103 protein-coding genes and 1 pseudogene (1 of these 104 running past the window's edge) are annotated in these 114851 nt (G+C 73.6%); 57 read left to right on the top strand and 47 right to left on the bottom strand.

What is annotated here, in order from left to right; translation table 11 throughout:
- From AC1DWH_RS10580 to AC1DWH_RS10590, 3 genes and pseudogenes are all read right to left on the bottom strand, one after another.
- A pseudogene (locus AC1DWH_RS10580) lies at nucleotides 1-487 on the bottom strand (glycoside hydrolase family 26 protein); the annotation flags it as partial.
- Nucleotides 480-1967 carry a glycosyltransferase family 2 protein gene (locus tag AC1DWH_RS10585; protein WP_477093632.1) on the bottom strand — a complete coding sequence of 496 codons (1488 nt, stop codon included), beginning with the start codon at nucleotides 1965-1967 and terminating at the stop codon, nucleotides 480-482. The pseudogene AC1DWH_RS10580 and the gene AC1DWH_RS10585, both read right to left, overlap by 8 nt.
- 280 nt (nucleotides 1968-2247) lie before the next feature.
- Nucleotides 2248-2544, bottom strand: coding sequence for a GNAT family N-acetyltransferase (locus AC1DWH_RS10590; protein WP_477093633.1), 297 nt, complete (start codon nucleotides 2542-2544; stop codon nucleotides 2248-2250).
- A 58-nt stretch (nucleotides 2545-2602) separates the two neighbouring features.
- Between AC1DWH_RS10590 and AC1DWH_RS10595 the strand changes: the two genes are divergently transcribed.
- The 4 genes from AC1DWH_RS10595 to AC1DWH_RS10610 all read left to right on the top strand — a co-directional run bounded on the left by AC1DWH_RS10595 (nucleotide 2603) and on the right by AC1DWH_RS10610 (nucleotide 6287).
- On the top strand, nucleotides 2603-3916 hold the full coding sequence (locus AC1DWH_RS10595; RefSeq protein WP_477093634.1) for an MFS transporter: 1314 nt from the start codon (nucleotides 2603-2605) through the stop codon (nucleotides 3914-3916).
- Entirely contained in the window at nucleotides 3913-4845 is a 933-nt protein-coding gene (locus AC1DWH_RS10600) for a phosphotransferase family protein (protein WP_477093635.1), read from the top strand. Before AC1DWH_RS10595 ends, AC1DWH_RS10600 begins: the two co-directional genes overlap by 4 nt.
- 130 nt (nucleotides 4846-4975) lie before the next feature.
- Nucleotides 4976-5587 carry an ArsR/SmtB family transcription factor gene (locus AC1DWH_RS10605; protein WP_477093636.1) on the top strand — a complete coding sequence of 204 codons (612 nt, stop codon included), beginning with the start codon at nucleotides 4976-4978 and terminating at the stop codon, nucleotides 5585-5587.
- A gap of 1 nt (nucleotide 5588) precedes the next feature.
- A complete protein-coding gene (locus tag AC1DWH_RS10610) occupies nucleotides 5589-6287 on the top strand; it encodes an SRPBCC family protein (protein ID WP_477093637.1) in 699 nt (232 codons plus the stop codon).
- A gap of 504 nt (nucleotides 6288-6791) precedes the next feature.
- Here AC1DWH_RS10610 and AC1DWH_RS10615 read toward each other — a convergent pair.
- Nucleotides 6792-8075 (bottom strand): MFS transporter, encoded by a 1284-nt coding sequence (locus AC1DWH_RS10615; protein WP_477093638.1) that lies wholly within the window; start codon nucleotides 8073-8075, stop codon nucleotides 6792-6794.
- Between the two features lie 197 nt (nucleotides 8076-8272).
- Between AC1DWH_RS10615 and AC1DWH_RS10620 the strand changes: the two genes are divergently transcribed.
- Nucleotides 8273-8836, top strand: a complete 564-nt coding sequence (locus tag AC1DWH_RS10620; RefSeq protein ID WP_477093639.1) for a gluconokinase — start codon at nucleotides 8273-8275, stop codon at nucleotides 8834-8836.
- Here AC1DWH_RS10620 and AC1DWH_RS10625 read toward each other — a convergent pair.
- The 3 genes from AC1DWH_RS10625 to AC1DWH_RS10635 all read right to left on the bottom strand — a co-directional run bounded on the left by AC1DWH_RS10625 (nucleotide 8767) and on the right by AC1DWH_RS10635 (nucleotide 10200).
- Complete coding sequence (locus AC1DWH_RS10625; RefSeq protein ID WP_477093640.1) at nucleotides 8767-9258, bottom strand: DUF427 domain-containing protein; 492 nt, start codon at nucleotides 9256-9258, stop codon at nucleotides 8767-8769. The genes AC1DWH_RS10620 and AC1DWH_RS10625 overlap by 70 nt on opposite strands.
- Entirely contained in the window at nucleotides 9255-9551 is a 297-nt protein-coding gene (locus tag AC1DWH_RS10630; RefSeq protein WP_456845746.1) for a YtxH domain-containing protein, read from the bottom strand. The genes AC1DWH_RS10625 and AC1DWH_RS10630 overlap by 4 nt, the downstream gene beginning before the upstream one ends.
- 79 nt (nucleotides 9552-9630) lie before the next feature.
- Nucleotides 9631-10200: a TetR/AcrR family transcriptional regulator gene (locus tag AC1DWH_RS10635; RefSeq protein ID WP_477093641.1), complete on the bottom strand. Its 570-nt coding sequence runs from the start codon at nucleotides 10198-10200 to the stop codon at nucleotides 9631-9633.
- A 111-nt stretch (nucleotides 10201-10311) separates the two neighbouring features.
- Between AC1DWH_RS10635 and AC1DWH_RS10640 the strand changes: the two genes are divergently transcribed.
- From AC1DWH_RS10640 to AC1DWH_RS10665, 6 genes are all read left to right on the top strand, one after another.
- On the top strand, nucleotides 10312-11841 hold the full coding sequence (locus AC1DWH_RS10640) for an MFS transporter (RefSeq protein ID WP_477093642.1): 1530 nt from the start codon (nucleotides 10312-10314) through the stop codon (nucleotides 11839-11841).
- The gene (locus tag AC1DWH_RS10645) at nucleotides 11838-12089 is read left to right on the top strand and encodes a hypothetical protein (protein ID WP_477093643.1); all 252 of its coding nucleotides are present in this window, start codon (nucleotides 11838-11840) and stop codon (nucleotides 12087-12089) included. The genes AC1DWH_RS10640 and AC1DWH_RS10645 overlap by 4 nt, the downstream gene beginning before the upstream one ends.
- Nucleotides 12090-12219: 130 nt before the next feature.
- Nucleotides 12220-14958: an ATP-binding protein gene (locus tag AC1DWH_RS10650; protein WP_477093644.1), complete on the top strand. Its 2739-nt coding sequence runs from the start codon at nucleotides 12220-12222 to the stop codon at nucleotides 14956-14958.
- A 53-nt stretch (nucleotides 14959-15011) separates the two neighbouring features.
- A complete protein-coding gene (locus tag AC1DWH_RS10655) occupies nucleotides 15012-15794 on the top strand; it encodes an SDR family NAD(P)-dependent oxidoreductase (RefSeq protein WP_477093645.1) in 783 nt (260 codons plus the stop codon).
- Nucleotides 15795-15822: 28 nt separating this feature from the next.
- Entirely contained in the window at nucleotides 15823-16638 is an 816-nt protein-coding gene (locus tag AC1DWH_RS10660; RefSeq protein WP_477093646.1) for an alpha/beta fold hydrolase, read from the top strand.
- Between the two features lie 45 nt (nucleotides 16639-16683).
- Nucleotides 16684-17520: an alpha/beta fold hydrolase gene (locus AC1DWH_RS10665; protein WP_477093647.1), complete on the top strand. Its 837-nt coding sequence runs from the start codon at nucleotides 16684-16686 to the stop codon at nucleotides 17518-17520.
- Nucleotides 17521-17605: 85 nt separating this feature from the next.
- Here the strand turns inward: AC1DWH_RS10665 and AC1DWH_RS10670 are convergent, their stop codons facing one another.
- The 6 genes from AC1DWH_RS10670 to AC1DWH_RS10695 form a co-directional block, all read right to left on the bottom strand.
- Nucleotides 17606-18298 carry a hypothetical protein gene (locus tag AC1DWH_RS10670; RefSeq protein ID WP_477093648.1) on the bottom strand — a complete coding sequence of 231 codons (693 nt, stop codon included), beginning with the start codon at nucleotides 18296-18298 and terminating at the stop codon, nucleotides 17606-17608.
- Between the two features lie 84 nt (nucleotides 18299-18382).
- Nucleotides 18383-19324, bottom strand: a complete 942-nt coding sequence (locus AC1DWH_RS10675) for a siderophore-interacting protein (protein ID WP_477093649.1) — start codon at nucleotides 19322-19324, stop codon at nucleotides 18383-18385.
- Nucleotides 19325-19371: 47 nt separating this feature from the next.
- A complete protein-coding gene (locus AC1DWH_RS10680) occupies nucleotides 19372-21495 on the bottom strand; it encodes an iron ABC transporter permease (protein ID WP_477093650.1) in 2124 nt (707 codons plus the stop codon).
- Between the two features lie 25 nt (nucleotides 21496-21520).
- Complete coding sequence (locus tag AC1DWH_RS10685; protein WP_477093651.1) at nucleotides 21521-22504, bottom strand: ABC transporter substrate-binding protein; 984 nt, start codon at nucleotides 22502-22504, stop codon at nucleotides 21521-21523.
- 34 nt (nucleotides 22505-22538) lie between these two features.
- Nucleotides 22539-23360, bottom strand: coding sequence for an ABC transporter ATP-binding protein (locus tag AC1DWH_RS10690; RefSeq protein ID WP_477093652.1), 822 nt, complete (start codon nucleotides 23358-23360; stop codon nucleotides 22539-22541).
- Between the two features lie 65 nt (nucleotides 23361-23425).
- Nucleotides 23426-24520, bottom strand: a complete 1095-nt coding sequence (locus AC1DWH_RS10695; RefSeq protein ID WP_477093653.1) for a VIT1/CCC1 transporter family protein — start codon at nucleotides 24518-24520, stop codon at nucleotides 23426-23428.
- Nucleotides 24521-24667: 147 nt separating this feature from the next.
- Here AC1DWH_RS10695 and AC1DWH_RS10700 point away from each other — a divergent pair, with 147 nt between their 5' ends.
- Nucleotides 24668-25078, top strand: a complete 411-nt coding sequence (locus tag AC1DWH_RS10700) for an ATP-binding protein (protein WP_477093654.1) — start codon at nucleotides 24668-24670, stop codon at nucleotides 25076-25078.
- A 53-nt stretch (nucleotides 25079-25131) separates the two neighbouring features.
- Here AC1DWH_RS10700 and AC1DWH_RS10705 read toward each other — a convergent pair whose 3' ends face one another.
- The 5 genes from AC1DWH_RS10705 to AC1DWH_RS10725 form a co-directional block, all read right to left on the bottom strand.
- Nucleotides 25132-25488 (bottom strand): nuclear transport factor 2 family protein, encoded by a 357-nt coding sequence (locus AC1DWH_RS10705; RefSeq protein WP_477093655.1) that lies wholly within the window; start codon nucleotides 25486-25488, stop codon nucleotides 25132-25134.
- Nucleotides 25489-25557: 69 nt separating this feature from the next.
- Nucleotides 25558-26670 (bottom strand): Gfo/Idh/MocA family protein, encoded by a 1113-nt coding sequence (locus AC1DWH_RS10710; RefSeq protein ID WP_477093656.1) that lies wholly within the window; start codon nucleotides 26668-26670, stop codon nucleotides 25558-25560.
- Nucleotides 26671-26767: 97 nt separating this feature from the next.
- Nucleotides 26768-27229 carry a hypothetical protein gene (locus AC1DWH_RS10715; RefSeq protein ID WP_477093657.1) on the bottom strand — a complete coding sequence of 154 codons (462 nt, stop codon included), beginning with the start codon at nucleotides 27227-27229 and terminating at the stop codon, nucleotides 26768-26770.
- A gap of 35 nt (nucleotides 27230-27264) precedes the next feature.
- Nucleotides 27265-28911 (bottom strand): ABC-F family ATP-binding cassette domain-containing protein, encoded by a 1647-nt coding sequence (locus tag AC1DWH_RS10720; protein WP_477093658.1) that lies wholly within the window; start codon nucleotides 28909-28911, stop codon nucleotides 27265-27267.
- 92 nt (nucleotides 28912-29003) lie between these two features.
- Nucleotides 29004-29861 (bottom strand): SDR family oxidoreductase, encoded by an 858-nt coding sequence (locus AC1DWH_RS10725; RefSeq protein WP_477093659.1) that lies wholly within the window; start codon nucleotides 29859-29861, stop codon nucleotides 29004-29006.
- Between the two features lie 104 nt (nucleotides 29862-29965).
- On the opposite strand from AC1DWH_RS10725, the gene AC1DWH_RS10730 reads away from it, so the two are divergent.
- Nucleotides 29966-30358, top strand: a complete 393-nt coding sequence (locus AC1DWH_RS10730) for a winged helix-turn-helix transcriptional regulator (RefSeq protein ID WP_477093660.1) — start codon at nucleotides 29966-29968, stop codon at nucleotides 30356-30358.
- A gap of 118 nt (nucleotides 30359-30476) precedes the next feature.
- Complete coding sequence (locus tag AC1DWH_RS10735; RefSeq protein WP_477093661.1) at nucleotides 30477-33041, top strand: DEAD/DEAH box helicase; 2565 nt, start codon at nucleotides 30477-30479, stop codon at nucleotides 33039-33041.
- Between the two features lies 1 nt (nucleotide 33042).
- Here the strand turns inward: AC1DWH_RS10735 and AC1DWH_RS10740 are convergent, their stop codons facing one another.
- From AC1DWH_RS10740 to AC1DWH_RS10775, 8 genes are read right to left on the bottom strand one after another with little or no spacing between them, the layout of a single operon-like run.
- Complete coding sequence (locus AC1DWH_RS10740; protein WP_477093662.1) at nucleotides 33043-34701, bottom strand: nuclease-related domain-containing DEAD/DEAH box helicase; 1659 nt, start codon at nucleotides 34699-34701, stop codon at nucleotides 33043-33045.
- Entirely contained in the window at nucleotides 34702-36486 is a 1785-nt protein-coding gene (recD, locus tag AC1DWH_RS10745) for an exodeoxyribonuclease V subunit alpha (RefSeq protein WP_477093663.1), read from the bottom strand.
- Nucleotides 36483-39911 carry a UvrD-helicase domain-containing protein gene (locus AC1DWH_RS10750; protein ID WP_477093664.1) on the bottom strand — a complete coding sequence of 1143 codons (3429 nt, stop codon included), beginning with the start codon at nucleotides 39909-39911 and terminating at the stop codon, nucleotides 36483-36485. Before AC1DWH_RS10750 ends, recD begins: the two co-directional genes overlap by 4 nt.
- Nucleotides 39908-43270: an exodeoxyribonuclease V subunit gamma gene (gene recC, locus AC1DWH_RS10755; RefSeq protein WP_477093665.1), complete on the bottom strand. Its 3363-nt coding sequence runs from the start codon at nucleotides 43268-43270 to the stop codon at nucleotides 39908-39910. Before recC ends, AC1DWH_RS10750 begins: the two co-directional genes overlap by 4 nt.
- The gene (locus AC1DWH_RS10760) at nucleotides 43261-46212 is read right to left on the bottom strand and encodes a hypothetical protein (protein ID WP_477093666.1); all 2952 of its coding nucleotides are present in this window, start codon (nucleotides 46210-46212) and stop codon (nucleotides 43261-43263) included. The genes recC and AC1DWH_RS10760 overlap by 10 nt, the downstream gene beginning before the upstream one ends.
- A gap of 1 nt (nucleotide 46213) precedes the next feature.
- Nucleotides 46214-49537 carry a tubulin-like doman-containing protein gene (locus tag AC1DWH_RS10765; protein WP_477093667.1) on the bottom strand — a complete coding sequence of 1108 codons (3324 nt, stop codon included), beginning with the start codon at nucleotides 49535-49537 and terminating at the stop codon, nucleotides 46214-46216.
- Nucleotides 49538-49574: 37 nt separating this feature from the next.
- Complete coding sequence (locus tag AC1DWH_RS10770; protein ID WP_477093668.1) at nucleotides 49575-52364, bottom strand: vWA domain-containing protein; 2790 nt, start codon at nucleotides 52362-52364, stop codon at nucleotides 49575-49577.
- Nucleotides 52361-52699: a hypothetical protein gene (locus tag AC1DWH_RS10775; protein WP_477093669.1), complete on the bottom strand. Its 339-nt coding sequence runs from the start codon at nucleotides 52697-52699 to the stop codon at nucleotides 52361-52363. Before AC1DWH_RS10775 ends, AC1DWH_RS10770 begins: the two co-directional genes overlap by 4 nt.
- A 300-nt stretch (nucleotides 52700-52999) precedes the next feature.
- Here AC1DWH_RS10775 and AC1DWH_RS10780 point away from each other — a divergent pair, with 300 nt between their 5' ends.
- From AC1DWH_RS10780 to AC1DWH_RS10895, 24 genes are all read left to right on the top strand, one after another.
- Nucleotides 53000-54682: an alpha-amylase family protein gene (locus AC1DWH_RS10780; protein WP_477093670.1), complete on the top strand. Its 1683-nt coding sequence runs from the start codon at nucleotides 53000-53002 to the stop codon at nucleotides 54680-54682.
- Nucleotides 54683-54795: 113 nt separating this feature from the next.
- Entirely contained in the window at nucleotides 54796-55749 is a 954-nt protein-coding gene (locus tag AC1DWH_RS10785) for an FKBP-type peptidyl-prolyl cis-trans isomerase (protein WP_477093671.1), read from the top strand.
- A 103-nt stretch (nucleotides 55750-55852) separates the two neighbouring features.
- The gene (locus tag AC1DWH_RS10790; protein ID WP_456844343.1) at nucleotides 55853-57910 is read left to right on the top strand and encodes an elongation factor G; all 2058 of its coding nucleotides are present in this window, start codon (nucleotides 55853-55855) and stop codon (nucleotides 57908-57910) included.
- A 13-nt stretch (nucleotides 57911-57923) separates the two neighbouring features.
- Complete coding sequence (locus AC1DWH_RS10795) at nucleotides 57924-58280, top strand: nucleotide pyrophosphohydrolase (protein WP_477093672.1); 357 nt, start codon at nucleotides 57924-57926, stop codon at nucleotides 58278-58280.
- An 18-nt stretch (nucleotides 58281-58298) separates the two neighbouring features.
- A complete protein-coding gene (locus AC1DWH_RS10800) occupies nucleotides 58299-58916 on the top strand; it encodes an L-threonylcarbamoyladenylate synthase (protein WP_456844341.1) in 618 nt (205 codons plus the stop codon).
- A gap of 7 nt (nucleotides 58917-58923) precedes the next feature.
- Nucleotides 58924-59397 (top strand): TIGR00725 family protein, encoded by a 474-nt coding sequence (locus AC1DWH_RS10805; RefSeq protein WP_477093673.1) that lies wholly within the window; start codon nucleotides 58924-58926, stop codon nucleotides 59395-59397.
- Nucleotides 59398-59431: 34 nt separating this feature from the next.
- The gene (locus AC1DWH_RS10810) at nucleotides 59432-59902 is read left to right on the top strand and encodes an RDD family protein (RefSeq protein WP_477093674.1); all 471 of its coding nucleotides are present in this window, start codon (nucleotides 59432-59434) and stop codon (nucleotides 59900-59902) included.
- 217 nt (nucleotides 59903-60119) lie between these two features.
- A complete protein-coding gene (locus tag AC1DWH_RS10815; RefSeq protein ID WP_456844338.1) occupies nucleotides 60120-60446 on the top strand; it encodes a WXG100 family type VII secretion target in 327 nt (108 codons plus the stop codon).
- An 11-nt stretch (nucleotides 60447-60457) separates the two neighbouring features.
- Nucleotides 60458-60775 carry a pore-forming ESAT-6 family protein gene (locus AC1DWH_RS10820; RefSeq protein WP_456844337.1) on the top strand — a complete coding sequence of 106 codons (318 nt, stop codon included), beginning with the start codon at nucleotides 60458-60460 and terminating at the stop codon, nucleotides 60773-60775.
- A 4-nt stretch (nucleotides 60776-60779) separates the two neighbouring features.
- Nucleotides 60780-61139: a DUF6507 family protein gene (locus AC1DWH_RS10825; RefSeq protein WP_456844336.1), complete on the top strand. Its 360-nt coding sequence runs from the start codon at nucleotides 60780-60782 to the stop codon at nucleotides 61137-61139.
- Entirely contained in the window at nucleotides 61136-63397 is a 2262-nt protein-coding gene (locus AC1DWH_RS10830) for a hypothetical protein (protein WP_477093675.1), read from the top strand. The genes AC1DWH_RS10825 and AC1DWH_RS10830 overlap by 4 nt, the downstream gene beginning before the upstream one ends.
- The gene (locus AC1DWH_RS10835; protein WP_456844334.1) at nucleotides 63394-63849 is read left to right on the top strand and encodes a hypothetical protein; all 456 of its coding nucleotides are present in this window, start codon (nucleotides 63394-63396) and stop codon (nucleotides 63847-63849) included. Before AC1DWH_RS10830 ends, AC1DWH_RS10835 begins: the two co-directional genes overlap by 4 nt.
- Nucleotides 63846-64289 (top strand): hypothetical protein, encoded by a 444-nt coding sequence (locus AC1DWH_RS10840; RefSeq protein ID WP_477093676.1) that lies wholly within the window; start codon nucleotides 63846-63848, stop codon nucleotides 64287-64289. The genes AC1DWH_RS10835 and AC1DWH_RS10840 overlap by 4 nt, the downstream gene beginning before the upstream one ends.
- Nucleotides 64286-65233, top strand: coding sequence for a hypothetical protein (locus tag AC1DWH_RS10845; RefSeq protein WP_477093677.1), 948 nt, complete (start codon nucleotides 64286-64288; stop codon nucleotides 65231-65233). The genes AC1DWH_RS10840 and AC1DWH_RS10845 overlap by 4 nt, the downstream gene beginning before the upstream one ends.
- A gap of 127 nt (nucleotides 65234-65360) precedes the next feature.
- Entirely contained in the window at nucleotides 65361-66395 is a 1035-nt protein-coding gene (locus AC1DWH_RS10850) for an FHA domain-containing protein (RefSeq protein ID WP_477093678.1), read from the top strand.
- Nucleotides 66392-67459: a DUF6177 family protein gene (locus AC1DWH_RS10855; protein WP_477093679.1), complete on the top strand. Its 1068-nt coding sequence runs from the start codon at nucleotides 66392-66394 to the stop codon at nucleotides 67457-67459. The genes AC1DWH_RS10850 and AC1DWH_RS10855 overlap by 4 nt, the downstream gene beginning before the upstream one ends.
- Nucleotides 67443-67700, top strand: coding sequence for a hypothetical protein (locus AC1DWH_RS10860; protein WP_456845868.1), 258 nt, complete (start codon nucleotides 67443-67445; stop codon nucleotides 67698-67700). Before AC1DWH_RS10855 ends, AC1DWH_RS10860 begins: the two co-directional genes overlap by 17 nt.
- Nucleotides 67697-69001, top strand: a complete 1305-nt coding sequence (locus AC1DWH_RS10865; protein ID WP_477093680.1) for an EsaB/YukD family protein — start codon at nucleotides 67697-67699, stop codon at nucleotides 68999-69001. Before AC1DWH_RS10860 ends, AC1DWH_RS10865 begins: the two co-directional genes overlap by 4 nt.
- The gene (locus tag AC1DWH_RS10870) at nucleotides 69001-69843 is read left to right on the top strand and encodes a hypothetical protein (RefSeq protein WP_477093681.1); all 843 of its coding nucleotides are present in this window, start codon (nucleotides 69001-69003) and stop codon (nucleotides 69841-69843) included. Before AC1DWH_RS10865 ends, AC1DWH_RS10870 begins: the two co-directional genes overlap by 1 nt.
- The gene (gene eccCa / locus AC1DWH_RS10875) at nucleotides 69840-73769 is read left to right on the top strand and encodes a type VII secretion protein EccCa (RefSeq protein WP_477093682.1); all 3930 of its coding nucleotides are present in this window, start codon (nucleotides 69840-69842) and stop codon (nucleotides 73767-73769) included. The genes AC1DWH_RS10870 and eccCa overlap by 4 nt, the downstream gene beginning before the upstream one ends.
- Nucleotides 73759-74139, top strand: a complete 381-nt coding sequence (locus AC1DWH_RS10880) for a hypothetical protein (protein ID WP_477093683.1) — start codon at nucleotides 73759-73761, stop codon at nucleotides 74137-74139. Before eccCa ends, AC1DWH_RS10880 begins: the two co-directional genes overlap by 11 nt.
- Nucleotides 74136-74735: a hypothetical protein gene (locus AC1DWH_RS10885; RefSeq protein WP_477093684.1), complete on the top strand. Its 600-nt coding sequence runs from the start codon at nucleotides 74136-74138 to the stop codon at nucleotides 74733-74735. Before AC1DWH_RS10880 ends, AC1DWH_RS10885 begins: the two co-directional genes overlap by 4 nt.
- Nucleotides 74735-75487, top strand: a complete 753-nt coding sequence (locus AC1DWH_RS10890; protein ID WP_477093685.1) for a uracil-DNA glycosylase — start codon at nucleotides 74735-74737, stop codon at nucleotides 75485-75487. The genes AC1DWH_RS10885 and AC1DWH_RS10890 overlap by 1 nt, the downstream gene beginning before the upstream one ends.
- A gap of 11 nt (nucleotides 75488-75498) precedes the next feature.
- Nucleotides 75499-75924, top strand: coding sequence for a VOC family protein (locus tag AC1DWH_RS10895; protein WP_477093686.1), 426 nt, complete (start codon nucleotides 75499-75501; stop codon nucleotides 75922-75924).
- On the opposite strand, the gene AC1DWH_RS10900 is transcribed toward AC1DWH_RS10895, so the two are convergent.
- Nucleotides 75913-76530, bottom strand: a complete 618-nt coding sequence (locus AC1DWH_RS10900; RefSeq protein WP_477093687.1) for a TetR/AcrR family transcriptional regulator — start codon at nucleotides 76528-76530, stop codon at nucleotides 75913-75915. The two genes, AC1DWH_RS10895 and AC1DWH_RS10900, sit on opposite strands and share 12 nt — an antisense overlap.
- 62 nt (nucleotides 76531-76592) lie before the next feature.
- On the opposite strand from AC1DWH_RS10900, the gene AC1DWH_RS10905 reads away from it, so the two are divergent.
- The gene (locus tag AC1DWH_RS10905) at nucleotides 76593-77363 is read left to right on the top strand and encodes an SDR family NAD(P)-dependent oxidoreductase (protein ID WP_477093688.1); all 771 of its coding nucleotides are present in this window, start codon (nucleotides 76593-76595) and stop codon (nucleotides 77361-77363) included.
- 44 nt (nucleotides 77364-77407) lie between these two features.
- Entirely contained in the window at nucleotides 77408-78367 is a 960-nt protein-coding gene (locus AC1DWH_RS10910) for a glycoside hydrolase family 113 (RefSeq protein ID WP_477093689.1), read from the top strand.
- On the opposite strand, the gene AC1DWH_RS10915 is transcribed toward AC1DWH_RS10910, so the two are convergent.
- From AC1DWH_RS10915 to AC1DWH_RS10930, 4 genes are all read right to left on the bottom strand, one after another.
- Entirely contained in the window at nucleotides 78343-78756 is a 414-nt protein-coding gene (locus AC1DWH_RS10915; protein WP_477093690.1) for a DUF2510 domain-containing protein, read from the bottom strand. The genes AC1DWH_RS10910 and AC1DWH_RS10915 overlap by 25 nt on opposite strands.
- Nucleotides 78753-79487, bottom strand: coding sequence for an RDD family protein (locus AC1DWH_RS10920; RefSeq protein ID WP_477093691.1), 735 nt, complete (start codon nucleotides 79485-79487; stop codon nucleotides 78753-78755). Before AC1DWH_RS10920 ends, AC1DWH_RS10915 begins: the two co-directional genes overlap by 4 nt.
- 121 nt (nucleotides 79488-79608) lie before the next feature.
- Entirely contained in the window at nucleotides 79609-80622 is a 1014-nt protein-coding gene (locus AC1DWH_RS10925; protein WP_477093692.1) for a hypothetical protein, read from the bottom strand.
- A 27-nt stretch (nucleotides 80623-80649) separates the two neighbouring features.
- Nucleotides 80650-81402 carry a TetR/AcrR family transcriptional regulator gene (locus AC1DWH_RS10930; RefSeq protein WP_456845854.1) on the bottom strand — a complete coding sequence of 251 codons (753 nt, stop codon included), beginning with the start codon at nucleotides 81400-81402 and terminating at the stop codon, nucleotides 80650-80652.
- Nucleotides 81403-81543: 141 nt separating this feature from the next.
- Between AC1DWH_RS10930 and AC1DWH_RS10935 the strand changes: the two genes are divergently transcribed.
- Genes AC1DWH_RS10935 through AC1DWH_RS10950 form a run of 4 tightly spaced genes read left to right on the top strand, consistent with a single transcriptional unit; the run spans nucleotide 81544 to nucleotide 84810 of the window.
- Nucleotides 81544-82479: an NAD-dependent epimerase/dehydratase family protein gene (locus tag AC1DWH_RS10935; RefSeq protein ID WP_477093693.1), complete on the top strand. Its 936-nt coding sequence runs from the start codon at nucleotides 81544-81546 to the stop codon at nucleotides 82477-82479.
- Nucleotides 82480-82490: 11 nt separating this feature from the next.
- A complete protein-coding gene (locus tag AC1DWH_RS10940) occupies nucleotides 82491-83318 on the top strand; it encodes an LLM class flavin-dependent oxidoreductase (protein ID WP_477093694.1) in 828 nt (275 codons plus the stop codon).
- Entirely contained in the window at nucleotides 83315-83971 is a 657-nt protein-coding gene (locus AC1DWH_RS10945; RefSeq protein ID WP_477093695.1) for a GNAT family N-acetyltransferase, read from the top strand. Before AC1DWH_RS10940 ends, AC1DWH_RS10945 begins: the two co-directional genes overlap by 4 nt.
- 53 nt (nucleotides 83972-84024) lie before the next feature.
- A complete protein-coding gene (locus AC1DWH_RS10950) occupies nucleotides 84025-84810 on the top strand; it encodes a zinc ribbon domain-containing protein (protein WP_477093696.1) in 786 nt (261 codons plus the stop codon).
- Between the two features lies 1 nt (nucleotide 84811).
- Here the strand turns inward: AC1DWH_RS10950 and AC1DWH_RS10955 are convergent, their stop codons facing one another.
- From AC1DWH_RS10955 to AC1DWH_RS10980, 6 genes are all read right to left on the bottom strand, one after another.
- Entirely contained in the window at nucleotides 84812-85189 is a 378-nt protein-coding gene (locus tag AC1DWH_RS10955; protein WP_456846010.1) for an SseB family protein, read from the bottom strand.
- Nucleotides 85190-85236: 47 nt separating this feature from the next.
- Entirely contained in the window at nucleotides 85237-85563 is a 327-nt protein-coding gene (locus AC1DWH_RS10960) for a hypothetical protein (RefSeq protein ID WP_477093697.1), read from the bottom strand.
- A gap of 91 nt (nucleotides 85564-85654) precedes the next feature.
- A complete protein-coding gene (locus AC1DWH_RS10965; RefSeq protein WP_477093698.1) occupies nucleotides 85655-87121 on the bottom strand; it encodes an MFS transporter in 1467 nt (488 codons plus the stop codon).
- A gap of 117 nt (nucleotides 87122-87238) precedes the next feature.
- Complete coding sequence (locus AC1DWH_RS10970) at nucleotides 87239-89326, bottom strand: nuclease-related domain-containing DEAD/DEAH box helicase (protein WP_477093699.1); 2088 nt, start codon at nucleotides 89324-89326, stop codon at nucleotides 87239-87241.
- A 107-nt stretch (nucleotides 89327-89433) separates the two neighbouring features.
- The gene (locus AC1DWH_RS10975) at nucleotides 89434-90756 is read right to left on the bottom strand and encodes a 5-methylcytosine restriction system specificity protein McrC (RefSeq protein ID WP_477093700.1); all 1323 of its coding nucleotides are present in this window, start codon (nucleotides 90754-90756) and stop codon (nucleotides 89434-89436) included.
- A gap of 140 nt (nucleotides 90757-90896) precedes the next feature.
- Nucleotides 90897-93134: an McrB family protein gene (locus tag AC1DWH_RS10980; protein ID WP_477093701.1), complete on the bottom strand. Its 2238-nt coding sequence runs from the start codon at nucleotides 93132-93134 to the stop codon at nucleotides 90897-90899.
- Between AC1DWH_RS10980 and AC1DWH_RS10985 the strand changes: the two genes are divergently transcribed.
- The 4 genes from AC1DWH_RS10985 (at nucleotide 93025) to AC1DWH_RS11000 (ending at nucleotide 99002) form a co-directional block, all read left to right on the top strand.
- Nucleotides 93025-94245: a S1C family serine protease gene (locus tag AC1DWH_RS10985; protein ID WP_477093702.1), complete on the top strand. Its 1221-nt coding sequence runs from the start codon at nucleotides 93025-93027 to the stop codon at nucleotides 94243-94245. The two genes, AC1DWH_RS10980 and AC1DWH_RS10985, sit on opposite strands and share 110 nt — an antisense overlap.
- Nucleotides 94246-94396: 151 nt before the next feature.
- A complete protein-coding gene (locus AC1DWH_RS10990; RefSeq protein WP_477093703.1) occupies nucleotides 94397-96616 on the top strand; it encodes a glycoside hydrolase domain-containing protein in 2220 nt (739 codons plus the stop codon).
- A 14-nt stretch (nucleotides 96617-96630) separates the two neighbouring features.
- Nucleotides 96631-97920 (top strand): glycosyltransferase, encoded by a 1290-nt coding sequence (locus tag AC1DWH_RS10995; protein WP_477093704.1) that lies wholly within the window; start codon nucleotides 96631-96633, stop codon nucleotides 97918-97920.
- A gap of 53 nt (nucleotides 97921-97973) precedes the next feature.
- On the top strand, nucleotides 97974-99002 hold the full coding sequence (locus tag AC1DWH_RS11000; protein WP_477093705.1) for an LLM class flavin-dependent oxidoreductase: 1029 nt from the start codon (nucleotides 97974-97976) through the stop codon (nucleotides 99000-99002).
- 1 nt (nucleotide 99003) lies between these two features.
- Here AC1DWH_RS11000 and AC1DWH_RS11005 read toward each other — a convergent pair whose 3' ends face one another.
- Both AC1DWH_RS11005 and AC1DWH_RS11010 read right to left on the bottom strand, forming a co-directional pair.
- Complete coding sequence (locus AC1DWH_RS11005) at nucleotides 99004-99405, bottom strand: type II toxin-antitoxin system VapC family toxin (RefSeq protein ID WP_477093706.1); 402 nt, start codon at nucleotides 99403-99405, stop codon at nucleotides 99004-99006.
- Nucleotides 99402-99632, bottom strand: coding sequence for a FitA-like ribbon-helix-helix domain-containing protein (locus tag AC1DWH_RS11010; protein ID WP_477093707.1), 231 nt, complete (start codon nucleotides 99630-99632; stop codon nucleotides 99402-99404). Before AC1DWH_RS11010 ends, AC1DWH_RS11005 begins: the two co-directional genes overlap by 4 nt.
- 131 nt (nucleotides 99633-99763) lie before the next feature.
- Between AC1DWH_RS11010 and AC1DWH_RS11015 the strand changes: the two genes are divergently transcribed.
- Genes AC1DWH_RS11015 through AC1DWH_RS11025 form a run of 3 tightly spaced genes read left to right on the top strand, consistent with a single transcriptional unit; the run spans nucleotide 99764 to nucleotide 102859 of the window.
- Nucleotides 99764-100330, top strand: a complete 567-nt coding sequence (locus tag AC1DWH_RS11015) for a DUF4956 domain-containing protein (protein WP_477093708.1) — start codon at nucleotides 99764-99766, stop codon at nucleotides 100328-100330.
- Entirely contained in the window at nucleotides 100327-101049 is a 723-nt protein-coding gene (locus tag AC1DWH_RS11020) for a polyphosphate polymerase domain-containing protein (RefSeq protein ID WP_477093709.1), read from the top strand. The genes AC1DWH_RS11015 and AC1DWH_RS11020 overlap by 4 nt, the downstream gene beginning before the upstream one ends.
- Before the next feature lie 13 nt (nucleotides 101050-101062).
- Nucleotides 101063-102859, top strand: a complete 1797-nt coding sequence (locus AC1DWH_RS11025) for a carbohydrate-binding domain-containing protein (protein WP_477093710.1) — start codon at nucleotides 101063-101065, stop codon at nucleotides 102857-102859.
- A gap of 143 nt (nucleotides 102860-103002) precedes the next feature.
- On the opposite strand, the gene AC1DWH_RS11030 is transcribed toward AC1DWH_RS11025, so the two are convergent.
- Complete coding sequence (locus AC1DWH_RS11030; RefSeq protein ID WP_456845470.1) at nucleotides 103003-103479, bottom strand: SRPBCC family protein; 477 nt, start codon at nucleotides 103477-103479, stop codon at nucleotides 103003-103005.
- 91 nt (nucleotides 103480-103570) lie between these two features.
- Nucleotides 103571-104851 carry an alpha/beta fold hydrolase gene (locus tag AC1DWH_RS11035; RefSeq protein ID WP_477093711.1) on the bottom strand — a complete coding sequence of 427 codons (1281 nt, stop codon included), beginning with the start codon at nucleotides 104849-104851 and terminating at the stop codon, nucleotides 103571-103573.
- Between the two features lie 132 nt (nucleotides 104852-104983).
- Here AC1DWH_RS11035 and AC1DWH_RS11040 point away from each other — a divergent pair, with 132 nt between their 5' ends.
- The 3 genes from AC1DWH_RS11040 to AC1DWH_RS11050 all read left to right on the top strand — a co-directional run bounded on the left by AC1DWH_RS11040 (nucleotide 104984) and on the right by AC1DWH_RS11050 (nucleotide 108916).
- Complete coding sequence (locus AC1DWH_RS11040) at nucleotides 104984-107209, top strand: glycoside hydrolase family 3 N-terminal domain-containing protein (protein ID WP_477093712.1); 2226 nt, start codon at nucleotides 104984-104986, stop codon at nucleotides 107207-107209.
- Between the two features lie 109 nt (nucleotides 107210-107318).
- Entirely contained in the window at nucleotides 107319-108704 is a 1386-nt protein-coding gene (locus tag AC1DWH_RS11045; protein ID WP_477093713.1) for an MFS transporter, read from the top strand.
- 32 nt (nucleotides 108705-108736) lie between these two features.
- Nucleotides 108737-108916, top strand: coding sequence for an antitoxin (locus tag AC1DWH_RS11050; protein WP_477093714.1), 180 nt, complete (start codon nucleotides 108737-108739; stop codon nucleotides 108914-108916).
- A 52-nt stretch (nucleotides 108917-108968) separates the two neighbouring features.
- On the opposite strand, the gene AC1DWH_RS11055 is transcribed toward AC1DWH_RS11050, so the two are convergent.
- Nucleotides 108969-109601, bottom strand: a complete 633-nt coding sequence (locus AC1DWH_RS11055) for an LppU/SCO3897 family protein (protein ID WP_456845465.1) — start codon at nucleotides 109599-109601, stop codon at nucleotides 108969-108971.
- 121 nt (nucleotides 109602-109722) lie between these two features.
- On the opposite strand from AC1DWH_RS11055, the gene AC1DWH_RS11060 reads away from it, so the two are divergent.
- A complete protein-coding gene (locus AC1DWH_RS11060) occupies nucleotides 109723-110163 on the top strand; it encodes a nitroreductase family deazaflavin-dependent oxidoreductase (RefSeq protein ID WP_477093715.1) in 441 nt (146 codons plus the stop codon).
- A gap of 3 nt (nucleotides 110164-110166) precedes the next feature.
- On the opposite strand, the gene AC1DWH_RS11065 is transcribed toward AC1DWH_RS11060, so the two are convergent.
- Genes AC1DWH_RS11065 through AC1DWH_RS11075 form a run of 3 tightly spaced genes read right to left on the bottom strand, consistent with a single transcriptional unit; the run spans nucleotide 110167 to nucleotide 111795 of the window.
- Nucleotides 110167-110904 carry an MIP/aquaporin family protein gene (locus tag AC1DWH_RS11065; protein WP_477093716.1) on the bottom strand — a complete coding sequence of 246 codons (738 nt, stop codon included), beginning with the start codon at nucleotides 110902-110904 and terminating at the stop codon, nucleotides 110167-110169.
- A 30-nt stretch (nucleotides 110905-110934) separates the two neighbouring features.
- Entirely contained in the window at nucleotides 110935-111348 is a 414-nt protein-coding gene (locus tag AC1DWH_RS11070) for a ribosomal maturation YjgA family protein (RefSeq protein ID WP_477093717.1), read from the bottom strand.
- Nucleotides 111349-111384: 36 nt separating this feature from the next.
- The gene (locus tag AC1DWH_RS11075) at nucleotides 111385-111795 is read right to left on the bottom strand and encodes a MerR family transcriptional regulator (RefSeq protein ID WP_477093718.1); all 411 of its coding nucleotides are present in this window, start codon (nucleotides 111793-111795) and stop codon (nucleotides 111385-111387) included.
- A gap of 112 nt (nucleotides 111796-111907) precedes the next feature.
- On the opposite strand from AC1DWH_RS11075, the gene AC1DWH_RS11080 reads away from it, so the two are divergent.
- On the top strand, nucleotides 111908-112600 hold the full coding sequence (locus AC1DWH_RS11080; RefSeq protein WP_477093719.1) for an HNH endonuclease family protein: 693 nt from the start codon (nucleotides 111908-111910) through the stop codon (nucleotides 112598-112600).
- The gene (locus tag AC1DWH_RS11085) at nucleotides 112597-113808 is read left to right on the top strand and encodes an alanine racemase (RefSeq protein ID WP_477093720.1); all 1212 of its coding nucleotides are present in this window, start codon (nucleotides 112597-112599) and stop codon (nucleotides 113806-113808) included. The genes AC1DWH_RS11080 and AC1DWH_RS11085 overlap by 4 nt, the downstream gene beginning before the upstream one ends.
- Here AC1DWH_RS11085 and AC1DWH_RS11090 read toward each other — a convergent pair whose 3' ends face one another.
- Together AC1DWH_RS11090 and AC1DWH_RS11095 are read right to left on the bottom strand one after the other, a co-directional pair.
- A complete protein-coding gene (locus tag AC1DWH_RS11090) occupies nucleotides 113809-114195 on the bottom strand; it encodes a RidA family protein (protein ID WP_477093721.1) in 387 nt (128 codons plus the stop codon). It lies immediately after the preceding gene.
- Nucleotides 114196-114242: 47 nt separating this feature from the next.
- Nucleotides 114243-114851 carry the 3' portion of an N-acyl-D-amino-acid deacylase family protein gene (locus tag AC1DWH_RS11095; protein WP_477093722.1) on the bottom strand. Its footprint extends 906 nt past the window's final position, so only the last 609 of its 1515 coding nucleotides appear in the window; the start codon falls outside the window, past its right edge — the gene reads right to left on this strand; its stop codon occupies nucleotides 114243-114245.

A 114851-nucleotide genomic window follows, 5' to 3' on the forward strand; every position in this document is an offset into this window, starting at 1 on the left:
GGGCGTTCGCCGCCTCGGCCTGACCCTTGGCGACGGCGGCGGCCTTCTCGGCGGCGGCCTTGGCCTGCCCCCGGGCGACCGCGGTCGACCGCGCGGCCGCGGCGTTGAGCCGGCCGGCCTCCGCGGCCTTGGCGCGGTCGGCGGCGGCCTTCTGCTGACCGCTCGCCGCGGCGGCCTCCTTCTCGGCCGTCGACTTGGCCTTGCCCCTGGCCGCACCGGCGGCGCGCTCGGCGGCGGCCTTCTGCTGCGACGCGGTCAGGGTGTCGACCTCGTCGGTGCGGGCCGCCAGGGCCGACTTGAGCTCGGCGTTCTCCTTCTCGAGCGCGATCTGCTCGGCGCTCTTGGTGGGTCCGGCGGTGGGTTCCGCCTTGGACGGTGACAGCCAGACGACGGCCGACACGGCGAGCAGGGCGAGGGCGACCGCGAAGGCCGCCAGACGTGCGCGGGGCGAGGCGTGCAGGACGCGGTTCTTGGTGTGCTCAGACATAGGCGAGCGCCTCCAGAGCCAGTAGGGCGAGCGCGATGCCGTAGGGCACCGCGGCGAGCGGGTTCAGGCGTCGTCGGGTCGGGGTCGGTTGCTGGGTGTCCTCGGCGGTGCGGCGTCGCCGGACCTCGGTCTGGACGGCGTGGCCGTCGGCGTCGGGCACCCGGTCCACGAGGTCGACGGGCGCGCCGTCGCCGGCGGACTCGAGCTCGGCCATGAGGTCCTCGTTCTCCGGTCCCCCGCCGTACGCGCCGGACCGGGTGCCCCAGCCGCTGGCGTGCGCCATGCGGACGAAGCCGAGGATCCGGATCGGCATGAGGAAGAACGTGGAGACGATGATGAACACCGGCAGCCGCAGGAAGTCGGACGGCTTCTCGTGCAGGTGGCGGATCTGCCGGATGGACATCGACAGCACGGACGAGACGATCATCAGCGCGACCACCCAGAACCAGCCGCTCAGGCCTGTGTAGGTCTCGAGGATCGCCTCGTACAGGTTGGTCCCCGTGTGCGACACCGACCGGTAGGCCCAGCCGAGGATCGTGCCCAGCAGCAGGAACGGCAGCAGGATGTCCGCGATGAAGAAGACCGCCAGCACGGGCGCGTGGCCGAGCATCCAGGGGAGCATCCGCAGGGTGTTGTACTGGCTGCCGCGTGCCCAGCGGAGCTGCTGCTTGGACAGCTTCTTCACCTTGAGCGGGGCGTCCGTGTAGCAGAGGCTCGAGTACTGGTAGACGGTCCGGTATCCGGCCTTGAGCGTGAGGTTGGTGAGGGTCCGGTCGTCGGAGACCTCGAGGAACACCCCGAGGAACTTCTCGTTCATGAACGCGTCCATGACCTGCATGAGGATCCGGCGCCGGAACGCGATGGTGCGGCCCGGCAGGCACCCGACCTGACCCAGCGCCGACTGCGCCGGCATCGAGTAGAGCGCCCGGGTGTTCTCCAGCCAGTCCGCCCAGCGCGTGATCCAGGAGCGTTCCGGGTCGAGGATGCGCTGCCGGGTGGTCACCCCTCCGACGGCCGGGTCCGCGAACGGCTTGACCAGCTCGGGCAGCGTGCCGTCGGTCCAGACCGTGTCCGAGTCGACCAGCACGGTGATCTCGCCCGTGGACATCCGGGTGCCGATCATCACCGCGTTCCGCTTGCCGGGGATGGGCGTGTGCACCCACCGGACCAGCGGCGCGAACTCGTCGCTGACCTCCTCGAGCGCGGTGTTGACGGCGCCGTTGATGACGACGATGACCTCGTCGGGGTGCTGCGCGACGATCCGCGCGAGGACGGAGCGGAACAGGTCGAGCGGCTCGTCGACGACCGGGATGACGACGCTCGTGGAGACCTCGTACGGGGCGGTCACAGGGCGATAGCGGCGCGAGAGCACGACCTTGAGGATCCAGAGGGCCCAGACGAGCGTGGAGTAGAAAGCAAAGAGATAGATCTCGGACTGTCCGGCGAACATCTCCCGGAGCTGCAGGACGAAGACGAACATGTCAGGTACCCCAAGTGGCCGTGTGCGGGCATGGGAGGGCTGACCGACGTCGTTGACGATGCAGCGAGACGGCAGGGGCGTCGGCCGCTCGGGCCGGGTCTACCTGCTCGTCGAAGGTCGCGGAGTCCACGTTCGACCCGGCACGACGGCTGCGTTACCCCCCAGTACCTTTCGGGGTGGTGATTCCACTGTGCACGCTGCGGGCGACATCACCTAGGGGCCCAGGAAAACTCTGTGTAAACGGATGTCACGGATGTAACGGCCGCCTGGACAGGCGGTGTCAGCCCCGCGCCGTGTGCAGGAGGTCCCGGTACTCGGGGTGCCGTCCGATCCACGCCTTCACGTACGGGCAGAACGCGACGACGTCCCGGCCGCTCGCCCGGACCGCGTCCAGAGCCTCCTTCACGAGGGTCGACGCGATGCCCTGACCCTCGAACTTCGGGTCCACCTCGGTGTGCGTGAAGACCACCGTGGTGCCGATCGTGTCGTACACCGAGAACCCCAGCAGCTCCCCGTCGGGGGAGCGTGCCTCGAACCTGTGCTCCGCGGGAGCGTCGCTGACCTGCACGTCCGTCATGCCTCCGATGGTGGGGCACCGCGAGGCCGGGCGGTAGACCTGGTGACAGACTGGCCACATGCTCCAGCCGTACCGAGACGTCCTGTCGCGCCCCGGTGCCCTGGCGTTCTCCGGTGCAGGCGTGCTGGCCCGGCTGCCCATGTCGATGGTCGGCATCGGCATCGTGCTCATGGTCTCGACGCTCTACGGCTCGTACGGGCTGGCCGGCCGGGTGTCCGCGGTCTACGTCGTCGCGCAGGCGCTCTGCTCACCGCAGCTCGCCCGCCTGGTCGACCGGCACGGGCAGTCGCGGGTCATGCGGCCCGCCGTCGCGATCGCCGCCGTCGGTCTCGTCGGGCTGATCGTCGCCGCGCTCACCACCGCCCCCGAGGCCTGGCTCTACCTCGCGGCCGTGGTGACCGGCGCCGCGATCGGCTCGTTCGGCTCCCTGGTCCGGGCGCGCTGGGCCCGCGTGCTCGGCGACGACGCCCACCGGATGCACACCGCCTACTCGCTGGAGTCGGCGCTCGACGAGCTGGTCTTCATCGTCGGCCCCGTCCTGGCGACCCTCCTGGCCACCGGCGTCGCCCCCGAGGCGGGGCTCATCGTCCCGCTCGTCGCCATGCTCGTCGGCGGCTACTGGTTCCTCTCGCTGGGCCGCACCGAGCCGCCCGCCGCCCCCGTCGGCAGCCCGCGCCCGCGCGGCTCCGTGCTGGCGAAGCCGGGCATGGTCGTGCTGGCGATCGTGTTCGTCGCCATGGGCTCGATCTTCGGCGCCACCGACGTGTCCACCGTGGCCTTCGCCGACGAGTCGGGCTCGAAGGGCTCCGCCGGCATCATCCTGGCGATCTTCGCCCTCGGCTCGCTCATCTCCGGCCTGCTCTACGGCACCCGGCAGTGGAAGCGGCCGCTGCACCTGCGGTTCGCCACCGGGGTCGTCGCGCTGGCCGTCGGCGTCTGCTTCTTCTTCCTCGTGCAGTCGCTCGCCCAGCTCGCGGCCGTCATGTTCGTGGCCGGGTTCGCCATCGCCCCCACGCTCATCAACGGCAACGGGCTGGTGCAGGACCTGGTCCCCCGGGCCCGCCTGACCGAGGGGCTGACCTGGGTGGGCACGTCGCTGGGCGTCGGGGTGTCGGTCGGGTCGTCCATCGCGGGCGCGCAGATCGACGCGCACGGCTCGCACGCCGGGTTCCTCGTGGTGGTCGTCGCCGCCGGGTTCGCGGTGGTCGCGACGCTCGCCGCGTTCCGGACCCTGCGCGGCGACGTCGGCGAGCACGTGCCCGACTCCGTCGAGGCCGGCTCCCCGTCCGCGACCGGCGGGGCGGCCGTCGCCGCGTGCGAGATCGCGGAGTCCGTCGAACCGGCGCGGTCGGTCGGTACCCTCGCGCCGTGATCGACGCCCTGACCTCGCTCGTCGCCCCGCTGGGCACCCTGGCCGAGGCCGAGCTGCTTACCGGCGGCCAGTTCGCGACGACATACCGCGTGACCCTCGCCGACGGCACCCGGGTCGTCGTGAAGACGGCCCCCGTGGGCACCGACCAGCTGCTGGCCTACGAGCACGACCTCCTGCGCGCCGAGGCCCTGGTCTACGGTCTGGCGGCCGACCTGCCCGCCCTGCACATGCCGCGGGTGCTGCTCACCGACTTCTCGCGCACCCTGCTGCCCAGCGACGCGCTCGTGGTCAGCCACCTGCCCGGCGTGCCGCTGCTGGACTCGGGCCTCCCCCAGGACGACCCCCGCACCATGCGCGACGTCGGCGCCGTGCTCGCCGCCCTGCACGCCGTCACCGGTCCGGCGTTCGGGTACCCCTTCGGGCGGCAGGCGTCCACCTGGGCGGCGTCGTTCGGAGCGATGATCGAGGACCTTCTCGACGACGCCGCACGCTGGTCGGTCCCGGTGCCGGCGCTCGAGGTCCGCGCGGCCATGGCTCGGCACGCCGCCGTGCTCGCCGACGTCGTCCGGCCGTCGCTGGTGCACACCGACCTCTGGGCCGGCAACGTGTTCGTCGACCCGGCGTCGGGCGAGGTGGTCGGGATCATCGACCCCGAGCGCGCGTTCTGGGGCGACCCGCTGGCGGACCTGGTCGGAGTCGACCCGATGAGCCGGTCCGTCGGCACGCCCGAGCTGCTGGCCGGGTACGGGCCCGGGCTCGACGTCACCAGCCCGTCCGCCCGCACGCGCCTCGAGCTCTACCGGATGCGGCTCTGCCTCGTGATGCTGATCGAGATCACGCCCCGCAGGTTCGAGGGTGACTGGGTGGAGCCGCACCGCGCGGCCGTGACGGAGAACCTGCACGCGGCGCTGGCGGCCCTGGCCGCCTGACGGGACTCCTCGAGAACGTCACGCCGCCGCGAGAACGTTCTCGCGGCGAACTGACGTTCTCGCCGGCCCTGGCGCCACCGACAAGAGTTCGTTTCTTGACATCACTTGTTTTCGGTGGAACGGTTGATCCATGCTCGACATCACCGTCATCGAGGACCCCGCCGTCGCCGAGGCGGCGCTCGATCCCACCCGCGCACGGCTCCTGGCCGCTCTGGCGAGCCCGGGGTCGGCCACCTCGTTGTCGGGCCCGCTCGGGCTGTCCCGGCAGCAGACCAACTACCACCTGCGCACCCTCGAGAAGCACGGCCTGGTCGTGCTGGTCGAGGAGCGACGCAAGGGCAGCATGACCGAGCGGGTGCTGCAGGCGACCGCCGCGGCGTACGTCATCTCGCCGGTCGCGCTGCCGGCCGTGGCGCCCGACCCCGACTCCCTGCGCGACCAGCTGTCGGCGCAGTGGATGCTCGCGCTCGGCGCGCGGCTGGTCCACGAGGTCGGCTCGCTCATGGTCGGCGCCCAGCAGGCCGGGCAGCGGCTGGCCACCTACGCGGTCGACGGCCAGGTCCGGTTCGCCACGGCTGCCTCGCGCGCCGCGTTCGCCGACGAGCTGTCCGGCCTGCTCGCCGACCTGGTCGACCGGTACGACGCCCCCGCCTCCCCCGAGGGCCGCGAGCACCGGCTCGTCGTCGCCCTGCACCCCGCCCTCAAGACACCCCCCGCGATCACCCCCGACAAGGAGAACTGACATGGCCCGCGAGTTCGAGATCGTCCGCGAGCACGACATCGACGCCCCGGCCCAGGAGGTCTGGGACGCGATCACCGACGGCAACGGCGGCTGGCTGTGGCCGATGGAGTACGAGCCGCGCGTCGGCGGCGTGGCGGCGTTCGGCGGCGTCGTCGCCGCGTGGGACCCGCCGCACCACCTCGCCGGGCGCATGGACGGTGCGGGCGGCTGGTTCAACCAGGTCGAGGAGGTGCTGACCCCGCTCGAGGACGGGCGCACGCACCTGCGCTACGTGCACTCGGGCGTGTTCGTTGACGACTGGCAGAACCAGTACGACGGCGCCGGCGCGCACACCGACTTCTACCTGCACACGCTCGCCGAGTACATCGCGCACTTCAGCCGCCGGTCGGTCACGTACTCCTCGACCGATGCCCCGGCCGCGTCGAACGCCCCCGACGGGTTCACCCGGCTGCTCGACGCGCTCGGCGTGGTCTCCTCGTCGACCGTCGCAGCCCTGCCGGGCGGCCCCACGGAGGTCGTCGTCGACTACGCCACCGAGCACTTCCTCGGTCTGCGGACGGAGTCGGCGCTGATCCGCTTCTTCGGCCGCAACGCCTGGGGCGCTCCGGTGGGCGTCGCGGTGCACGACTTCGCGCCGGGTGCCGACGGCGCCGCGACGACCGCGGCATGGGACGGCTGGCTGGAGAAGGTCTACGCCTGACGAGCTCGGCCTCTCGTCGACGCCGACAGCCGGCCGGCGAGCGCGGTCGTCCGTCGGCGACCGCGGTCGTTCGTCGCCGAGCGCTGTCGTCCGTCGCCGACGGCGGTCCGCAGGCGGCCGCGCTCGACGACCAGGGGTCGCGCTCGGTGGCCGAAGGCCGCGCTGGAGCGAGCGCGGTCGCCTGTCGTCGAGCGCGGCCTCTCGTCGGCGACCGCCGTGGCCCGTCGCCGACGGCGGTCCGCAGACGACCGCGCTCGACGACCAGCGGTCGCGCTCGGTGACCGAAGGCCGCGCCCGGGCGGCCGAGGTCGCCTGTCGTCGAGCGCGGCCTCTCGTCGGCGACCGCCGTGGTCCGTCGCCGGCGGCGGTACCCCGGCGAGCGCGGTCGTTCGTCGGCGACCGCCGTGGTCCGTCGCCGACGGCGGTCCGCAGGCGACCGCGCTCGACGACCAGGAGTCGCGCTCGGTGGCCGGGGACCGCGCTCGACATGCCCGGGCGGTCAGGTCAGGGCACCGGGTGGCGGGAGTCGTAGTCCCAGAACGAGCGCTGCGCCCGGACCAGCACCCACAGGAGCACCACGCACAGGCAGCCGCCGACGACGGCCGCCCAGCCCTCGCCGACCTTCGACGCCGCGCCGCCCAGCAGCGCCTCCCCCAGCCGGGGTCCGCCCGCGACGACGACGATGAACACGCCCTGCAGCCGGCCGCGCATGTCGTCGGGGGTCGCGGTCTGCAGGATGGTCTGCCGGAACACCGAGCTGATCGCGTCCGCCGCACCGGCCACCACGAGCATCAGCACGGCGATCGCGAGGGCGAGCCACAGGACCTGGTCCGGGTGCGACTGCCCGGCGAGCACCAGCACGAGCCCGAACCCGGCGACGGCCAGCCCCCAGACCGTGATCGCGACGGCGATGATCCGGCCCTGCCAACGGATGCGGGTCAGGCCTCCGGAGAACAGCCCGGCGAGGCCGACCCCGACGGCCGCCGACGCCGCCATGACCCCGGTGGTGGTGGCGCCACCGCCGAGGTAGACGAGCCCGACCGCCGGGAACAGCACGCGCGGCGACGACGTGATCATGGCGACCAGGTCGACCGCGAACGTCATGCGCACGTTGCGCTGCGTGCCCAGGTACCGGAAGCCGTCGACCACCGAGGCGAGCCCGGCACGCTCCCGCCGGTTCTCGGAGTGCTCCGGCGGCTGCGGGGGCAGCCGGAACACCGCGGCGAGCGCGGCCGTGAACAGGAGCGCGTCGAGGGTGTAGGCCACGCCGTAGTCGAAGGCGGCGACGAGCGCGGCACCCAGCAGCGGCCCGACGGTGAACGCGACGCTGAACCCGAGCGTCTGCAGGGCGTTCGCGGCGGCCATCAGCTGGGGGTCGAGCAGTCGCGGGATGATCGCCGACCGCGCCGGCGAGTTCACCGCGAACGCGCCCGACTGCACCGCCACCAGCGCGAACAGCACCCACACCTCGGTGTTGCCCAACCACGCCTGCACGGCCAGCCCGATGGTGGCGCCCCACGCCACGAACGACGCGATCAGCGCGACCGTGCGGCGGTCGTAGTGGTCGGAGATCGCGCCGCCGTACAGCCCGAAGAAGACGAGGGGGACCAGAGCGCAGAGCCCGAGGATGCCGACCGACGCGGTCGACCCCGTGAGCGCGTACACCTGCAGCCCCACGGCGACGACGGTCAGCTGCGCGCCGAGGTTGGAGATCGACAGCCCCCACCACAGCCGCCGGAACGCCGGGCTGGCGCGCAGGGGCGTGGTGTCGACGACGAACGAGGGCATCGGGCGAGTTTAGTTGCCCGGGACGCGCGCTTTCCGCCACGTCCACACGCGGACGAGAACGTCACATCGTCGCGAGAACGTCACGATGAACTGCCGTTCTCGCGGCGAAGTGACGTTCTCGTGCAGGGCGGCCAGGCCGGCCGGGGCGGCGCACCAGGGCGGCACCGGTCCGACGGTCGACGTGCGAGGCTGGGTGCGTGAGCGCCCCGCCCGAGCACCTCGTCGTCATGGGGGTGTCCGGCACCGGGAAGTCCACGACGGCCGCGCTCCTGGCCCAGCGGCTGGGCCGGCCGATGATCGAGGGCGACGACCTCCACCCGGCGGCGAACGTCGCGGCCATGCGGGCGGGTCGGGCGCTGACCGACGCCGACCGGATCCCGTGGCTGGAGGCCGTCCGCGACGCCATGACCGAGGCAAGCGGACCCACGGTGGTGACCTGCTCGGCTCTGCGTCGCTCCTACCGCGACATCCTGCGGACGGCGGAGGGAGGCGTGCGGTTCGTGCACCTGGAGGTCCCGGCCGACGAGCTCGCGCGGCGACTGGCCACGCGCACGGGCCACTTCATGCCGGCCACCCTGCTCGCGTCGCAGCTGGCCACCCTCGAGCCGCTGGGGCCCGACGAGGACGGGGTCGACGTCCCGGTCGTCGGCACCCCGGACGCGACCGCCGACGAGGCGCTGCGCCTGCTGGCTCACCAGCCGCGAGAGCCCGGCGACCCCTTGAACGGCCCGACGACGCGGGACGTGATCCAGCCCCCGTAGAACCCGCCGGCCTGCGGCTGCACCTGCTCGCCGTCGACCGTGCAGGTCAGGTCGTCGGCGTACAGCGCGACCCGGTCGACCAGCGCCTCGTACCCGGGCAGCGGCGACGGGTAGGTCCACCCGACCCGGGAGAGCAGCGTGCCGCCGGCCCGCACGGACAGGTAGCCGGCGACGCCCTTGTACTCGCACACCGAGGAACCGACCGCCGGCTCGAGCACGCCCGGCTCGAAGGCGTCGAACGGCAGGTAGTAGACCGGCGGGTGGCTGGTCTCGAGCACCCGGACGGCGTCGGTGGTCGAGGCCACCGGGAGCCCGTCGAGCGTGACGACGACCAGCTCGGCGGTCGGCTCGACGCGCGGCGGCCGCGGGTAGTCCCAGACCGACTCCTGGCCGGGGGCGGCCGGGAGGGGCGTGGGGGTCACGGCCGTCCCGGGCTCGGCTCGTCGTAGGGCTCGCCGACGACGTCGTCGTACTTGGTGGTCGACCCCGACATCACTCCCGACGCGGTGTCGACGGCCTTCTCCCACAGCGCGGCGCCCTGCTGCTTCGCGAACTCGGTCGCCTTGCCCTCGTACTCCTGCACGTACTCCTGCACGCGGGGGTCGTGCCAGACGTCGTTGGCCCAGACCTTGAACTTCTCCAGCTGCCGACGACCTGACGGCGTACCGATCAGGTACGCGGTGCCGACGCCGGCGAGAAACACGACCTTCTTCATGCGCGGTCCTTCCGTCGCTCGTCCGAGTCTTAGAGCCTAGGCACCGATGGGCGTTGTCGCGCGGCAGACCGTTCGGCGCTCACCTCGACAGCGGCGCCAGCAGGTCGAGCGCGATCGCGCGGGCGGCGGCCACCCGGTCCGCGTGGTCGCCCGCGATGGGCAGCGGCGCCTCGGCGCCGACCGTCCCGAGCATGAGCGCCGCGAACAGCAGCGTCGCCCGCAGGGTGGCCTCCGGGGTGGGGTCCTGGCCGGCAATGGCGGCCACGAGGGTGCGGAGCACCCCGATCTGCATGGCACCGAACTCGCTGCGCTCCACCACGGTCGGGTTGGTCTGCCCGAACCGCAGGATGATCCCGCCGTCCGAGTCCAGCAGGGCCAGCAGCCGGTCGACCAGCTGCTCGTCGCGCGCGCGTCCCGGCAGTTCCGCCTGCGCCCACTGCGCCAGCTCCTGGAAGCGCTCGGCATAGCCCGACATCGCGCTGCCGACGATGTCGTCCTTCGTGCGGAAGTGGTAGTACAGCGCGGCCTTGGTCACGCCGACCTCGTCGGCGATCTCGCGCAGCGACGTCTTGTCGTACCCGTTCTCGACGAACCTGCGCATGGCCACCGCCACGATCTGCTCGCGCGTGGCGCTCCCGTCCCGGGGCATCGGTGCTCCTCTTCCTGTGACAGCTCTCAGAAAGCCTACTTGACGGCCGGCAAGTAACCGGGACTACTCTCGAACCCGTTACTAGCCGGTCGACAAGTAAGTGAGATGACCATGACCACCGACACGCTTGCGAGCCCACCGGAGAGCGGCCTGAGCCGACGGCGGCTCGGCCTCATCATGGTCAGCCTGGTGCTGGCGCTCGTCCCGCTGCAGCTCGACGCCCTCGTCGCCGCGACAGCCCTGCCGACGATCGCCGGCGACCTCGGTGGCTTCGAGGACCTCGCCTGGATCACCACCAGCTACCTGCTCGCGATGGCGATCGGCACGATCGTCGCCGGTCGGCTCGGGGACATGTTCGGCCGTCGCCGCCTGCTCCTGACGGCCCTCGTCGCGTTCGGCGTCGGCTCGGTCCTCACCGGGCTCGCGCCGAGCATGGGCGCCCTGGTCGGCGCCCGGACTCTCCAGGGCCTCGGAGCCGGCATGACGCTCACCAGCCTGCTCGCGGTGATCGCCGACGTCGCGCCGCCCGACCGCCGCGCGCGCTACCAGGGAATCCTCGGCGCGATCGCGCCGGTGTCGATGATCGTCGGCCCGTGGGTGGGCGGCGTCATCACCGAGCACCTCAGCTGGCGCTGGATCTTCCTGCTCAACGTGCCGCTCGTGCTCGCCTCGATCGCCGGCGTGCTCGCGTTCGTCCGTCTGCCGGTGCGCCCCCGCGGCGGCCGCGTCGACGTCGCGGGGCTGGCCGCCGTGTCAGTGGCCAGCTCGGGCCTGGTGCTCGCGGCGACCTGGGGCGGTCACCGGTACGGCTGGGGCTCGTGGCAGGTGGTCGGCGCCCTCCTGGTCGCGGCAGCCGCGATCGCGGCGATCGTCGTGGTCGAGCGCCGGGCAGAGCACCCCGTCCTCCCGCTGGACCTGTTCCGCACCCGGTCCGTGGTGCTGTCGTTCGTGGTGCTCGCGCTGGGGATGGGCGCCGTGCTGACGACGGCGATGAACTACCTCCCGGTCTTCCTGCAGCTGGTGCAGGGCCACTCGGCGAGCAACAGCGGCCTGCTGCTGCTCCCGCTGCTGCTGCCCGCGATCGTCGTCGGCGTGCTCACCGGCCGGTTCACGTCGTCGCCGGCGCGGTTCCGGCCCGTCATGGTCGTCGGCACCTCGCTGCTCGTCGCCGCGACCGCCCTGCTGGCCACCATGACCGTCGACACGTCGGGCCTGACCACGGCGGCCTACATGGTGCTGGCCGGGTTCGGCCTGGGGCTGCTGTTCCAGACGCCGCTGGTGCTGGTCCAGAACTCGGTCAGCCGCGGCGAGGTCGGGGCCGCCACCGGCGCGGCGGGCTTCATGCGGATGATCGGCGCGGCCGTGGGCACCGGTGCGCTGGGTGCGCTGTTCTCCAGCACGGTCGCGTCCGCGATGCCGGCGGGCGTCGACGCCGCGTCGCTGACGCCCGAGAATCTCGCGGCGCTGCCCACCGCCGCGCAGTCGGCGGCGCGGACCGCGGTCGCGACGGGGTCGTCGGCACTGTTCTGGGTCGCGGCGGCGCTCGCCGCGATCGCCCTCGTCGCGGCGCTGGCCCTGCCCCGACTCGCGGCCTCGCCGGCTGCCCCGATCGATGGCGCCTCGGCGAGAATCGCGGGATGACCCTGGACGAGGCGGTCGCGGCCGTCGAGGCGACGCTGGACTCCGCGTTCCGGCGGGTCGACCGACGACGCGCACGGGAGGATGGAGGGTCGTTCCTCCTGGTGGTGCTCGACACCAGCGGCGGGCGGGCCGAGGGGCCGGTCGCCAACGGACCGCGCCTGGTCGACAAGCGCAGCGGCGCGGTGGTCAGGCTGACCGTGCCCGACGCGGTCGCCCGGGCCGAGCGGATGGCGCCCGCCCTGCCGTAGGAAGACGCCGCGATCTCCTCGCCCCATCCGGCCTCCGCTCGTCGGCGTGGCACGGTACGTTCACGGCTGTACGGGGCAACCGTCCGGTCGACCGCCGCGGTGACGCGTCGCCGAGAGCGAGGGCGTACCGATGGCCGAGGGACCGGGGACCGGCGTCATGGTCGGCCGTGAGTCGGAGACGGCTGCCCTGCGCTCGCTGGTCGCGGACGCGTCGGCGGGCGTCGGCCGGTCGGTCGTCGTCGTCGGTGAGGCGGGGATCGGCAAGAGCCGGCTCCTGCAGGACATGGTCGACGCGGCGCCGGACGCCCTGGCGCTGCGGTTCTCCGGGTCCGAACCCGAACGACAGCTGAGCTACGCGGCGCTGCACCGGATCCTTCGCCCGCTCGCCGACGAGGTCGCGCGCCTCCCGGCACCGCAGCGGTCGGCCCTGCAGGTCACGTTCGGTGAGACGGCCGGCCCCGCACCGAGCCGCTTCCTGGTCGGGCTCGCGACCCTGACGCTGCTGGGCACGGCGGCCCGCTCCGCCCCCGTGCTCTGTCTCGTCGACGACGCGCACTGGCTGGACCGCGAGTCGCTCGACGCGCTGGCGTTCGTCGCGCGGCGGCTGGAGCGGGAGCGGGTCGCTCTGGTGCTCGCGACGCGCGACGAGCCGGCCGTCCTGGCGGCGGTGGACGGGCTGGACCGCATGGAGCTCGCCGGCCTGACGGCGCCTGCCGCGACCAGCCTGCTCGCCGAGCGAGTGACCGGACGGCTGCACCCGTCCGTCGTGGACAGCATCGTCGAGCACAGCAGCGGCAACCCGCTCGCCGTCCTCGCCATGGCGCAGTCGCTGAGCGCGCCGCAGCGCGCCGGCACCGCGGCGCTGCCCGACCCGTTGCCGCTGACCAGCGGCATCCAGGACTACTTCCTGCGCGCCGTCGAGTCCCTCCCCGCCGCCACGCAGGAGTTCGTCCTCGTCGCGGCGTGCGGCTCGGCCGACGACCCGCAGACCGTGTGGCGCGCGGCGCACCTGCTGGGCCTCACCCCGCAGGACGCGGACCCGGCCACGGAGGCGGAGATCTGCTCGGTCCGGGACGAGGTGCGGTTCAGCCACCCGCTGGTGCGCTCGGCGATCTACGGCGCCGCGGCGCCGCACGCCCGTAGGGCGGCCCATGCCGCCCTCGCCGAGGCGACCGGCCCGACCGATCCCGACCGGCGCGCGTGGCACCTGGCCCAGGCCGCGGGTGCCCCCGACGACGCGGTCGCGGCCGAGCTGGAGCTCTCCGCCGAGCGTGCCCGCCTGCGTGGCGGGTACGCCGCGCAGGCGACCTACCTGCGCCGCTCCGCCGAGCTCACGACGGACCCGTCGATCGCGCTGCGCCGCACGCTGGACGCGGCCGACGCGTACGTCTTGTCCGGGGACCTCGAGCTCGCCGGCGTCCTGGTCGGGCAGAGCATCCCGTCGTCGACGGGTCCGCAGCGGGCCCGGGGGCTGCTGGTCGAGGCCGAGATCGCCATCGCGCGGGCCAGCCCCGCCCACGCCACCGCGGCGCTGATGCAGGCCGTCGCGGACGCGGCACCGGGCGACACCGACTTCATCCGCAACTGCCTGTGCGAGGCGTTGCTGTCCGCCGTCCTGGCCGGTCGCTACCTGAGCGGCACGACCCACCGCGCGGTCGCCGCGGCCACGCTCTCCACCGCCGGCCGGCGCCCCGCCTTCGAGGCCCTCGACCAGCTGTTCGACGCGTTCGCCGTCCGGATCGGCTCGGGGTACGAGGCGGCGGTCCGCCCGATGCGCGCGGCCCTCGACGCGCTGACCCTCGACGCCGGTCACCTCGGACGGAACGCGGTCGGCGCGGTGCTGCTCGCGATGATGGCCTGCGACGAGCTGTGGGACGAGGAGGCCCGCCGGCAGCTGTTCGGGCGGCTCGAGCACCGCCTGCGCCGGGAGGGCGCGCTGGTCGACCTCTCGATCACCCTCTCGTCCGGGGCCGCCGGGCTGGTGCGCGAGGGGCGGTTCGCCGAGGCGACGGTCCTGTACGCCGAGGCCCAGGAGCTCAGCGCGGCGTACGGCCTGCGGAGCGAGGTCCCGTGGGTCCTCCTGTACGCGTGGCAGGGCCGCGCCGCGCAGACGCGCGAGCTGGCCGCCGTCATGCGCGGCCAGCAGAGCCTCGGGCTCTGGACGTCGTTCGGCGCCCACTGCCTGGCGATCCTGGCGCTCGGTCAGCAGGACTACGCGGGCGCGCGCGACCTGCTCACGGAGATCTTCGACGACGACACCCCCGGCTTCTCGACCACGTCGCTGCCCGACCTGGTCGAGGCCGCGGCGCGTGCGGGCGACGACGTGGGGGCGCGGCGTGCCCTGGACCGGCTGACGGACCGGGCAGGTGCAGTCTCGACGCCGGTGGCGGCGGGCCTGCTGGCTCGGTCGCGGGCCTTGCTCGCCGACGACGACCAGGCCGAGGACCTGTTCACCACCGCGCTGGCGCTCCTGCAGCCGACGAACGTCGCCACCGACGTCGCGCGCTGCCACCTGCTCTACGGGGAGTGGCTGCGGCGCTCGGGGCGACGGGTGGACGCCCGCGTGCAGCTGCGCCGGGCGCACGAGATGTTCGCGGGGATGGGCGCCGACGCCTTCGCCGAACGCGCCCGCTCGGCGTTGCTGGCCACCGGGGAACGGGCCACTGCCTCGGTCCGCGAGCCGGGTGACGCGACGCTCACGCCCCAGGAGGCCCGCATCGCCGCCCTCGCGGCCCAGGGGCTGACCAACTCCGAGATCGCGTCGAGCCTGTTCGTGACGGCGTCGACGGTCGAGTTCCACATGACGAAGATCCTGCGCAAGACGGGGGCGACCTCACGCCGCGCGCTGCGCGGCCTCCTGGGGGGCTGACTGGGGTCTTTCCCGGGTGCGGACATACCGGGCGCCGTGGTCCGGTGGGAGGCATGGATCAGGAGCTGGCAGGCAAGGTCGTCGTCGTCACCGGTGCGAGCCGGGGCATCGGTCTCGCGATCGTCCGCGCGCTTGCCGCCGAGGGCGCCGTGGTCGTCGCCGGGGTGCGGTCGTCGAACGCCGAGCTGGAGTCGGTCGGCGGCTCGGTGCACATCGTCACCGGCGACCTCGCGACCGCCGACGGTCCAGGCCTGCTGATCGAGGCCGCGGTCGCCGCGCACGGGCGGCTCGACGTGCTGGTCAACAACATCGGCGGCGTCCGCCCCCGCCTCGACGGGTTCGCCGCGGTGACCGACGAGGACTGGCTCTGGGCGCTCGCGACGAACCTCATGCCCGCGGTCCGGGCGACACGAGCCGCCCTGCCGCACCTGCTGGCGAGCGCGCCGTCGTCCGTCGTGACGATCAGCTCGGTCAACGCGGCGCTGCCCGACCCGGCCGTCATCGACTACAGCGCGGCGAAGGCGGCGCTGACGAACTTCAGCAAGTCGCTGTCCCGCGAGGTCGGCCCTCAGGGGGTCCGCGTCAACACGATCAGCCCCGGCCCGGTCGCCACCGACCTGTGGCTGGGCGGCGGCGGGGTCGCCGAGACGATCGCCGCCCGCACCGGTCGGAGCGCCTCGGAGGTCGCCGCCGGCGCGGCCGCCGACTCCGCGACCGGCCGGTTCACGCGTCCCGACGAGGTCGCCGACCTCGTCGTCCTGCTCGCCGGGTCCCGCGCCTGGAACGCCACCGGCATCGACATCCGCATCGACGGCGGGCTCGTCACCACCCTGTGACCGGCTCTCACCCACCGAGGAGACCACCATGCCCGCACGGACCACCCGCGCCGCTGTGCGCACGCTCGCCGCGACCCTCCTGTTCGCCCTCGCCGCCGCGTTCACCATGGGCAGCGCGAGCGCCCACCGCCCGGACGCACCCCGGCCGACGATCGTTCTCGTGCACGGAGCCTTCGCGGACGCGTCGAGCTGGTCGGAGGTCACGCAGCGGCTGCAGCACAAGGGCTACACCGTGTACGCCCCGGCCAACCCGCTGCGCGGCATCGCCCCCGACGCCGACTACCTGCGCTCGTTCCTGGCGACCATCACGGGTCCGGTCGTGCTCGTCGGCCACTCCTACGGCGGCGCCGTCATCACCAACGCCGCCACCGGCAACGAGAACGTCCGGGCCCTCGTCTACGTCGCCGCGTACGCGCTCGACGAGGGCGAGAGCATCGGCGCCGCCAACGCGCTGGGCGGCGGCACCGCCCTGCTCGGCCAGCACATCGTGGTCCGGCCGACCGTGGGCGCCGCACCCGGTGACGTCGACGCCTACATCGACCCCGCGTACTTCCGGGACGTCTTCGCGGCGGACCTGCCCGCGTCGCAGGCCCTGGTGATGGCGGCCGGCCAGCGCCCGCTGCTCGCCTCCGCGCTGGGCACCCCGTCCGGCGTCCCCGCCTGGCGGACCATCCCGTCCTGGTACGTCGTCGCGACCAAGGACCACGCCATCCCCCCGGAGGCGGAGCGCGCGATGGCGGCCCGCGCCGACTCCCGCACCGTCGAGCTGAGCACCTCGCACGTGCCGATGCTCAGCCGCCCCGACGCCGTCGTCCAGGTCATCCTCAGCGCCGCCGGCCGCTGATCCCTCGTCCCACGTCACCTCGCCCCACCCTCAAGGAGCACCGACATGTCCGAGAACCCGCCCGTCGTCCTCATCCACGGCCTCTGGGTCCACGCCTCCGCCTGGGCCCCCTGGATCGACCTGCTCGCCACCCGCGGCTTCACGGCGACCGCCCCGGGCTGGCCCGGCGAGGCCGCCACGGTCGCGGAGACCCGAGAGCACCCCGAACCGCAGAACGACGTCGGCATCACCGCGATCTGCGAGCACTACGCCGGCATCTTCGAGGCCGAGGGCATCAAGCCGATCGTGATCGGCCACTCGTTCGGCGGCCTGATCGCCCAGGAGCTGCTCGCCCACGACCTCGCCGTCGCGGCCGTCGCCATCGACCCGGCCCCCATCAAGGGCGCCAAGGCCCTCCCGTTCTCCCAGCTCAAGTCCGGCCTGCCGGTGCTCGGCAACCCCGCCAACAAGAAGCGCACGGTCGCCCTGACCGCCAAGGAGTTCCGCTACAGCTTCGGCAACGCGCTCACCGACGAGGAGTCGGACGCGCTGTGGGAGGCCTGGACGATCCCCGGCCCGGGCCGCCCGCTGTTCGAGGACGCCAGCGCCAACTTCTCGCGCCACTCCCCCGCCGAGGTCGACACCCACACCGCCGTCCGCGGCCCGCTGCTGCTCACCTCGGGGTCGGTCGACCACACCGTCCCGGCCAAGGTGACGCGCCAGGTGTTCGACCTCTACGCCGACAACACCGCCTCGACGACCGAGTACCACGAGTTCGAGGGCAAGGGCCACTCGCTGACGATGGACGCCGGCTGGCCCGACGTCGCCGAGGTCGTGCTCGACTGGCTGGCGGGGAAGGGCTTCGGGGTGTCGGCGTCCTCGGCGGCAGGCTCGGTGTCGTAGGGCGATCGTGGAGGGCGGCCTGGCGGACGACGACCCTCGCCCGCCAGGCCGACGGTCGTCGCTCGGCCGTGTCGTGCGAGAGGCGTCAGCCCTGAGCGCTCGCCATCGACGGCGCGGAGCTCGCGCCGGGAGTCGCCACGGTCGGGCGACCGATGACCGCGGCCGCCGCGAGGTCCTGGCACGTGAGGACGGCGTCGGTGAGCATCGCGACGAGCGCGTCGTCCGCGTCGGACGCCGCGGAGACGGTCGTGAGCGAGAGGTCGACGATGCCGCGCGTCAGTCCGCGAACGTGCCGCGGCGCGCCCATCTCCCGCGTGAACTCCTCGGCCCACGCGGTGGCCGCCTGGACGGTCGCGAGCGCCTCGGTGGTCGACGTGCGCCACTCGGCCGGTGCGCGCCCGTCCGTCGGCCCCAGCAGCCGGTCGAGCGTCAGCAGGGCGACAGCGAGCTCGCGTCCGTCCTGCGCTCCCGCCCGTCGCAGGGCGTGCCGCACGGCGACAGCGGCGATCTCCAACGACCACGACCGGTCGTCGCTGCGCGCACCGGCGAGCATCGGCAGCAGGTGCATGAGCGCAGGCCGGGACGCGTCGCCGACGCGGTCGTTGACCACGCGAGCGAGGTGGGCGAGGAGGGGATGGGTGCACTCGGGGTGGTCGCTCCAGCGCTCACCGGCGAGCAGGCTCACCCACTCCATGAGGCAGCCCCCGTCGCGGGGGTCCCGATGATGCCCGACAGCGAGCATCGGAAGAACGTCGGGGAACGTGGAGTCGTCGCGCACGTCGAGCACCTCCGACCGAAAGGGTCTGCTCAGTGTCCGTCGGCCGGGCGTCCGCGGCAAGGGTGGAGTGCGTGACCGGAACGGTCAGCTCGCCTCGGACCGGCCCGCCCGCCAGTAGCCCATGAACGCCACGGCCTTGCGGTCGACGCCGCACTCGGCGACGAGGTGCCGACGCAGGGTCTTGATCACGGCGGCCTCGCCGGCGAGCCAGGCGTAGAGCGCGGCGTCGGCCCGCAGGGGCGCACCGGACGCGTCGACGGGGACCTCCCAGAGCAGGCCCTCGTCGATGTCCACGTCCTCCAGCTCGACGTCCGGCGCGGGCGCCTGCCCGGGCAGGAGTCGGGCGGCCGCGGACTGGACCGCCGGGACGAGCATCTCGCCGTGCGGCCGGCCGTCGCGGCCGTACCACCGGACAGTCACGCCGTCCGGGGCGGCCAGCGGCAGGCGGTCGCCCGACAGCGGCATCTCGATGAGGGCCTCGCCGCGCGCGTCGGCGGGCAGCCGCTCGAGGATCCCCGCGATGGCCGGCAGCGCGGTCTCGTCGCCGGCGATCAGCAGGCGGTCGGTGTGGGGCGGGGGGACGAAGTCGACGCCGCCGTGCGGGCCGGCGGCGTCGGCGTTGGGGCCCAGGATCACCAGGTCGTCGCCGGGGGCCGCGGACAGCGCCCAGCGGGAGGCGGGGCCGAGGTCGCCGTGCAGCACGATGTCGACGTCGACCTCGCGGCGGTCCTGGCGGACACCCCGGGCCGTGTAGGTGCGGATCGGGTGGCGGCGGTCGTCGGGCATGGCACGCCAGCGGCCGTACCAGTCGTCGCTGCCCGACAGGCTGAGCAGCTCGTCGTAGGAGGCGTCCGCCAGCGGCAGGAAGAACTTGATCCGCTGGTCGAAGCCGTTGTCCGCGAAGCGGTCCAGGTCGTCCCCGGTGAACGTCACGCGCAGCACGCTCGGGCACATGGTCTGCACCGCGGCCACCTGCACGGCGAACATGCGGAAGGGCAGCGCGGGGGCCTCGACTGACACGGTCACGTCGTCCAGGGTAAGGGAAGGTGAGGCTGTCCTCACCCGGGCGTTCGTCACACTGCGCTCCTTCGGGTCCGCCACAGCAAGGCGATGAAGTACGGGGCGCCGATCATGGCCGTGAGCAGGCCGGCCGGGATCTGCGCGGGGGCGATGACCGTGCGGCCCAGGGTGTCGGCGACGCTGACCAGCAGCGCACCCAGCAGGGCGGCCACCGGGATCACGCGGACGTGCGACGAGCCGACGAGCGAGCGGGCCAGGTGCGGGGCCATCAGCCCCACGAAGCCGACGACGCCGATCGCGGACACCGCCACGGCCGTGAGCAGGGCGGTCACCACGAGCACCCCGAGGCGGGTCCGTTCGAGCTGCACGCCGAGCACGCGGGCCACGTCGTCGTCGACCGCGAGCACGTCGAGGTCGCGGCGCCAGCGCAGCACCAGCGGGGTGAGGACCAGCAGCGCGATCGCCACCGGCCACACCTGCGCGGCGGTCCGCCCGTAGGTCGAGCCCGACAGCCAGGTCAGCGCCATCGTCGTGTTGTACGGGCTGGTCAGCACGACGATCAGCGTGATGAGCGACGTGGCCACGGCCGAGACGCCGATGCCGACGAGCACCAGCCTGTCCGAACTGAGCCCGCGACGGTTCGCCAGGCCGTAGACCAGCGCGAACGTGGTGAGCGCGCCGACGCAGGCGGCGGCGGAGACGACCCAGATGGTCGTCCCGGGGACCAGCACGAGGGCCAGCACCGCACCGACGCCGGCGCCGCCCGTGATGCCGAGCAGGCCGGGATCGGCCAGCGGGTTGCGCGCGACCGCCTGGACCGTGGTGCCCGCGAGCCCGAGGGCTGCGCCGGCCAGCAGCGCGGCGAGCACGCGCGGGGTGCGCTGGTCGAGGACGAAGCTGACCTGCCGGCCGCTGACCCCCGCGAACCAGTTCGCGACGTCCCCCATCAGCAGCACTCGGTCGCCCAGCAGGAAGCCGGCGACGAGCGCGGCCACCACGGCGACGACGAGGGTGCCGACGACGAGCGCGACACGCCGCCGGGACGCGGGGTGCGCGCCGACCGCGGCGGTGCTGCGCGCCGGGCTGGAGTCGCGCAGCCGGCGCGCGAGCCAGACCATGATCGCCGCGCCGAACAGCGTGGTGACGACGCCGGTCGGGACGGCGACGCCCGCGACGCCCGGCACCGCCAGACGCAGCAGCACGTCCGCGGCGAGCACCACGATGCAGCCGGTCAGCGCCGCGAGGGGCAGCAGCAGCCGGTGGCGCGCGAGGCCCGGCACCCGGCCGGCGACCAGCTTCGCGATGACCGGCGCGCTGAGCCCGACGAACCCGATGGGCCCGGCCACCGTCACCGCGAGCGCGGCCAGCAGGACCGCGAGCAGCACCGTGACCACGCGGGTGCGCCGGACGTCGAGGCCCAGCACGGACGCGGTGTCGTCGCCGAGCGCCAGGACGTCGAGCCGTCGCGCCCACAGGACGAGAACGGTCCCGGCGAGCAGCACCGCCGGCGCCGCCTGCAGCACCTTCGTGGTGCCGGACTGGACGATCGAGCCCTCGCCCCACGCGAACATCCCCTGCGTCTCCTGCGCGAACAGGATCATCAGCAGGATCGTCACCGACGAGAGCGCGAGCATGGTCGCCGACCCCGCCAGCACCAGCCGGGTCGGCCCCTCGGCCCCGCCGCGCGCGATGGCCAGCACCAGCGCGGCGGCCGCGAGCCCACCGACGAACGCCAGCGCGCCGCTCACCGCGAACGGCAGCGCGAACCCGGTCACGGCGGCGAGGACCACGGTGAAGTACGCCCCGGCGTTGACGGCCAGGGTGTCGGGCGAGGCCAGGGGGTTGCGCGCGACCGACTGCAGCGCGCTGCCGGACATGCCGAGCGCGACCCCGACCAGCAGCCCCGCGAGCACCCGCGGCGCGCGCGACGCGACGAGCACCGCGAGGGTCTCGTCGTCGCTCGAACCCGTGAGAAGGCCCAGGAGGTCCCCCAGCCCGACGTGCGACGTGCCGAGCGTGAGGTCGACGGCCGCCAGCACGACGACGACGGCGATCGCGACGACGAACACGCCCGCGATCCGCCCGGGTCGCGCCCGGCCGGCCGGCTCCCGCGGAGCGGGCACGACGGCAGGATCCGCGGACGTGACGCCTGCACTCGTCGGTGCATCCACGCTCATGGCGGCGGCTCCCGGGGACCCGAGCTCAGGCGGTGATGGCGGCGACGGCGGCGTCGATGAACGCGGCGCCCGACTGCGGGCCGCCGAACATCCAGATGCCGTCCGGCAGGCGGGTCGTGGTGCCCGCGACGACGAACGGCAGCTGCTCCCAGATCGCGTTGCCGGTCAGCCCGTCCTGGAAGGCGTCGCCGCCGTCGGTGTCGTTGCCGACGTAGAGGAAGTGGAGGTCTCCCAGGCCGGTCAGGCCCTCGACGTCGGTCTGCGCGAGGCCGTAGTCGGGGTCGCCCTCGCCGGTCCACGCGTTCTGCAGACCGAGCAGGCCGGCGACGCCGCCGAGGAAGGAGCCGGGCGTGTACATGCGGATGGAGACGGCGCCGTCGGCCACCCAGCCGTCGGCGAACGTGAAGGCGGCACCGGCCTCGCCGGCCTCCTCGAGCGTCGCCCTGGCCTCGTCGACCTTGGCGTCGAAGACCGCGAGCGCCGCCTCCGCCTTGTCCGAGGTGCCGGTCGCCTCACCCAGGATCTCCAGCGTGCTGCGCATCGTGCCGATCGGGTCGGTCGCGTCCGAGCCGCGGAGCGCGATGACCGGGTACTCGGCCTCGATCTGCGCGATGACCTCGACGGGGAGGTCCGTCGTGGTGACCACGAGGTCGGGGTCGAGCGCCGCGATGGCGTCGAGCGACGGCTCCCCACGGAAGCCGACGTCGGGCGTCGACGCGTCCAGCGGCACGACGGTGTCCCACATGTTGTAGCCCGTCACGTCGGCCGCGCCGACCGGGGTGACGCCGAGCGTCAGCAGGTTCTCCGTGAGGCCCCACTCGAGCGAGACGACCTTGGTCGCGGGCGCGTCGAGCTCGACGGTCCCGCGGTCGTCGGTGATCGAGATCGGCGCGCCGGTGGCGGCGGCCGACTCGGAGGGCGCGGCGCCCGCGGCCTCCTCGGTGGTGCCGCAGGCGGCGAGCAGCAGGGCTGCGCCGGCCAGCAGGGCAGGGAAGGTCAGCGTGCGCACAGGAGTGTCCTCTGAGGTCGGTGAACAGGGCGTGCTAGACGGTGGTCAGGTGGGACCGGTGCGTGTGCTTCCCGACGGGTCGGGTGCGCACGCGGCCGGTGCGCTCGTCGCGCGCCACCTCGATGCGGATGCCGTACGTCTCGGTGAGCGCGTCGGCGGTGAGCACCTCGTGCGGCAGACCGGAGCCGACCACCACGCCACGGCGCAGCAGCACCACGTGGTCGGCGACGGCTGCGGCCTGGTCGAGGTCGTGCAGGACGACGCCGACGGCCACGCCGTGGTCGTCGGCCAGGTCCCGCACCAGGTCGAGGATCTCGACCTGGTACCGGAGGTCGAGGTAGGTCGTCGGCTCGTCGAGCAGCAGGACTCGGGTGTCCTGCGCGAGGCAGGTGGCCAGCCACACGCGCTGGAGCTCGCCGCCGGACAGCTCGTCGACGCCGCGGTCCGCCATGGCGGCGACGCCGGTGACCTCCATGGCCCAGGCGATCGCGCGCGGCCCGTCGGCGTCGTCCTGCCGCCACCGCCCGCGGTAGGGGTGCCGGCCGTAGCCGACGACGTCCCGGACGCTGACCCCCGACGGAGTCGGCCGCGACTGCGACAGGAGGGTCACGCGCCGCGCGAAGTCCTTGGCGGACAGCGTGTGGGCGTCGGGGACGTCCGGGAGGCTGACGGTCCCGCTGACCGGGGTGTGCAGCCGCGCGAGGGCGCGGAGCAGCGTCGACTTGCCCGAGCCGTTGGGGCCGATGAGCGCCGTGACCTGGCCCGGCAGCAGGCGCAGGTCGGCCGATGTCACGACGACGGTGCCGTGGTACGCGAGCGTCAGGTGGTCGCCGCGCAGGGCCGCCGGGGTGGTCACGAGGTCAGGTTAGCCTCAACTAAGTAAGGATTGCCAAACCTCATCCGGATGCTGAACGGGAACGGCTACACGACCCCGCCGAACGCCAGGCCCAGCAGGTACGTGGCGGCCGCGGCGCCGTAGCCGATGGCCAGCTGACGCAGCGCACGCTTGGCGGGCGACGCCCCGGACAGGACGCCGACCGTCGCGCCCGTGGCCAGCAGCGCGAGCCCGACCAGGAACGCCGCCCAGGCGACGGCGACGAGCCCCTCTGCGCCCAGCAGGTACGGCAGGACGGGGATCGCCGCGCCGGACGCGAAGAAGCAGAAGCTCGCGGCCGAGGCGCCCACGGCCGTGCCGACGGACTCGTGCTCGTCGACCTCCTCGTCGACCTCCGGGTCGGCCAGCGCGTCGGCCTGGTCCAGCGATGCCAGCACCTCGTCGGCCCGCGCCTGGGCCTCCTCCGTGTCCATGCCCCGGGCCCGGTAGACCAGCGCCAGCTCGTTGGCGTCGACGTCGAGGTGCGGCAGCGCGGCGCGGGCGGCCTGCCCGGGCCGCGACGCCTCGAGCAGCTCGCGCTGCGACCGCACCGACACGTACTCGCCGGCGCCCATCGACAGCGCGCCCGCGAGCAGGCCCGCCAGGCCCGTGAGCAGCACCGTCGCGGTCGACGCGCCGCTGGCGCCGATGCCGAGCACCAGCGCCAGGTTGCTCACCAGGCCGTCGTTGGCGCCGAAGACCGCGGCGCGGAACGTACCCGAGATCCGGTTGCGGCCCCGGGTGGCCAGGCCGCGCACGACCTCCTCGTGGATGGCCTCGTCGGCCGCCATCGCCGGCGTGGCGTCCTCGTCGTCCTCGTACCCGGACCGCGACTCCGCCCGCTGCGCGAGGGCCAGCACGAACACCGAGCCGAACCGGCGGGCCAGGAACCCGAGGGTGCGCGTGCGGAAGTCGCCGCGCAGGGGCCGGCCCACGTCGTCGCCCAGCAGGTCGAGCCAGTGCTGCTCGTGCCGGCCCTCGGCCTCGGCCAGCGCGAGCAGGATGTCCCGCTCCTCACCCGTGCGTCGGGAGGCGATGTCGCGGTAGACGGCGGCCTCGGCGCGCTCGTCGGCGAGGTACTTCCGCCACCGGCGGACCTGGGCCCGGGAGGGCTGCTGACGGGGGGGAGAGGTGGTCGGCACTGGTCCATGGTCGCAGCCGCGCGCGGGCGGATCGGGCTTCAGAGGGGTGTTCAGGTTGCCGAATCATCGGTTGTGCAGAACCGTGGCGGGAACCGACGGAAGGCCATCGTGGCTTTCGTGCCCGTTCCACGCTCCGGGAGGCTCCCGATGTATGCCGAGATGCCGGTGGCGCCCGCGCTCTCCGCGATCGCGCCCGCCAGGCACTGGGCGCGGGAGCGACTGAGCGAGGCCGGCGTCGACGACGGGCGCCTCGAGCTGCTGGTCCTGCTGGTCAGCGAGCTGGTGACCAACGCCGTCGCGCACGCCGACCCGCCCGTGACCCTGCGCGTGCACGTCGACGACGAGCGCACGCGCGTCGAGGTCACCGACGGCGTCCGCGAGGTGCCCGTGGTCCGCAACCCCCCGCCGGACGCCCCGGGCGGGCGCGGCGTGATGTTCGTCGACCGGCTGGCGTCGAGCTGGGGCACCGTCGAGGAGAAGGACGGCGACGCGGTCAAGGCCGTGTGGTTCGAGCTGCGGCACGACGACGCGAGCGAGCTGGACCGCTTCGGCCGCTGACGCCTCCGGCCAGTCTCCGGTCGCCCTCCGGTCAGTCTCCGGTCAGTCTCCGGTCACCGGAAGACGACCGTGTAGACCTGTGCCAGGCGACCGTCGCGGACGAACCCCATGTCGACCCCGCTGACCACCGGGGGCTCACCGGCCGGACCGAGCTCCCACGCGAGGTAGCCCAGGTCTCCCACCTGGTAGATCTCCCCGGCCGGCCGGAATGCGAAGCCGGGCGCGCCGTCGAGGATCGCCTGGGCCTTGGCGTGCAACGGGTCATGGCCGCGGGTCTCGCCCTCGGCATCGACGAAGACGACGTCCTGCGTGTAGGTCCGGCGGATCGCGTCGGCCCTGCGGTCCGGGTCACGCTCGCCGAAGACCTCCAGCAGGTTGGCGCGCATCAGGGAGTCCAACGGGTCGGCCACGGCATCTCCTCAGGTCAGGTGATCGTCCAGGCAACGTAAGCGGGCCGCCCGGCCGAGCAACAGGGCCGGCTACGCGTCGGCCCACGCCTCGCGGTCCGTCCGGACGGTGAACCCCGTGCGCCCCGCCTCCTCGATGGCCAGGCCGAGCAGGTGGTCCTGGCAGCCGTCGGCCAGCGGGTACGGCGCCGGGCCGTCGCCGCGCACCCACGCGCCGGTCGCGTCGAGCAGGGAGGCCACCGCGATGTCGTCGTCGGCCAGCCGGGCGCCCTGGAACGGGTTCCGGTAGAGCACGCCGCCGTCGAGGCTCAGGTGCTCCAGGTCGAAGCCGTCGAGGTTCTGCTCGAGCCCCGTGACCCGGCGGACGATCGTCGAGCTGAGGACGGTGCGCTCGTCGACCCAGCGCGTCACGGTGTCGTCGACGATCTCGCCGTGCGAGCCGCGGATGACGATCCGGTTGGTGCGCAGCGGGTTGTGCCACTGGTTGTCCGTGAAGTCGTACAGCCCGCTGCGGCCGCCGCCGAAGTCGAGCGTCGCGAGGATGTTCCACGCGTCCGCGGGCTCGGTCGCGCCCGTCCAGCCGTCGCGGGCGAGGGGGCCGAGGAGCGGAGCGGTGAACACCGAGGCCCGGACCTCGACCTCCCCGCGCCCCGCGTCGAGCAGCCGCCGGATGAGCCCGACCGCGTGGTACAGATGCGTCGACGAGATCTGTACGCTCGTCGGCGTCCCGATCAGGCCGCGCTCGACGACCGCGATCCGGGCGGCGTGCGAGGGCATCGCCGGGCTGTGCTCGGCCACCTGCACCAGGCCCGACGAGCCGACGTCGGCCCACAGGTCCCGCAGCCCGTCGGCGTCCGGCGCGGGCGGGGTCTCGGCCAGCACCGGGATGCCGAGCTCCACGAGCTCACGGATCGCGTCCGGGGTCACCGGCCACGGCGTCGAGACCACGACGAACTCGGGCCGGTCGGTGCCGCCGTCCGGGACGGCCCCCGTGACCAGCTCCTCGATCGTCCGGACGGTCGGCACGCCCCACGACGCCTCGACCTCGGCGCCTCGCTCGGCCGACCGCGTGACCACTCCGGTGACCTGGAACCGGTCCGGCATCAGGCGGGCCATGCGGACGAAGAACTCCGCCCGCCACCCGCTGCCGACCACGCCGAACCGGATGGGTGCCTGCTGGGTCATGAGTCGTCCTCGCGAGTCGGATGGATGCGTCACCCGCAGTCAACCCGACACCGGGGCCGGACGTCGCCTGGTCGACGTCGTTCCGCGCGGACGACCGTCAGCGACTGAAGACCATCTCCCAGTTCATCGCCCAGGTGGCACCGCCGTCGCGGGAGAACGACTGCTGCCAGACCGGCCGTCGCGGGTCCCCGGTCAGCCACTCGAACTGCACCCCGACGTCGGCGTCCCGGATGCGCTGCACGCACCGAAACGTGCCGCGCCCGTCGGCGAACGAGCCCACCACGGGCTCGTCGAGCACTCCGGGCGCCCGGTCCGAGCTCCACCAGATCCGCCACACGCCCTCGTCGGGGGAGAACAGCCGGAGCGTGAACCCCTCGAACGCGCCGATCGGCGAGCCGGTCACGTACATCCGGTCGACGTTGCCCCCGTCGAGCACCGGTTCGCACGTGCTGCGGGCGTCGAACTCGATCCACTCGGTGCCGTCGGGATCCGTGACGTCGCGGAGCCGGCGGTTGAGCACCGTCCACGCGCCGTGCAGGAAGTCGAAGTCGCTGCGCATGCCGACGACGCTAGAGCGAGGGTCCGACACTGCCCTCAGTCGGGGGTGACCTCGCTGACCTGCCCGTCCTCGACGTGCCAGCGGCGGGTCAGCCGGACGGTCTCGAGCATCCGGCGATCGTGCGTGACCAGCAAGATCGTCCCGTCGAAGCTGTCGAGCGCGGACTCCAGCTGCTCGATCGCCGGCAGGTCCAGGTGGTTGGTCGGCTCGTCCAGCACCAGCAGGTTGACCCCGCGGGCCTGCAGGAGCGCGAGCGCGGCCCGGGTGCGCTCGCCCGGTGACTGGGACGAGGCCGGCCGGTGGATGTGGTGGCCGCCGAGCCCGAACTTGGCCAGCAGCGTGCGGACGTCGGCGGTGGGCCAGTCGGGGACCTCACGCGCGAACGCGTCGACCAGCGGCTCGTCGCCCTCGAACGCCCGGCGCGCCTGGTCGACCTCGCCGACCAGCACACCCGAGCCCAGGTCCACCGCGCCCGACGTGGGCAGCAGCCGACCGAGCAGCAGGGCCAGCAGCGTCGACTTGCCCGAGCCGTTCGGCCCGGTCACGGCGACCCGGTCCTTCCAGTCGAGCTGCAGGTCGACCGGGCCGAGCGTGAACGTCCCCCGGGTCACGACGGCGTGCCGGGCGACCGCCACGACGGCCCCCGACCGGCCCGCGGCGGCGATCGTCATCTGCAGCTGCCACTCCTTGCGCGGCTCGTCGACGACGTCCAGCCGCGCGATCATCTTGTCCGTCTGGCGGGCCTTGGCGGCCTGCTTCTCCGACGTCTCGCCCCGGTGGTGCTTGACGTGCTTGTCGTTGTCCGTCGCCTTGCGCCGGGCGTTGCGCACGCCCTTCTCCATCCACGCGCGCTGCATCCGGGCCCGCGCGTTGAGGGCGTCGAGCCGCGACGCGTACCCCTCGTACGCCTCCCGGGCACGGCGTCGGGCGATCGAGCGCTCCTCCAGGTAGGAGTCGTAGCTGCCGCCGTAGGTGGAGACGCGCTGCAGGCTCCGGTCGATCTCGACCACGGCCGTCACGGTCCGGCTGAGGAACTCCCGGTCGTGGCTCACGACGACGATCGCGGCCTCCGACCGGTCGACGAACTCCTCGAGCCGGTCCAGGCCGGCGGCGTCGAGGTCGTTGGTCGGCTCGTCGAGCAGGTACAGGTCGTAGCGCGAGAGCAGCAGCGCGGCCAGACCGACCCGGGCCGCCTGGCCGCCCGACAGCGCCGTCATCGGGTGGTCGAGGTCGACGGTCAGGTCGAGGTCGTCGGCCACCGTGCCCAGCCGGGCCTCGAGGTCGGCGCCGCCGAGCGAGAGCCAGCGCTCGAGGGCCTCGGAGAACACGTCCTCGGCGCCCGGCTCTCCCGCACCGAGCGCCTCCGCCGCCTCGTCCAGGGCCAGCTGCGCGGGCGCGACGCCCGTCCGCCGCTCGAGGTGGGCGCGCACCGACTCGCCCTCGACCCGCTCGATCTCCTGGGCCAGGAACCCGAGCTGGGCGTGCGCCGGCGACACCGACACGCTGCCGGAGTCGGGCGGGCGGAGGCCACCCAGGATCCGCAGCAGCGTCGACTTGCCGGCGCCGTTGGGGCCGACGAGCCCGATCACGTCTCCGGGGGCGACGACGAGGTCGACGCCCGCGAACAGCTCGCGATCGCCGAACCCGGCCCCCACACCCTTGGCCTGGACGGTCGCTGTCATGCGGTCATTCTCCTTGCTCGACGGGACTGCGAAGGTACGCGGACCAGGGGCCCGCGTACCTCCTCATTCCCGCCGGCTGTGTCCCGCCCCGCTCAGGCGAGCGCCGCGCGCAGCCCGTCGACCAGCGGCGTCGTCGGCCGGCCGATCAGCGTGCGCAGGTCCGCGGTCGCGTCCGCGAGGTCGCCGCGGCGGATGTCGGCGTCCATCGTCGCGACGAATCCGGCGGCGCCCTCGTCGAGACCCGCCTCGACCAGGATCGCGCGGTGCTCGTCGAACGAGACCTGCGTGGCGACGACGGGCGTGCCCAGCACCTCGGACGCCGCGACGGCCAGCTCGTCGAACGTCCAGGCCACGTCGCCGCTCAACTCGTAGACGCGGTCGTCGTGGTCGTCGCCCACCAGCACGGCGGCCGCGGCCGCCGCGTAGTCGTCGCGGGACGCACTGGCCACCCGGCCGTCCCCCGCGCTGGTCACCAGGACGCCCGTCGTGCGCGCCTGCTCGACCGCGCCGACGTAGTTCTCCGTGTACCAGTTGTCGCGCAGGATCGTGAACGCGAGGCCCGAGGCGCGGAGCAGCTCCTCCGTCGCCTTGTGGTCGGGCGCGAGCACCAGCGAGGTCGTGTCGGCGTGCGGCGCGCTGGTGTAGACGACGCGGCGTGCGCCCGCGGCCTTGGCCGCGTCGATGACGGCGCCGTGCTGGGCCACGCGGCGCCCGGGCACGCTCCCGGAGACCAGCAGGACGGTCTCGGCACCCGCGAGCGCGGCGTCGATCGAGGCCCGGTCGTCGAAGTCGACGACCGCTGTCCTGACGCCGCGCTCGGCCAGCCCGGCGAGGCGGTCGGTGCGGCGCCCGGTCGCGACGATCTGGTCGGCCGGCAGGCCGCCGGCGAGGAGGTGCGTGACGACGAGACGGCCGAGGTGGCCGGTGGCGCCGGTGACGACGACGGACATGGGTGGTTCCTCTCCAGAGCGGGCGTTCTTCTCGTCGGCCGCAACCGTGGTCGCTCCCGCAACCTTCCCTGGAATAGGTACCCACTTCGGCGTAAGGTACGCACGTGCCGGTAAGCAATGAGGTCAGCGCCCTGGGCCGCCTGATGACCGACGGGGTTCTCCCCGCCGCGTGCCCGTCCCGCGTGGTGCTCGACCACGTCACCAGCAAGTGGGGCGTGCTGCTGCTCGTCGCCCTGTCGGAGCGCACGATGCGCTGGGGCGAGCTGCGCCGGGTGGTCGAGGGCATCAGCGAGAAGATGCTCGCGCAGACCCTGCGGACCCTCGAGGCCGACGGCATCGTGCACCGCGAGGTGACCGGCAGCGTGCCGCCGCGCGTCGACTACTCCCTGACGCCGCGGGGCTCCGAGCTGGTCGCCCGGCTGCTGCCGCTGATGGAGTGGATCATCGACAACGCCGACGACATCGTCGGCACCCCCGGGCTGTCCGCCACGGGGTGACGCGGGCCTCACACAAGTTCGCGCCGCCGACTGAACTCCGGCCGCCCCGATGCCGACAACACAGGTGAGCGGCGGTCTCTCGACGCTCCCCCGTGGATCGACATCGAGGAAGGCGGCCGTGTCCACACCCAGCGACGCCGTGCACGCCGCCCTCAGCGCACGACCGCAGCAGACCGCCCACGAGCTGACGCAGGACCTCGCTCGCGCCGGCCTGGCGGGGTTCACCACCGCCGAGGTCGAGCAGCTCCTGCACCGCGATCCTCGGCTCCGCCACGACGGTGGCACCCCGGCCCGCTGGCGGGCGCTCGGCGCCGGCCACGCCTCGACGCTCCTCGACATCCCCCAGCCGCACCGCGCCGCGATGCCCGTGCTGGCGCCTGCCGCGTCGTTCGGGGACCGGGCTGCCGGACGCGCCCCCCAGCCACCCGTCGCCTCCGGCGGCATCCTGCCCGCCGCCGCCTTCGGTGGGCGCCCGTCGGTGCGGCTGCAGTCACACACCGCGACGGGGGCCACGCCCCAGGCAGCGCCTGAGCAGGCGGCCGTCGCGCGGTCGGTCGGACCGGTCGCTGCTCCTCCCGTCACTCAGCCTGTCGCCCCGCCGGTCTCGCGGTCTGCCGCGGCACCGGTCCCGACGGCGCCGGTGCTGCCCGTCCGCGTCCCGGTGATCGCCCGCCCCGCCGCGCCCGGCCCCGTGGACGCACCTCGGCCCGTCGCTCCCTCCGTGCCCGTCGCTGCCTCCGTGCCCGTCGCTCCCTCTGTGCCCGTCGCTCCTTCTGTGCCCGTCGCTCCTTCTGTGCCCGTCGCTCCGCGGGTCGCCGTGGTCCGCCCGCCTGCCGGGCAGTCGTCGTGGGTCCCGGTCGTCGCCGCCCCGGCCGCGCCGCGGACGCCGCCGGCGGTGCCCGCAACCCCGAGCGCCGACGCACCCGTGGCTCCGGCACCCGCCCGAGTCCACACCGCGCCGGTCACCGCGACCTCGGCGCGACCCGACTCGGCCGTCGTTCCGTCGACCACAGGGCCAGCCGTCGCCGCACCCGTCGCTCCCCTCCCGACGCTCGCCGCGCGGCTCGCCCAGCGCACCCACCCGATCGTGGTCAGCGACGAGAAGCCCCCGCCGCCGCCWGCGCCWGCGCAGGCGGCGGCGCCGGCCGTCGCCACGGTCCGCACCGAGCCGGTCGTCGACGCCGTTCCGGCCGCCCCGGTCGTGCACGTCGTCGCGACGCCGGAGCCGACGACCCGCGCCGCGGCCGCTCCCGTCGTCACCGCACCTGAGCCGGTCGTCGCCGCGCCGCCCGGTCCCATGACCGCCCCGGTCGTCGAGCCCCTGGTCCCCCAGCTCGCCGCCGCACCGGCCGTCGAGCGCGGCCCGCTCGCGCCCGGCGGCGAGGTCCGCTACGTCGGCCCGCAGCTGCGGCGCTGGCAGAAGGACGTGCTCGACGCGTGGCTGGCCGCGGACCGGCGCGGGATCGTCGAGGCGGTCAGCGCGCAGGGTCGCGGGGTCGTCGGGGTGCTGGCGGCGTGGGACGCGCTGACCCGGGGCGAGAAGGTCCTGGTGCTGGTGCCGACGACGGACCTGATGGAGCAGTGGTTCGGCACGCTGGAGATCCAGCTGCCGGGGCTGTCGATCGGGCGTCGCGGGGACGGGTGGACGCACACGTTCGACGAGTGCGACGTGCTGGTGTCGCTGGTCAGCGCGGCGTTCGGCAACGACCTGCTGGAGGGGCGTTCAGGCCTGCTCATCGCCGACGAGGTCCACAAGTACGGGTCGGCGCGGCCCGCGGAGACGCTGCGCGCGGCCTTCGGGGCGCGGTTGGGGCTCACGTCGTCGGTCGAGCGGCTGGACGCCGGAGTCGACGAGGTCCTGCGGCCGTACTTCGGCACGGTGCTCGACGGCTGCGACCTGCGCCGCGGCCGCAAGGAGGGCGTGCTCGCGCGCTTCCGGGTGGCGTTCGTCCCGATCGAGCTGGGCGCCGACGAGCAGGCCGAGCACGACGCGCTGTCGCGGCAGATCGCCGAGCTCGAGGCGCGGCTGACCCTGGTGCACGGCTGCCGACCGGCCACGTTCGTCGACGACGTCAAGGCGCTGCAGGGCGGCTGGCAGCGGAACAGCACGGCGGCGGCGGACGCCAGCGCGTACCTGCGCGCAGTGAGCACGCGGCGCGACCTGCTCGCGACGACCCCGGCCAAGCTCGACGCCCTGGCCCGGCTCGCGCCGACGATCGCACGGTCGACCCACGGCGTCGTCTTCACGCACACCAAGGACGACGCCGACTCCGCCGCGACCCGGCTGCGCGCCGCGGGCGTCACCACGGACGCGTTCCACCACGGCCTCGAGACCCGTCGCGAGAGCCTGCGGGCGTTCCGGGACGGCTCGCTCAAGGCGCTGGCGGCCCCGAAGGTCGTCGACGAAGGTGTGGACCTGCCCCCGGTCGACCTGGTCGTCGTGCTCGCGGGCAGCCGCTCGGCGCGACAGTCGGTCCAGCGGATGAGCCCGATCCTGCGACCCACGCAGGCGGACCGGCTGCCGGCCGCGGTCGTGGTCTACGTGCGCGGGAGCATCGAGGACCCGGCGACGGACACCGGCGAGGGGTACCTCGAGGAGCTCGTCGAGGTCGCCACCGAGGCGCGCACGTTCGACGTCACCGCCTCGGGCGCCGCGATCGCCGCCTGGTTCGTCGGCGCGTAGGTCAGGCCGGGCGCCACTCGTCCGCCCGCTCGAGCCGCTTGCGGACCCCCTCGCCGCCGATGCGCTCGATCTCGCCGCGCGGCCCGACGACGACCAGCAGCATCCGCGCCCGGGAGAGCCCCGTGTACAGCAGCGTCCGCGCGCGCTCCGTCTCGCGGAAGCCGTTGACGGCCAGGATCACGACCGTACGCTCGAGCCCCTTGAACCCGAGTACGTGGCCGTAGAAGACGTCCTCGCCGGCGAAGAACCCGTCCCAGTACCCGGCGTGCCCGGCGCCGCTGACCAGCCCGACCTGCTCGGGGTGGCGCGACCCCGTCGCGAGGAGCGCGATCTGCCCGGGCTGCCAGCCCTCGTCGAGGAGCTCCTCCACCATGTCGTCGGCCACCCCGATCGCCCGCTCGTAGGGCACGTCGAGGATGCGCACCGGTGCGCCGTCCATGCCGCGCGGCCTGGTCACGTCGTCACGCAGCGAGCCGCAGAGCTGGGCGATCTGCTTGGTCGAGCGCAGGTTCTCGTCGAGGCGGACCGGTGGGGTGGCGATGGGCGCGACGCCGTCCCGGCCGAACACGCGCTGCGCCTCGTCGAGGAACACGAACAGGCCGCCGCGGTCCGGGTCGCGCAGGCACCGGACCAGCGACGACCACCACTGCTCGCCGAAGTCCTGCGCCTCGTCGACGACGACGGTGTCGAACAGCTGGTCCCGCGGTCGGGCGTCGGCCAGCTCGCCCAGCCGCACCGGCAGGACCTGCTCGAAGTAGTCGACGTCGTCGTCGGCACCCGGCTCGGCGCCCCACGCGACGGGCAGGTCGTGGAAGAGGCCGACGAACGCCGGCCGCTCCCTGGGCTTCCACGTCTGCGTGATCCGTTGCAGGTACCGGCCGAGCCCGCGGGAGTAGCAGAGCAGCGCGACGCGCTCCCCGGCGGCCGCCCGACGGCGTGCCTGCTCCAGCGCGAGCCACGTCTTGCCGGTGCCCGCGCCGCCGACCACCTGCAGCCGGTCGAAGGACCGGAACAGGTCGAGCAGGTGGGCCTGGTCGTGCGTCAGGTGGTCGAGGCGGTCCTCGAACTCCGCCGCGGTGGCCAGCACCTCGACCTGCGAGGGGAAGCTGCCGGCCAGGAACTCGACCAACGCGTCCATCGCCGTCTCGTCCAGGGGCGCGAAGCCGGCGCCGTGCAGGTCGATCGCGTGCTTCACGACGCCCGCCGCCCGGCCGACGTCGTCGCGGTCGACCAGCATGGTCCGCGGCAGCTCGGGGGCGGTCCAGTCCCGGGGGACGAACGTGTGCGGGAGAGCGACCAGGTGGGCCGACCGAGCCCGCGCGGCATCGAGCCCCGCGCGCCGCAGCAGCTCGTGGAGGACGTGGCGCGCCTGCTGCACCTGGTGCACCGGGTCGATCGCGTGCCGGTTGACGCCCGAGCCCTGCCACCACCCGCCGTCCTCGCGCGTGACGTGCCCGCCCTTGACCTCGATCACCGCCAGCCCGACCCCCGGCCACGCGACCAGCAGGTCGACCTCGCGCTCGGTCGAGCCGTCCTGCAGGCCGACGTCCGCGAACAGGGCCACGTCGTCGGGCAGCTGGTCGCGCAACGCCTCCCAGACGGCGCGCTCGGCGCCGACGTCGTCGCGGAACCGCGGCTCCTCGGGGTAGAGGCGACGCATCTACAGCACCGCCGGTGTCGGTGCCTCGGCCAGCCGCCGCGCCAGCCCGCTCGCTCGCCGCGCGCGCCTGCCGACCGCCGCGCGGACCGCGTCGGCGGTGCCCACGACCACGGCCCCGTGCCGCGCGCGGGTCAGTGCCGTGTAGAGGATCTCGCGAGTCAGCAGCGGGGAGTCGGCCGAGGGCAGGACGACGGTCACGCCGTCGAACTCGCTGCCCTGGCTCTTGTGCACCGTCATGGCGTGCGCGGTCTCGACGGCGGACAGCCGGGCGGGCGCGAACCGACGGAGCTCCTGCCCCTGGGCGAACACCGCCCGCAGGGCACCGTCGTCGTCCGTCACGACAACGCCCGTGTCCCCGTTGAACAGCCGCAGGCCGTGGTCGTTCGCCGTGACCAGCAGCGGCCGGCCGGCGTAGTCGCCGCCGCGCGGGTTCTCCAGGAGGTCCTCGACGAGCCGGTTCCAGCGGTGCACGCCGGCCGGGCCGGTGCGGTGGGCGCACAGCAGCCGGTGCCGCCCGAGCACCTCGAGGGCCAGCGCCGCGTCCCCGCTCTCGGCGGCCGACCGCAGCGCGTTCGCGTGCTCGGCCAGGTTCTGCCACACCCCGGCGTCGTCGGGGTCGGCCAGCCGCACCGCAACGCCGCCGGCCGTGAGCTGGTCGATCGCGCCGTCGGCGTCGCCCGCGCGGATCGCCGCCGCGAGCCGCCCGATCCGGTCGTCCAGCCGGTGGGAGACGTCGAGCTCGACGACGCCCCGCTTCCAGCCCTCCCCGCGGGGGGCGGAGCCGAGCGCGTCGGTCACCCGCTGCAGCACGGCGGGACTGCGGGCGGGGCGTGCCTTCAGGCCGTCGACCAGGTCGCCGAGGACGGCACCCGCCTCGACGGAGGCCAGCTGACCCGGGTCGCCGATGAAGATCAGCCGGGCGTCCGGGCGGACCGCCTCGAGCAGCCGGGCCATGAGCGTCAGGGAGAGCATCGACGTCTCGTCGACGACCACGATGTCGTACGGCAGCGGGTCGTCGCGGTCGTGCCGGAACCGTTCGCCGGACCCCGGCCGGCTGCCGAGCAGGCGGTGGATGGTCGACGCCGTGAGGTCGTCCAGCCCGTGCTGGTCCGCCGCCGCCATGCTCCCGACCTGCTGCTGCACGGCCTCCTGCATGCGTGCGGCGGCCTTGCCGGTCGGCGCCGCCAGCGCGATCCGCTGGGCGCCCTGCGCCACCAGCAGCGCCAGCAGCCGGGCGACCGTCGTCGTCTTGCCGGTGCCCGGGCCGCCGGCGATCACCGTCGTCCAGCCCGCCGCGGCGGTCACCGCGGCCAGCTGCTGCGCGTGCTCCATGCCCACGCCGCCGAGGGACGTCAGCCGCGCGAGGTCCGTCCGCAGGCGGTCGACGTCGACGACCGGTGGAGCGGCGAGCTTCCGGTCCAGGATCGCCTGCAGCACCTCGGTCTCCTGGCGCCAGTACCGGTTGAGGTAGAGCGCGTCGCCGTCCACCCGCAACGGCCCGCCCTCGCCGGCGAGCACGCTCGACCCCAGGACCTGGCGCCAGTCCGGCACGGGTCCGTCGCTCACCAGCTCCTCGAGCGGCACGCAGACCGATCCCGCCCGCACCGCGCGCACCGCCAGCGCCGCCGCGACCAGCACGCGCTCGTCCGTCTCGCCGCCCAGGGCCGCCAGCCGCTGCGCGACGTGCACGTCGGCCGCGCCCAGCACCCCGCGCCGGTTCAGCTCGCGCAGCGCTCCCGTCGCGCGCCGCGCCACCCGGGCGTCGGCCTCGTCGAGCTCGGTCACCGCTCCCCCTCGTCCAGCAGGTCGGACAGGGCCACGACCAGGGCCGGGGGCGGCTCCCACGCGAACACCCCGGACGCCTGCCCGTCGTGGACCGGTGTCTCCGGCCCGCACATGCCGCGGACGTAGAGGTACAGCACGCCGCCCAGGTGGGTCGCGGGGTGATAGTCCGGTTGCCGCCAGCGCAGGAACCGGTGCAGCGCCACCGAGTACAGCAGCGCCTGCAGCGGGTAGCCGGAGTCGATCATCGAGCGGGCCATGGCGTCCTGCGCGTAGTCGTCGGCGCTGAGCCGGGCCGAGGAGCGCCCGAGCCAGTTGGTCTTGTAGTCGACGACGACGAACCGGTCGGGGCGGCCGGCCGCGCGGACCCGGAGAACGGCGTCGATGCTGCCGGTCAGGTAGCCGTGCAGGCCCTGGTCGGCGAGCTCGCGGCTCGAGAGCCTGTCGGCGTAGGCGACCAGGGGGTCGTCGGCCGGCACGGTCGCCCGGAAGACCTCGGCGAGCCTGCCCAGCCGCAACGCCGACCCGTCGGGCTGCTGGTCACCGCCCACCAGCGGCAGCTCGAAGTCCAGCTCCGCGAGCCGGTCCGTCGTCGCGAGGTCGCTGAGCGACCGGCCGTCGACCAGCGGCCCGAGCGGCGTGCGGAGCACGGGCACGAACGCGTCGGCGAGGGCGTCGGCCGTGACGCCCTGCACCGGGTGGAGGACGAGCTGCGCGGTCGCGTGGCGGAGCAGCTCGGCGCGCAGGTCCGTCGCCCGCGGGTCGACCTGCTCGAGCAACGCGTGCGCGAGGATGCCGAACGCCGCGCTGCTGGGCAGGTCGGCGAGCGGGGACGGGTGCGCTCCGACCTCGGTGGGGGTCGGGACGTCAGGCTCGTCGCCCGGCTGGTCGTCACGGGCGTCCGCCAGGCCCGGGGGCTCGTCGGACACGACGGTGACGTCCGCCTCGACCCCGTCCCGCAGGCCGACGGCGGCGGCGGGTGCACCGTGGGACACGTCGCGCGTCAGGCCCGTGAACGAGAGCCGGCGCCACTGCGACCCGAACCGGCGGCCCAGGCGCGCAGCGACCGGGACAGCGCCGGCCGCGCTCGCCGCCGGCGGCCGGGCGTCGTCGACGACGGCGGTCACGTCCTCGGCCACGATCGCGCCGGCGTCCTGCCAGGCGGCCATCGCGTCGGCGGCCTCCCGGTCCGTCAGCTGCTTCAGCGGCCGCCCGCGGAGGGCCTCGCCGACCAGGAAGTCCGTCAGCGCGGTGTCGCCGGCGTTGCTCGTCGGCGCCCACCAGACGACGACCTGGGACTTCGCCCGGGTCAGCGCGACGTAGGTCAGCCGCCGCTCCTCCCCCGTCGCCTCGGCCTTCTCCTGGGCCTTGAGCGCCTTCTGCTCCGGCGTGGGGGACCCGTCGATCGACCCCACGTACAGCGAGCGCACGCCGCCGACGTGGACCCGCTGCGGGCTGGACGTCGTGAACGACCGGTCGAACGCGAACGGCAGGTAGACGATCGGGTACTGGAGCCCCTTGCTCGCGTGCAGGGTGAGGATCTGCACGGCCTCGGCGTCGCTGTCGAGCCGCCGCCCGCGCAGCCCGTCGGCGTCGCCCTCGCCCTCGTCGCGGCGCGCCTGCAGCCACGCCCGCATGGCGCTGAGCCCGAGCCGCTCGGTCCGGCCGAGCACGTGCAGGGCCTCCCCGATCTGGCGCAGGTCGGTGTACCGCCGCGCCCCGCCGTCCTCGGCGAGCAGGCGCTTCGCGAGCCCACCCTGTGTGAGCTGGAGCTCGAGGAGCGCCGCGACGCCGTGCTCGTGGACCGCGCCCGCCCAGCCGCGCAGCAGGGTCCCGATCCGGTCGTCGACCTCCGCGTCGCTCGCCAGCTCGACGGCCGGGACCCCGAGGAACGGGCCGATCGCCGCCGCTCGCGCCAACGGTGTGCGGTGGGGCTGCTCGAGCGCCCGCAGCAGGGTGAGCCAGTCCTCGGCCGCCCGGGTCGCGTAGACGCTGCGGGTGCCGACGAGGACCGCCGGCACGCCGACCCGCGACAGCTCGTCGCGCACCTGGGCCGCGAGCTTGTGGCTGGGCACCAGGACCGCGAAGTGCCCGGCGTGGAGCGGCTCGCCCCTCGGGTGGTCGGGGGACCCGAGCCACAGCGTGGTCCCCGACGCGATGCGGGTGCCGATGTCGGCGGCGAGGTCGCGCGCGACGAGGTCCCGGACCGGGTCGACGGTGAACAGTCCTCGTGTGCCGACCGTGAGGCCCGAGCCGTCCCCGACGCGCCGGACCCGGACCGGCGGCAGGGCACCGGCGTCGTCCCGCAGCCGGGCCACCGTCTGCGTGGCATGCACCGGGTGCACCCGGATGTCGGGCGCCCCGAGCTCCTGGTCGGCCAGCAGCGTGCCGAGGGCCGTCACCAGCTGCTCGTCGCTGCGCCAGTTCTGGTCGAGCGTCCGCTGGACCGTCGCCGACCTCGCCGCCGTCTGGTACGTCTCGACGTCCCCACCCCGGAAGGCGTAGATCGCCTGCTTCGGGTCCCCCACCAGCACCAACGTGCACGCGCCGTGGAACGCCTCCCGCAGCAGCTCCCACTGCACGGGGTCGGTGTCCTGGAACTCGTCGACCAGCACCACCGGCCAGCGACCGCGCACGTTCGCCACGGCGGTCGCCACCGAGGGCGCGCGCTCCGGGTCCGTGGTCGGGCGGACCGCGGCCGCCGCGTCCCCGAGCAGGTCGTCGAAGCCCAGCAGGCGCGCCCGTCGCTTGCGGTCGGCGCTGGTCAGCCGGGCGTCCCGCGCGAACGCGAGCCGCTCCGCGTCGAGGGGACCCGGAGGCTCGGGCAGCAGCTGCGCGGTGGGGTCGCCGACGACCTTGCGGGCGACGTCGGACGCCGCCTTGTACGAGGCGAACGCCGGCTCCGAACCGGCCGGGCGCTCCGCGTTGTCCCGCACGTACAGGTCGTCGACGACGGCCGTCACCAGGTCGTCGAGGTCGGGCTCCAGCACCGCGGACGGGTCCGTGTCACCGGCGGTGCCGAGCCCCGCCAGGATCTGCTGGCACAGCTGGTGGATGGTCGTGATCGTCGCCCCGTCGAACGTCGCGATCGCCCGGTCCAGGCGGGCGACGGCGGTGTCGAGCGGGACGACGGCGCCGCGCAGTATCGAGCGCAGGACCTGGTCCCCGTCGTCGTCACCCGTGGCGGCCGCCTTCTGGACGGCCACCAGGCGCCGGCGGATGCGGCCGCGCAGCTCGGACGTGGCGGCTCGGCCGAACGTCATCACGGCGATCTGCTCGATCGGGTAGCCGGCCTCGACGACGAACCGGGTGACCAGGTCCGCGATCGCGTGCGTCTTGCCCGTGCCCGCGCTCGCCTCGAGCAGCATGGTCGTGGCGCCCGTCGGCAGGTCGGCGATGGCGGAGTAGGGCGGGAGCGCCGCTGTCATGCCGCACCCCCGGCGAGGTGGCCGAGCAGGGGGTCCCAGACCCGGCGGGCCAGGGCGCCGAACCGCGTGGTCTCGTCCGCGGACCAGGGCTCATCCGCCCGGGGTCGGTCCCCGACGATCGCGCTCCACGCGCTCTGCTCGCCCCACACGGCCACGTGCTCCTCGCGCTCGCCCTCCGGGAACTGGCCGGCGGTCCACTGGACGGAGGCGGAACGCAGCGCCGCGGTCTCGTCGGCGCCGGCCCGGCGCTCGGACGCGTAGACCGAGGACGCGTGCGCGAAGAGCGGCAGCGGCTCGCGCATCCCGCGGTCGTAGACGTCGACCAGGTCCGCGAGCACGTCCCGGGCGGTGCCGGCGTCGAGCGCCGACAGCGTCGTCGTCGCCACCGCGAACTTGGCGATGTCCTCGCGGCCGACGATGCTCGCCGTCCAGCCCTGGTCGCCCGCGCCCGCGGTGAGCGCCAGCAGGTCCACCCACGACGCGACCCGCTGCCGGGACCCGACCTTGCTCGGCGTCAGCGTCAGGGCCGTCGTCCGCCGGACGCCCCGGACGCGGCCGCTCACGCTGACCCCGGCGCCGAGGTCGACGTCCACGTCGACGTCGCGCTGCGGCTCGAGCAGCCACGTCGCCGCGGCGGCGAGCACCTCCTCCATCTCCCCGATCGCCTTGTCCACCAGCTCCTGGCCCAGCCGGCCCGGCGGGAGACCGCCGGCGCGCACCTCGACCTCCCGCAGCGTCGCGGCGTCGACGCCCGTCAGGCGGAGCCGCAGGATGCGCTCGCGCAGCTGCCACATCTCGAGCGCGTCGAGCACCAGCGGCATCCGGTCGGAGACGGCGTCCTCCTCGTGCCGCATGGCGACCTGGAGACCGGTCTGCAGGAACTCCCGCACGGGCCGCGCGAGGAAGCGGCGCAGCGACGAGAGGTCGACCACCCGGTCCGCGGGGCGCGGGAGCGGCGCCGCCAGGAACGGGGGCCGCACGCCCCGCGGCGTGGCCGCGGCCCGGGCGCCGGCCACCGCCGAGGGGTCGAAGCTGAACGGCCGGTCCGAGAGCCCGAGCTCGCCGGCGCGGAAGTTGCGGGCGTCGAACGGCTGCAACGGGTGCCGGACCACGACCTGCGAGCGCACGGTCGCGGTCGTCGTCGCGGTCCCGGTCGCGTCCAGCACGTCGAGCAGCTCGGCCACCGGCACGGCGGGGTCCCGGTCGGCGTTGGTCCGCTCGTCGTTGCCGGTGTACGTGATGACCAGGTGGTCGGTCGCGGCCATGACCGCGTCGAGCATCAGCTGGCGGTCCTCGCTGCGGGCGTCCCGCTCCCCCACCACGGGGTCCACCGCGAGGATGTCGTCGCCGTCGACGCGCGCGGCGCGCGGGAAGACGTCGTCGTCGATGCCCAGCAGGCACACCACGCGGTGGGGCACCGCGCGCATCGGGAGCATCGTGCACACCGTCAGCCCGCCGGTGCGGAACCCCGCCGTGCTGGCCCGGGGCGCGAACAGCTCGGCGACCAGCGCCCGAGCCTCCGACGACGACAGCACGGTCCCGGCCCGCGTTCCCGCACCGGTGACGAGCCCGCCCAGCACCTGCTCGACCTGCGCCCGCTGCCACCTGGCCGGACCGCGCGTGCTCGCCAGCACGTCCAGGACCTCCAGCAACAACTCCCGCCACTCGCCCACCGGCTGCGGTCGGCCCAGCACCTCGACTGCCCAGGCCACCCGGTCCACCAGCTCCGCGAACCGCCCGGCGAGGTCGACGCTGGTGCTCCCGACGCCGTCGAGCGGCACCGTGCCCGCCCAGAGCCCGCCCTCGATCTCGCCCAGCACCACCCCGGTGAGCACCCGGTCCAACCCCGCCCGCCACGTGTTCTCCGGGCGCCCGACCAGCCCGAACGGCTCCCGGTGCACGTCGTCGAGGCCCCAGCGGACGTTCGCGTCGCCCACCCAGTCGCTGATCGTGTCCACGTCGTCCTGCCCGAGCCCGAACCGCTCGCGGACCGGTTCCGACGTCAGCAGGTCCATCACGTCGCTCGCGGTGACCCGGCCGCCGACCATGTCGAGGACACGCAGCGCGAGGGACGCGAGCGGGTTCGCCTGGGCAGCCGACCGGTCGGCGACGCGGACCCGCAGGTGGTGCCCGGGGTGCCGGTCGGGCGCGTCGATGCCGTCGAGCCCGAACACGGCAGCGAGCAGCGGCGCGTACGTCTCGACGTCCGGGCACATCACGATGACGTCCCGCGGCTCGAGGCTGGGGTCGTCCGCCAGCAGCCCGACCACGACCTCGCGCAGCACCTCGACCTGCCGGGTGGGCCCATGGCAGGAGTGCACCTGCACCGACCGGTCGTCCGGACCGAGCACGTGGGCGCCGGTGGGTGCCCGGTCGGCGGCGACGTCGTCCTGCAGCCGACCCAGCAGGGTCGCCGGCCGCGCCGGCGGCGGGTGGTGCTCGTCGTGCAGCCCGACCCGCGACAGCACCAGCTGCAGCTCCCGGGAGTCCCGGCCGAACGTGCGCAGCAGGGGGTTCGCCACGACGCCGGACTCGTCGTCGGCCCGACGCGGCAGCACCGGCGGCGGCGTGACGCGGGCCCAGAGCGCGGGCGACGGGTGCGGGAGCCAGAGGTGGACGTCGGTGTGCTGCCCGAGCGCCGAGAGGAGGTCGACGTGGCCGACCGACAGGCGCGTCGCCCCGAACACCGAGACCCGGCCGGGCAGGTCCGCGGGTGCGGCCTCGCGGAGGTCCTCGACCGCGCGGTCGAGCCGCTCGACGGGATCGGGCCCGCCGACCGCGTCCCGGACCCGCCGCCACAGCTCGGCCTGCCAGCGGCGGTCCTCCCTCAGAGGCTCGCCGAGGCCGTCCTCGTCCCGACCGGCGGCCCACGCCCGGAGCATCGCGGGTCGGGCCGCGGCGTACCCGTCGAACAGCCGCGCGACGCGCCGGGCGGTCGACAGTCGCCGCGCTCGGCGCAGGTCGTCGCCCTCGTGCGTCCCGGCCAGTCCCAGGTACCGCGTGAGCCCCGCCATCCACGGTTCGCCGGCGGACGCGTCGACGACGTCGAGCACCACCCAGGCCAGCCGGTCGCGCTGCCACGGGTCCTCGGCCGGCACGCCGCTCACCTGCGCGACGAGGCGGTCCAGGGACGCGAACCGGATCGCCGCGCAGACGCCGTCCTGCCGGCCCGCCCGGGCGCCGAGCCGGTGCCCGAGCCGCTGCGCCAGCCACCGCTCGACCCCCTTGGTGGGGACGGCGACGACGTCCTCCGCGAACACGTCCGGGGGTGGCACGGCCAGCAGCTCGGCCAGCGGGGCGACGAGCGCGTCCGCGCGCTCGCTGCGGTGCACGTGCAGCGTCACCTCGGTCAGTGCCACGCGATGTCTTCGAGTCCCGACTCGACGACCACGCGGTCGGGGACCTCGACGCCGGGCTCCTGCGGCGGCGCCTCCGCGGTGAACATCGACAGGTCGTGCGCCGGAGTCCGGCGGGACACGTCGACCCGCACCGCGTTGGGGCCCTCGCAGTCGTGGAGCTGCACACCGTCGTCGGACGACACGGCCGCCCGCGCCGAGGTCGGGATCCAGGCGATCGACCGCTCGACGTAGTGGCGGCGGGACTGCCGCCCGGCGGCGGTGAACGCGTCGGTCGAGAACATCGTGCTCTCGGTCGCCGTCGCCCGGAAGAACTCCGGCTCCGGCCCCGTCTCCCCGTCCGCGTACCGGCCGATCCGGCCGACCACCCGGGTGGGAAGCTCCAGGTCACCGTCGCGGACGGCCCGGTGCAGGTCGGCGTGCGCGCGGTCGGTGAGCACCGCGCGCGCCTCGCCCGACGACCAGAACTCGCGGAGCCGCTTGCGCGGGCTCACGGGTCCGTCGAGGGCGTCCAGGTCGGCCGACCGGTACCCCTCGTTCGGTCCCGTGGGCTCGGACTCCTCGAACGCCTCGTACGCGCGGTCGAAGCTCCGGGTCGCCCAGTGCTCCGGGTACAGCACGCGGTACGCGGACATCAGGGTCGCCATCGGGATCGCGTCCTCGCCCATCGTCTGCCGCGCCACCCCCATCGACGCGGGCAGCGCCGCGACGACGTCCTCGGGCAGGTCCTCGAACTCGCGGTCCGGCGACGCCCACGGCCGGTGGATCGCCTCCCCGAGGATGCGGACCCAGTCGCGCAGCACCGTGTCGAGCAGCTGGAGCCTCGCCAGCTCGGTGCCCACGAACATCAGCTCGGCGTGGTCCCGGTGGAGCTGCGTCAGCTCCCGTTCGACCGCCCACTCGTAGGTGAGCACCGCCTTGTAGAACCGGTGGTTGGCCGCGGCCAGGAGGACGAGCGCGGTGGCGAGCAGGATGCCGCAGATGTACAGCATGTCGTCCATGGCCAGGTCGGCGTCGGCGACGAACTGGGGCCAGGAGCCGTACCGCAGCCAGACCACGGCGGCGGTCGCGACGGCCCAGATCGGCACCGTCCACAGCCACCACCGGGTGACGGCGGCCTTGGCCCGGGACAGCGCCTCGGCCGGCGGCGTGCTCGGCTTCCGGGCGGCCAGGGCGTCGAGCCGGCTCTGCAGCCGGACGCGCCGTTGCGCGACGTCGTCACCGACCTTCCACAGCACGGCGCCCGACATCTCCGAGTACCAGGCCCCGTACAGCTCCGTCTCGAGGGTCAGCGCCGTGACGGCCGCCCGTCGCCGGTCGCGCTTGCTCAGCAGCCCGGCCAGGGTCGCGTCGTCCGGGACGAGCGGAGGCAGCGCCGCCTTGGCGGGCGAGGCCTGCTCGGCGGCTGGGTCGTCGGCGGACGCGGCCTTGCCCCGGGACCTGGCCCTGGCGGACTTGGCCGCCGCGACGGCCGCCACCCGGGCGGCCTCGCGGACCTTCTCCGACTCGGCGCGCGCGTCCTCGGCCGCGGCGAGCTCGGCGGCGGCCTTCTCCGCCGCGGCCTTCGCCTTGGCGAGCTTGGCCTCCAGCTCCGTGCGGTACGCGCGCATCGCCAGCGGGTCCTCGGCGAGCACCCGCTCCCCGTCCGACCCCTCCCACTGGGCGCCCGGCGGGACGACGACCGACCCCGGCGGCAGCAGCTCGCGTCGGCCGGCCTGGCGCGGCTCGGGGAAGCCGTCGAGGTCCCCGCCGTCGACCAGCCCCAGCAGCAGCGCCCGCGGTCGCGCCCACGTGGACGGGACCGGCGCGACCGTGCGGGTGGACTCGAAGCGTGTGTTCGCGTCGATCCTGGCGCGCTCACGCTCGAGCAGCCGGGTCGAGGCCTGCGCCAGGTCGTCCACCGGCTTGGGCCCGAGCGTGACCAGGATCCCGTTCTGCGCCCCGACGACGGCCTCGGTGGCCCTCGTCTCCACGCGACCTCGCGCGCGGTCGAACACCCAGCTGGCGACGGCACCGACCGTCCGCACGTTGAACCCGGCGGCCGTGCCCAGCGCCGACCAGAAGCCGTGGTGCCGTTCGGGCGGACCCTGCGGGACCTGCTCCGACGTGGGCGCCCACTCCGGCGACTGCAGGATGTGCGTCGCCGCCTGGTCCGCGATGAGGTCCGGGCGGCTGGCCGGACGCGCCCAGGCCAGCACCGGGGCCGGCCCGACCGGACCCAGCCGTGCCGGGTCCAGGGCCTCGCCGACCAGGCGGTCGAGCATGTCCTCGCCGACCACCGAGCGGATCGAGATGCGCGCGACGACCGCGTCCGCCTCCCGCGTGGTCGAGTCCGACGTCGCCTCGTCGAGCACGCCGGCCGGGACCCCGCGCAGGATCCCCCCGATGGCCGCGAGCGCCGCGGTGGCGTGGCCGTCGAGGTTGCCCGGGTACCGGACGAACACGCTCGCGCGGTCCAGGTCCGGACGGTCCTCGGGCGAGATGACCGCGTTGACGTCCCACTGCGGCTGGAAGAGCGACGGGTCGGCGCCCGTCGCCCCGCTGACCGGCAGCACCACGACTGACCGGTGCATGCGGCACCCGGCCTCGTGGTGGTCGGTCCGCCGCGGCAGCGTCGACTCGATCGCGTCCGCGACCGCGGAACCCGTCGCGGCGAGCGACAGGTCCGAGGCGTCCTCGAGCAGCAGCAGGTGCCCGACGACCACCCGCACGAGGTCGAGCCGGAACCGCCCGACGTGCTCGAACAGGTCGACGCCCCGGACCCCGTCCGCGTCGACCGCCCACGCCTGCACGGACGGCGGCCCCGCGGGGTGCACGACCACGTCGCCCGGGGTGACCCACAGCGACGGCTCGAGGATGCCCGCCCGCGTCCAGGACTCGGCCAGACCGCGGATCGCGCTGTCGCGTGCGCCACCGCCGACGACGAACACGGTCAGGGTGCGCATGTCAGAAGAAGCCCCCACCCTCGGCCACGGGCTGCAGGGCCCCGACACTGCGACGCAGGTCCCCGAGCGAGGCGCGGATCTCGCCGCGCAGCTCGTACGACCCCGGGAAGCCGAGCAGGTCGTTGCCCTCCTCGACGCGCGAGAAGTGCTCGTCGAACTTGGCGGTCAGTGCGTCGATCCGCTGCTCGACCTTCTTGCGCCGCAGCTCCCAGTCGGCCGCGGCGCCCGACTCGCCGCGCGCGTTGGTGCCGTCGAGGATCCAGGCGGACAGCTCGTCCGGGAGGTCGTCGCCGCCGCTGCCCAGGGCGCGCAGCCGGTCGTACGGCTTCATCGGATCCAGGGACTCCGTGGCGTTCACGTCGAGCATCGCCAGGCTGACCGACTCCAGCAGCGCCGGGAGCAGGTCCGGGCCGGTCGCCTTGACCCCCGTCAGGGTGGGCCACGGGAACGCCGCCATCTTGCCGCCCTTGCCCAGGTCGGCCGGCACGAAGACGCGGGCACCCGTGTCGTCGACCTCGAGATGGTTCAGGCAGCCGGCGACGAACCAGCCGCGCACGAGCGACCGGAGCACGGCCGGCGAGAACGGCAGCGCCTCGGCCAGCGGACGCGACCGACGCCAGCGCCAGAACTCCGCCCGCTGGTCGGGCGACGCGCTCCGGGCGCCCCACTCGCTGGCGATGGGCCGCATCAGGCTGTCGAAGACGACAGGCTCGTACGGCTCGCGGTTGACCGTGAAGATGTCGATGAAGGCGCCGTCGCCGTCGCTGAACGACTTGGCCACGCCCTCGTTCCACTGGCCGCGCGACTCCAGCAGCGTGCGGAAGCGTTCGCGGGCCGGCGACTTCTCCGGCAGCGGCACCTCGCTGAACAGCGTGGAGTACGACACCTCGTTCTTGCCGTGCACCTGCACGAGCACGGACGGGTTGATGCTCACCAGGGGCGAGCCGGCGTTGAGGGCGGCGATGAGCTGGCCCTCGAAGCGCTGCAGCCGGGCCGCGAGCTCGGCCGGCCCGACGCTCGTCGGGTCGAGGTAGTCGCGCAGCCCCTCGCCCATGTAGCGGCCGGCCGCCGTCCCGTCGCGGTGGAGCCAGGTGCGCGCCCGCTCGAGCAGGTCGTCGGCGCCGGCGTGCACCGCGAACGACGCCCGGCTGGGCGCGGCGGTGACCGTGCGGTGCAGGAGGTGGTTGCGCGGCACCCAGTCCGACGTCCGCGCGATCAGGTCCTGCTTGACCCCGTCGACCTCGTCCGTGCCGAGGAGCACCTGGATGTCCGCCGACTTGCGGGCGTCGCGCGGCTGCTCGATGCCGAGGGTCCGGGACACCAGCGACGACAGGATGTCGGGGTAGTCGTCCGGCTTCTCCAGCAGGAACTCGTTGGGGGCCGGGCGCAGGCGGATCGGGATGACGTCGCCCTCGGGCCACAGCGCGACGATCGACGGACGCCCGTCCGGTCGGGCGCCGCGGGCCTCGGCCAGCGCCTCGAGCCCGTGCTCGACGGCCTGGATCAGGGGGTCTAGCACGTTCTCGACCAGGTCGGGGATGAGCTCGACCGCGAGGTCGCGGATCTCCGCCTCCTGCTCCTCGGCGAGGGTGTGCACGGCCCGCTTGACCGCCTCGGCCAGCCGGTCGGTGGTCTTCAGGACGACCGCGGTGTCGGCGTCGTCGAGCGCGCCGCGGATCTGCTGGTCCACGTCGGCGGCCCAGCGGCGGCTCGCGCTGGCCTCGCCCCGGAGCTCGTCGCGGACCTGCCGCACCTCGGTCGCCAGCCGCCGAAGGAGCTCGACCGTCACGGGCGCGCCGCTGGACGCGACGTACCGCGCCGCGAGCGCGGTGAGGTCGCGCTGGATGCTGTCGACCCAGGCCCGGGCGGCATCCGTCCGCGCGGCGAGCTGGGTGGTCTGGAAGTGGGAGCGGCGCTCGGCGACGAGGTTGCGGATGTTGCGACGGACGTTCTCGGCCCGCTCGCCCTTCTCCGAGATGGCGTCGCGCGACTTCGCCTGCACCTCTCCGAAGACGGCCTTCAGGTCGTCGCGCAGGGACTCCGGGCGCAGGGCGTCGACGATCTGGTTGCGGTCCTTGCCGCGCTCGTCCAGCCCCGACGCCGCCAGGAACCCGCCGAACACGTCGTCCGCCGTGTCCCGGACCAGCTGCTTGTCGGTCCGGTCGTCGCCGCGCTGCCGCAGCTCCTCGTGCCGACGCGTGAACCGCTCGACGACCGTGCGGGCCAGGTGCTCGCTCGCGTAGTCGCGGAACCGGTCCCGGCCGAGCCCGACGCGGGACGAGCCGAGCGCGGCGAACGGCGTCTCGGTGCCCTGAGTGTGCAGCGAGAGCTTGTCGGGGACCGCCTGGGCCGTCGGGGCCCAGTTGCCCTGCGTGTACGTCGAGAGGGCGTCCTGCAGCCGCTCGCTGACCACCCATGCGCCCAGCGACCGACCGAGGGCGCGGTAGATGTCGTTCTGGGTCTGGTAGGTGACGTGCTCGTTGCGGGCGCCGACGAGGAACGGGTACCGCGGCCCGAGCCGCCGGGCGTTGCCCAGCTGCACGCCGTACCGGGCGAACAGCTCGGTGGTCCCCTCGGTCGCGCCGTCCTCGTTCCAGAAGCCGCTGAGCAGCTCGGCCAGCGCCGCCAGCGAGTTGGGGCGCACGCCGCGGCGGGCCTCCTCGGGCAGGTAGTCGAAGACGTCCGGGGCGTACAGGACGCCGACGATCTCGCTCGCCCACTTGTCGCCGAGCGCGCGCACCGCGTCGCACACGTCGATCACGGCGCCCGAGCCGCTGCCGCCCGCGATGGAGGAGACGACGATGACCGTCGGCTCGTGCACCACCGACGACGGCTCACCGCCGAGCTTCTTGGTGACCTGCTGCAGCTCGCCGACCACCTCGGCCCCGGTCAGCTGGCGCCGGGCGCTCTGGAGCGCTTCGCGCACCCGGTCCAGCCCGGCCACCGTGATGACGCGGCCGAGCGCCCGGTACTGACCGGCGCCCTTGCTCGCGGGGATGTTCACGCGGTTGGGGTCCGGACGCCATCCGCCGAGCGCGTCGGCCAGGTGGGCGCTGGCGGTGCTGGTCATCGCCGCGTCGATCGTCCGGTAGTCAACTCCCGTGGCGACCAGGCCCTGGTAGTCCCTGTCGGGCAGCTGCCCGGGCAGGTCCGAGTCGTTGCCGTCCGCGACCGTGGGCACGTCGATGTGCAGGAACTGCCACGCGCGCGGGAGGTCACCGGACCAGCCGGCCTGCTGGAGCCGGCGCTCGAGGTCCTCGCGGACCACACGGAGCGTCTTGCCGCCGGAGCCGCCGACGCCGACGAGGAGAAACGGACGAAGCATGAGGTGTCCTTGTGGTGAGAAAGAGCGTGCGGGTGGTCTAGTCCCAGTTCATCTGGCTCGGAGGTGCGTCGCCGGCAGCGTCGTCGGCGGCGGGTGGTGGGGTCGATGAGGTCGACCGTTCGGGGCGCGGACGCCCCCGTCGGCCGCGTGGTCCCTTGCCGGTGGGCTCGGGCGTGGGCGAGCTGCTGGGACCGAGGTCGTCGGCCCAGTCGGATCCGGAGGTCGACCGAGGCGGTGCCGCCGGCGCGTCGTCGTCGGCCCACGACGCCGTCGGGGCCGGGCGCTCCTCGGCGGCGACGGGCGTCGCCGTCGTGGGTGCCGGGGCGCGACCCGCGGCCTTCGCGGCGACCGCGCCGCGCGCGCTCACCACACCCAGGACCGCGTCGACGATCCGGTCCCACGGGGCGTCGCGCACCTCGTCGAGCCGGTCGGGCAGGGCGGCCGCGACGCCGTCGCGGGAGTCGATCACCATGGCCAGCCGGCCCTGGACGTCGGCCGCGCCCGGCGCCGGCGGCTCAGCGACCAGCACGAACCCGACCGAGCCGGGCAGCTGGACCGTCGCCGTCCGGCCGTCGCCGCGGATGAGCTCGTTGCCGGCGGTCGTGACGACGATCGAGTCCCCCGCGGCGCGGACCACGCCCGTCCCCGACTTCAGCGGGAACCAGGGGAACGTCCTCCGGTACTCGAGCCCGGCCGCGTCGAACTTGGCCAGGCGTCCCGGCCTCGACACCCGGAGCGCCTCGAAGTCGAAGGCCGGCTCGAGCAGGTTCGGGTGGTCGGCGTTCGCCCGGCGGATGCCCGCGGCGCTGACCAGCACCGGCACGGACGCGACGCGCGCGTCGGTGGTGAGCCGGAAGCGGTCCGCGACGCGCCGCGAGACCTCCGCGGTGAGCCACGCGATGAGCAGGGCGACCAGCGAGAACAGGGCCACCAGGCCCCAGCGCTTCCCCTCGTCGACGGGCCGGGTCATGGACAGCCCGACGGGCACGGTGAGCGTCACGTCGTCGCCGCCGTTGGCACCGGTGAGGGTGATCGGCAGGGTCCCGTCGACCCGACCGTCCGCGGGGTGCTGGGACGAGACCTCGACGGTGATCTGCGCCGTGCCGTCGGCCGGGACGTCGACGCAGGGGTTGTCCGGCGTCAGCGTGATCGTGCCGGCGGGGTCGGGAGCGTCGGTGAACGTCGCGTCCGCGACGCAGGCCCGCGTGGCCCCGTCCTTCGACCCGGTGAAGGTGAGCGTCCCGCTCGTCGTGCCGTCACCGACGAGGTTGGGCAGGAGCAACCGGCTCGGCGCGACGGTCGGGTAGGACGTCGGCAGTGCCGTCGGCAGGTCGGCGCGCGAGGTGACGGGCCCGAGGGGGATCTCGCTCGGCGCGCTCACCCCGCGGGCCGTCGCCTCGATCGCCATCGACGAGGCCGCCCCCTCGGCGGGGACCGTCACGTCGAGCGAGAAGGACCCGTCGCCGAGGTCCTTGACGTCGCTGCTCGCGTCGACGCCGGCGACGGTCACCGCGAGGTCCAGGTCCCCGGAGAGCTCGTCCGGCGACACCGGGCTGCCGTCCTTGTGCTGGGGGGTCACCGTGACTGTGCTGGTCTCGCCGATGGTGAGGCCGCGCTCCGGCCCCTCGATCGCCAGGTCGACGCCCCAGAAGTAGTAGAGGTCCACGAGGCTCGCCGTGCTGCCCAGCTGCAGGGTCCAGTCGCCCCCGTCGGAGCCGGCGGGCGGGAACGTGACGTCGATCGTCATCAGGCCCTCGCGGTCGCTGACGACCACCTGCGCCCCGTCGGCCTGGGACGACGGCACGTCCAGGGGGACCGTCGTGCCGTCCGAGGCCAGCAGCGTCGGCAGGGCCGCACCGGCGTCGCGCTCGAGGACCACGCGGAAGCGCCCGATGCCGCGGTCCGCCGGGATGGTCAGCGTGCCGTCCACGCACTCGGCCGACGGGCACTCGAGCGACTTCCACGACGTGCCGCCCGCGATGAGCGCGGCGGCCTGGGCGAAGAGGCGTCGCATCGCGTCGGCGTCGTCGGCACGCAGGAACGCGCCGCCGGCGGAGGTGGCGGGGATCGGGACCGTGCCGCACGTCTCGGCGCCGCCGGTGCCCTCCGCGATCGCCTGCAGCCGGTCCTGGTCCTGCTGCGTGACCGAACCCTCGGTGAACAGCGCGAGGGCGATGATCGCGATCCGGTCGCCGCGCACCCCGTCGATCTGCCCCTGCTGCGTGCAGAGCTCGGCGCGGGCGGCGTCCGTGGCGGGCTCGCTGCCGCCGGTGCCGTCCACGTCGAGCCGACCGTCCGTGAACCAGAGCAGGACCTTGCAGCTGGTGCCGCCGACGGCGGTCGCCTGCGCGTCGAGGGAGGACTGTGCGCCCCGCAGGGCCGCCCGGTAGTCCGTGAGGTTCTCGCGGTCGCGACTCGGCAGGTCGGCGGTCGCCGAGCCCTCCAGCGCGGCCAGCTGGGACCCGTCGACCGAGCCCCACCCGACGAGCTCCTCGTACTGCGCGCCGAACGTGGCCAGGCTCGCCTGCACGTCCAGCGACCCGTTGCTCTCGGCGCGCAGCGAGGCGAGCGAGTCGAGGGCGGTCGCGATGGCCTGGACGCGCTTGTCGTCGGGGTCGGTCTGCCGCAGCGACCCCGACGCGTCCACGACGATCGCGGCGAGCAGGTGGTCGGAGGTCGCGGCGCAGCTGGCGACGTCGGCGAACGCCGCCGCTCCCGCGTCGCTCAGGTCGGACGCCGCCGTCGCCGACGGGGCCAGCACGAGCGCGGCGGACGCCGCCACCCCGGCCGCGGCGAGCCACGCCAGGGCCCGTCGGACGCGCCTCACTTGGCGAGCTCCGTGGCGAGGAAGAAGGCGTTGAGCAGCCCGGCGAGGACGCCGACGACGAGCGCCCACGTGGCCAGGCGGTCCAGCCACGGCTGCGGGCGGAACGCGGGGTCCGGGCGGCGGGCGTTGCGCATCGCGCGGTAGACGCTGGCGACGACGGTGGTGACGACGGCCCCGAGCACGTACCCCGCGATCAGCAGGACGCGCGACGGAGGATCGAGGACGAGGGCCGAGACGAGGGCGAGAACCACGGAGAGCAGGGCGACCGCCACGGCCGCGAACGCGGGCCACGCGGGGGCTCGGACGGCGTCGCGCCGGACCAGGGTGTCGGCCACACGTCCTCCCGTCGACGTCGTCGTCCGCATCGGGTTCGACGGGGCAATCGTTGAACTCTAGGAACCAGCACGGACATCCGTCCTGGTCCTTCGTCCTGCAGATCCCCCCGCGCCGCACCCGATCTGCGGCTCATCTGCAGATTGTCACGGCCGCCCCCCCGAGACAATGCGGTCATCCACCCCACAAGCGTCGTAGCAGCGCGTCAGCCCTTTTCACCCGGTCGACGTTCACCCGTCCGTGACCCCGACCCGACGGCCCCCGCGCGCGGCATCGGCACGCAGGCGGTAGGAACGGACCCCATGAGGATTCACGACACCGGTGACCTGTGGTGGAAGAACGCCGTCATCTACTGCCTGGACGTCGAGACGTTCATGGACTGGAACGACGACGGCGTCGGCGACCTCCCGGGCCTGGTGCAGAGGATCGACCACCTGGCCGACCTGGGCGTCACGTGCCTGTGGCTCATGCCGTTCTACCCGACGCAGGACTACGACGACGGCTACGACATCTCGGACTTCCTGGGGGTCGACCCGCGGCTGGGCGACGTGGGCGACCTGGTCGAGGTGATCCGGACCGCCCGCGACCGCGGGATCCGGGTGATCGCGGACCTCGTCGTCAACCACACGTCGTGGAAGCACCGGTGGTTCCAGGAGTCCCGCAAGAGCCTCGACAACCCGTACCGCGACTTCTACGTCTGGCGGAAGGACAAGCCCCCGTCCACCAAGGACAGGGTCGTCTTCCCGGACAAGGAGACGGGCATCTGGACCAAGGACGACGCGACCGGCGAGTGGTACCGGCACACGTTCTACCACCAGCAGCCGGACCTCAACACGGCGAACCCGCAGGTCAGGGACGCGATCGCGAAGGTGATCGGGTACTGGGCCGAGCTGGGGCTGAGCGGGTTCCGGGTCGACGCCGTGCCGTTCTTCCTCGCCGACGCGGCGAAGACCCCCGGCGACGACGTCGTCCACAAGCACGACTTCCTCAAGGAGCTCCGCTCGTTCCTCACCCGACGGGTGGGCGACGCGATCCTCATGGGCGAGGTCAACCTGCCGTACGCGGAGCAGCGGCTCTACTTCGGCGGCGAGACGGCCGACAGCGACGAGCTGACGCTGCAGTTCGACTTCATCGGCATGCAGAACCTCTACCTCGCGCTCGCCCGGCACGACGCCCGCCCGATCGCCGACGCGCTGTCGAAGCGGCCCGAGATCCCGCACGACGCCCAGTGGGCCACGTTCGTCCGCAACCACGACGAGCTCACGCTGGACAAGCTGTCGGACGAGGAGCGCCAGGAGGTGTTCGACGCCCTCGGTCCGGACCCGGACATGCAGCTCTACGGCCGCGGCCTGCGGCGTCGCCTGCCGACGATGCTGGACGGCGACCCCCGCCGCATCCGGATGGTCTACTCGCTGCTCTTCTCGCTGCCGGGCACGCCGGTCCTGTTCTACGGCGAGGAGATCGGCATGGGCGAGAACCTCGCCGCCGAGGGGCGGATGGCCGTCCGCACCCCGATGCAGTGGACCTCGGGCACGAACGGCGGATTCTCGCAGGCGCCGGCGCGCAGGCTGTCGGGTCCGGTCACCCCGGGCGGGTACTCCCCCGAGCACGTGAACGTGGCCGACCAGCGCCGCGACCCCGGGTCGCTGCTCAACTTCGTCCAGCTGCTGGTCCGCCGCTACCGGGAGTCCCCCGAGCTCGGCTGGACCGCGCGGGCCGAGATCCTCGCGCAGCCGCACCACTCGGTCCTCGCCCACCGCAGCACCTGGGGTGACGGCTCGACGATCGCGGTGCACAACCTCGCTCCGGACGCCGTCACCGTGCCGCTGCGGTTCGCCGACTGCGACGACACGGTCGAGCTGGTCGACCTGCTGCAGGACGGCTCGTGCACGATCGACGCCGACGGCCGCACCGACGTCGACGTCGAGGGCTACGGCTACCGCTGGCTGCGGGTGGTCCGGCAGGGCGACCGCCGGCTGATCTGAAGCGATTCGCGCCACCCGCCGGTCGGCTCGCTCAGCACACTCCCAGAAAACTCGCGTACCGTGCCGAGGTCCGCCGCCTCCCCGGGCGGGACCCAAAACGACGGAGGACCTTCGTGCGCCGCACGACCACCGCCCGCCGCGGCCTCGCCGCGGCCGCAGTCGCCCTGACCCTCGGCCTGTCGCTGGCCGCCTGCTCCGGTGACTCCGGCGCCGACCCGTCCGCGTCGCCCTCCGCGTCGTCGACGTCGGCCGAGAACGCCGCCGACACCGCCGCGCTCGCCCAGGTGAAGGTCGAGGGAGAAGCCGGCAGCAAGCCGACCATCACGCTCCCGTCGACGCCGTTCACCGTGACCGGCCTGACCGTGCGCGTCGTCGACGAGGGCACGGGCGCCGAGATCACCGAGGGCCAGACGCTCTCCATCCAGACCACGGCGATCTCCGGCAAGGACGGCAGCGCGCTCGGCGACACCTACTCGAGCACCCCTGAGACCCTCGTCGCGGACGACCAGCTGCTCCCGGCGCTGCACGACGCGCTCGTCGGCCAGAAGGTCGGCGTCCGCATCCTGTTCGCCGTCCCCGGTGACGACGGCACGACGAACGTGGTCGTCGGCGAGGTCGTGGACGCCAAGGACACGCCGCCGGTGCCCAAGCGCGCCGAGGGTGAGGCCGTGACCCCGCCCGCCGGCCTGCCGACCGTGACGCTCGACGCCGACGGCAAGCCGTCGATCACGCCGCTCACCGACCCGGCGCCCACCACGCTGGTCGCGCAGACGCTGATCAAGGGCGCCGGCGCTCCGGTGACCGCGGACCAGACGCTGACGGTGCACTACACCGGCTGGCTCTGGGACGGCACGCAGTTCGACTCCTCGTGGGACCGCGGCGAGCCGGCGACGTTCGCGCTGAGCGGCGTCATCCCCGGCTGGACCCAGGGCCTCACGGGCCAGACGGTCGGCAGCCAGGTGCTGCTGATCATCCCGCCGGACCTCGGTTACGGGGCCACGGCCAGCGGCTCGATCCCGGCGAACTCCACGCTGGTGTTCGTGGTGGACATCCTCGCCGCCAGCTGACCCACCCCTGCACGCAGCACGAGCCCGGGACGCCTCGCGTCCCGGGCTCGTGGCGTCCTAGGGTGGCCGGAAGAGCCAGACGACTCCGGACCGGGAGTGGACGATGGACCAGGCAGCGACGCCGAGGATCCGGACGGTCGCGCTGCTCGGCGCCGCCGGATCGGGCAAGACGACCCTCACCGAGGCGCTGCTGCACCGCGCCGGCGTGCTCACCCGTGCGGGGCGCATCGAGGACGGGTCGACGGTCACCGACCACGAGCCGGAGGAGATCGCGCGCGGGATCTCCCTGGGCCTCGGGGTCGCCCCCTTTCCGTGGACCGCACCGGACGGCAACGCCTACGACGTGACGCTGCTCGACGCCCCGGGGTCGGCGGACTTCGCGGGTTCCGTCGACGCCGCGCTGGCGGCCGCCGACCTCGCGCTGATCGTGGTCAGCGCGGTCGACGGGGTCCAGTCCGGCACGCACGCGGCCTGGCGGCTCGCGGCCGACGCGGGCGTGCCCCGGATGGTCGTCGTGACCAAGGAGGACAAGGCCCGGGCCGACTTCCGGCACGTGCTGGCGGACCTGCGCGCGGCCTTCGGGGACGCCCTGGTCCCCCTCGAGCTGCCGCTCGGCGAGGAGACGGCGTTCACGGGCGTCGCCGACGTGCTCTCCGAGGAGGGCCTCGCCTACGACCGTGAGGGCCGGCACCACTCGGAGGCCCTCCCCGCGGGGCTCGCGGACGAGGAGCACCGCCTGCACGACGAGGTGACCGAGGAGATCGTCGCGCACGACGACGACCAGCTCGAGCGGTACCTGTCGGGCGACATGCCGACCACCGCGGAGCTGGAGAGCACGCTCGCGCACGAGGTCCGCGACGGCGAGGCGTTCCCCGTGCTCATGGCCTCGGGGGTCACCGGCGTCGGCGTCGACCGGCTGGCGGACCTGCTCTGCGAGCTGGGTCCGTCCCCGGCGGACCGGACCGCCCGCGTGCAGGCCGGCAAGACCGAGGTCGAGGTGGCCGCCGACCCGGACGGCCCGACGCTGCTGTACGCGTTCCGCACGCTCGCGGACCCGTTCGTCGGCCAGGTGACCATGTTCCGGGTGCTGTCCGGCACGGTCCGCAACGGAGACCGGCTGATCAACACGGCGACCCGCACGGAGGAGCGCATCCCGGGGCTGTTCCGGCTGCGGGGCAAGGAGCACCTGCCGGTCGACGCCGTCCCGGCGGGGCAGATCGGCGCCGTCGCCAAGCTCACCGGGACCCCGTCGGGGACCCTGCTGGCGGAGCGCACCGGGCCGGCCGCGTCGATGACCGCCCGGCCCCCGCGGGAGCGGGACACGGTGTACGGGCTGGCGCTCGAGCCGCTCACGCAGTCCGACGACGACCGGCTCTCCGCCGCCCTGGGCCGCCTCACCGCCGAGGACCCCACGCTTCGCATCGAGCGCTCCGGCGAGAGCACCGTGCTGCGGGGGCTCGGCGACACCCACCTGGCGGTGGCGCTGGAGCGGCTGGCGCGGGTGTTCGGGGTGCACGTCAGCACCTCGCCCGTGCCGGTCGGGTACCGCGAGACCATCCGCCGGCCCGTCGAGGCCGAGGGCAAGGTGAAGAAGCAGTCGGGCGGGCACGGGCAGTTCGCGGTGGTGCAGCTGCGGGTGTCGCCCCTGCCGCACGGGACGGGGTTCGAGTTCGTCGACGCCATCGTCGGCGGCGCCATCCCCCGCACCTACGTGCAGGCCGTGCACAAGGGCGTGATCGAGGCGATGGCCGGCGGCGGCCCGCACGGCTACCCCGTCGTCGACCTGCGCGTCGAGGTCTACGACGGCAAGTCGCACTCGGTCGACTCCTCCGACATGGCCTTCCGCACGGCCGCCGGCAACGGCGTCCGCGAGGCCCTCAACGCCGTCGGCACCATCGTCCTCGAACCCATCAGCCACGTGTCGGTGACCGTTCCGATCACCGCGCAGGGCGACGTGATGAGCGACCTGTCCGCCCGGAGGGGGCACATCAACGCGACCACGTCCCTCGACGACGGCCTGGTACTCATCGAGGCGTCGGTGCCGGAGGCGGAGCTCGGACGGTACGTGCTGGACCTGCGCTCGATCACCGGCGGCCGCGCCGAGCTGTCGATCGAGGCGGACCGGTTCGAGGTGTGCCCCGACCACCTGGTCCCGGCCTGAGAGACTCGCGCCCGTGACCGACGAACGGGAGATCGCCCAGCTGACGCGCCTGGTCCGGGAGTTCAGCACCGAGCGCGACTGGCAGCAGTTCCACGACCCGAAGTCGGTGATCCTCGCGCTGGTGGGCGAGGTCGGGGAGCTCGCGGAGCTGTTCCAGTGGGTGCCCGCGCACGAGGCGGTCGCGCGGTTCTCCACCCCCGACCGGCACGCGCGCGTCGCCGAGGAGATGGCCGACGTCCTCGTCTACCTCGTGTGCCTCGCCGACGTGCTCGGCGTCGACCTGGGCGAGGCCGCGCGGGCCAAGCTGGCGGACTCGCACCGCAGGTTCGCGGCCGACGAGGTCCGCGGCGTCGCGCCCGACAAGCCGTAGACGCCTAGCCTCGACACCATGGCCCGGTACTTCGACGTCCACCCCGAGAACCCCCAGCCACGGTCGATCGCGCAGGTGGTCGAGCTGCTCCGCAAGGACGCGGTCATCGCCTACCCCACGGACTCCTGCTACGCGCTGGGCTCCCGGATCGACAACCACGCGGGCGCGGACCGCATCCGGTCCATCCGGCACCTCGACGACCGGCACCACTTCACGCTGGTCTGCGCCGACTTCGCGCAGCTGGGGCAGCTGGTGCACCTGGACAACAGCGCGTTCCGCGCGATCAAGGCGGCGACCCCCGGCCCGTACACGTTCATCCTGCTGGCCACCCCCGAGGTGCCCAAGCGGCTCGCGCACGCGAAGAAGCGGTCCGTCGGCGTGCGCATCCCGAACCACCCCGTGGCCCAGGCGATCCTGCGCGAGCTCGGCGAGCCCCTCCTGTCCAGCACCCTGCTGATGCCCGGGCACGAGTGGCCCATGGTCGAGGGCTGGCAGATCAAGGAGGAGCTGGACCAGGTGCTGGACGCGGTGGTCGACGCCGGCGACTGCGGGACCGAGCCGACGACGGTGGTGGACTGGACCGACGGCACGCCCGAGGTGGTCCGGGTGGGCGCGGGCGACCCGGACCGGTTCTGAGCCGGCCGTGGCGTACGTCGGGGTGGTCGGGCCGTCGCAGGCGTCCGCCGACGAGCTCGCCGCGGCCGAGGAGCTGGGGCGCGGGCTCGCCCGGCGCGGGGACGTCGTGGTCTGCGGCGGGCTCGGTGGCGTGATGGCCGCCGTCGCGCGCGGTGCCGCGCAGGCCGGCGGGGTGGTCGTCGGGCTGCTGCCCGGGACCGACCGGGCGGAAGCGGACCCGCACGTCACGGTGGCGATCCCGACCGGGCTCGGCGAGCTCCGGAACGCCCTGATCGTGCGGTCCAGCGACGTCGTCGTGAGCGTGGGCGGGTCGTGGGGGACGACGAGCGAGGTGGCGCTGGCCGTGCGGACGGGCGTGCCGGTCGTCGCGATCGGCGGCTGGCGGATCGCCCCGGCGGACGGGTCCGTGCCGGCGACGGGCCCACGCGAGGTGGCGTCGGCAGCCGAGGCGCTCGCGCTGCTGGACCGGCTGACCGACTGAGGACGTGCCCGGCCGCAGTGGTAGGAATGCCCGCGTGACAGACGCCGTGGCGCCCGCCGAGCAGGCCCCGCTCGCGGGCTGGTGGCGCCGCGCGGCGGGCGCCGTGGTCGACGTGCTGGTCACGTTCGCGGTCTACCTCCTGGGCGTCGCCCTCTCGGTCCTCACCGACCCGCAGCCACCGCCGACGCACCCGACGGTCGGCGGCGTCGTCGTCATCGTCGGCGCGGTGCTCATCCCCGTGGTGTGGGTGTGGAACCGCGGCGGGCAGCAGGGTCGGTCGGGCCAGTCCCTGGGCCGGTCGCTGACGGGCACGCGGCTGGTCTCGACGGTCACGGGCGAGCCCCTCGGCGCCGGCCCCGCGATCACGCGCGACGTCGCCCACCTGCTCGACCTGCCGCTGCTCCTCGGGTTCCTCTGGCCGTTGTGGGACCGGCGCCGTCAGACGTTCGCGGACAAGACCGCCTCGACGGTGGTGGTCCGGGCGGCCCCGGGTCTCACGGAGTGACACGGGCAACCCGGACGGGTGAACCCGGCGCGCCGTCCGATTCGCGCCGAACCGGGTGAACACCGTCGTCAGAGCGCAATTCGGAACCCGGGGCAACCATCCGCGCCCGGGGGGAACGCCTGCACGAGCCCGGCATACCTGGCACGATGCTCGAATTGCCGCGAGGTTGGGCGGCGGAACGACGGACCGACGGCATGGGGGCCACATGAAGTTCGCGATGGGATCAGACGTCCTCTCGACGCTGACCAAGAAGACCTCGACGTCCAGCGACGACCTCGGCGCCCTGGTGAAGCAGCTGGCCGCCGCGGCCGAGCCGCTCCAGGGCAAGTTCAACGGCGCCGGTCGCGCGGCGTTCGACAAGTTCAAGGGCGAGACCGACCGCATCTCCGCCGACCTCAACGGCGCCCTGCACGCGGTGCTCACCGGCATCGGCGGCATGGACCGCTCGTTCGGCGAGGGCGACCAGCAGATGGCGGACGAGACCCGATCGACCGAGGGCAGCACCGCGTTCGACGCGGCGCGCTTCGGCAGCTCCAAGGCCTGAGGGGGATCACCATGAGCACCGGCAACAGCATCGACCGCCGCGACTACGAGCTCGCGGCCTCGCAGACTGCCCAGGAGAACTTCAACGCCGTCGCGTCGCGGCTCGAGGCCCTGATCGACGCCCGTGACCGGGACGTCAAGGCCGCGATGTCGGACTACCTGGCCGACGGCGTGTCCGAGGACTACGCCGCCAAGGAGGCCCGCTGGAACCGGGTCGCCGGCGAGGTGCGCACGATCATCCGCACGCTCCGCGGCGCGCTGGAGAAGAACGACACCACCGCGCAGGACACCCTGAAGAAGGCCAAGGCCGCCGTCGACGCGATCGGCTGACCCGATGTCGAGATGGCACATCGAGCCCGCGGGCGTGCAGGACGTCCTCACCCGGGTGGGGAGCGCGGCTGAGCTGCTGGGCAGCGCCGTGGAGCAGCTGCCCGGGCACGCGGAGTCGGTCGTGGCGGGGACGGCGAGCTCGCCGATCATCGCCGACGCCCTCAGCGGGTTCTTCGAGTTCTACAAGCCCACGCTGACGTCCATCGGCAACCGCATCAACGCGTCGGTCGGTGGCGCGGCCGCGGCGACCCGCTGGTACCTGACCGGCGACGAGGAGATGGCGGCGCAGCAGCAGGCGGCGGCCCAGTCCGTCGCCGGCACGGGCGTCTCGACGTTCACCGTCCCCCCGGTGCCGGGCTCATGACGGCGGACATGTGCTACGCGTCGGGCATCAACCCGTACGCGATCCCCGGGGCGGACCTGGACCCGGACGGCGTCATTGCCGCGGCCAACGCGCTGGGCACCGGCGGCGGCGCGGTCCGGGACGCGGGCGCGGACGTCGTCGGGAAGTGGCGCGGCCTCGCGGCGCACTACGAGGCGCCCGAGGCGGCGCAGCTGTTCACGGTGATGGACCCCGTGGAAGCCAGCGCGCGCGACTTCGGCGACGCCGTCGCCCAGGTCGCGGTCGTGCTGCGCGCCTACGCCGAGGAGATCCGTCCCATCAAGGCCTCCCTCGCGGCGGTCAAGCGCGACGCTTACGCGTTCCGCGACAAGATCGCGTCGAACAGCGAGTGGGAGTACGACCAGGACCTGGTCGACGAGAACACGGACCTGATCGGGCGGGTCAACTCCGCCCAGGTCAAGCTCTGGGACGCCGAGCGCACCTGCGCCAACGGGATCCGGGCCCTGTACTGCGCGGCGCCGTGGCACGCGATGACCAGCGAGCATGACCCCCTGGGCTACGGCGTCGCGGAGATCCCCGACGACGCGGCGATGGCGTGGGGCTCGTCCGTGGAGCGCAAGGACCACTGCCCGAAGTCCGCGGCGGTCGGGGTCAAGGAGTTCGTCTGGGACGGGCTGGTGGTCGACGGCCTGGGCGGGACGCTCGTCGGGCTCGGCGCCATGGTCGGCATCCAGGACTGGTCGTGGTCCTGGGACACCATGAAGACCACGTGGGGCGCCATGGGCGGGCTCATCGGCCTGAAGGACGGGCAGTGGTCGTGGGGCACGGCCGGGGACTCCTGGACCGCCCTGGGCAAGGGCCTGATCAGCTACGACGCCTGGGAGGACGGCCACGGCGCGCGCGGCGCCGGCGGTGCGATCTTCAACATCGGCACCTTCTTCATCCCCGTGGCCGGACAGGCCGCCGGCGTGGTCAAGGGCGGCGCCCTGGCGGCCAAGGCCGGCCGCGTGGCCACCTGGCTGGAGAAGGGCGCGCGGATCGCCGACTTCGTCGACCCCGTGGCGCTGGCCCTCAAGGGCGGCAAGATCGTGCTGCCCAAGATGGGCGACCTGCTCGGCGGCCTGCGCGGCGCGACCGAGGGCCTGGGCGACGCCCTCAAGGTCCCCGATGTGCCCACCACGTTCGACCTGCCCACCAGCAGCCTCGACAACATCGCCGACGGCGTGCCGCCGGTGCGCGACCCCGCCGACCTGCCGCCCGTGCACGAGCCGGTCGAGGTCCCCGCGCCGGTGAACCACCAGCTGGTCGGACCCGACGGCAACCCGATCCACGACACCACCCCCGGCGGCACCGGCACGGGCGGCGACGACCTGGCCGGCCCGCCGAAGGCCCCCACGGACCCGGTCCACGCACCGAGCACGGACACGCCCACCGGCGGGAGCCACGACCCGGGCCCGTCGAGCGGCACGACGACGACCACCGGACCGGCCCACCCGGGCGGCCCGAGCGGTCCCGTCACCGAGCCCGCTCCGCCGACCGGGGGGACCGGGGGCGGCACGCCGGGGACACCGCCGGACCCCGAGCGCGTCTACACGATGGCCGACGGCACCGAGCACCACACGGCCTATGCGCCCGAGCAGGTGCCGGCGCACAGCGCCGCCCAGGTGATCGACGCCGTGCTCGCCGACCCCGACGTGTTCGCGCGCCAGGGCGTCGCACCGTGGACGCACGACCACCTGGTGCAGGTGGTGATGACGCCGATCGGCGACCTCTCCCCGTCGGAGCTGGCCGTCCTGCGGGAGATCGACGACGCGCTGCCGCCGCCGGTCGCCGGGGACGCCGTGCAGAAGGTGCTGAGCTCGACCGACCTGCAGAACATCCTCAACGGTTCGATGACGCAGCTGGGTGGCTCGGTCGCGCGGCTCGAGGACGTGGTCGGCCTGAGCAGCGTCGAGCACCTGCACGACGCGCTCCGGCTGGACTACCCCCAGACCCCGTTCACCACCGACGCGGACAGCTTCCACGCCCTGCGCTTCGAGGCCACGCAGAACGCCGACATCTCGCGGAACTCGCTCCTCGGCGGCAACGGGTCCACGGACACCTGGGCGGACCCGTACACCGGCAACGGGTTCCTCAAGTCCCCGGACCTCATCCCCGAGTACCGCCTGCCGCGCGCGGACATCCCCGCGGGCGCCGAGATCTGGGAGTTCACGCGCGACGGCACCCAGCGTCTGTACGCGGCGTTCGACGGATCCTCCTGGATCCGGGTGGCCCGGTGACGTCGACCGACCCGGCGCTGTCGCTCCCGCGGGGCGAGTTCGCGATCCACCGCGGCACCACGTACAAGTCGGCCGGCCCGATCCGCGGCGCCCGGCGCCTGCTGCTCGACGACGTCGCGGCGTACGAGGCGTTCCCCGCCGCGGACGTGGTGCAGCGGGTGCCGCACCGCGAGGGGCAGCCGTGGATGCTCGACGTCCCCGACCACGCGCTCGACCGCGTCTTCCAGCGCAGCGTGGTCGCCACCTGGTTCGGCGAGCCGGTCACGGTGACCAAGGCGCCCGACGTCGCCACCGGCACCGTGGAGATCGCGTACGAGCGGAGCCCGCAGTTCGCGGCGGCCACCCACATGCTCGGCGACCAGTACTCCGGCTGGCGCACCCTCGTGGACGCGACCGAGCTCGAGGACGTCCGGGCGGTCGACCGCCCGGTGCAGCTGCGGGAGACGCCGTGACGGACGCGGCCGCCCGTCGGGGCGCCTATCTCGTGTACCGCGGCGAGCACTACCGCACGATCGTCGTCCCCGAGCGGCAGTACACCCTGGCCGTCCGGCTGTCGGGCGACGTCGGGCTCGAGCGCTTCGACGCCGCCGACATCGTGGCGACCAGCGGTGAGCTGCCCGGCGCCGCGTGGGTCGCCCTGCGTCCGTCGTCCGTGGAGCGGACCTACGTGACGTCGGCGACGGCGTCGTGGGGCGACTGGCAGGTCTGGCTCGCGGGCCCGGCCGACCCGGAGACCGGCACGGTCCTGGTCGGCAGCCACGACCCGTTCGACGACGACGTCCTGTCCGGCCGGCCCTCCGCCGGGGGGCCAGGCGTCGGGTGGTTCGTCCACGCCCCGCTCGACGAGCTCGGCGCGGTCGAGCTGACCGACGAGCCGTACCAGCTGCCGTGAGGGCCGGGTCCTCCCAGGAGCACGTCACGACCGTCATGCAGAAGGCCGTGACGCCGCCGATGAGCGCTGCCTACCTCGACGGCGGGTACGACCGCGTCGCGGGCTTCGTCGTGCGCGCGGACGACGTCGCGTGGGCGACCACGCCGGCCGAGGTGTTCGCGGCGCACGGGCTCGGCTTCCCGGGGTCGCCGTTCGCCCCGGACGCCCCGCACGTCGACGTCCTGCGGTTCCCGGCGACCGCGCAGCTCCGGTTCGAGAACGCCACCGGCGGAACGGACGCCGAGACCCGCGCGCTGACGGGCGGGCCGTTCCTCGACCGGGCACCGTTCACGGGGACGGGGTTCGTGCCCGTCGAGGGCCACCTCGTCCCGCTCTACTGGCTGGTCCACTCGCGGGTGCCGGCGGCGTCCGAGCTGGTGCGCATCGCCGCCGACGGGTCGAGCACGGTGCTCGCCCGGTACGTCGACGTCGGCCACGCGTGGGTGTCCGACGTGGTGCGGGTGACGCCGTCGCCCAGCCCGCGGATCTCGCGGCTGGTGGGCCCGATGGCGACGTGGCAGAGCACCTACCTGAACGCGGACCCGGTCGGCGACGAGGTGGTGGTCGTGTCCGAGGTCGAGCCACCCCCGGCCTACGGCTTCGCGCGGACCGTCGCGGGCCGCTGGCGACGGGTGGTCCCGGCCGCCGAGGTGACCGAGCTGTTCGAGCTGAACGTCACGGGCCGCTGGAACGGGCTCGAGGTACGGTCCGTGGACCAGTGGACCCACACCGACGGCACGGAGGTCTCCCGCGTCTCGTACACGGGCCACGACGCCAACCTGGCGGAGGGCCTGCGGCTGTCCAAGGTCGACGCGGCCGTGTACGAGGCCACCGTGCCCACGGCGAGCCTCGTCGACGTCGTCACCACCCAGCTCGTCCCGGCGTCGTGGTCAGCAGCGGGTTGAGCGCACCCGGTTCCCTCGGGGGGCGGTCGCAGGGGCGCCTGAAACGTGCCAGTATCGGCGGTCGCAGAGGGCCGATGCCGGGTGCCGACCGGCAGGACGCCCACGATGATCGAGGGGGTCCGCCGGCATGACCGTCGCCGTCGCTGCCTCCTGTGGTGTGTGCGCCGCGGCCCTGCCCGACGGTCGCGACGTCTGCCCGCGGTGCGGGTCGCGCGTGCAGCACCCGCAGGCCTCGATGCCCACCGTGCTCGCCGGCACCCTGCCCGCCGCGACCGGGTCGCGCGCTCTGGCCGCCGTGGTCGACGTCCTGCTGCTGCTCGTGGCGCTGTCCCCGCTGGTCGTCGGCCTGCTGGCGCCGGCCGGCGCGCGCGCCGCCCTCGTCGCCACGGGCGCGGTGCTCGTCGTCGGGCTCGCGCTCGCGATGTGGGCGACGCTGGCCCGCGCGGGCCAGACGCCGGGCAGCGCGCTGCTCGGCCTGCGGACCGTCGACGTCCTCACCGGGCTGCCGCCGGGCGCCGGCGTGGGGCTGCGCACCTGGCTGCGCGACACGGTGACGCTCGACGTGCGGGCGGGTCGGGACCCCCTGCACGACGTCGCCCCGGACGGGCCGGACGTCGCACCGCACGAGATCGCGCCGCGCGAGATCCGGCCGGCCGCACCGGCCGTCACCACCCGGGCCACCCGCGCCGCCCACCGCACCGCGGCTCCCGCCACGGGCCCGACCCCCGCACCGGAGCCCGAGCCCTCCCGCCGCGCCCGCCGCGCGGCCCAGCCGGCCACCGGCGCTCTCCCCGTCATCGACACCCCGTCGGCGCCCACGGCGAGCGGCATGCTCCTGGTCGCACCCGACGGCGCCCGCCTCGAGGTCACCGGTCTGACCCTGGTCGGCCGCAACCCGGAGCCGGCGCAGGGCGAGGTCGCCGACCAGCTGATCCCGCTGATCGACCTGACGCGCTCGGTCTCCAAGACGCACGCCTCGCTGCGCTGGGACGGCCGCACGCTCTGGGTGGCGGACCGCGGCTCGACCAACGGCACCTCGGTCTCCACGCACGGCGGCGCGCGCACGCTCCTGCCGCCCGGGGGCGAGGAGGCCCTGACGGCCGGCACGACGGTGCACTTCGGCGAGCAGGCGTTCGTCGTCGACGGGCCGGTGGGCGCGTGACGGCACCGCACCCGGCCATCGACGCCTCGGCGGGCACGGTGGTCGCCAGCGAGACCCGCGCCGAGATCGCCTACCTCAGCGCCGCACGCGCGGACCTGCTGGTCACGGCGTCAGCGGCGGGCCGCACGGTCGCGCTGGTGAGCGACGAGGTCACGCGGCTGACGTACCCGCTGCGCGAGGCCCTGCGAGACGCCGGGGGCCGGTGGGTGGTGCGCGGGATCGACGGGACTCTGCGCGACGGGATCGACGGGCGACGCCTGGAGTCGGTCGCGGACGCCGCCGACCGCTCGCCGCTGCAGCACGCCGACGACGTCGCGGTCCGGTTCCTGCGGCCCGTGCCGGCCGAGTCCGTGCAGCTGGTGATCTCGCAGTCCGTCCGGCACAAGGCCGCCGACACGACCCTGCTGGGGGCCACCGCGGAGCTCTTCGCCCGCGAGCTCACGGGCGCCGCGCCCAGCGGGTGGGGGCCGCACGAGCCCGCGGTGATCGCATGGGACCGCGCGCGTCTGACGGAGCTGGCCCGGGGGCGGATGCCGGACGAGACCGTGGTGATGGTCGCGGGGACGCCGGAGCGGCCCCTCGTCGGCACCCTGCGGGCCGCCCGCACCGAGAACGGCCTGGAGGAGACGACGCAGCTGCTGGTCGGCGTGGGCGAGCCGGGCAGCGCCCAGGCCCGGACCGCGATCGACTCGCTGCCGTCGGCGTTCGCCGCCCTGGCCGCGCACCAGATGCCACTGTTCGGGCTGGTCATGGGCCGGCACGGGCGGCGGGACCTCACGTTCCCGTCGGTGCTCGAGGGGCCGCCCGTGCCGCTCGGGCTCCTGCTCGGGCCGCCCGGGGTGCGCGAGCTGGGCCTGCCGGTCGAGGAGCTCGCGGCCCGGCTGGGTGCCCGGGTGGTGGGTCGGCCGCGCGTGCCGGGCCTGTACTTCCCGCTGGGCACCCTCGAGCGCGACGGGTGGCCCGCGCTGCAGGCGGTGCTCGACGCGATCGGGCACGACAACGTGCGGCGCGCGATGGGCGCCGGCGGACCCCTCGAGGAGGTGCTCGATGGCCCGCGACCCTGACGCGATCCTGCTGGAGTCGGTCAAGGTGCACCGGGTCCGGCTCCGGGCCGCGTTCCTGCACGGCGACCTGCGCGACCGCCGCACCACCAACGACAACGTGCGCCGGTTCGTCGGCAGCACGGTGGTCGCCGCCCTGCTCTGCGCGGGCTGCGCCGGCTACTCCTTCGTGCAGGCGCACAGCGGCTCGCTGCGCGGCGTCGGCAGCACCGTCACGCCCACGTCGACCGGGGGGACCCCGTGAGCACGTTCACCCGGCTGACGCTCGTCGGCTCCGCGCGCCGTGCCGAGGTCGTCGTGCCCTCCGACGAGGGCGTCGCGGCGATGCTCCCGCAGCTGCTCGAGCTGCTGGGCGAGGCCCCGCACCTCTCGCCGCAGGCCGTCGCCCTCGTGCGGGTCACCGGCGACCAGGTGGACCTCGCGCTGGACCCGGCCACCCAGGGCCTCGCCGACGGCGAGGTGCTGCGCGTCGTGCGCGCGGCGGCCGCACCCCCGCCGCCCGAGGTCGCGGACGTGACGGACGCGACGGCCGAGGAGCTGCGCTCCCGCGCGGGCCGCTGGACCGTGGGCACGCGGCAGGCCGTCGCCGCCACCGGCGCGGGGCTCGCGGTCGCGATCAGCGGGGTGGTCGCCGCCGGCCACGTGGACGCCGCGACGGGCGCGCTCACCGTCGGGCTGGCCGCCCTGGTCCTGCTCGCCGCGAGCGCCGGGCTGGGCCGCGCCGGGCGCCGGTACGCCGGCCTGGTGACCCTGGCGCTGGCGGTGGGCTGCGCGGTCCCGCTCGCGGTGCTGCTGGAGTCGGGCCCGCTCGAGAGCGTCCTCGCCGGGATCCTGCTCGCGTGGGTGGCGCTCGGCGCCGGGATCGGCGTCGGCCGACGGGACCGCGGCGCGCTCGCCGGTGCCGCCGCGGGTGCGCTGCTGACCGGGCTCCACCTGCTGCTCGTCGCGCTGATCCCGGCGCTCCACGCCGACACGGCCGTCGCCGTGGTCGCGGTCGTGGCGTGCGGGCTGCTGCCGTGGTGGGCCATGACCACGTCGGGCCTGACGGGCCTCGACGACGCCGCCCTCGACGGCGCAGCACCCCGGCGCACGCGCGTCCGGCTGACCCTGGACGAGGCGTACCGCGGCCTGACCTGGAGCGCGGTGGCCGTCGCCGCGGCGGTCGCGATCTCGTGCACGGGCCTGATCGCGTCCGGCGACGGCGCGGCGACGCTGCTCGCGGGGATCGTGCTGGCCGTCGTGGCCCTGCGGACGCGCAGCCTCCCGCTGAGCACGCAGGCCGTGGCGCTCTGGGTCGCCGTCGCGGTGCCGCTCACGGTCGGCGCCCTGGGGCCGTGGGGTGCCGACGAGCCGTGGACGGTCGTCGCGGTGACGTTGGGCGTCGCCCTGCTGGGCGCGGTCGTCGCCGGCTGGAACCCGTCCGGGCAGCAGCGCGCCCGCCTGCGCCGGTTCGGAGACCTGGCCGAGCTGGTGGGCGTGGTGGCCGTCCTGCCCGTCGCGCTCGGGGTGTTCGGTGTCTACGGCGACCTGCTGGGCACGTTCTGATGCAGGTCCGCGACGTGCTCCGGCTGGGGTTCGCCGGGTCGACGGCCGTGGCCCGTGACCTGGTCGCCGCCGACGAGGGGCTGCGCCGACCCGTCTCGACCAGCCGCCGGGTCGCCGTCGTGCAGGCCCACGGCGGAGCGGGCGCGACGACGACGACCGCGGGGGTCGCGTCCGTCCTCGCCGGTCGGCGGCCCGCCGGCGTGCTGGCGGTCGACGCCGCGCACGGGCCCGCGTCGCTCGCGGCCGCCTGCGGGATCGACGACCCCCTCGCCTGGTCGTCCGGTCGCGCCCGGACCACGGGCATCGCCCGAGCCGACCAGGCCCGCGGGGTGCTCCCCCGCACGCCCGCCGGCCTCGCGGTGCTGGGCGACGGGTCGGCGTCGGCACCCTGGCCGCCGCACCCGCGCACGTGGCGCGAGGTGGTGGACCCCGTCGGCCGGTTCTTCGACGTCGTGCTCACCGACTGGGGAACCCGCGGCAGCGACGAGCTCGAGGTGATCGCGGGCGACCACCACGTCGTCGCCGTCGTCGCCCGGGCCGACCGGGCCGATGCCGAGCGCGGCGTCGCCCTGGCCGCCCGGGTCGCCGCCGCCGAGCACCGCGCGCCCGCGGTGGTGCTCGTCCTCGTCGACGTCGGCGGGACCGGTGGCCCGTCGGACGTCCCTGCCCGCGCCGCGCTGCCGGGCGTGCTCGTGCAGACCGTGCCGCACGACGTGGCCCTCGGCGCCGGCACCTGGTCGCCCGGCACCAGCGTGCGAACGGCCTTCTCCACCCTCGGCGCCCAGCTGCTCGCGCTCGCTTGCGACCCGCACGCCGCCCTCACCGCGGGGGACGCGGCATGACGCGCACGCTGGTCCACCGCCCGGCCCGCGTGGTCCGGCCCCTCGCCTCGCCGCCGGACGTCCCGGTCGCCGCCCCGCCGCAGATGAACGACGCCGCCGGCGGTGCCGGGCTGCAGTCGCTGTTCCCGGTGGTGGGCGCGGTCGGGTCGATGACCATGATGCTGGTGCTGCGCGGCAACCCCCTGTTCGTGCTGGTCGGCGTGATGGTGCTGGTCGTGGCCCTGGTCGGCGGCGTCGGCATGGCGCTGAGCCACCGCGGGACGGCCTCACGGGGCCGACGGCTCCAGCGCGAGCGGTACCTGGACTACCTCGAGGGCCTGCGCGCGGACCTGCGGGAGGCCGAGCGCGACGCCCGGGACGCGGCGCGCACGGTGCACCCGGACCCGGTCGCGCTGGTCGACGTGGTGCGCGACCCGGAGCGCCGCTGGGAGCGCCGCCGGACGGACCCGGACTTCCTGGACCTGCGGGTCGGCTCCGGCGACCGGCCCTGGTTCGACCTCGTCGTGCCGCAGGACCCCAACCCCACGCAGCCGTTCGACGCGGCGATGGCGGCCGAGGCGGAGGCGGTGCGCGTCCGGCACTCGACCGTGCCGCAGATGCCGATCACCGTGGCGCTGGACCGGGTGGGCGAGGTCGCCGTCATCGGCCCCCGCGCCGCCGGGCTGGCCGTGATCCGCGCGCTGACCGTGCAGGCGACCGCCCTGCACGCCCCCGACGACCTGCAGCTCGCGGCGGCGTTCCCGGCCGACCGGGCGGACGACTGGGCGTGGCTGGGCGCCGTCCCGCACCTCGTCGACGACGCCCTGTTCGACGGCCCCGTGCCGGCCCGGCGGGTGGCGGCGGACCTCCCGGGGCTCGTGCGCGTCGTCGGCCCCGGCCTGGTGGACCGCGCGCAGGCCGCCGCCCGGGTGATGCGCGGCGGCTCCGGGGTCACCGCCGGCGCCGCGTACGAGTCGCGGCTGCTGGTGCTGGCGGACGGGCACGGAGACGTCGCCGGGGTGCTGCCACCGGTCGACGCGGCGCTCGGCCTGGCCGACCTCGGCGTCACCGTCGTGCACCTGCTGGCCGACCGCCTGCACGAGCCGTCGGACACCGCCCTGCGCCTCACGGTCGACGACGACGGCGCGGTGACCGTCGAGGACCTGCGCGCACCGGACCCGGTCCCGGTGACGGCGACGGTCGACGACGTGCCGGTCGCGCTGGCCACGGGCCTCCTGCGCGCGCTGGCCCCGCTGCGGCTGACCCTCGACTCGGTGGGCGGCGGCGGACCCGCGGCCGCGATCGGCACCGACGAGCTGCTGGGCGTCGCGGACGTCACCGCCATCGACGTGGGCCGCACCTGGGCGGCCCGCTCCACGCGCGACTTCCTGCGGGTCCCCATCGGCGTCGACGACACCGGCGCCGCGCTCCTGCTCGACCTCAAGGAGTCCGCGCAGCTGGGCATGGGCCCGCACGGGCTGTGCGTGGGTGCCACCGGCTCGGGCAAGTCGGAGATGCTGCGCACCCTGGTGGCCGCGCTGGCCATCACGCACCCGCCCGAGGACCTGTCGATGATCCTCGTCGACTACAAGGGCGGCGCCGCGTTCGCCCCCTTCGCGTCGCTGCCGCACGTCGCCGGGATCATCGACAACCTCGCCGACGACGCCGGGCTGACCGAGCGGGCGCGCGCGAGCATCGCCGGCGAGGTGGTCCGCCGCCAGCAGGTGCTGCGCGACGCCGGCAGCTCGCCGTCGATCACCCACTACCGCGAGCTGCGCACCCAGCAGCCCGACCTGCCCCCGCTGCCGCACCTGCTGCTGGTCATCGACGAGTTCGGCGAGCTGCTCACCGCCGACCCCGACTTCGTCGACCTGCTGCTCACCATCGGGCGCATCGGCCGGTCCATCGGCATGCACCTGCTGCTGTCCAGCCAGCGCATCGAGTCGGGCCGGCTGCGGGGTCTCGACACCTACCTGTCGTACCGGATCGGGCTGCGCACGTTCTCCGAGGCCGAGAGCACGGTCGTCCTGGACACGCCGGACGCGTTCCACCTGCCGGCGGTGCCGGGCTACGGGTACCTCAAGGTCGACACGACGGTCTACCAGCGGTTCCGCGCCGGGTACGTGTCCGGCCCGGTGCGCTCCGAGGCTGTCCCCGAGCCCGAGGTCGACGACGAGCTGCACCGGCCGCTCCTGCTGCCCGTGCACCACGGCGTGCTCGCCGCGAACGGTCTGGAGACGTCGGGCGCCGGCGAGGTCGAGCTGGTCCGGCCGTCGGTGGGCGCCTCGATGGTCGACGTGATCGTCGGGCAGCTGTCCGGCCTGGCGACGCCGACCCGGCCGGTGTGGCTGCCGCCGCTTCCGTCGCGCCTGCCGCTGGGCCGGGTGCTCGGCACGCAGCACGGACACCTCACGGTGCCGATGGGCCTGCGGGACGACCCGGCCAAGCAGCAGCAGGAGCCGTGGCTGCTGGACCTCACGCGGGCCGGCGGCCACGTCGCCATCATCGGCGCCCCGCAGACGGGCCGGACCACGCTGCTCTGGACGCTCGCGGCGGGCCTGGCCCTCACGCACACGCCCCGCCAGGTCGCGGTCTACGGCATGGACCTCGCCGGCGGTGGGCTCGCGCGCATCGAGGGGTTCCCGCACGTCGGCGGCGTCGCCACCCGCGCCAGCCGCGACCGGCTGCGGCGGCTGCTCGAGGAGCTGCACGGCATGCTCGCGCTGCGCGAGAAGGTGTTCGCGGACCACGGCATCGACTCCCTGGCCATGCTGCGCTCCGAGCACGCGGCCGGGCGCACACCCGAGCTGGCCGCCGCGGACGTCGTGCTGCTGGTCGACGGCGTCGGGGCCCTGCGCTCGGACTTCGAGGAGCTGGACGAGCCGTTCGCGGACCTGCTCGCCCGCGGCTCGGGCTTCGGGGTGCACGTCGTCGCGACGATGACCCGCTGGAACGAGCTGAGGATGGCCGCGCAGCCGCTGGTGGGCACCCGGATCGAGCTGCGGCTCAACGACCCGGCCGACTCCACCGTGGCGCGCAAGCTCGCGGCGACCCTGCGCGCCGACCAGCCGGGCCGCGTGCTCACCGACGACTCCGTGTTCGCGCAGGTGGCGCTCCCGCTGCTCGCCGACGGGGACGTCGACGAGGTCGGTGCGGCGCTGCAGGCGCTGGCCGCCGGCACCGCGCAGCAGTGGGCCGGCCCGGCCGCTCCCCCCATCCGGCAGCTCCCCGACGACCTCGACCCCGCCGAGCTGCCGGACGCGCTCGACGAGCCCGACCTGGTGCCCGTGGGCCTGCGCCAGGACACCATGACGCCGTTCCTGCTCGACCTGGCCGGCCGCGACCAGCACCTGCTGGTGCTCGGCGACCCGCGGTGCGGCAAGACCACGCTCCTGCGCACGATCGTCGCCGGCCTGGTCGAGCGGGCCACCCCCGACGAGCTCGTGGTCGCCCTGTTCGACCCCCGCGGCGGCCTGGCGGACCTCTGCCCCGAGGAGTACCTGGGCGGCCGGGCCACCAGCGGCCCGCTCGCGCTGCAGCTGTCGACGGCGGTCGCCGCGGAGCTGGCCAAGCGGACCGACGGCGCGACCAGCGGACCGCGGATCGTCGTCGTGGTCGACGACTACGACATCCTCGCCTCGGGCGGCACCGACCCCCTGCGGCCCCTGCTCGCGCACCTGCCGGCCGCCCGTGACCTGCGCCTGCACGTGCTGCTCACGCGCCCGGTCGCCGGGGCGTCCCGCGCGCTGTACGACCCGGTGCTCCAGGCCCTGCGGGACACGGGCGGCAGCGGGCTGCTCATGGCCGGCGAGCGCTCCGAGGGCCAGGTCTTCCCCGGCACGTACGCCGAGCAGCTCCCCGCCGGCCGCGGGCGCCTGCTCCGTCGCGGCGAGCGGCCCACCCTCGTCCAGGTCGCACACACCCCGGAGGTGCTCGGTGCCCCGTGAGATCGTCGTGCTCAGCCCGACCCCGCCCGACGCCCGCGCCCTGATCGAGGCCGGCGCGGCCGTCGACCCCGGGCTCGGGCTGCGGACGCTGAACGGCGGCGCGGTGCACCAGGTGGTCCGGTCCGACGACGGTGACGGCCGCGCGGTGCTGAGCCTGCACCAGCCGCTGCAGGTGGAGAACATCGCCGAGATCCGCCGGCTGCTGCCCGGCGTCCACCCGCTGCCGGCGTGGGCGACCGACGGCCGGCCGCTGTGGTGGGTCGAGGCGCTGGTCCCGTGGACGGTCGACGACTCCCGCACCGGGCTGGCGATCGTGCAGGAGATGACGGCCCGCCTGGGTGGCCTCTGCGTGGTCCAGGACGGCGAATGACCCTCGACCTGCTGGCCCCCGAGGCCCACCGCTGGCTGACCGGCCCCGTGCCCGACGGCACGCGCGTGGTCGTCGCCGGCGTGGCCGGGGGCGTCGGCACGACGACCGTGGCGGCGCTGGTCTGGCGCGCGCTCGACGCCGCCGCGCCCGGCCGCTACGGCCTGCTCGACCACTCGGGCGGCACCCTCCACGCCCGCGCGGGCTCCTCGCGCACCGGCGGCCCCGTGGTCGTGCACGACCTGGGACCGCACGCGCTCGCCGCCGACAGCCCGGCCCTCGAGGACCCGTCCGCGGTCGTCGTCGTGGTCTGCGCGAGCCACTCGGCAGGGCTGGCGGCGGCGACCCGGGCGCTCGAGGCGCTGGCTCCCCGGTCGCCCGGCCTGGACCGACGCGCGCTCGTCGTGCCGGTCGCCGTCTCCGGGCCGGGGCTCGCCGCGCGCGAGCACCCGGCGAACGTGCTGGCCCTCCCCCGCAGCCGCGCGCTCGCCGCCGGCGGGGTCCTCCCCGCTCCCGACCGCGACGCGCGTGCCACCCGGGCCGCCGGCGTGGTCGCCGCCGAGGTGGTCCGCCGCGCCCGCTGGGTCGCGACCCTCTGATGACCGGGTCCGGCGTGCCGACGACGCCGGACGACGTCGTGCGCGCCGCCGCGAGCGCGACCGACCTGGCCGCGCTCGACGCCGTCGTGCCCACCTGCCGCGCGTGCCCGCGGCTGGTCGCCTGGCGGGAGCGGGTCGGCGTCGAGAAGCGGGCGGCCTTCCGCGACGAGACGTACTGGGCGCGCCCGGTGCCGGGGTTCGGCGACCCCCACGCGCGGGTGCTCGTCGTCGGCCTCGCCCCGGCCGCGCACGGCGCCAACCGCACCGGCCGCATGTTCACGGGCGACCGCTCGGGCGACTTCCTGTTCGCGGCCATGCACCGCACCGGCTTCGCCAACCAGCCCACGTCGACCGCCCGCGACGACGGCCTCGTGCTCACGGACATCCGGGTGACGGCCCCGGTGCGCTGCGCCCCGCCGGCCAACGACCCGACCCCGCAGGAGCGCCGCACGTGCGGCCCGTTCCTGGGCCGGGAGCTGGCGCTGGTCCGGCCAGCGGTCGTGGTGGTGCTCGGGGCGTTCGGGTGGCAGGCGCTGCTGACCACGCTGGCCGAGCAGGGCTGGGCGGTCCCGCGCCCGCGGCCGACGTTCGGCCACGGGGTCGAGCTCGTGCTGTCCGGTCCCGACGGCGCCGAGCTCGTCGTGCTCGGCTGCTTCCACGTCAGCCAGCAGAACACCTTCACCGGCCGGCTCACCCCGGCGATGCTCGATGCGGTGCTGCTCCGCGCGCGCGATGTCGGAGGCCGCGGCTAGCGTCGGTCGGCATGGACATCGAGTTCGTCGCGGGCTTCGGACCCATCACGCGGGACGGCGGCGCCGCGCGCGCGTTCTGGGGGGACGGCCTGGGGATCACGCTGGAGGAGCCCGCGCCGGGGTACCTCACCAACGACGACCTCGCGGGCGTCCGGGCGTTCGCGCTCTGGCCGCTCGCGCAGGCCGCAGAGTCGACGTTCGGCAGCCCGGACTGGCCCGCGGACGTCCCGACGCCGCAGGCGTGGATCGAGTTCGACCTCGCGTCGGTGCAGGCGGTGGCCGCCGGGGTCGCCGAGCTGCTGGCCAAGGGCCACCGGCTGCTCAAGGAGACCACCGAGGAGCCCTGGGGGCAGACCACCGCGCGGCTGCAGAGTCCCGAGGGCCTCCTGGTCGGCCTGACGTACACGCCCTGGATGCACGAGGGCTCAGGCGCGTAGGGCCCGCCAGAGCCCGTCGGCCGCGAGCTCGACCATCTCGTCCAGCGGCGCCCCGTCCAGCAGGTCGCCGGCGGCCAGCGCGGCGAGCCCGTGCACGGTCGCGAACGCGAGCTGAGCCAGTCGCACGGGGTCGCCGGTCCGGATCTCGCCGGCCGCCTGCCCCTCGACCACCAGCGCGACCGCCACCGCGAGGCTCCCGTGCCCCGCCTGGACCAGCTGGTCGGGCGCCTCCGACGAGTGCTTGTGCGCGTACATGAGCCCGAGCAGCGGCGCGTGCGCCGTCGCGAACTCCACGTACGCGGACCCCACCCTCAGGAACCGGTCGCGCAGCGGTGCGTCCCCCGACGCGGCGGCGTGCATCGCGCCGTTCAGCCGCTCGAACCCGTCGATCGCGAGCGCGTCGAGGAGTGCCTGCCGGTCCCGGAAGTGCCGCGCAGGTGCCGCGTGGCTGACGCCGATGTCGCGGGCGAGGGCGCGCAGCGAGAGGGCGTCGACGCCGTCGGTGGCCAGGGTCCTCTCGGCGCGGTCCAGCAGCTCGGCCCGCAGGTTGCCGTGGTGGTAGGTCCGCTGAGCAGGGGGCACGACGACGTCGGCGGCGGGGTGCATGCGAGCATCCTAACCAGATGTTGTCGTTGACAACAATGATGACAGCGCCTACTTTGGCTCGCATGGATCACCACGGCACCACCGCCCTCGTCACCGGCGCCAGCTCGGGCCTGGGCGCCGAGTTCGCCCACCAGCTCGCCGCCCGCGGCGCCGACCTCGTGCTGGTGGCCCGCCGCGCCGACCGCCTCGAGGACCTGGCCACCAGGATCCGCGCGCAGCACGGCGTGCAGGTCCGCGTGCTCCCGGCCGACCTCACGGCGCCGGGCGCGGCCGGCAAGCTGCGGGCCGAGCTCGACGGCGTGCACGTCGACACCCTGGTCAACAACGCCGGCTTCGGGCACTTCGGCGACCTCGCCGACACCGACCCCACCATCGGCGCGGACTTGGTCCAGCTCAACGTCGCCGCGCTGGTCGACCTCACACGCGAGTTCCTGCCGGACCTACTCGCGGGCCGGGGCGCGCTGGTCAACGTCGCGAGCACGGCGGCGTACCAGCCGACCCCGCACCTGGCCGTCTACGGCGCGACGAAGGCGTTCGTGCTCTCGTTCACCGAGGCACTGAGTGCCGAGCTGCGCCCGTCCGGCCTGCGCGTCCTCGCACTCTCGCCCGGCGCCACCCGGACGGAGTTCTTCGACGTCGCCGGTCGTGACGCGCAGCTCGGCCGGATGCAGGAGGCCGCCGACGTGGTCGGGCTGGCGATGCGCGCCCTGGACCGCCGGCGGACCCCGGCGAGCGTGGTGTCCGGCCGCACCAACCGGCTGACGGCGACGTTCGCCCGGATCTCCCCGCGCCGGGTGACCCTCGCGGTCAGCGACCGGCTGATGCGCGCATGACTTCTTTCTTCACCGAGTGAAGAAAGTGTCGTACGCTCCCTCCCGTGAGCGATGACGCGACGCGGCTCGACTACGTGGCCGGCATGACGTGGGGCTGGACGGGCGTGCGCGGCACGTGGGGCGGCCCCGACGCGGAGCGGTCCATGGACCTCATGGTCGAGCGCCTCGGCGTGACCTGGACCGCGATCACCTTCGGCGCCCTGCAGGACACCGCCCAGTCGACCGAGATCCACTTCCGCGACGAGCCGACGGTCACCGACGACGAGGTCCGGTGGGCCGTCCGGGCCGCCAAGCAGCGCGGCCTCAAGGTCTGCCTCAAGCCCGTGGTCAACGTCCGCAACGGCACGTGGCGGGCCCACATCAACTTCTTCGACGTCGACGTGCCGCCGGAGCCCACCTGGTCCCAGTGGTTCACCGCCTACACCGAGTTCATCGTCCACCACGCCCGGATCGCGGCCGACGAGGGCGCCGAGATGCTCTGCATCGGCTGCGAGATGGTGCAGTCGGACCGCCGCGAGGCCGAGTGGCGCGCGCTGGTCGCGCAGGTCCGCGCGGTCTACCCCGGGCTGGTCACCTACAACTGCGACAAGTACCAGGAGGACCACGTCGGCTGGTGGGACGCGGTCGACGTCATCTCGTCCTCGGGCTACTACCCGGAGCACGACTGGGAGAACCAGCTGGACCGGATCGAGCCCGTGGTCGCCGCGCACGGCAAGCCGTTCTTCTTCATGGAGGCGGGCTGCCCGAGCCGCGTCGGCTCCCCCGCGCTGCCCAACGACTGGGCCCTCGAGGGCGCACCCAGCGAACAGGCCCAGGTCGACTGGTACCGGGCGGCGTTCTCGGCGTGCGCGCGGCGCGACTGGGTCCGCGGCTTCATGCTCTGGGACTGGCCGGCCCGGCTCTACGACGAGACCGCGGCGCCGGCGGACGACGACTACTGCATGTTCGGCAAGGCCGCCGAGGGTGTCGTCCGCGCCGCCTACGCCGAGGCGTTGACCAGGTAGAGGATCCCGAAGAGCGAGCCCAGCACGCCACCGACGATCGCGAACCACGCTCGGCCCGACCCGTGCCCGCCGGTACGGGCACGCCGCAGCGCGAGCACCCCGAGCCCGATCGCCACCGGTCCGAGGACCCAGATGGCCAGCGCCGCCAGGCCCAGGTAGCCGGCCAGGATCGACTCCCACGACCGGCCGACGGGGATCAACCAGTGCAGGGTGTGGTTCGGCCCGTTGTCACCGGCGTCGCCCGCGGGAGCTGGCGGCCAGGAGGCCGTCAGCACGGTGCCCGGGGCGGGCGGCAGGGGGACGGTGTGCGGGGTCCACCCGGCGCCGTCGAACCACCGCAGGACCCCGGGGGTCGCGCGGTCGTCGTACCAGCCGGGAGGCGTGGTCACTTGACCGAGACCGTCTTGGCCAGCTTGTCGGCGAACGTCTGGCGCTTCGCGTCCCACAGCGGGAACCAGAAGCCGAGGCCCAGGACCCAGCAGTCGAACCAGTGGGCGAGGTCGCGCAGCAGCGCCCGCCACACGCCGACGTGCTCGCCCGTCGACTCCAGCACCAGCTGCAGGCCGACGACCTTCTTGCCCCACGACTGCCCGGTCCTTGCCTGCCGGAAGCCGCGGTTCCACACCCACAGGCCCAGCGAGATCGCGATGCCGATCACCAGCGCCGCCAGACCGGTGGACGACATCTGGCTCGTCACGTTGCCGGACAGGTCGTACCCCGACGTCGACGTGGCGGAGTTGATGGCCGAGCCGGTCCAGTACGGGATGAGCGAGAGCAGGTCGAGCAGGAACGCACCGACCCGCAGACCCCAGTGGGCGTAGGTGGGCGCGACACCGAAGGGCGCGGGCGTGTAGCCGTACGCCGGCGCGCCGTACTGCGGGGCGCCGTACTGCGGGGTGCCGTACTGCGGGGCCGCGGGGTAGCCGTACTGCGGCGCAGCCGCCGGGTAGCCGTCCTGGGGCGCTGCCGCGCCGTACGGAGCGAAGTTCGGGTGCCCCTGGGCCGGCGGGTAGGCAGCCTGCGGGGCCGCCGGGTAGGCCGGCTGCGGAGCGGGCGCGGTGTAGGGCCCGGGCTGCCATCCGGCCGCGCCGGGCTGCTGGTACGGGTCCTGGTTGCTCACGACACTCCTGGGGCTCGGGTCGGGCAGCCCCCGCGGGCCGCGCGCTGCAGAGGTCATCGACACATCACCCGCGCCCATTGAGGCTGTCGGGGGCCCGTGAGGGCGCGTCACCCGGTCGGCCCTAGGCGGGTGCCCGCATCTCGTCGGCGATCACGGCGAGGTAGCGCTCCGCGCCCCGGGTGAACGCGTACCTGGTCGCGGAGCGCTTCCGCTCGTGCACGGGGACGCGCACCCGGCTGCTCAGGCGGGCACCCCCGGGTGCGGGGTCGACGCAGACCTCCCGTTCCCACGCGTGCTCGGCGACGGCCGACAGCCCGCGGAACACGATCGACCGGCCGGGCGTGCGCCCGACGACCTGCTGGAACGTCGCCATCCGCCCTCCGGCGGCGGTCTCCTGGATCACGCAGACCAGCTCGCCCACCTCGCCCCGACGCGACCCGGGCACGGTGAAGCTGACCGCGGTCGGGTCGTTCGTCTCGAGCGCGACAGCCGCCGCGTCGCCCACCACCGCCCAGGCAGCCTGCGGCGAGTGCCGGACGTCGAGGGCGGCGGTGACCTCGAGGTCGACCAACGTGCTCGCGTCACCGCACCGCGGCTCGTACGTCGTGACAGGGTGCGACAGGGCCTCGCCCGCCAGGAGCGCCACGCAGCGCCCGACGTGCTCGGCCAGGCCTGCGCGGATCGCGTCGGCGCTCTCGGGGTGCGTGTCGGCGGTGACCTCCCAGGTCAGCAGGCCGTCCGCGACGGTGACCGCGTCGACGCGCTCATGCGTGTCGCTCAGGGAGCGCACGACGAGCCGCAGGCCCTCCACCCGCTCCTCGGTCTGCGAGAGGAAGCCCCGCCAGGCGCCGTCCGAGAGCCGCACCACGACGCACCCGATCTCGCCCACCTCGTCGCGCGGTGTGCCCGGCACCGTGAACGACCGGACGTGCTGCGGGCCGAGCAGCTCGCGATCGTTGGCGGGGTCGGTGACGAACGCCCAGAGCTCCGCCGCGGAGTGGGGCACCGCGACCTGCTCCCGAACGTGGACGGTGATCACAGGTCGGCGCTCGTGAGCCCGCGCCGCGCGCTGCCCCCGCCACCGCTCGACCGCGGCGCGGCCGCCGAACCACTGCCGCTCGATCCACCCGTTCACCAGGACTGTGTCGGCCCGGCGGGGCGCCTACTTGAGCAGGTCCACGTGCAGGCCGACGCCGGCGGCTGCAGTGCCGATGGTGACGTCGAACAGCGCGGCGTAGTCGCCGGCCACGCGGTGCAGGTGGCCGAACAGCTCCACCGAGATCGCGCCGACCAGCGACGTGAAGAGCGTCGCGGAGCGCGCCGCCACGCGCACCAGCTCGACCGGGACCGCGTCGGGGTCGTCCCACCCGGCGTAGCCGTACACCTCGGGTGCGATCCGGCCGGCGGGGTCGAAGTCCGGGCCGGTGGGGTCGAGCTGCCCGCGGTGGTACGCCTCCATGAGCAGACCGACGATGACGCCCCACATCCGCAGGGCCGACCGCACGGTGTCGTCGGGCGCCCGGTACCCGCGCACGGGCGTGCCGTAGATGAGCTCGAACGAGTAGGGCTGGTCCAGCGCCCACCGTCGGACGGCCCGGGCGACCTCGAGCCACACCTGCGCGGGGTCCGACCCGGCCGCGCGGGCCGCCGCGGCTGCGGACTCGGCGACCTCCCCGACGGCGTCGTAGGCCTCGACGATGAGCAGCGTGAGCAGGGCGTCCCGGGACGGGACGTAGCGGTAGACCGCCGACGACGCCATGCCGAGGTCCCGGGCGATCGCGCGCAGGCTCAGGCCCGCCGACCCCTCGGCCTCGAGCCGGGCGCGGGCAGCGGCGAGCAGCTCGGCCATCACCTCGGCGCGCGCGCGCTCACGGGCCGAGGCGGGGACGCGGGGGGCTTCGATCTGCTCGGTCACGACGTCAGTGTGCCGTCTCGGGACACGTTCCGCGAGCACCGATCACCACAGAGAGCAGCGCTCTTGCTTTCGGGTCGGAGTAGTGCGAGCATTGCTCACAACAGAGAGCACCGCTCTCGTTCTGGACCAAGGAGCCTCGCCATGACCCGTCACGTGATCCTCGGCAAGGGTGCGGTCGGCACCACGCTCGCCCGGCAGCTCGCCGCCGAGGGTGCGGACGTCCTCGTGCTCAGCCGCTCGGGCGGGACCTCCGGAGGCGGGATCACGCACGCGGCCCTCGACGCCACCGACGTCGACGCCCTCACCGCGGCCACCCGCGGGGCCGACGTCCTCTACAACTGCGCCAACCCCGCCTACCACCGCTGGGCCACGGACTGGCCGCCGCTGTGGACCTCGCTGCTCGACACCGCCGCCCGCACCGGCGCGGTGCTGGTCAGCGCCGGCAACCTCTACGGCTACGCGACGGACGGCGCGGTGATGCGCGAGGACTCGCCGCTGCGCGCCACCGACACCAAGGGCGCGGTCCGCGCGCAGATGTGGCGCGAGGCGGTGCGCCGGCACGACGCCGGGGAGCTCCGGGTGACGGAGGTGCGCGGCGCCGACTACCTCGGACCGCTGGCCGACGCCCAGGCGCACGCGGGTCCCCGGTTCGTCGAACCCCTGCGCGCCGGCAAGGTCGTGCGCCCGGTCGTCGCGGTGGACCAGCCGCACAGCTGGACGTACCTGCCCGACTTCGGCCGCGCGCTCGCCGCCGCCGGGAGCACGCCGGCCGCATGGGGCCGGGGCTGGCACGTGCCGACGGCCGAGCCGCTGACGTTCGCGGAGCTGGGCGCCCGGATCGCTGCCGCCGCAGGCGCACCGGCCCCCCGGATCCGGCCGGTGCCTGCGCCCGTGGTCCGCGCGATGGGCGTCGCCTCGCCGATGCTGCGCGAGGTCGCGGCCGTCGCCGAGCACTTCTCCCGGCCCTACGTCATGGACACCGCGGCGTCCTCGCGCGTGCTGGGGTTCGTCGCGACGCCGTGGGACCGGGCCGTCGCCGAGACGCTCGGCCGGACCGCTGTCGGAGGCCGGGCGTAGCGTCGGGCGTCATGAAGTTCGGTGTCACCGCGACGTGCGGGTCCGCAGCCCAGTCGATCGAGATGGCCGTCGCGGCGGAGGAGGCCGGCTGGGACGGATTCTTCGCCTGGGACGGCATCAGCGTCGGGCCCATGGACACGTTCGACCCCTGGACCATCCTCGGCGCCGCGGCCGTCCGGACCACCCGCGTCACGCTCGGCGCCATGGTGTTCTCGCTGCCGCGGCGCAAGCCGTGGGAGGTCGCGCGGCAGGCGCTGACGGTCGACCAGCTCTCGGGCGGCCGGCTCGTGCTGCCCGTGGGCCTGGGCGCGACGGACGACGGGGCCTACAGCCGGGTGTCGGGCGAGCACGTCGCCGCCAAGGACCGGGCAGCGCTCCTCGACGACGGCCTCGCGATCCTCGACCTCGCCTGGACCGGGGAACCGTTCAGCTATGCGGGCGCGTTCCACCAGGTCACCGATCTCGTGTTCCAGCCGCGTCCCGTGCGCGGGCGGATCCCGGTCTGGGTGATCGGCGCCTGGAACGCACCGCGGTCGATGCGCCGGGCGGCCGGACGGGACGGCATCCTGCCCACCCGACGCGAGGACGGGTTCAACCCCCTCACGCCGGCCGAGCTGGCGGACGTCGTCGCCTGGGTCACCGAGCAGCGCGGCGCGGACGGACCGATCGACGTGGTCGTCGAGGGCGTGCTGCCGGACGACCCGGCGGCCGCTCGGGAGAAGGTCGCCGCCCTCGAGGCGGTCGGGGTGACCTGGTGGATCGACTCGAACTGGGACTTCGACACGGTCGACCCGGACTCGTTGCTGGAGCGGATCCGCCGGGGCCCGGTGCCTGCGTGAGCGTGAGCGTCGCGGACTGCGAGCGCGTGCAGACCAGCTGGTTCCAGCTGCGCGCGCGGGCGCAGGGCAGCGACGCGTGGGAGGACTCGGGCCTGGTGTGGGCCAATGGCGACCTCATGTTCCCGCAGGTCATCGACCCGGCGGCCCTCGCCCGCGGCGTCGAGCGGGCTCGGGCGGAGCACCTCCCGATCGTCGGCGCGTGGCTCGGGCTCGACGTGGACGCCGGGCCGCTGGCCGCCGCGGGGTTCGAGCGCGGCTGGTCGCCGTGGTGGATGGCCGGGCCGATCCCCGACGGGCTCGCCACCGACCCCCGCGTGAGGCTCCGGGAGGACGGGGACGAGCGCGCGATGGCCCGGCTGCGACCGCCCCGGGCCTGGTACGCGGAGGCGCACGAGGACGGTCGGACGACGGGCCAGGCGTGGTCGCACCTCGTCGGCAACCTGGCCGGGGTGTTCGACGTGACCGTGCAGGAGCCGTCCCGGCGACGCGGCCTGGGCACCGGGTTGATGCAGGCGGTGTGCGCGGCCGCGGCGTCGCACGGGGCGCAGCACGTGGTGCTCAACTCCACGCCCGCGGGGCTCCCGCTCTACCTCCGGTGCGGTCTGCGGCGGATCGGCACGGGCATCACGTGGTGGCTGCATCTGCCGACGTGACGTGCGGGCCGCGCCAGTACGTCACACTTGGGCATAGAGGCGAAGGAGCACTCATGCTGACATGCCCGGTCTGTCGATCCGGAGAGCTCGAACTCGTCGAACGGCTGGCGGACGATCGCCGCACCGTCCGCTGCACGGCCTGCAACCACCAGTGGACCCGCGGGGAGGCGAAGACGTCGGCTCCCCTGCCCTCGTCGTCGGCCGACCTGCAGGCCAGCTTCCCGGACCGCGACGCGGTCGACCCGGCGCGCCTGGAGCGTGTCGCGAAGCTGGCGGCGGAGTTCGCGCCCACCGAGCCGGGACCGGACTGGTCCCACTACCAGCAGGTGTTCAGCCGCGAGGAGATCACGAACTGTGAGCCGCGAGACCTCAAGGCGTTCGTCAACGACACCCCCGGTGCGACCAACGCCACGACGGCGTCGTTCAACCGGGCGTGGGCGTCGATGGGCGAGCACGAGGCGTCGGCCCGCACGCGCAACACCATCCGGTACCTGCTCTACGGGCCCGAGACGGTGCCCCTGCCCGACCGGCTGACCCGCCTGATCCTGGGCCAGGGCGGCCTCGGGATGACCGGCTTCAAGGAGCCGGCGCTCACCCGCGTCCTGTGCGCGATGTCGCCGGACGTGTACCTGCCGGTCTCGACCTACGGCGCCGCGCGCGGCGGCAAGCGCGAGATCGCCAAGCGGGTCTACGGGCTGACGCTGCCCGAGGTGGCCAAGGAGCAGTTCACCATCGGTCGCCTGGCGCTGTGGAGCAACGAGCTGCTGGTCGACCTGGCCGGCGACGACTTCGACAACCTGACCCAGGCCGCCGCGTTCCTCACGACCGTCAAGGTCTAGCTCACTCGTCGTGGGGCCGGGCGAGCTCGTCGCGCAGGGTGGCGATGACGTCCGGCCCCAGCTCGAACCCCTGCGTGCTGCCCGGGTTGACCACGATGCCCACGTCCGCGGGCATCCGCAGCAGGACCTCGCGGACCGGCATGGTGATGGCGTCGCCGCCGATCCTGCCCTCGTCCTTGAACCGCTGCACCGACGAGAACGCGACGAGATGGTGCACGCCGTCGCGGTGCACGATCGCGGGGATGAACCCCTCGAAGTGCTCGCCGACCGGTCCGCCGCTGGGCACCGCGAGCTGCTCGTACTCGAACCGCGTCAGCAGCTTGGCGCCGTCGATGGTGCCGGGCGCGGCCGTGCGGAGCGCCTGGTCCAGGTCCTTCATGTGCGAGCTCCCTCGTCGTTGCGGGCGAGGTTCACGCTACCTGCGGATCACCCGACCGCGAGCCGGAACAGGCTGGGTGTCACGACCTCGAGCCGGCGCACCTCGAACCCCGTGCGCCGGCCGACCACGTGCCGCGACCAGGCGTGCGCTCGGCACACCTCCTCGCTCGACCACACCTGCCCGTTGGGCCAGCCCGGGGTGTCCAGCCGGACGCCCATGACCTCCCCCATCACCATGACCCAGCGCTGGTCCGGGCCGTCGTCGGGCAGCGCCCCGATCGGGTGGGCGACCGCCCAGACCGTCGAGCCGACCTCGGGCTGGTGGTGGTCAGCGGCGTCGTACAGCCGGTCCGCGGTGGCGAGCGTGGTGGCCATGGTCGGTCCTCTCTCGTCGTCGGGCCCATCTCACGCGTCCGACGTGGCGAGGACGTGACGCAGACCCGACGCGGGGATGACGATCCGGCCGCTACTCCATCGGCGGCGGCCCACCCTGCGCATTGACCTTCCGCGGCAGCACGAAGACGAGCGCGAACGCGACGATCGACAGCGCGGCGCTCACCGCCATGGCGTGCGCGGCGCTGTCGACGAACGCCTGCGGGGCCCCGGCGGGGCTGGTGATGTGCAGGGTGCCGAACAGGACGCTGCCGATGACCGCGATGCCGATGGCGGAGCCGACGCGCTGCATCACGCTGATCACGCCGCTGGCCGAGCCGGCCTCCGACCGGTCGACCGTCGCCACGATGAACTGGACGTTCGGCGCGATGAACAGCCCGCTGCCGATGCCCGCGACGAGCAGCGGCACCAGCAGGTCCCAGTTGGCCAGGTCGGCGGCGGGCTCGATCCGGAGCACCAGCCACACCCAGACCAGCCCGACGCAGACCATCGCGGTGCCGACGATGAGCACGGTGCGGCCCAGCCGCTGCGACAGCCGGTTGCTCTGCGACGCCCCGATGATGCTGCCGATGGCGAACGGCACCCCGACCACGCCGGACTCCAGCGCCGTGTGCCCCAGACCCGCCTGCCAGAGCAGCGAGATGGTGAAGAAGATGCTGGTGAACGCCGCGAAGTAGACCAGCGCGAGGATCGTCCCGCCGGTGAACTGAGGATGCGAGAAGAGGTGCGGCGGCACCATCGGGTTCTTGTCGACGATCCGCAGCTCCCACAGCGCGAACGCGACGATCAGCAGCACCCCCGCCGCCAGCGTGATGAACGTCCACGCCGGCCAGCCCTTGTCCTGCCCCTCGATCAGCGGCACCAGCAGCGCCACCAGCCCGGCCGTCAGCAGCACGAGCCCGACGAAGTCGTACCCCGGCTTCGCCTGCCCCTCGGACCCGGCGGGCAGGATCTTCGCCGCAGCGATCAGCGCGATGATCCCGATCGGGATGTTGACCCAGAACACGAGCCGCCAGCCGTTCTCGTCGCCGAACGCCTGGATGATCAACCCACCGAGGATCGGCCCCAGCGCCGTCGAGACCCCGATGACCGACCCCATGATCGCGAACGCCTTGCCCCGCACCGGCCCCGGGAACAGCAGCTGGATCATCGCCGTCACACCGGGCACGAACATGCCGCCGGCCAGGCCCTGGACCACCCGCGCGACGATCAGCTGCAGACTGGTCTGCGCCAGCCCGCAGAACAGGCTCGCGACCGTGAACAGCAGCAGGCCCGTGAAGAAGACCCACTTGTGCCCGATGCGGTCACCGACCCGGCCCGCCGGGATCAGCGCGATGCCGAACGCCAGGGCGTAGCCGCTGATGATCCAGCTCAGCGTCGCCTCGTTCGCGTCGAGGCTGAGCCGGATGGTCGGGAGCGCGACGTTGACGATCGTCGTGTCCAGCAGGGCCATGAACATGCCGGCCATGAGGACGATGAGCGCGTTCCACGCGCTGCGCGGCACGGTGGGGGGTTGGTAGGCGGGCTTGGTCTCGGTCATCGGACATGAACCCTTCGGGCCGCCGGATCCGCCGGAACTGCTGCCGTTCGATCATGGCAGCGACCGGGGACACCCGCTCAGGGGGCGGCCCTCCGTCGTGACGCCCGGAGATGAGTCCTAGACGACACCGACCCACAGTCCATCGCGTGCACGAGTCATTGCCACATAGAGCTCTCGCAGCCTGTACTCACGACGCTCGCGTTCGGCATCACTGACCGGAGCTTCGGACTCTGCAAACCATGCCGCCTGAACGTCGGCGACGAGAACCTGCTTGAACTCCAAGCCCTTGGCGCGCTTCACGGTGCCGACCTTGACGGCGTCAATCGGCACGCCGTTGTACTCGTCCAGCGGGACGACCGGGATGCCGGCCTTCCTCAGAGCCTGGGTCGCCTGTTGAACGCCGTAGCGGCCCAGGGCGAGCACTCCGACGTCGCCGTAGCCCGTTCCGACCTCGCGCACGACCTCGTGAACTCGCTGCACGAGCCGTTGCGTTCTGTCTGCGCCGTTGCCACACCGGACGTACTCGGGCTTCGCTCCACGCCGCGCTACCTGGACCGGGCGATCTCCGCGGGCAGTCGAACCTTCGATGTCGGCGTATTCGTCGTCGGCCACCATCAGCGACGCGAACTCCAGAATCTCTGCCGTGTTGCGGTAATTGACGTCGAGCACCGTGCCCCGACCCGCGACGGACACTCCGGCCTCAGCGAGGGTGAATCCCCCCGGATAAATCGTCTGCTGGCCGTCGCCGACGAGAGTGAGGCCATCGGGGGTGTCACCGACCAACCCGTGGAGGAGTCGAATCATCGCGCAAGAGAGGTCTTGCGCCTCGTCCACGACGACGGCTGTGTATCGACCGGACAGTGGCGAGCGCCGGAGCTCCGCCTCAGCCAGCAGGATCTGATCGGCGTAGTCATGAACCCCGCGCGTGGCGAGCTCCGCTTCGTATGCCTCGTAGAGCTGCCACACCAAGCGACGCTGGACAGTGCCCAGTCGATGGCGCCGTCCGGCTCGAGGGAGATCCGCATACTGGTCGAACTCGGTCAGGCCACGCCCCTTGAGCACGTGCTGAATCTCGTCGTGCCAGTAGTGGCGACCCACCCGACCCGAGTCCAGCGGCGAACCCTTGCCGACCCGATCCCACGCGCTTTCCCATGCCTCGTCGACCTTTGCGGGCAACGTGCGGAACCGCACCCCGCGCTCATCGAGGATCATTCGCGTGAACTCGTGGATCCCCACGAAATCGACGCGGTCGACGACGTCGGGAGCCATGCGACCAAGTAAATTGCCTAGGACTCGGGGAAGGGTCCTGACGTACGTGGTGACCAGCACTCGACCCGGCCGGGTGCGCGCAAGGTATGCCGCGCGATGCAGGCCGACGACTGTCTTGCCCGTTCCGGCGGCGCCTCGAATGCGGGCTGGTCCACTGAACGAACGTCGAACAACCTTGGCCTGCGCGGGATGTAGGAACGACATCCACTCTTCGATCGGCGCCGCCATGAGGCCGTCGAGCATTGCCTCCTGGACCTCGGCATCCGAAATCAACATGTCCTGCACACCTACGCCATCCGGCGCCTGCGCAGGAAGCACAGGCTCGGGAATGCGGGTGTTGACAGGCGGCGGCGCACTCAGCTGGTGGAAGAAGGTCAGCGCTCGCGCCAACACTGTGTCGATCTGGGTTGGAGTCAGGCGGTGACCGTGCGAGGCGATGAACTTCACAGCGTCGCGCTCCCCGAGAACTCGCACGGGTCCCACGGCCTCGTTGACTCCCTGGCGGCCAGCGAGGACGGCGAGTACCCGCACCTCACCCGGAGCCAGACCGACCTCAGCAAACTCCGCCTCGGCGGTGTAGCCCAGGTCCGCGAGTGACATCAGATCATCGGTCACGTCCTCCTGACCCCGGAAGATCTGCCCGCCGTGGATCGAGATTTCTGACCACGCCTTGGTGTCGACGATGAAGACTCCACCAGGGCCGATGACGACCATGTCGACCTGAGCCCGCCGACTTCCAGGCCAGGCTCGATCCGCCAACAGGTGGTAGCCGGCGGCGGCTAGCGGAGCGAGAACGCGTGCGGTCTGCTTCTCGGTGGTGGCGGCGACGTCGTAGCGCGCGGCCGTAGCCCGCGCATCAGCCGCCGCTCGTTCGTGTGCGGTCGCCAAGGCGAGTTGACGCTGCGCCTCGACTGCGGCGGAATCCCCTGCGGGCATGAGTGACTGCCTCCCTCAACCCGCTATCGGCAGTGCCGCTCCCCGACATGAGGCCTGGGCAACCGTGGTGCTGAGCGACGCGCAGTCCCCAACCCGGCAACGCCCGATCACGCGAGGAGACGCGCGACTTCCCGATGCACCAGCCCGAGCTCGTCACGAATCCGGTTCCCCGCGCGCTCGAGAAAGGCGCCCCACGTGACCGGATCAGTCACATCAAACCTCGACGGGAATGGGACAGTGACCGAATAGAGCTCCACGGGTCGCTCGGATGCATCACGACCTCTGGTCCACACCGCACGCGGCGTCTCGCCCGGATAGACAAGAACAGCTGCCCGGACCACGCGTGGGCTCGCCGCAACGAGGTGACTGTAGGCAAACATCTGGTACTGGTCCCCGCGATTGGGTTCACCCAAAGGCGGAGTCTTGTACTTCGCATCGACGATGAAGATGTCCTCGAAGCGGATGGTGATGTTGTCCGGCCGCGTGAGAGGCACCCGAACCAGATGTTGCTGCCACGGATCTGCCGTGATGCCGACGGGCTGGCGCCCCTGCGGCATGACCTCTTCAAAGCCAGACCGTTCCAACGCCGCGGTCACAATCCGTTCCCAGACCTGGTGTGTGGGGGCAGATAGTTCCACGGCGTCCACGTCCGGATCGCCGGACTGGTTCGGCAACGGTTCGCGCTCTCCCAGCACGGAGACCGCCAGGCGCAGGGCATCGGTCCACGACTGATCGAGGCGACCAAGGCGCAGGCCACGTCCAACCCGAAGGGCCATCGCAGGGGCCAGGGCGCGTACCTCTCCGAGCGCGCGTCTCAACATCACTGCGTCGTGGCGAAGTCGGAGGTCTGAATACTCGGCCGGCAGGAGGGATCGAACGCCCTTTCCGTCGGCGATCCATTCGAGCGCAGCAGTGATCACCCCGAGCAGCTCGGTCGAGAGAGAGAGCTCGCTGTAACTGCAGACAATTCTCGAAGCCACACCCGCGTGGATGGCAGCGAGACTCCCTGCGGATACTCGTCCGCGCACGGTCGCTCGCGCCTCGGTCACCAACCGGTACGACGGTCGTGTGGCCGACACATTCCGCGTGACCTCAAGAAGGAGACGCCGATAGAGCAGTGGTCGATGAATCTGTGACTGTCGGGGACGACCCTGAAGATCTGCCAAGTCGGGATCGAGAAGGTCCACGTGGCCGAACAAGCGAAGCAGGTCGAGGACGGACGTCATCGACGCCTGCGGCGGTTCCTCGGAGGTGTACGGCCGCCGAGCAATCTCCGGCGCCAGCATCGAGCTGTCCCACGTCAGCCCTCCGTCAACTTCGCGCCGAGAAGCGCCGAGCAACGCCTCGATTGCCGCGGTATTCGCGGACGACTCGTGCAACGCAAGGCGGTCCAACTCGTGCAGGCCGACCGAGCAAAGCCCCTGCGGCACTTGGCCACTCAAGCTGAAGGAACGTGGGGGTCCGTGACGCCACATCTTCGGAGCCACAGAAATCACGACTTGGCTGTTCCCGACGCGCGCAGTCGTCACCCCGATCCGGGCACCCATCGGCGAGGCGACTAGAGACAGCATCAGAGCTGGTCGTCCGCAACTTCCACAACGGTGCCGGCAGCCGGATAGGTCGCGTCGATGGTCATTGATGTCCCAGTGAGAACGCGTGCCCCGCGGGCCAAGCCCGTGCCCCTCACCTCTACTCGAAGACCCACCGACGCCAGATACGCATCGAGGCGAGCAAGTGAGCTCTCGGCCTGCCCTCCGCCGGTCAGCTCTGCACCGTGCTCGACGAACCACGTCTTCCGCGTGGTGGGGTCGAGAAGGTCCTCCGCGCCGAACGATCGCAGGGAGTCCACGAGCTGCGGCATCAAGCTGAATCGCCAGATCCGCGAGAGGTGCGCCTCGACGGGACTGTCGGGTCCGAGTTCCAAAGAACGCGCCAAGTCGTAGACGTAGGAAGGGCCAAGCAACACTTCTGGTCCGACGCAGGTGAGGAGGGCAGCATTCATCGCCTCGATTGCCTCGACCGCCTGAGCGACGGCAGTGCGTTGCTCCGTCGGCAAACGCGTCGCCGCGTCGACGACACCGACGAAGCTGGGCTCGATACGGAAGAACGCGAACCGCCGACGGATCGCCGCGTCGAGTGGTGCCACTGATCGGTCAGTCGTGTTGGTGGTGGCCACGACGTACACGTTGTCCGGGACGAAGAACATTCGACCCGAGTACGGCAACTGCACGGCAACTTTCGCTTCCCAGTCGGAAGCCGTCGCCGAGCTCGGGTCCGATCCACTGAATCGGGCGCGGCGCGATGACTCGAGCGTCAGCAGCAGGTCACCCAAGACGCTGGGAACGTTGCACCGGTTGAACTCATCGATCAGAACGAGCACGTCGTGGTCCGGCTTGGTCACCGCGGCACGACAGGCCTTGATGAAGAAGCCGTCGTTCACGGCGAACGTGCCGGAGACCGCAGGCGGGCGATCGAACCATTCCTGCTGGCTGTGGTCCGGGACGTCCGCTCCGGGGCGGATTCCCTCGACGAAGTCCTCGTAGGACGTGCTTGGGTGCATGACCTGCGCGGCGAACCGCTGCCTTCCGAACTGGACGAGCTGACGACCCGTACGCGAGAACCACTCCGAGCTGAGGCGCTCGATCGCGTACGACTTCCCGGTGCCAGGAACCCCCTCGAGAACGACGTTCTTTGACGCGATGAGAAGGTCGTGGATCGGGTCTTCCTGCAGGATCTCGATCGTCACCGGTGCCTCCATGTGGGACAGGAACGGGAGATCCGCCGCATCGGGCACTGCGAAGAAGTTGGGAACACGCTGCGCTAGGACCTCCAAGATGGGGAACACCGCCGCGTCGTCGACGCGGAACAGATACCCCTGCTTCACCGAGCCGTTTCGGTCGAAGGGACCGACGCTCGCACTCCTCTGTGGAATCTCGGCCAAAGGGATTGGGGTCGAGATCTCCTGATAGACGACGCGGCAGCCGAAGCCGTCCTCTCCCCATGCGTCCGTGGTGAACTCCTGGGGGCGACGCAAGTCTGTCGGAGACTCGACGACATATCCGATCGCCCGAACGTTGCCGTTCGCGTAGTGGGCTAGACGGTCTCCGACGCGCAGTTCGCTCACCGCGACGTGGTGCGCCACGGGGCGGCCAAGTTTGTTCACTTTCGGCGCCCAGACGTAGGCGCCGTCCCGTTCGGCGCGGTACGTGGAGCCCTGGTTGACCCACCACAGGCGGGAGAAGTCCACGACCTCAAAGTGGAGCGCCCTCAGTCGCGCAATGGCTTCTGTAGCGTCGAAATCGCCGGGCGCGAGGGAGGACCGGCCCTCAATCAAGCCGTGCGCGACGCCGATCAGCGCCTTGGGATCGTAGAAGTGGCCCGCGTGCGTGACGAGGTACTTCGCGGCGACTCCGAATCCGTTTGCCCTCAGGAATTCCGCACGACCGAGCTGGTCGGCCTGAGTCATGGCTTGTTCAACGTGGACTCGCTGCACTTCTGCGACTGACACATGAAGAGCTTGCCGCATGCAGAACGAGTTGGGCGTCATGACGAGCCCAGGGCGCGGTGGCCGTGCCGGTGGACGTCCCCCTTGGGGGTGAACTAACCGATCTCGCCCAGAACTCCGGGACGGATATCTAGATCCGACGGGATAGTAGATCGACGCCGACGCATATCGTCGACGGGATCGTGAGGATGCGATGTCCCACAGCCCGTTTGGCTCCCCCGAGCGGACCGCTCGGAGGCGACATTGTGCGCTCGGCGCAACTGGCGCCGTCATCGCCCTGCTAGCTGGCTGCACGGTCAACATCGGGACACCGTCGCAAGAGCCGTCGACTCCGCCCGCGGCCGTCATCGACGCGGAGCCAAGCGCGTCGGCCCCCGCGAGCTGGAGCGATGCGATCGCAGCTACAGAGACCGGGGTTGCGCGCGTCATTTCCGCTCGCTGCGACGGCGTCGCTACGGGAACAGCGTTCCTCGTCGGTGCCAATCAGTTGTTGACGGCCGCGCACGTGGTCGACGGTGCACAGGCACTCGACGTCGAGCTGGGAGGAAGGTCAACGACGGCCCGCGTCGTCGGGTTCGATCGAGCAGGCGACGTCGCCCTGATACAGACCGATGTACCGCTGGCCGGGCACCAATTCGAGCTCGCGGACGAAATTCCGCGCAAGGGTGATGAGGTGACAGGCCTCGGCTACCCACTCAAGGCGACCACGGTGGTCGCGACTCAGGGGCGGGTCAGCGGTCTGGACATGCCGGTCGCCACGGAGACATTCGCGCGGAACGACATGATCGAGACTGATGCGGGACTTAACCCAGGAAACAGTGGCGGGCCCCTGATCACTCTCGACGGCAAGGTCGTCGGCATCGTGTCAGCAGGAGATCGGGACGCGAGCCTCATCTCTTTCGCCGTACCGGTGGCCGATGCGGGCGTCCCACTCGAGAGTTGGCGTTCGGCAGCGACCACGACCACCTTTCCCGCTTGTGCGACGGCGCCAATCCCGGCCGGCTGGCAGCCCTCTCAATTCGCGGCACCGGATGTGCGGATCGCGACGTCCGACGCAGGTGCAGAGGCGGTGGCCAGCGTCATCCTTGGGCACGGCACGGCTATCAACAGCGGTGACTATCCGGCTGCGTATTCCGACTTCACACCCAAGATGCAGGAGTACCTCGGGTCAGCCGATGCATGGGCCGTGTCGATGTCTCCGATCTACTGGCTCAGCGCGACCGTCGTTGCCGTCGAGACACGTGATGATGGCGCCTTCCTCGCCGATGTGGAACTCGAACGACTCGGTGATCCCGCGGTCGGCGGTGCCTGCAGTACGTGGACCAAGCGCTACACGATGAAGACCATCGATGGCGATCCCCGACTGCTGATTGGCTGGGTCGAGGACATCGCCGCGATACGGCCTTGTTCCTAGTCGGACCCATCACGCCGATCGATCTGCGTCACGACCCCCGAAACCCCCCCGCAACACTCCCGCCGTACCGTCCCCCCAACGAGGCATGGACGCAGTCGTCGCCCGCACGCGACCCTGTGGTCCCCGACGGACGAGCGCGAGGAGCGGCCCGATGTTCGAACGCGTCGACCCCTTCATCGGCACGGAGGCCACGAGCCTGCCCGCGCAAGAGGGCCTGGCCACGAGCTGGTGGTGGCCCAAGCCGCAGGTCGGCAACACGCACCCGGGCGCCACGTACCCGCTCGGCATGGTCAGCGCGTGCGCGTACAGCGGGGCGTACCCGACGGGCTACGGCCGCTACGACCTCGGCACGGAGGGCCTCCCGACCGAGATGCACGACCGGCAGGTGGCCAGCGGTTTCACGCATTTCCAGCAGTCCGGCACGGGCGCCATCCGCAAGTACTACAACTACTTCCGCGTGACCCCGATGCTGCAGCCGCTGGACGACCTCGGGCAGCTGTGGGACATCGTCGACGAGGACGCGGAGCCCGGCTACTACACCGCGACGCTCGACAGCGGCATCCGCGCGGAGATCACCGTCGGGCCCAAGTCGGCCGTCCACCGGTACACGTTCCCGGCGCACCGCGACGCGCGGCTGGTCATCGACTTCTCGCTGGGCGGCCTGACCATCCCGCACGGTCGGACGGTGCCGCTCCGAGCGCACCTGCACTCGATCAGCCCGGGAATCGCGCAGGGCGAGATCGTGGTCGAGGGCGCTCCGCTGGCCATCCACGTCGAGTGCGACGACCCGCGCTGGCGCCAGATGCTCTGGTACGACCGCCGACTCATGCCGGGCGGCACGCGGCTCGACTTCGACCGCATCCGGCCGACGACGCTGCGGCCCTTCGGGCTCATGTGGGCGGGGCCGTCGGAGCCGGGGCAGGTGGTGGAGCTGCGGTTCGGGTTCTCGCTGCGGGGGGTCGACCAGGCCCGGGAGAACCTCGAGCGCGAGTGCGGCCCGGGACCGTCCAGCTTTGCGTCCCGCCGCGCGGCGACAGCGCAGAAGTGGCAGGAGAGCCTCGGCACGATCCGCGTCGACACCCCGTCGAAGGACAAGCAGACCGTCTTCTCCACGGCGCTGTACCACTCGCTGATCAAGCCGTGCCTGGCGCCCGACGAGTCGCCGTTCTGGCCGGCGAACGGCCCGTTCGCGTTCGACATCGCGACCATGTGGGACATCTACCGGACCCAGCTGCCGCTGCTCACCACGCTGATGCCGGACAAGGCCGTCGAGCTGGCGAACGCGCTCCTGTACATCTCCGAGGAGGAGGGCAACCTCCCCATCGGCTACCGGATGGCGCGCGGCGCGGATCAGTTCAGCCGCCAGGCCAGTGCGCTCGCGCACACCTTCCTGTCCGACCTCTGCCAGCTGGGACTACCCGGCATGGACTGGGACTGGGCGCTCGTGCACATGCACAACGACCTGCGGCGCACGTACGGCGAGGACTTCCTGCTGCGCGGCAAGGTGCACCCGATCAGCCACACGCTCGACCTCGCGTTCGGGTACTGGTGCACGTCGCAGATCGCGGCCCATGTGGGCGACCCCGCGCTCGTCGAGCAGTTCACGCCGCTGGCCGCGCGGTGGATCAACGCGTTCGACGAGGCCACGGGCCTGCTCGAGGACTCCACGTACTACGAGGGTGGGCGCTGGAACTACTCGTTCCGGCTGCTGCACGACATGGCGGCGCGGATCAAGCTCTCGGGTGGCGACGACGCCTTCGTCGCTCAGCTCGACCGGTTCTTCGGGCTCGGCGCCCCGGCCGTGGTGCAGCCCGGGGTGCGGCCGGGCATCGAGGAGATGGCCGCGGGGTACGCGCTCAACCGCTTCGAGGGCCTCAACAACGAGCCCGACATGGAGGCGCCGTGGTCCTACCACTACGCCGGCCGGCCCGACCGGACCGCCGAGGTGGTGCAGGCCATCGTGCAGAACCAGTTCGGCACGGGGCGGGGCGGGTTGCCGGGCAACGACGACTCGGGCGGCCTCTCGTCGTGGTTCGTCTGGGCGTCGCTGGGCCTGTTCCCGGTCGCCGGCCAGAACCTGTTCCTCATCAGCGCGCCGGCCTGGCGGGAGTCGAGCATCGACATCGGCGACCGCAACCTGACCATCGAGACCTCAGGGTTCACCGAGCCGACACCTGACGGACCAACTCAGTACGTACAGTCCGTGCACCTCGACGGTGCGCGACTGGACCGCACGTGGCTCACCGGCATCGAGCTCCACCGCGGAGGACGCCTCCACATCACCTTGGGACCCACGCCGAGCGACTGGGGCTCCACCGTCCGACCGCCGTCCGTCAGCACGAACCCCCCGACCACCGCGCTGCGGCGCTGACCCAGGGAGTCGACGTGACCACTCATCGCCGTCTCGTCATCGTCGTCCGCGCCGACCCGGTCATCTGCGGGCACTCGGGCGAGGCCCGCAACCTCGCCGAGGCTGCCCTGGAGCGGGGTTTCGACGACGTCCGCATCGTCACCTGGCCCATCGACCGGCTGCAGCAGACCGGGCTCCCGCTCAAGCCCCTCGACGGCGTGCTGCCGTACTCGCCGGGGATCACGGTCGAGCGGCCGGAGCCCGTCGGCGACTACAAGGTCCCCGACGGTCGCTGGCTCGCGGGCATCGTCGGCAGGCTGGTGGAGCTGTTCACCGACGGTGTTCCCACCGTCGCCATGTCGCTGTACCTGAGCCCGCACTCGCTCGCCGTCGCCGACGCCGTGCACGTCGCCCGCCGCACCGGCCTGCCCGTCAACGTCACCACGGTCGCCGAGGCCGTCGGGTCCGACGTCACCAACGTCGTGCGCGCCTGCGTCGAGAAGGACGAGTTCGGCGCCGCCGCGCACGTGCTGTCCAGCTACCTCGAGCACGACGTCTGCCTCGCGGTCAGCGACTACACGCGCGAGCTGATCATCGCCGAGGCCGCAGCCATCGACGCCAAGCACGGCACCACGTTCGCCGCCCAGTGCCGCGAGCGCGTCACGGTGTCGTACCCGGCCATCGACGTCGCGTCCTACCTGGACCTGGACCCGGCCGACACCGCCTCCGTCCTGGCCGCGCGGGGCCTGACCGCCGACGGGTACGTCCTCTTCCTCTCCCGGCTGGCGCACGCGAAGGGTGTCGACGACCTCATCGCGGGCTTCGCCGGGAGCCGCGCCGCCGACGGCCTGACGCTCGTCATCGCCGGCAACGGCCCGGACGCGACCCGGCTGCAGGAGATGGCGCACGAGTCGAGCGCCGCCGACCGCATCGTGTTCTTCGACGACGTCGACGACGACGAGAAGGCCCACCTCATGGCTTCGTCGGCGGCCTACGTCCTGCCGTCCAAGCCGCGGCCGGAGTTCGTCGAGACGTTCGGCATCGCGCTGGCCGAGAAGATGCTCGCCGGCGGCGGACCGGTCATCACGACGGACACCGGCGGGATCGGCGAGGCCGTCGGCGACTGCGCGATCATCGTCCCCGTCGAGTCCCCGTCGGCGATCGCGTCGGCCCTGGACCGGGTCCTCGCGATGTCGCCCGACGAGCGCTCCGGCTGGGAGACGGCTGCCCGCCTGCACGCCCTGCAGTTCGACCGCGGAGCCGTGCTGGACGCGATCCTGGACCGCGTCGCCCGGGTCACACGACTCCCGGCGCCCGTCGGCTGAGACGACTGCTCTCTCGCGCGACCGCCCGCGTCCCGCGCTCGTACGATGCGCCCGTGACCGCCCCGCGCCTCGAGCTCAGCTTCCTCACCTTCGTCCCCTACGACGATCCCGCCGACGCCGGCCAGTCCCTGCGCGACGCGATCGACCTGTTCCGGTTCGCCGAGGAGCTCGGCTACGACACGGGCTGGGTGCGGGTCCGGCACCTCGAGCGGTTCCTCTCCTCACCGTTCCCGCTGTTCTCCGCCATCGGGCAGGCGACCAGCCGGATCCGGTTCGGCACCGCGGTGCTGCCCATGCGGTACGCAGACCCGATCACGGTCGCGGAGGACGCGGCCACGGTCGACCTGCTGTCCGGCGGTCGGCTCGAGCTCGGCGTGGCGGGCGGGATCAAGCCGGCGGCGGCCGTCCTCGACGGGGTCTACGGCGCGAGCGAGCGGTCGTTCGACGACGAGTCCCAGCACCGGATCGCTCAGCTCCGCGCGGCCCTGGCCGGCGAGCCCGTCGCGGTCGCACCCGAGGGCGGCTTCCCGATCGCACCGCCCGGGACGCCGCTGACCGTCACGCCGCACAGCCCGGGCCTGGCCGACCGCGTCTGGTACGGCCCCGGCTCGAAGGCGACCGCCGTGCGGACCGCCGAGCAGGGCATGGACCTGCTGGTCTCGACGCTGAACAGCGAGGACGACGGTCGCTCGTTCGAGGAGACGCAGCGCGACCAGATCCTGGCGTACATGGCAGCGTTCGACGTGCCCGGTCGGACCCCTCGTGCGGTCGCGGGACGGATCATCCTGCCGAGCGTCACCGCGGACGACGACGAGCTCTTCGCCGAGTACATCGCCTGGTACGCGGGCCGGTTCGACGCGACGGGCCGCCCGCCCGCGGGCACCGGGTTCGGGGTGTTCAGCCCGACGCACCACGGCACCCCCGACCGGGTCGTCGCGAGCCTCGAGGCCGACGTCGCGCTGCGCGAGGCCACCGGTCTCGACGTCGTCCTGCCCGCGAACGCCACCCACGCGATGAGCCGCCGCATCCTCGAGAACGTCGCGACGAGCATCGCGCCGCGGCTGGGCTGGACGCCGGCCTGACTCACATCGGGACGACCTCGACCTCACAGGCCACACCCGGCGGCGCGGCCAGTCGCGCGTCGGCCGTGAGCAGCACACCGTCGAGACGCTCCGCGAGGGCGACGTACGCCGCGTCGTAGGCCGACAGGTTCCGACCGAGGGTCCACACCCGCTTCGAGAGGACGGCCTGGGGCCAGAGCTCGATCGCCAAGGCGCGAAAGCCCGTGAGCGCCAGCTGCGCCTCAGCCTCGGACAGACGCCCGGCGTTCCGGTGCCGCCGCAGGACGTTCGTGACCTCGTGCGGCAGCAGGTCCGGCGCGACGACCGTTGCGCCCGCGAGACGGGCAGCCACGCGCTCGCCGGGCTCTCCCGGGTCGATGAGCAGCAGCAGTGCGGCGGACGCGTCGAGGACGACGACGCTCACCGCTGGTCGGCCGCGAGCTCGGCGGCCAGCTCCGACCACGTGAGCCTCGGGTACGTCCGGGCGCGCTCACGGACCAGGGCAAGGGCGTCGTCTGCGCTGGGCCGGGCCGTGATCTCGATGAGGTGCGCGCGCAGGAACTCCTGCATCGACCTGCCGGAGCGGGCCGCGCGCGCGGCGAGCTCGTCGCGAACCTCGTCGGGTACGTCGCGGACGGTGATGACGGTCATGCCTGCAATCTAGCGCCGGTGCATGCATTATGGCTGCAGCCGGTCGAACCCACGCCCCAGCCTCAGCCCTCGCACAGCGACGGCACAGACCCACCCGGCTGACTGGAACCCGTCCCACCAGGAGGGTTCCCATGACTCAGTACGCGCTCCTCGCGCTCGATCTCGTCGCCATCAGCGTCCTCGCCTTCGGCGTCTACTTCCCCCGGCACCGCCGTCGTGACCTCGCCGTCGCCTACCTCGGCGTCAACGTCGGGGTGCTGGCGGTGTCGGCTGCCCTGTCGCAGAGCGCGGTCGGTGCCGGTCTCGGCCTCGGGCTGTTCGGCGTGCTGTCGATCATCCGCCTGCGCTCGACGGAGCTGACCCAGCACGAGGTCGCCTACTACTTCTCGGCGCTGGCGCTCGGGCTGCTGGGCGGCCTGGCGGTGACGCCGAGCGCGCTGAACGCCGCGCTGATGGTGCTGGTGGTCGCCGTGATGGCGGTCGTCGACCACCCGCGGGTGCTGCGGCAGTACCGGCAGCAGACGATGATCCTGGACTCGGCGATCACCGACGAGACCGCGCTCGTCGCGCACCTGGAACGCCTGCTCGGCGCGACCGTGCACGCGGCGATCGTTCAGCGCGTCGACCTGGTCAACGACACCACCGCGGTCGACGTCCGGTACGAGCTGACCACCGTGCGGGAGCGGGTGCCGGCATGAGCTTCGAGCCCATCGACCTGGTCGAGCTGACCGAGCGGGCGAGCCTGCAGACCCGCATCGACCGCAAGTACGTGATCCCGGCCCAGGCCCTGCCGAGCCTGCTGCACGGCATCGAGCCCGGCGCCCGCATCCTCGAGATCGGCGACGAGCGGGACTTCGCCTACGAGTCCGTCTACTTCGACACCCCGGACCTGTCCAGCTACCTCGGGGCGGCCCACCGACGGCGGCGGCGGTTCAAGATCCGCACCCGCACCTACGTCGACTCCGCGCTCTGCTGGGTCGAGGTGAAGACCCGTGGGCCCCGCGGCAGCACGGTCAAGACGCGCCTGCCGTACGACCCCGACGACCGCGACACCCTGACCGACGAGGGTCGCCGGTTCGCCGACGACGTCCTCGACAGCGACGGCCTGTACAGCCCGACCCTGGTCAGCACCTACCGCCGGACCACCCTCTACCTCCCCCGCACCGACAGCCGCACGACGATCGACACCGGCCTGGTGTGGACGTCGGCGCTCACCGGAGCGAGCCGGCCCCTCGAGGACCGCGTGGTCATCGAGACCAAGACCGGCTCGACCCCGAGCTCCACCGACCGCCTCCTCTGGCGGCACGGCCACCGCCCCGTGCGCATCTCGAAGTACGGCACCGGCATGGCCGCCCTGCACTCCGACCTCCCGTCCCACCCGTGGCGCCGCGTCCTCGACCGGCACGTCACCAGCTGAAGGAGCACACCCCATGCGACGCCTCAACGCGAAGATCCTCGTCCCCGCCGCCCTCGTCGCGGCCCTGCTGGCCGGCTGCACGGCGACCGCCGACGCCGCGACGTCGGACACAGGCTCAGGCACCGGCACCGTGACCACGACCGATGCGAACCTCACGGTCGACCAGGCGATGGCCGCCAACACGGCCCCGTCCGAGGTCGACCTCACCGCGTCCGACGACGAGGTCGCCATCGACCTCGACGACCCGACGGCGAGCGACGGCGTGACCGTCGACGGCAGCACGATCACCATCACCGCCGCGGGCACCTACCGACTGAGCGGGACTCTCGCCGACGGCTCGGTCGTCGTGAACACCCCGGACGACGGGGTCGTCCACCTGATCCTCGACGACGCCTCGCTGACCAGCAGCACGACGTCCCCGCTGCAGGTGCTCGACGCGGACCAGGTCGTCGTCCACCTCGAGGGCGACAACCAGCTCTCCGACACCACCGCCTACGCCGACACCGACGAGGCGAGCGCCGCCCTGTTCAGCAGCGCGGACCTGACGATCACCGGCGACGGTTCACTCCAAGTGAAGGGCAACGCGAACGACGGCATCGCCGCCAAGGACGGCCTGGTCGTCGCCGGCGGCACGATCACGGTCGACGCGGTCGACGACGGCATCCGCGGCAAGGACTACCTCGTCGTCAGCGGCGGCACGCTCGATGTCACGGCCGGCGGCGACGGGCTCAAGTCGGACAACGACGAGGACGAGACGCTCGGCTACGTCGAGGTCACCGGCGGGTCCGTGACCGTCACGGCCGGCGACGACGGCATCGCGGCGCAGACCGACGCGATCATCGCCGACGGCACCGTGAGCGTCGTCGCGGGCGGCGGGCACGGCACCGCGGTCGCCGACGACGCCTCCCCCAAGGGCGTCTCGGGCACGGCCTCGATCGTCGTCGGCGGCGGACAGCTGCTGATCGACGCGGCCGACGACGCCCTCGGCTCGGACGGCGTGGTCAGCATCGCCGACGGCGACCTCCAGCTAGCCGCCGGCGACGACGGCGTGCACGCCGACAACGCCCTGCAGATCAGCGACGGCACCGTCGACATCAGCACCTCGTACGAGGGGCTCGAGGCCGGCCTCATCACGATCGCGGGCGGCTCGGTGACCCTGGTCAGCAGCGACGACGGCGTCAACGCGTCGGACCCGAACGCTTCGGGTCAGCAGGCGCCGGGCGGCACGGCCAGCACGACGGTCGGCCTGACGATCACCGGCGGCACGGTCGTGGTCGACTCCGGGGGCGACGGCCTCGACGCCAACGGGTTCCTCACCATGACCGGCGGCACGGCCGTGGTGAACGGTCCGACCAACGACGGCAACGGCGCGCTCGACGTGGACGGGGCCTTCGACGTCTCCGGCGGCACGATCCTCGCGGCCGGCGCGTCGGGCATGGCGATGACCCCGGGCGCCGACTCGTCGCAGTCCTTCGTCGCCTTCACGTTCGCCTCGACGCAGCCGGCCGGCACCGTGGTCCACATCCTCGACGCCGACGGCAACGAGCTCGCCGCGTTCGAGTCGTCGAAGGACTTCACGTCGCTGGTCTACGCGTCAGCCGACGTCACGTCCGGCGACACCTACTCGGCGGCGACCGGCGGCTCGGTCACCGGCGAGACGACCGGCGGCCTCGCGGCGGCGGGCGACAGCAGCGGCTCGACGGTGGCGGCCACGGGCACGGCCGGCGAGGCGCTGGCGGGCATGGGCGGCGGCGGCGGGCAGGGCGGCGGCCCCGGCGGAGGTGGCGCCCGCCCGGGCACGCGCCCCTGACCCCGACCGCGGCCGCCCGTCCCCGAGGGCGCCCTCCGGTCGCCGAACGCGCCCTCCTGGGGGCCGCGCTCGCCGACGGGGAGGCGCGCTCGCCGACGGGGAGGCGCGCTCGGTGACGCAGGGCCGCGCTCGGCGGCGGTTCGTCAGGCGAAGACCGGGACCTCGAGCGCCTCGGCCGGGACCTGGCCGGGCAGGCCGGTGCCCGTGGTGATCCGGCGGCGCAGGCTGACGTTGATGTACCAGCTCCACGCGTTGTGGCAGATCTCGAAGCACTCCTGCGCCGGCACCAGCCCGAGGTGCGTGAACCGCAGGCGGCTGCCGGAGCCCTCGGGCGTGATCTCGAACCGGATCCGCGTGCCGGTCCACTCGGCCTTGTCCTCGACGAAGCTCAGCTCGGCCTCGAGGACCAGCCACTCGACCAGCTCCCCCGGCACCACGTCGGTCAGCCGCTGCCGGGACACGTGGATGGGCTCGTTGTGGAACACGAACTCGTCGCCCAGCTCGGCCGTGCCCCCTTCGATGGCGTCGACCCACCAGCCGCGGACGTCGGTGACGGCCGCGAAGACCTCGTCCGGCGTCTGGTCCACCGTGTAGGTCGTCGTGAAGTCCTTCTCGCTCATGACGTTCTCCATTCTGCAACTATCAGGTTGCATCACGGTAAGCCGCCGACGGGCAATGTGCAACCATCAAATTGCAGGTGCGGAACCGGAGTCAGCGCCCCGTGACCCGCGCCTTGCCGGCCGCGAGGTCGAACAGCTTCGGCAGGACCGTCTCGCCGGCCACCCGCAGCCCGTCGTGCAGGTGCTCGTTGGTGATCCAGACCTGCAGGTTGCCGACGGAGGTCGCCAGGGCGAGTTCGAGGTCCACGTACGGGTCGTCGTAGTACTGCACGGCCGCCACGGGCACCTCGTTGGCGGCCAGCCGGTCGAGGTCGTACAGCGCCGGCCACGACGTTCGCGCGGCCAGCTCCTCGGCGGCCCCCCGGAACGGCTGCAGCGACCGGTGCTGGGCGTACATCCACGGGAAGATCGCCTCGCCGGTCAGCTGGAGCGGCCGCGCGGAGGCGGCGAACGACGGCCACCGGTCGTGCTCGGACTGCGCCGCCCAGCCGGGCTCGCGGGTGCCCTGGTGATAGATGACCTCCTGCAGCACGGCGTACAGGGGCCCGCCGGCGAACGAGGTGTGCTGCGCCACGGACGCGAGGAAGCCCTCGGAGATCGAGCCGTCCGAGGCCAGCGCCGTGTCGAGGAGCCAGTGCACCTCGTCGATGCCGGTGCTCATCCCGAGCGCCTGACCGAGCTGCTGCAGCCGTTCGACGGTGAGGCTCTCGCCCGTCGGCAGGGTGACGTCGGAGTCCGCCACGAGGTCGGCCAGGCGCCCGAGCAGCGGGACGTCCGCCGGGTGCAGCCGGGCGAGCTCCCGGTTCCGCGCGGCCTGGCGTCGGTACGTCGCCGCGTACACGTCCTCGGCGGTGACCGTCGCCGGCGGCAGCCCTCCGGTGACGAAGCAGCGGGTCAGCGCCGACGGGTGCCGCGACAGGTAGGTGAGCGTGAGGAAACCGCCGTAGGACTGCCCGAGCGTGGCCCACCGCCGCCCGCCGTACACGGTGGCCCGCAGGTGCTCGGCGTCGGCGACGATCGCGTCCCCGCGGAAGCACGCGAGGTAGTCGGCGGCCTGCGCGGCGTCGGTGAACTCGCTGATCACGCGACCGTCCACCGGCGACGACCGCCCGGTCCCGCGCTGGTCCAGCAGGATCACGCGGTACTTCTTCAGCGCCTCGGCGATCCAGCCACCGCCCAGCGGCCGCGGCCCCTGGCCGCCCGGTCCGCCCTGCAGGAACAGCAGCAGCGGCAGGTCGTCGGCAGCCTTCTCGGGGTCCACCAGCTCGCGGGCGAACACCTCGATCGACCCGAACCGGTCCGGCGACGCCCAGTCGACCGGCACCCGCACGGTGTGCTCGCGGACGGTGAAGCCGGTCATCGCATAGGCCATGGGGGCCAGCCTAGGGTTGCGACAGCGAGGCGTCCGAGTAGGTTCGAACGAGGCACTCCGACCGCGCGGTTCGGGCCGATCACGCCCCGCAGGGGTACCGCGCACCGGGGCGCTGTCGAGGGATGGCCTGCCATGCGCGCGCTCCGACTCCTGCCCGTCGTCCTGCTCCTCGCGCTGGTCCCGGGACCGGTCGCCACCGGCGCCGCCGCCGCGGACCCCCCGCCGTACAAGGACCCGACCAGGCCCGTGAGCGTCCGGGTGGCCGACCTGCTGGGCCGCATGACGCTCGACGAGAAGATCGGCCAGATGACGCTCATCGAGCGACGCTGGGTGACCGCCGACGGTCTGGCCAACGGGCGGATCGGCGCCGGGTTCTCAGCGGGGAGCGGCAGCCCGGCGACGAACACCCCGACCGGCTGGGCCGACATGTACGACGGCTTCCAACGGGCGGCGCTGTCCAACCGCCTCGGCGTCCCGATGATCTACGCCATCGACGCGGTCCACGGCGTCGGCCAGCTGCCGGGCGCCACGGTGTTCCCGCACAACATCGGTCTCGGCGCCACGAACGACCCCGCGCTGGTCCAGGACGTCGGCCGAGCGGTCGGGCAGGAGGTCGACGCGCTCGGCATCGACTGGAGCTTCTCGCCGGTCGTCGCCGTGGCCCGCAACGACCGCTGGGGGCGCACCTACGAGTCGTACAGCGAGGACACGGCCCGGGTGTCGGCCCTGGCGGGCGCGCAGATCACCGGCGCGCAGGGCGCCGGCATCCTCGCCACGGCGAAGCACTTCGTCGGCGACGGCGGCACCACGGGCGGCGACGACCGCGGCAACACCGAGGTCACCGAGGCCCAGCTGCGCGCCATCCACCTGCCGCCGTTCCGGGCGGCGATCGACCGGGGCGTCGGGACGATCATGGTCAGCTACTCCAGCTGGAACGGCGCCCTCATGCACGGCAACCGCTACCTGCTCACCGACGTGCTCAAGGGCGAGCTGGGCTTCACCGGCATCGTGGTGTCGGACTACGGCGGCGTCGACTACCTGGACGGCGACGGCACCTCGCTGAGCGGCGACGACGTGCGCACGGCGATCAACGCGGGCGTCGACCTGGTGATGGTCCCGGACGACTACGACCACTTCCACGGCCTGCTCAGGCAGCAGGTCGAGCAGGGCGGCGTGGCCATGAGCCGGATCGACGACGCGGTGAGCCGGATCCTGCGCAAGAAGTTCGAGCAGGGGCTGTTCGAGCACCCGTTCGCGGACCGGTCGCTGCTGGGCCAGGTCGGCTCGGCCGCGCACCAGGCCCTCGCGCGGCGGGCCGTCGGCGAGTCGGTCGTCGTGCTCAAGAACGAGTGGGGCGTGCTCCCGATCCCCCGCAGCGCGAGCAAGGTCGCCGTGGTCGGTGCCGCTGCCGACTCCGTCGGTCTCCAGTCGGGCGGCTGGACCCTCGGCTGGCAGGGCACCACGGGCAACGCGATGCCGGGCACGACGATCCTCGAGGGGGTCCGTGCGGCGGTGAGCGCGGGGACGACGGTCACCTACTCGCGGGACGGCACGGGGATCGACGGCTCGTACCAGAGCGCGATCGTCGCCGTCGCCGAGTTGCCGTACGCCGAGGGCTGGGGCGACGACACCGGCTCGATGCGCCTCACGCCGACCGACCGGGCCGTGCTGGACCGGGTGGAGGCAACGGGCGTCCCGGTGACGTTGGTGCTGGTCAGCGGCCGGCCGCTCGACATCGACCAGGAGCTGGGAGGGGTCAGGGCCGCCGTCGCCGCGTGGCTGCCGGGCACGCAGGGCGACGGGATCACCGACGTGCTGTTCGGGGCGCGCGCGCCCACCGGCACGCTGCCGATGACGTGGATGGTGGACTCCGCGCAGCAGCCCATCAACGCCGGCGACGGCAAGACACCCCTGTTCCCGCTCGGCTACGGGCTCGGCTTCCCGGCGACCCAGAGCGCCTACGACACCATCGGCGCCGTGTTCTACGACGACCAGCGCGGCACGCAGGTCGAGCGCTGCACCGACGTCGGCTGCGGGCAGTCGGTCGGGCACGTCGCGGACGGCGACTTCGTCGGCTGGTTCGACGTCTCGTTCGAGGCCGGCGGCCCGTCGGCGGTGTCCGTGCGGCTGGCGTCGGCCGCGACGGTCACGGGGAACCTCGACGTCCGCCTCGACACCCCGAGCGGTCCGCTGCTCGCGCGCTTCGGCACGTCCTCGACCGGCGGCTGGCAGCAGTGGGTCACGCGGACGTCGCCGACGTCGCAGCGACCGACGGGCGTGCACCGCGTCTACCTGCGCGCCTCGTCGTCGTCGGCGGCCGATCTGGTGAACATCAACTGGCTCCGGTTCACGCGCTGACGCATCCTGGTGGCCTACCCCTCTGGAGGCCCTCCTGACCAGCGCGCGCACCGCCCAGGGCACCGGCGTCGGGTTCCGCACGGAACGCGGCCCGATCCTGGTCGCCATCATGGTGACCACCGGCCTGGTCGCCATCGACGCCACGATCCTGGCGACCGCGGTGCCGACGATCGTCGCGGACCTCGGCGGCTTCACCAGCTTCCCGTGGCTGTTCTCCGTCTACCTGCTCACGCAGGCGGTGAGCGTCCCCATCTACTCCAAGCTGGCGGACACCATCGGGCGCAAGCCGATCATCCTGCTGGGCATCGGCCTGTTCCTGCTCGGCTCCGTCCTGTGCGGGTTCGCGTGGTCGATGCCCGCGCTCATCGCGTTCCGCGCGGTGCAGGGGCTGGGCGCGGGGGCCGTGCAGCCCATGGCCATCACGATCGCCGGGGACATCTACACGGTCGCCGAGCGGGCCAAGGCGCAGGGCTACATCGCGAGCGTGTGGGCCGTGTCGTCGGTGGTCGGGCCGACGCTGGGCGGGCTGTTCTCCGAGTTCCTCAGCTGGAACTGGATCTTCTTCGTCAACATCCCGCTGTGCCTCGCCGCCGCCTGGCTGCTGGTCCGCTACTTCCACGAGACCGTCGAGCGCACCCGGCACCGGATCGACTGGGCCGGCGGCGCGCTGCTCACCACGGGGATGAGCCTGCTGATCCTGGCCCTGCTCGAGGGCGGGAACGCGTGGGAGTGGGTCTCCCTGCCGAGCATCGGCGCGATCGTCGTCGGCCTCCTGCTGCTGGTCGCCTTCGTGCGCGTGGAGCAGCACGCGGCCGAGCCGGTGCTGCCGCTGTGGGTGTTCTCGCGACGCCTGCTGCGCGCCTCCGCCCTGGTGGCGGTGGGGGTCGGGGTCATCCTCATCGGGCTCACGTCGTACGTGCCGTCGTTCCTCGAGGCGCTGCTCGACGTCTCGCCGCTGACCTCGGGCCTGACCCTGGCGGCGCTCACGATCGGCTGGCCCATCACCGCGTCGCAGTCGGGACGGCTGTACCTGCGGTTCGGGTTCCGCACGACCATGCTCATCGGGTCCAGCGTCGTGGTCCTCGGGACCGTGGGGCTGGTGCTGGCGTCGATGCACCCCTCGGTGCTCGCCGTCGGACTGGCGTGCTTCGTCGCCGGCGCCGGGATGGGGCTCGTGGCGTCGCCCAGCCTCATCGCCGCGCAGTCGAGCGTCGGCTGGGGGGACCGGGCCGTGGTCACGGGCGCCAACCTGTTCTCGCGGTCCATGGGGAGCGCCGTCGGTGTCGCGGCGCTCGGCGCCCTGGTCAACGCCCTGCTGAACGGCGAGAGCCCGGCGCAGGACCCCGCCCTCTTCGGCGACGCCGTGACCGTGGCGTTCGCGGCCGTCGCAGTGGTCGCCGTCGGGCTGGTCGCCGCGTCCGCCGCGATGCCGCGGACCACGGTCGAGCACGGCGTCACCACGCCGGGCGCGGCCTCGCAGGCGGGCGCAGACTGAGTCGTCCACTCGACCGACGGAAGGGCGGTGCCATGGGTATCGAGGATCTGGCCAACCAGGCGAAGGGCCTGCTCGACGGCCACGAGGAGCAGGCCAAGGACGCGCTCGACAAAGCCGGCGAGGCCGTCAAGGCGAAGACGAGCGACGGCCAGGACGGGATCGTCGACAGCGTGGTCGAGAAGGCCAAGAGCCTCCTGGACGACCAGAAGTAGCCCGGGCGCGTCGATGCTCCCGGTCCCCGGACCGGGAGCATCGACGTGCGGGTCAGTCCTCCTGGAGGCAGAGCACGGACGACGACTCGCCCTCGCCCTCGAGGTACATCTCGTCCGGGCACTGCTCCGGGTCGTCGACCTCGGAGACGGCCTTGTACTCGTGGTCGTCGTCGCACGAGACCAGGAGCGCGTTGTCGTCGCCGTCGATGTGCCAGCACGAGCCGGCGGTGTCGGACAGGGTCTCCTGCCCGAAGAACGCGGCCGCTGCGGAGACGCCGGACCCGACGACGAGCACGAGACCGACGATCGCGACCGCCCTGGCCCCGCCCTTGATCGCCGGGGCCCCCTCCTTGCGGGACGACCGGTACGCGGTGAACGCCCTGACCAGCGACGCGACGCCGAAGATCATGCCGCCGTACCAGTAGACGCCGGTGGTCGAGTTCGAGGTCACGACCGTGGAGATGGCTCCGCCGAGGAAGAACGCGATGCCGACCCAGAAGGACGTGACAGCCTGCTTGTGGTGTCGCGCAGCGTTGGTCGACTCCCCCGCCAGCGGGACGCTGTCCTCGACCCACAGCTGCCAGCCCGGAGGCGGCGCGGGCAGCATCGGGTCGGGCGTCCACCCGGGCTCCGGCGTGAACCCCTCCGGGGGCGGCGGCCAGTTCGGGGGCGGGTTGAACTTCACGGCGATCTCCGATCTGTGCGAGCGCTGAGCACGCTCTGTGACGACCACTCATCGGTTGCCCGGGGCCGTTGCTTGAGGATCGGCGGGAATGCGCGTACCTGCCGGAGCGGTTCACCCCGGTATGCCACTGACAGGGGAGTACCGACCGAGCACGTCCGCGTGGGCCCGCAAGCAGGCCGAGATCTACGAGCGCACCGGCGGCGCCGAGGCCAACACGCTGCAGGGCAAGCCCGTCATCGTCCTGACCTCCCTCGGCGCCACCAGCGGCACGCTCCGCAAGACGGCCCTCATGCGCGTGGAGCACGACGGTCGGTACGCGGTCGTGGCGTCGAAGGGCGGCACCCCCGAGAACCCCGCCTGGTACCGGAACGTGGTCGAGCACCCGCACGTCGAGCTGCAGGACGGCCCGGTGAAGAAGGACTACGTCGCGCGCGAGCTGGCCGGCGCCGAGCGCGACGAGTGGTGGGCGCGCGCCAACGAGGTGTGGCCGGCGTACGCGGGCTACCAGACGAAGACGGACCGGCTCATCCCGGTGTTCGTGCTGGAGCCGACGGACGACTGAGCGTCAGCCGAGCAGCAGGTACCAGCCGCCGACGCCGATGACCCCGCCGAGGATCGGCGCCGCCACCGGCACCCACGCGTAGTCCCACTGCGACGAGCCCTTGTGCTTCAGCGGCAGCACCGCGTGCACCATGCGGGGTCCGAGGTCACGCGCGGGGTTGAGCGCCGGGCCGGTCGGTCCCCCGAGCCCCGCGACGAGGCCCCACACCAGGAAGCCCAGGGCGAGGTGCGCGACGGCCGGCTCGTTCGCGGTCAGCGGTGAGTGCACGATCGCCAGGGCGCAGGAGAACAGGATCACGGACCCGAGCAGCTCGCTGAGGAAGCCGTTCAGGCGCGAGTGGGCGGCGTTGATCGTCGAGAACGTCGCCAGGATGTCCTCGGGGTCCGTGGTCTGGTCGTAGTACGGCTTGTGGGTCACGACGATGGCGCACTGGCCCGCGATCGCGCCGAGCATCTGGGCGACGATGTAGGGCGCCACCTCCGACCACGGGAACAGCCCCCACGTGGCCAGGCCCAGCGTGAACGCCGGGTTGATCAGGTTCCCGCTGATCCCGCCGAACATGATCGCCGGGATCATCACGCCGAACCCGTACCCCATGGCGATCAGCGACCAGCCCCCGCGGTACCCCTTGGAGCCCTTGAGGTGGACGTTGGCGACCGTGCCGTTGCCCAGGATGATGAGGATCGCGGTGCCGATGAACTCGCAGGCCAGCCGCACGCCCAGGCTGTAGGACGGATCCATCGGCCCCCCCGCTCGTCGCTCCCCGGACCGTCAGCGTGGCACAGCACCCGCCCGGTGCACGAGGGCCGCGAGCGCGACGCCGACCGCGTACGCGAGCAGGTCGACGGCGGCGAACGTGGTGCCCAGCGCGTACCGGGCGACCGGCACGGCGTCGACCACCCGCGCCGGGATCCCGGTGAGCTGCGCGAGCTCGACCAGCAGGCAGAACCCGAGGGCGACCGCGGCGACCGTGCGCGGCCTCGCCCGGGGCGCGGCGACGACCACCAGGGCGTAGACGAACGCGGCGTAGACGGCGTCGCCCAGGGGGTCGGCGAACGTGGCGTCGACGCGGCTGACCGCGATCCCGAGCCCGACGAGCCCGACGGCGACGAGCCCGGCGACCAGCCGAGGGGCACGCCGACGCCCGTCCGTGCTCGTCACGGGCGACATCAGCTCCTCTGGCACACCGCCGACCGTACGTGCCGGCGTGCGGAGGTCCTGTCAGGCGGACGTGTCGGTCGTGCGCTCGTACAGGTCGATCTTCAGCTCGATCGCGTCCAGGTGGGCGGCCACCTCGACCAGCTCGAGCCGCACCCGGTCGCGGTGCGCCCGCAGCAGCGCGAGCCGCTGGTCCTCGTTCCCGTCGCCGGCCCGGACCAGGTCGGCGTACTGCCGGACCTCGCGGATCGGCATCCCCGTCGCGCGCAGCCTCGTGACCATGCGGATCCAGCCGAGGTCCACCTCGGAGTACCGCCGGTGGCCCGACGACGCCCGGTCGACCGTGTCGAGCAGCAGCCCGTCCCGCTCGTAGTAGCGCAGGGTGTGCGTGGTCAGACCGGTCACCTGCGCCGCCTCCGCGATGCTCAGGGAGACGTCCGTCCGCGGGGTTCCCGATTCCACCATCACGCTCATGAGCTCGATGGTCGCTCTTCGAGTGCGCTCGAAGTCAAGCCGAGCCGCCCACAGACCTCGGCGTCCCCACGGCGGTCCGCGGCGCACCGGCGGGTCGGGGCACCCTCGGGCCGTGGACGACAGTCGGCGATCACCGTGGCCGTGGCTCGTCGCCCTCGCGGTCTGCGTGATGCTCGGCGCGGGCGCACCCGCCTGGTCGCAGGCGCGCGTCGCCGCGCGGTACGCGGTCACCGCCGACGACCTCGCGGCGGGCCGAGCGGCCCTCGACGCGCTCGCGGTCCGGGGCCGGGCGCCCACCACGGGCTACGCGCGGGAGCGGTTCGGGCAGCCGTGGGCCGACGTCGACCGCAACGGCTGCGACACCCGGAACGACGTGCTCCGGCGCGACCTGACGGAGACCGTGCTCGACGGCTGCGTGGTGCTGAGCGGCACGCTCGACGACCCGTACACCGGCGTCCCCATCCCCTTCGCCCGCGGGCCTGCGTCCGCCGACGTCCAGATCGACCACGTCGTCGCCCTCGCCGACGCCTGGCAGACGGGCGCGCAGGCGTGGACGCCGGCCGTGCGCGAGGAGTTCGCCAACGACCCGGCCAACCTGCTCGCCGTCGACGGCCCGGCCAACCAGGAGAAGGGTGCCGGCGACGCGGCCACGTGGCTGCCGCCCAACCGCGGGTACCGGTGCGTCTACGCGCTGCGGCAGGTCCGCGTGAAGTCGGCCTACGGCCTGTGGGTCACCCGGGCCGAGCACGACGCGCTGGACCGGGAGCTCGGCCGGTGCGTCGTCGGTACCGTGAGGTCACCATGAGCCTGCGCCTCCCGCCCCTCCTCCTCGGCCCGACCACCAAGGGCGTCTGGGCGCCCGCGCCGGTGACCCGGTCCGAGTTCGTCGCCGCAGGTCACACGCTGTTCGACGGCGCGCTGACCTGGCCGGCGCTGACCCTCGACGCCGACGCGCTCGCGCACAACATCGCCCAGCTCGCCGCGTTCACCGCCGAGCACGACCTCGCGTTCGCGCCGCACGGCAAGACGACCATGTCCCCCGAGCTGTTCGCCGCCCAGCTCGACGCCGGGGCCTGGGGCATCACCGTCGCGACCGGCAACCAGCTGCTCGCCGCGTACTCGTTCGGGGTCCGGCGCCTGCTCGTCGCCAACGAGGTGCTGGACCCGACCGTCCTGCGCTGGATCGCGTCGGTCGACGACGCCGAGATCCTCTTCTGCGTCGACTCGGTCGAGGCGGTGGACATCGCCGCGGCGGCACTCGACGGCGGCCGGGTCCGGGTGCTGCTCGAGGTCGGGCACGCGGCCGGACGGACCGGGGTCCGCACGGGCGACCAGGCCCTGGCGGTCGCGCAGCACGTCGCCCGGACGCCCGGCATCGAGCTCGCCGGCGTCAGCGCCTACGAGGGCGGGCTGCCCGACGTCGACTCCGCGCGGGAGTTCCTGGCCGCCGTGCGGGCCGTGGCCGAGATGCTCGTCGGCGCCGGGCTGCTGCGCGAGCACGTCGTGCTGTCCGCCGGCGGGTCCGCGTACTTCGACGCCGTGGCCGCCGTGCTGGGCGGGACCGACGTCGCCGGGGTCCCGAGCACGACGATCCTGCGGTCCGGCTCGTACGTCACGCACGACCACGGCACCTACGTGGCGTCGACGCCGTTCACCCGGATCGTCGGCGACCTCCGGCCGGCGCTGCGGGTCTGGGCGCAGGTGTCGTCGACCCCCGAGGACGGGCTGGCGCTCGTCGGTGCCGGCAAGCGCGACGTCCCCTACGACTCGGGGCTCCCGGTCCCCCTCCGGCGCCACCGCCCGGACCAGGACCTGGTCGACATCACCGGCTGGACGGTCACGCGGACCAACGACCAGCACGCGTACCTGGAGGGCTCAGGGACGGACCTGCAGGTGGGCGACCTGCTCGAGCTGGGCATCTCGCACCCGTGCACCGCGTTCGACAAGTGGCGCGCGATCCCGGTCCTGGACGCCGACCACCGGGTGGTCGACGTGGTCACCACGTGGTTCTGATCAGTCGTCCGACGTCAGGCGCCCGGCGACGACGTCGATCTCGACCTTGATCCCCGCCAGCTGCGATCCGACGGTCGTGCGCGCCGGCTTCGGGTACGGGAAGAACTCGCCGTAGGCCTCGTTGAACTCCGCGAAGTCGGCGAGGTCGGCCAGGTGGACGGTCGTCTTCACGACGTCGCCGAGGTCGAGGCCGGCGGCTGCCAGCGTGGCCTCGACGTTGCGCAGCACCTGCCGGGTCTGGTCGGCCACCGACTCCGGGATGGCGCCGGTCACGGGGTCCTGCGGCCCGAAGCCCGCGGTCCACACGAGGTTGCCCAGCCGGATCCCCTGCGAGTAGTTCCCCGCGGGCTGCGGTGCGTCGGGGGTGCTGATCTTCTCGCGGGTCATCGCACTGCCTCTCGAGGTGGTGAGCGGTACGGGGACCAGTCTCCCTCTCAGCGCACCGGGCGCCCGGGGAGCGCGCCGGTGAGGCGCCCGTCCCGGAGGGCCGGGACTCCGTCGACGAGCACGGCGTGCACGCCGGTGGCGAGCCGGCGCGGGTCCTCGTACGTCGCGTTGTCGATGACGGTCGCGGGGTCGACGATCGCGAGGTCCGCGCGCCGCCCGACGTCGAGAGAGCCGCGGTCGTCGAGCCCGAACCGACGGGCGGGCGTGGTCGACAGGTGCCGGGCCGCGGTCGGCCAGTCCCAGTCGCCCAGCTCGCGCACGTGCCGGCCCAGCAGCCTTGCGAACGTGCCCCAGCCGCGCGGGTGGGGGTGTCCGCCGCGGTAGATGCCGTCGGACCCGGCGCAGTGGGCCGGGTGGCGCAGGAGCGCGCGCATGGACTCGTCGGAGTTGGTGGGCGGCTGGTCGAACACGCACCCGACCTGCAGGTTCGTCGTGACCAGCAGGTGCAGGGCCGCGTCGGCGGGGGTCATGCCGAGCCGGCCGGCCACCTCGAGCAGCGACAGGCCCTCGGCCCAGGGCAGCCCCGGGACCCAGGCCAGCGTGACGCGCGGCCAGACCTCGTCCCGGGCCGGCAGCCGCGAGCGCACGGCGGGGTC

Source organism: Cellulomonas sp. P2_F12, from assembly GCF_056403775.1.

Bases quoted from the DNA above. Each gene is read 5' to 3' on its own strand.
- AC1DWH_RS10830 (WP_477093675.1), top strand. From the start codon at position 61,136: ATGACGGCGGACATGTGCTACGCGTCGGGCATCAACCCGTACGCGATC.
- AC1DWH_RS10825 (WP_456844336.1), top strand. From the start codon at position 60,780: ATGTCGAGATGGCACATCGAGCCCGCGGGCGTGCAGGACGTCCTCACC.
- AC1DWH_RS10800 (WP_456844341.1), top strand. From the start codon at position 58,299: ATGGCCCGGTACTTCGACGTCCACCCCGAGAACCCCCAGCCACGGTCG.
- AC1DWH_RS11025 (WP_477093710.1), top strand. From the start codon at position 101,063: ATGCGACGCCTCAACGCGAAGATCCTCGTCCCCGCCGCCCTCGTCGCG.
- AC1DWH_RS10655 (WP_477093645.1), top strand. From the start codon at position 15,012: ATGGATCAGGAGCTGGCAGGCAAGGTCGTCGTCGTCACCGGTGCGAGC.
- AC1DWH_RS11030 (WP_456845470.1), bottom strand. From the start codon at position 103,479: ATGAGCGAGAAGGACTTCACGACGACCTACACGGTGGACCAGACGCCG.
- AC1DWH_RS10720 (WP_477093658.1), bottom strand. From the start codon at position 28,911: ATGACAGCGACCGTCCAGGCCAAGGGTGTGGGGGCCGGGTTCGGCGAT.
- AC1DWH_RS10750 (WP_477093664.1), bottom strand. From the start codon at position 39,911: ATGACAGCGGCGCTCCCGCCCTACTCCGCCATCGCCGACCTGCCGACG.
- AC1DWH_RS10950 (WP_477093696.1), top strand. From the start codon at position 84,025: ATGCTGACATGCCCGGTCTGTCGATCCGGAGAGCTCGAACTCGTCGAA.
- AC1DWH_RS10715 (WP_477093657.1), bottom strand. From the start codon at position 27,229: ATGCGCAGCGACTTCGACTTCCTGCACGGCGCGTGGACGGTGCTCAAC.
- AC1DWH_RS10815 (WP_456844338.1), top strand. From the start codon at position 60,120: ATGGGATCAGACGTCCTCTCGACGCTGACCAAGAAGACCTCGACGTCC.
- AC1DWH_RS11045 (WP_477093713.1), top strand. From the start codon at position 107,319: ATGGTGACCACCGGCCTGGTCGCCATCGACGCCACGATCCTGGCGACC.
- AC1DWH_RS10630 (WP_456845746.1), bottom strand. From the start codon at position 9,551: ATGAAGAAGGTCGTGTTTCTCGCCGGCGTCGGCACCGCGTACCTGATC.
- AC1DWH_RS10660 (WP_477093646.1), top strand. From the start codon at position 15,823: ATGCCCGCACGGACCACCCGCGCCGCTGTGCGCACGCTCGCCGCGACC.
- AC1DWH_RS10905 (WP_477093688.1), top strand. From the start codon at position 76,593: ATGGATCACCACGGCACCACCGCCCTCGTCACCGGCGCCAGCTCGGGC.
- AC1DWH_RS10700 (WP_477093654.1), top strand. From the start codon at position 24,668: ATGTATGCCGAGATGCCGGTGGCGCCCGCGCTCTCCGCGATCGCGCCC.
- AC1DWH_RS10605 (WP_477093636.1), top strand. From the start codon at position 4,976: ATGCTCGACATCACCGTCATCGAGGACCCCGCCGTCGCCGAGGCGGCG.
- AC1DWH_RS10955 (WP_456846010.1), bottom strand. From the start codon at position 85,189: ATGAAGGACCTGGACCAGGCGCTCCGCACGGCCGCGCCCGGCACCATC.
- AC1DWH_RS10780 (WP_477093670.1), top strand. From the start codon at position 53,000: ATGAGGATTCACGACACCGGTGACCTGTGGTGGAAGAACGCCGTCATC.
- eccCa (WP_477093682.1), top strand. From the start codon at position 69,840: ATGACGCGCACGCTGGTCCACCGCCCGGCCCGCGTGGTCCGGCCCCTC.
- AC1DWH_RS10860 (WP_456845868.1), top strand. From the start codon at position 67,443: ATGGCCCGCGACCCTGACGCGATCCTGCTGGAGTCGGTCAAGGTGCAC.
- AC1DWH_RS10820 (WP_456844337.1), top strand. From the start codon at position 60,458: ATGAGCACCGGCAACAGCATCGACCGCCGCGACTACGAGCTCGCGGCC.
- AC1DWH_RS10760 (WP_477093666.1), bottom strand. From the start codon at position 46,212: ATGCGCACCCTGACCGTGTTCGTCGTCGGCGGTGGCGCACGCGACAGC.
- AC1DWH_RS11085 (WP_477093720.1), top strand. From the start codon at position 112,597: ATGAGCCTGCGCCTCCCGCCCCTCCTCCTCGGCCCGACCACCAAGGGC.
- AC1DWH_RS10595 (WP_477093634.1), top strand. From the start codon at position 2,603: ATGCTCCAGCCGTACCGAGACGTCCTGTCGCGCCCCGGTGCCCTGGCG.
- AC1DWH_RS10740 (WP_477093662.1), bottom strand. From the start codon at position 34,701: ATGCGTCGCCTCTACCCCGAGGAGCCGCGGTTCCGCGACGACGTCGGC.
- AC1DWH_RS10900 (WP_477093687.1), bottom strand. From the start codon at position 76,530: ATGCACCCCGCCGCCGACGTCGTCGTGCCCCCTGCTCAGCGGACCTAC.
- AC1DWH_RS11040 (WP_477093712.1), top strand. From the start codon at position 104,984: ATGCGCGCGCTCCGACTCCTGCCCGTCGTCCTGCTCCTCGCGCTGGTC.
- AC1DWH_RS11060 (WP_477093715.1), top strand. From the start codon at position 109,723: ATGCCACTGACAGGGGAGTACCGACCGAGCACGTCCGCGTGGGCCCGC.
- AC1DWH_RS11020 (WP_477093709.1), top strand. From the start codon at position 100,327: ATGAGCTTCGAGCCCATCGACCTGGTCGAGCTGACCGAGCGGGCGAGC.
- AC1DWH_RS10765 (WP_477093667.1), bottom strand. From the start codon at position 49,537: ATGCTTCGTCCGTTTCTCCTCGTCGGCGTCGGCGGCTCCGGCGGCAAG.
- AC1DWH_RS10940 (WP_477093694.1), top strand. From the start codon at position 82,491: ATGAAGTTCGGTGTCACCGCGACGTGCGGGTCCGCAGCCCAGTCGATC.
- AC1DWH_RS10665 (WP_477093647.1), top strand. From the start codon at position 16,684: ATGTCCGAGAACCCGCCCGTCGTCCTCATCCACGGCCTCTGGGTCCAC.
- AC1DWH_RS10935 (WP_477093693.1), top strand. From the start codon at position 81,544: ATGACCCGTCACGTGATCCTCGGCAAGGGTGCGGTCGGCACCACGCTC.
- AC1DWH_RS11035 (WP_477093711.1), bottom strand. From the start codon at position 104,851: ATGGCCTATGCGATGACCGGCTTCACCGTCCGCGAGCACACCGTGCGG.
- AC1DWH_RS10965 (WP_477093698.1), bottom strand. From the start codon at position 87,121: ATGACCGAGACCAAGCCCGCCTACCAACCCCCCACCGTGCCGCGCAGC.
- AC1DWH_RS10870 (WP_477093681.1), top strand. From the start codon at position 69,001: ATGCAGGTCCGCGACGTGCTCCGGCTGGGGTTCGCCGGGTCGACGGCC.
- AC1DWH_RS10980 (WP_477093701.1), bottom strand. From the start codon at position 93,134: ATGTTGACCGTGCAGCCAGCTAGCAGGGCGATGACGGCGCCAGTTGCG.
- AC1DWH_RS10895 (WP_477093686.1), top strand. From the start codon at position 75,499: ATGGACATCGAGTTCGTCGCGGGCTTCGGACCCATCACGCGGGACGGC.
- AC1DWH_RS10890 (WP_477093685.1), top strand. From the start codon at position 74,735: ATGACCGGGTCCGGCGTGCCGACGACGCCGGACGACGTCGTGCGCGCC.
- AC1DWH_RS10650 (WP_477093644.1), top strand. From the start codon at position 12,220: ATGGCCGAGGGACCGGGGACCGGCGTCATGGTCGGCCGTGAGTCGGAG.
- AC1DWH_RS10640 (WP_477093642.1), top strand. From the start codon at position 10,312: ATGACCACCGACACGCTTGCGAGCCCACCGGAGAGCGGCCTGAGCCGA.
- AC1DWH_RS10635 (WP_477093641.1), bottom strand. From the start codon at position 10,200: ATGCCCCGGGACGGGAGCGCCACGCGCGAGCAGATCGTGGCGGTGGCC.
- AC1DWH_RS10610 (WP_477093637.1), top strand. From the start codon at position 5,589: ATGGCCCGCGAGTTCGAGATCGTCCGCGAGCACGACATCGACGCCCCG.
- AC1DWH_RS11050 (WP_477093714.1), top strand. From the start codon at position 108,737: ATGGGTATCGAGGATCTGGCCAACCAGGCGAAGGGCCTGCTCGACGGC.
- AC1DWH_RS10790 (WP_456844343.1), top strand. From the start codon at position 55,853: ATGGACCAGGCAGCGACGCCGAGGATCCGGACGGTCGCGCTGCTCGGC.
- AC1DWH_RS10680 (WP_477093650.1), bottom strand. From the start codon at position 21,495: ATGAGCGTGGATGCACCGACGAGTGCAGGCGTCACGTCCGCGGATCCT.
- AC1DWH_RS10710 (WP_477093656.1), bottom strand. From the start codon at position 26,670: ATGACCCAGCAGGCACCCATCCGGTTCGGCGTGGTCGGCAGCGGGTGG.
- AC1DWH_RS11010 (WP_477093707.1), bottom strand. From the start codon at position 99,632: ATGACCGTCATCACCGTCCGCGACGTACCCGACGAGGTTCGCGACGAG.
- AC1DWH_RS10985 (WP_477093702.1), top strand. From the start codon at position 93,025: ATGTCCCACAGCCCGTTTGGCTCCCCCGAGCGGACCGCTCGGAGGCGA.
- AC1DWH_RS10590 (WP_477093633.1), bottom strand. From the start codon at position 2,544: ATGACGGACGTGCAGGTCAGCGACGCTCCCGCGGAGCACAGGTTCGAG.
- AC1DWH_RS10645 (WP_477093643.1), top strand. From the start codon at position 11,838: ATGACCCTGGACGAGGCGGTCGCGGCCGTCGAGGCGACGCTGGACTCC.
- AC1DWH_RS11015 (WP_477093708.1), top strand. From the start codon at position 99,764: ATGACTCAGTACGCGCTCCTCGCGCTCGATCTCGTCGCCATCAGCGTC.
- AC1DWH_RS10960 (WP_477093697.1), bottom strand. From the start codon at position 85,563: ATGGCCACCACGCTCGCCACCGCGGACCGGCTGTACGACGCCGCTGAC.
- AC1DWH_RS11090 (WP_477093721.1), bottom strand. From the start codon at position 114,195: ATGACCCGCGAGAAGATCAGCACCCCCGACGCACCGCAGCCCGCGGGG.
- AC1DWH_RS10970 (WP_477093699.1), bottom strand. From the start codon at position 89,326: ATGCCCGCAGGGGATTCCGCCGCAGTCGAGGCGCAGCGTCAACTCGCC.
- AC1DWH_RS10990 (WP_477093703.1), top strand. From the start codon at position 94,397: ATGTTCGAACGCGTCGACCCCTTCATCGGCACGGAGGCCACGAGCCTG.
- AC1DWH_RS10885 (WP_477093684.1), top strand. From the start codon at position 74,136: ATGACCCTCGACCTGCTGGCCCCCGAGGCCCACCGCTGGCTGACCGGC.
- AC1DWH_RS10850 (WP_477093678.1), top strand. From the start codon at position 65,361: ATGACCGTCGCCGTCGCTGCCTCCTGTGGTGTGTGCGCCGCGGCCCTG.
- AC1DWH_RS10615 (WP_477093638.1), bottom strand. From the start codon at position 8,075: ATGCCCTCGTTCGTCGTCGACACCACGCCCCTGCGCGCCAGCCCGGCG.
- AC1DWH_RS11065 (WP_477093716.1), bottom strand. From the start codon at position 110,904: ATGGATCCGTCCTACAGCCTGGGCGTGCGGCTGGCCTGCGAGTTCATC.
- AC1DWH_RS11075 (WP_477093718.1), bottom strand. From the start codon at position 111,795: ATGAGCGTGATGGTGGAATCGGGAACCCCGCGGACGGACGTCTCCCTG.
- AC1DWH_RS10725 (WP_477093659.1), bottom strand. From the start codon at position 29,861: ATGTCCGTCGTCGTCACCGGCGCCACCGGCCACCTCGGCCGTCTCGTC.
- AC1DWH_RS10585 (WP_477093632.1), bottom strand. From the start codon at position 1,967: ATGTTCGTCTTCGTCCTGCAGCTCCGGGAGATGTTCGCCGGACAGTCC.